At 39.7% G+C, this 115,343-nt stretch carries 96 protein-coding genes and 1 pseudogene (2 of these 97 only partly in view); 21 read left to right on the top strand and 76 right to left on the bottom strand.

Features of this window, described 5'->3' with window-relative positions:
• From A4H00_RS09555 to A4H00_RS09620, 14 genes and pseudogenes are all read left to right on the top strand, one after another.
• Nucleotides 1-97, top strand: partial view of a low temperature requirement protein A gene (locus A4H00_RS09555; protein ID WP_067090230.1) — the 3' portion only. Its footprint begins 1,019 nt before the window's first position; the window shows 97 of its 1,116 coding nt (coding positions 1,020-1,116); the start codon falls outside the window, past its left edge; the stop codon is at nucleotides 95-97.
• A 546-nt stretch (nucleotides 98-643) separates the two neighbouring features.
• Entirely contained in the window at nucleotides 644-1,483 is an 840-nt protein-coding gene (gene licT, locus A4H00_RS09560) for a BglG family transcription antiterminator LicT (RefSeq protein WP_067090234.1), read from the top strand.
• Nucleotides 1,484-1,499: 16 nt separating this feature from the next.
• Nucleotides 1,500-3,344, top strand: coding sequence for a beta-glucoside-specific PTS transporter subunit IIABC (locus A4H00_RS09565; RefSeq protein WP_067090238.1), 1,845 nt, complete (start codon nucleotides 1,500-1,502; stop codon nucleotides 3,342-3,344).
• Nucleotides 3,345-3,354: 10 nt separating this feature from the next.
• Complete coding sequence (locus tag A4H00_RS09570; RefSeq protein ID WP_067090242.1) at nucleotides 3,355-4,764, top strand: glycoside hydrolase family 1 protein; 1,410 nt, start codon at nucleotides 3,355-3,357, stop codon at nucleotides 4,762-4,764.
• A 253-nt stretch (nucleotides 4,765-5,017) separates the two neighbouring features.
• Entirely contained in the window at nucleotides 5,018-5,842 is an 825-nt protein-coding gene (locus A4H00_RS09575) for an alpha/beta hydrolase (protein WP_067090246.1), read from the top strand.
• A 12-nt stretch (nucleotides 5,843-5,854) separates the two neighbouring features.
• Nucleotides 5,855-6,601 (top strand): esterase family protein, encoded by a 747-nt coding sequence (locus tag A4H00_RS09580; RefSeq protein ID WP_067090251.1) that lies wholly within the window; start codon nucleotides 5,855-5,857, stop codon nucleotides 6,599-6,601.
• 14 nt (nucleotides 6,602-6,615) lie between these two features.
• Nucleotides 6,616-7,782: an ATP-grasp domain-containing protein gene (locus A4H00_RS09585; RefSeq protein WP_067090254.1), complete on the top strand. Its 1,167-nt coding sequence runs from the start codon at nucleotides 6,616-6,618 to the stop codon at nucleotides 7,780-7,782.
• Nucleotides 7,783-8,132: 350 nt separating this feature from the next.
• Nucleotides 8,133-8,885: an ABC transporter ATP-binding protein gene (locus A4H00_RS09590; protein WP_067090258.1), complete on the top strand. Its 753-nt coding sequence runs from the start codon at nucleotides 8,133-8,135 to the stop codon at nucleotides 8,883-8,885.
• A 3-nt stretch (nucleotides 8,886-8,888) separates the two neighbouring features.
• A complete protein-coding gene (locus A4H00_RS09595) occupies nucleotides 8,889-10,841 on the top strand; it encodes an ABC transporter permease (protein WP_067090261.1) in 1,953 nt (650 codons plus the stop codon).
• A gap of 97 nt (nucleotides 10,842-10,938) precedes the next feature.
• Entirely contained in the window at nucleotides 10,939-11,604 is a 666-nt protein-coding gene (locus A4H00_RS09600; protein ID WP_067090266.1) for a response regulator transcription factor, read from the top strand.
• Nucleotides 11,601-12,538, top strand: a pseudogene (locus tag A4H00_RS09605) (sensor histidine kinase). Before A4H00_RS09600 ends, A4H00_RS09605 begins: the two are co-directional and overlap by 4 nt.
• Nucleotides 12,539-12,547: 9 nt before the next feature.
• Nucleotides 12,548-13,267 carry a carbon-nitrogen hydrolase family protein gene (locus A4H00_RS09610; protein ID WP_067090269.1) on the top strand — a complete coding sequence of 240 codons (720 nt, stop codon included), beginning with the start codon at nucleotides 12,548-12,550 and terminating at the stop codon, nucleotides 13,265-13,267.
• Nucleotides 13,268-13,451: 184 nt separating this feature from the next.
• Nucleotides 13,452-14,963, top strand: coding sequence for a phosphohexomutase domain-containing protein (locus tag A4H00_RS09615; RefSeq protein ID WP_067090273.1), 1,512 nt, complete (start codon nucleotides 13,452-13,454; stop codon nucleotides 14,961-14,963).
• A gap of 151 nt (nucleotides 14,964-15,114) precedes the next feature.
• Nucleotides 15,115-16,371 carry an ISL3 family transposase gene (locus A4H00_RS09620; RefSeq protein WP_067090277.1) on the top strand — a complete coding sequence of 419 codons (1,257 nt, stop codon included), beginning with the start codon at nucleotides 15,115-15,117 and terminating at the stop codon, nucleotides 16,369-16,371.
• Between the two features lie 53 nt (nucleotides 16,372-16,424).
• Here A4H00_RS09620 and xerS read toward each other — a convergent pair whose 3' ends face one another.
• The 5 genes from xerS to A4H00_RS09645 form a co-directional block, all read right to left on the bottom strand.
• Nucleotides 16,425-17,495 (bottom strand): tyrosine recombinase XerS, encoded by a 1,071-nt coding sequence (gene xerS / locus A4H00_RS09625; protein ID WP_067090281.1) that lies wholly within the window; start codon nucleotides 17,493-17,495, stop codon nucleotides 16,425-16,427.
• 1,048 nt (nucleotides 17,496-18,543) lie between these two features.
• Complete coding sequence (locus A4H00_RS09630; RefSeq protein WP_067090284.1) at nucleotides 18,544-19,257, bottom strand: hypothetical protein; 714 nt, start codon at nucleotides 19,255-19,257, stop codon at nucleotides 18,544-18,546.
• A gap of 435 nt (nucleotides 19,258-19,692) precedes the next feature.
• Nucleotides 19,693-21,258 (bottom strand): signal recognition particle protein, encoded by a 1,566-nt coding sequence (gene ffh / locus A4H00_RS09635; protein ID WP_067090288.1) that lies wholly within the window; start codon nucleotides 21,256-21,258, stop codon nucleotides 19,693-19,695.
• Between the two features lie 11 nt (nucleotides 21,259-21,269).
• Nucleotides 21,270-21,602 (bottom strand): putative DNA-binding protein, encoded by a 333-nt coding sequence (locus tag A4H00_RS09640; protein ID WP_067090292.1) that lies wholly within the window; start codon nucleotides 21,600-21,602, stop codon nucleotides 21,270-21,272.
• Between the two features lie 92 nt (nucleotides 21,603-21,694).
• The gene (locus tag A4H00_RS09645) at nucleotides 21,695-22,393 is read right to left on the bottom strand and encodes a GntR family transcriptional regulator (protein WP_067090295.1); all 699 of its coding nucleotides are present in this window, start codon (nucleotides 22,391-22,393) and stop codon (nucleotides 21,695-21,697) included.
• Between the two features lie 129 nt (nucleotides 22,394-22,522).
• On the opposite strand from A4H00_RS09645, the gene guaA reads away from it, so the two are divergent.
• A complete protein-coding gene (guaA, locus tag A4H00_RS09650) occupies nucleotides 22,523-24,070 on the top strand; it encodes a glutamine-hydrolyzing GMP synthase (protein WP_067090299.1) in 1,548 nt (515 codons plus the stop codon).
• A gap of 246 nt (nucleotides 24,071-24,316) precedes the next feature.
• Here the strand turns inward: guaA and A4H00_RS09655 are convergent, their stop codons facing one another.
• The 9 genes from A4H00_RS09655 to A4H00_RS09695 all read right to left on the bottom strand — a co-directional run bounded on the left by A4H00_RS09655 (nucleotide 24,317) and on the right by A4H00_RS09695 (nucleotide 31,523).
• Entirely contained in the window at nucleotides 24,317-24,730 is a 414-nt protein-coding gene (locus tag A4H00_RS09655) for a lipase chaperone (protein ID WP_067090302.1), read from the bottom strand.
• A 12-nt stretch (nucleotides 24,731-24,742) separates the two neighbouring features.
• A complete protein-coding gene (locus A4H00_RS09660; RefSeq protein WP_067090306.1) occupies nucleotides 24,743-25,501 on the bottom strand; it encodes an SDR family NAD(P)-dependent oxidoreductase in 759 nt (252 codons plus the stop codon).
• A gap of 102 nt (nucleotides 25,502-25,603) precedes the next feature.
• Nucleotides 25,604-26,203: a lysozyme family protein gene (locus A4H00_RS09665; protein WP_067090311.1), complete on the bottom strand. Its 600-nt coding sequence runs from the start codon at nucleotides 26,201-26,203 to the stop codon at nucleotides 25,604-25,606.
• Nucleotide 26,204: 1 nt separating this feature from the next.
• Nucleotides 26,205-27,179: a nucleoid-associated protein gene (locus tag A4H00_RS09670; protein ID WP_067090314.1), complete on the bottom strand. Its 975-nt coding sequence runs from the start codon at nucleotides 27,177-27,179 to the stop codon at nucleotides 26,205-26,207.
• Nucleotides 27,180-27,184: 5 nt separating this feature from the next.
• On the bottom strand, nucleotides 27,185-28,441 hold the full coding sequence (gene glyA, locus A4H00_RS09675; protein WP_067090318.1) for a serine hydroxymethyltransferase: 1,257 nt from the start codon (nucleotides 28,439-28,441) through the stop codon (nucleotides 27,185-27,187).
• Nucleotides 28,438-29,043, bottom strand: coding sequence for an L-threonylcarbamoyladenylate synthase (locus A4H00_RS09680; RefSeq protein WP_067090322.1), 606 nt, complete (start codon nucleotides 29,041-29,043; stop codon nucleotides 28,438-28,440). Before A4H00_RS09680 ends, glyA begins: the two co-directional genes overlap by 4 nt.
• Entirely contained in the window at nucleotides 29,036-29,866 is an 831-nt protein-coding gene (gene prmC / locus A4H00_RS09685) for a peptide chain release factor N(5)-glutamine methyltransferase (protein ID WP_067090326.1), read from the bottom strand. Before prmC ends, A4H00_RS09680 begins: the two co-directional genes overlap by 8 nt.
• Complete coding sequence (gene prfA, locus A4H00_RS09690) at nucleotides 29,866-30,945, bottom strand: peptide chain release factor 1 (RefSeq protein ID WP_067090330.1); 1,080 nt, start codon at nucleotides 30,943-30,945, stop codon at nucleotides 29,866-29,868. Before prfA ends, prmC begins: the two co-directional genes overlap by 1 nt.
• Nucleotides 30,946-30,953: 8 nt before the next feature.
• Nucleotides 30,954-31,523, bottom strand: coding sequence for a thymidine kinase (locus A4H00_RS09695; RefSeq protein ID WP_067090335.1), 570 nt, complete (start codon nucleotides 31,521-31,523; stop codon nucleotides 30,954-30,956).
• Nucleotides 31,524-31,677: 154 nt separating this feature from the next.
• Here A4H00_RS09695 and A4H00_RS09700 point away from each other — a divergent pair, with 154 nt between their 5' ends.
• A complete protein-coding gene (locus A4H00_RS09700; protein ID WP_067090338.1) occupies nucleotides 31,678-31,863 on the top strand; it encodes a 4-oxalocrotonate tautomerase in 186 nt (61 codons plus the stop codon).
• A 475-nt stretch (nucleotides 31,864-32,338) separates the two neighbouring features.
• Here the strand turns inward: A4H00_RS09700 and A4H00_RS09705 are convergent, their stop codons facing one another.
• The 10 genes from A4H00_RS09705 to A4H00_RS09750 form a co-directional block, all read right to left on the bottom strand.
• Nucleotides 32,339-33,685, bottom strand: coding sequence for an MATE family efflux transporter (locus A4H00_RS09705; protein ID WP_067090342.1), 1,347 nt, complete (start codon nucleotides 33,683-33,685; stop codon nucleotides 32,339-32,341).
• 128 nt (nucleotides 33,686-33,813) lie between these two features.
• Nucleotides 33,814-34,845, bottom strand: a complete 1,032-nt coding sequence (locus A4H00_RS09710; protein ID WP_067090346.1) for a sensor histidine kinase — start codon at nucleotides 34,843-34,845, stop codon at nucleotides 33,814-33,816.
• A complete protein-coding gene (locus A4H00_RS09715) occupies nucleotides 34,846-35,532 on the bottom strand; it encodes a response regulator transcription factor (RefSeq protein ID WP_067090350.1) in 687 nt (228 codons plus the stop codon). It abuts the gene before it with no gap.
• A 122-nt stretch (nucleotides 35,533-35,654) separates the two neighbouring features.
• Entirely contained in the window at nucleotides 35,655-40,511 is a 4,857-nt protein-coding gene (locus tag A4H00_RS12320) for an SSURE domain-containing protein (protein WP_082815633.1), read from the bottom strand.
• Between the two features lie 101 nt (nucleotides 40,512-40,612).
• Nucleotides 40,613-41,542 carry an alpha/beta hydrolase gene (locus A4H00_RS09725; protein ID WP_067090353.1) on the bottom strand — a complete coding sequence of 310 codons (930 nt, stop codon included), beginning with the start codon at nucleotides 41,540-41,542 and terminating at the stop codon, nucleotides 40,613-40,615.
• A 67-nt stretch (nucleotides 41,543-41,609) separates the two neighbouring features.
• Nucleotides 41,610-42,593 carry a GMP reductase gene (guaC, locus tag A4H00_RS09730; protein ID WP_067090357.1) on the bottom strand — a complete coding sequence of 328 codons (984 nt, stop codon included), beginning with the start codon at nucleotides 42,591-42,593 and terminating at the stop codon, nucleotides 41,610-41,612.
• Nucleotides 42,594-42,921: 328 nt separating this feature from the next.
• Nucleotides 42,922-43,545 carry an endonuclease III gene (gene nth, locus A4H00_RS09735; RefSeq protein WP_067090360.1) on the bottom strand — a complete coding sequence of 208 codons (624 nt, stop codon included), beginning with the start codon at nucleotides 43,543-43,545 and terminating at the stop codon, nucleotides 42,922-42,924.
• Nucleotides 43,546-44,040: 495 nt separating this feature from the next.
• Entirely contained in the window at nucleotides 44,041-44,646 is a 606-nt protein-coding gene (locus tag A4H00_RS09740; RefSeq protein WP_067090364.1) for an ATP-binding cassette domain-containing protein, read from the bottom strand.
• Entirely contained in the window at nucleotides 44,643-46,646 is a 2,004-nt protein-coding gene (locus A4H00_RS09745) for an ABC transporter permease (protein WP_067090368.1), read from the bottom strand. Before A4H00_RS09745 ends, A4H00_RS09740 begins: the two co-directional genes overlap by 4 nt.
• 133 nt (nucleotides 46,647-46,779) lie before the next feature.
• Nucleotides 46,780-47,112, bottom strand: coding sequence for a bacteriocin, lactococcin 972 family protein (locus A4H00_RS09750; protein ID WP_067090371.1), 333 nt, complete (start codon nucleotides 47,110-47,112; stop codon nucleotides 46,780-46,782).
• Between the two features lie 283 nt (nucleotides 47,113-47,395).
• On the opposite strand from A4H00_RS09750, the gene A4H00_RS09755 reads away from it, so the two are divergent.
• Nucleotides 47,396-48,271 carry a helix-turn-helix domain-containing protein gene (locus tag A4H00_RS09755; RefSeq protein WP_067090374.1) on the top strand — a complete coding sequence of 292 codons (876 nt, stop codon included), beginning with the start codon at nucleotides 47,396-47,398 and terminating at the stop codon, nucleotides 48,269-48,271.
• A 34-nt stretch (nucleotides 48,272-48,305) separates the two neighbouring features.
• On the opposite strand, the gene A4H00_RS09760 is transcribed toward A4H00_RS09755, so the two are convergent.
• From A4H00_RS09760 to A4H00_RS09795, 8 genes are all read right to left on the bottom strand, one after another.
• The gene (locus A4H00_RS09760; RefSeq protein WP_067090378.1) at nucleotides 48,306-49,376 is read right to left on the bottom strand and encodes an ABC transporter substrate-binding protein; all 1,071 of its coding nucleotides are present in this window, start codon (nucleotides 49,374-49,376) and stop codon (nucleotides 48,306-48,308) included.
• The gene (locus A4H00_RS09765) at nucleotides 49,376-50,146 is read right to left on the bottom strand and encodes an ABC transporter permease (protein WP_067090382.1); all 771 of its coding nucleotides are present in this window, start codon (nucleotides 50,144-50,146) and stop codon (nucleotides 49,376-49,378) included. The genes A4H00_RS09760 and A4H00_RS09765 overlap by 1 nt, the downstream gene beginning before the upstream one ends.
• Nucleotides 50,146-50,946 carry an ABC transporter permease gene (locus A4H00_RS09770; protein ID WP_067090385.1) on the bottom strand — a complete coding sequence of 267 codons (801 nt, stop codon included), beginning with the start codon at nucleotides 50,944-50,946 and terminating at the stop codon, nucleotides 50,146-50,148. Before A4H00_RS09770 ends, A4H00_RS09765 begins: the two co-directional genes overlap by 1 nt.
• Nucleotides 50,930-52,084, bottom strand: a complete 1,155-nt coding sequence (locus A4H00_RS09775) for an ABC transporter ATP-binding protein (RefSeq protein ID WP_067090388.1) — start codon at nucleotides 52,082-52,084, stop codon at nucleotides 50,930-50,932. The genes A4H00_RS09770 and A4H00_RS09775 overlap by 17 nt, the downstream gene beginning before the upstream one ends.
• 148 nt (nucleotides 52,085-52,232) lie before the next feature.
• A complete protein-coding gene (murB, locus tag A4H00_RS09780; RefSeq protein WP_067090391.1) occupies nucleotides 52,233-53,135 on the bottom strand; it encodes a UDP-N-acetylmuramate dehydrogenase in 903 nt (300 codons plus the stop codon).
• A gap of 124 nt (nucleotides 53,136-53,259) precedes the next feature.
• Nucleotides 53,260-54,213 (bottom strand): IS30 family transposase, encoded by a 954-nt coding sequence (locus A4H00_RS09785; protein ID WP_067090395.1) that lies wholly within the window; start codon nucleotides 54,211-54,213, stop codon nucleotides 53,260-53,262.
• A 115-nt stretch (nucleotides 54,214-54,328) separates the two neighbouring features.
• A complete protein-coding gene (thrB, locus tag A4H00_RS09790; protein ID WP_067090398.1) occupies nucleotides 54,329-55,195 on the bottom strand; it encodes a homoserine kinase in 867 nt (288 codons plus the stop codon).
• A gap of 1 nt (nucleotide 55,196) precedes the next feature.
• Nucleotides 55,197-56,483, bottom strand: coding sequence for a homoserine dehydrogenase (locus A4H00_RS09795; RefSeq protein WP_067090401.1), 1,287 nt, complete (start codon nucleotides 56,481-56,483; stop codon nucleotides 55,197-55,199).
• A 198-nt stretch (nucleotides 56,484-56,681) separates the two neighbouring features.
• Here A4H00_RS09795 and A4H00_RS09800 point away from each other — a divergent pair, with 198 nt between their 5' ends.
• From A4H00_RS09800 to A4H00_RS09810, 3 genes are all read left to right on the top strand, one after another.
• On the top strand, nucleotides 56,682-57,638 hold the full coding sequence (locus A4H00_RS09800) for a polysaccharide deacetylase family protein (RefSeq protein ID WP_067090405.1): 957 nt from the start codon (nucleotides 56,682-56,684) through the stop codon (nucleotides 57,636-57,638).
• A 502-nt stretch (nucleotides 57,639-58,140) separates the two neighbouring features.
• Nucleotides 58,141-59,376, top strand: a complete 1,236-nt coding sequence (locus A4H00_RS09805; protein ID WP_067090408.1) for an ISL3 family transposase — start codon at nucleotides 58,141-58,143, stop codon at nucleotides 59,374-59,376.
• Between the two features lie 114 nt (nucleotides 59,377-59,490).
• Nucleotides 59,491-60,747 carry an ISL3 family transposase gene (locus tag A4H00_RS09810; protein WP_067085967.1) on the top strand — a complete coding sequence of 419 codons (1,257 nt, stop codon included), beginning with the start codon at nucleotides 59,491-59,493 and terminating at the stop codon, nucleotides 60,745-60,747.
• Nucleotides 60,748-60,930: 183 nt separating this feature from the next.
• Here the strand turns inward: A4H00_RS09810 and A4H00_RS09815 are convergent, their stop codons facing one another.
• The 28 genes from A4H00_RS09815 to rhaB all read right to left on the bottom strand — a co-directional run bounded on the left by A4H00_RS09815 (nucleotide 60,931) and on the right by rhaB (nucleotide 90,231).
• Nucleotides 60,931-63,417: an LPXTG cell wall anchor domain-containing protein gene (locus A4H00_RS09815; RefSeq protein ID WP_067090411.1), complete on the bottom strand. Its 2,487-nt coding sequence runs from the start codon at nucleotides 63,415-63,417 to the stop codon at nucleotides 60,931-60,933.
• A gap of 266 nt (nucleotides 63,418-63,683) precedes the next feature.
• The gene (gene nifJ, locus A4H00_RS09820; RefSeq protein ID WP_067091607.1) at nucleotides 63,684-67,319 is read right to left on the bottom strand and encodes a pyruvate:ferredoxin (flavodoxin) oxidoreductase; all 3,636 of its coding nucleotides are present in this window, start codon (nucleotides 67,317-67,319) and stop codon (nucleotides 63,684-63,686) included.
• Nucleotides 67,320-67,707: 388 nt separating this feature from the next.
• Nucleotides 67,708-67,986 carry an ethanolamine utilization microcompartment protein EutM gene (eutM, locus tag A4H00_RS09825; RefSeq protein WP_067090415.1) on the bottom strand — a complete coding sequence of 93 codons (279 nt, stop codon included), beginning with the start codon at nucleotides 67,984-67,986 and terminating at the stop codon, nucleotides 67,708-67,710.
• A gap of 40 nt (nucleotides 67,987-68,026) precedes the next feature.
• A complete protein-coding gene (gene eutM / locus A4H00_RS09830; RefSeq protein WP_067090419.1) occupies nucleotides 68,027-68,305 on the bottom strand; it encodes an ethanolamine utilization microcompartment protein EutM in 279 nt (92 codons plus the stop codon).
• A 40-nt stretch (nucleotides 68,306-68,345) separates the two neighbouring features.
• The gene (eutM, locus tag A4H00_RS09835; protein WP_067090422.1) at nucleotides 68,346-68,624 is read right to left on the bottom strand and encodes an ethanolamine utilization microcompartment protein EutM; all 279 of its coding nucleotides are present in this window, start codon (nucleotides 68,622-68,624) and stop codon (nucleotides 68,346-68,348) included.
• 12 nt (nucleotides 68,625-68,636) lie between these two features.
• Nucleotides 68,637-69,326 carry a phosphate propanoyltransferase gene (locus A4H00_RS09840; RefSeq protein ID WP_067090426.1) on the bottom strand — a complete coding sequence of 230 codons (690 nt, stop codon included), beginning with the start codon at nucleotides 69,324-69,326 and terminating at the stop codon, nucleotides 68,637-68,639.
• Between the two features lie 12 nt (nucleotides 69,327-69,338).
• A complete protein-coding gene (locus A4H00_RS09845; RefSeq protein ID WP_067091611.1) occupies nucleotides 69,339-71,006 on the bottom strand; it encodes an acetaldehyde dehydrogenase (acetylating) in 1,668 nt (555 codons plus the stop codon).
• 27 nt (nucleotides 71,007-71,033) lie between these two features.
• Complete coding sequence (locus A4H00_RS12325; protein WP_067090429.1) at nucleotides 71,034-71,714, bottom strand: BMC domain-containing protein; 681 nt, start codon at nucleotides 71,712-71,714, stop codon at nucleotides 71,034-71,036.
• A 16-nt stretch (nucleotides 71,715-71,730) separates the two neighbouring features.
• On the bottom strand, nucleotides 71,731-72,363 hold the full coding sequence (locus tag A4H00_RS09855) for a cupin domain-containing protein (protein WP_067090432.1): 633 nt from the start codon (nucleotides 72,361-72,363) through the stop codon (nucleotides 71,731-71,733).
• Nucleotides 72,364-72,378: 15 nt separating this feature from the next.
• Nucleotides 72,379-72,675, bottom strand: coding sequence for a EutN/CcmL family microcompartment protein (locus tag A4H00_RS09860; protein WP_067090437.1), 297 nt, complete (start codon nucleotides 72,673-72,675; stop codon nucleotides 72,379-72,381).
• 9 nt (nucleotides 72,676-72,684) lie between these two features.
• Nucleotides 72,685-73,524 (bottom strand): ethanolamine utilization protein EutJ, encoded by an 840-nt coding sequence (eutJ, locus tag A4H00_RS09865; RefSeq protein ID WP_067090440.1) that lies wholly within the window; start codon nucleotides 73,522-73,524, stop codon nucleotides 72,685-72,687.
• Entirely contained in the window at nucleotides 73,517-74,158 is a 642-nt protein-coding gene (locus A4H00_RS09870) for a hypothetical protein (protein WP_067090443.1), read from the bottom strand. The genes eutJ and A4H00_RS09870 overlap by 8 nt, the downstream gene beginning before the upstream one ends.
• A 100-nt stretch (nucleotides 74,159-74,258) precedes the next feature.
• The gene (locus A4H00_RS09875; RefSeq protein WP_067090446.1) at nucleotides 74,259-75,392 is read right to left on the bottom strand and encodes a 1-propanol dehydrogenase PduQ; all 1,134 of its coding nucleotides are present in this window, start codon (nucleotides 75,390-75,392) and stop codon (nucleotides 74,259-74,261) included.
• On the bottom strand, nucleotides 75,389-75,835 hold the full coding sequence (locus A4H00_RS09880; protein WP_067090449.1) for a EutP/PduV family microcompartment system protein: 447 nt from the start codon (nucleotides 75,833-75,835) through the stop codon (nucleotides 75,389-75,391). Before A4H00_RS09880 ends, A4H00_RS09875 begins: the two co-directional genes overlap by 4 nt.
• The gene (locus tag A4H00_RS09885) at nucleotides 75,832-76,185 is read right to left on the bottom strand and encodes a BMC domain-containing protein (protein ID WP_067090452.1); all 354 of its coding nucleotides are present in this window, start codon (nucleotides 76,183-76,185) and stop codon (nucleotides 75,832-75,834) included. Before A4H00_RS09885 ends, A4H00_RS09880 begins: the two co-directional genes overlap by 4 nt.
• Before the next feature lie 18 nt (nucleotides 76,186-76,203).
• The gene (gene cutD, locus A4H00_RS09890) at nucleotides 76,204-77,193 is read right to left on the bottom strand and encodes a choline TMA-lyase-activating enzyme (protein ID WP_067090456.1); all 990 of its coding nucleotides are present in this window, start codon (nucleotides 77,191-77,193) and stop codon (nucleotides 76,204-76,206) included.
• A 103-nt stretch (nucleotides 77,194-77,296) separates the two neighbouring features.
• Nucleotides 77,297-79,831 (bottom strand): choline trimethylamine-lyase, encoded by a 2,535-nt coding sequence (gene cutC / locus A4H00_RS09895; protein WP_067090460.1) that lies wholly within the window; start codon nucleotides 79,829-79,831, stop codon nucleotides 77,297-77,299.
• 39 nt (nucleotides 79,832-79,870) lie between these two features.
• A complete protein-coding gene (locus tag A4H00_RS09900; RefSeq protein ID WP_067090464.1) occupies nucleotides 79,871-81,226 on the bottom strand; it encodes an aldehyde dehydrogenase family protein in 1,356 nt (451 codons plus the stop codon).
• 21 nt (nucleotides 81,227-81,247) lie between these two features.
• A complete protein-coding gene (locus A4H00_RS09905; protein WP_067090468.1) occupies nucleotides 81,248-81,559 on the bottom strand; it encodes a BMC domain-containing protein in 312 nt (103 codons plus the stop codon).
• Between the two features lie 11 nt (nucleotides 81,560-81,570).
• Entirely contained in the window at nucleotides 81,571-81,870 is a 300-nt protein-coding gene (locus A4H00_RS09910; protein ID WP_067090472.1) for a BMC domain-containing protein, read from the bottom strand.
• A 15-nt stretch (nucleotides 81,871-81,885) separates the two neighbouring features.
• Nucleotides 81,886-82,170 (bottom strand): hypothetical protein, encoded by a 285-nt coding sequence (locus A4H00_RS09915; protein ID WP_067090475.1) that lies wholly within the window; start codon nucleotides 82,168-82,170, stop codon nucleotides 81,886-81,888.
• 3 nt (nucleotides 82,171-82,173) lie between these two features.
• Nucleotides 82,174-83,181 carry a DMT family transporter gene (locus tag A4H00_RS09920; protein ID WP_067090479.1) on the bottom strand — a complete coding sequence of 336 codons (1,008 nt, stop codon included), beginning with the start codon at nucleotides 83,179-83,181 and terminating at the stop codon, nucleotides 82,174-82,176.
• A gap of 42 nt (nucleotides 83,182-83,223) precedes the next feature.
• On the bottom strand, nucleotides 83,224-83,502 hold the full coding sequence (gene eutM / locus A4H00_RS09925) for an ethanolamine utilization microcompartment protein EutM (RefSeq protein WP_067090484.1): 279 nt from the start codon (nucleotides 83,500-83,502) through the stop codon (nucleotides 83,224-83,226).
• An 807-nt stretch (nucleotides 83,503-84,309) separates the two neighbouring features.
• On the bottom strand, nucleotides 84,310-85,176 hold the full coding sequence (locus A4H00_RS09930; protein ID WP_067090489.1) for a MerR family transcriptional regulator: 867 nt from the start codon (nucleotides 85,174-85,176) through the stop codon (nucleotides 84,310-84,312).
• 300 nt (nucleotides 85,177-85,476) lie between these two features.
• Entirely contained in the window at nucleotides 85,477-86,628 is a 1,152-nt protein-coding gene (locus tag A4H00_RS09935; RefSeq protein ID WP_067090492.1) for an iron-containing alcohol dehydrogenase, read from the bottom strand.
• Between the two features lie 103 nt (nucleotides 86,629-86,731).
• The gene (gene rhaD, locus A4H00_RS09940; RefSeq protein WP_067090496.1) at nucleotides 86,732-87,547 is read right to left on the bottom strand and encodes a rhamnulose-1-phosphate aldolase; all 816 of its coding nucleotides are present in this window, start codon (nucleotides 87,545-87,547) and stop codon (nucleotides 86,732-86,734) included.
• Between the two features lie 17 nt (nucleotides 87,548-87,564).
• Nucleotides 87,565-88,818: an L-rhamnose isomerase gene (gene rhaA / locus A4H00_RS09945; RefSeq protein ID WP_067090499.1), complete on the bottom strand. Its 1,254-nt coding sequence runs from the start codon at nucleotides 88,816-88,818 to the stop codon at nucleotides 87,565-87,567.
• Nucleotides 88,819-88,833: 15 nt separating this feature from the next.
• Nucleotides 88,834-90,231, bottom strand: a complete 1,398-nt coding sequence (gene rhaB, locus A4H00_RS09950; protein WP_067090502.1) for a rhamnulokinase — start codon at nucleotides 90,229-90,231, stop codon at nucleotides 88,834-88,836.
• Nucleotides 90,232-90,344: 113 nt separating this feature from the next.
• Here rhaB and A4H00_RS09955 point away from each other — a divergent pair, with 113 nt between their 5' ends.
• Entirely contained in the window at nucleotides 90,345-91,307 is a 963-nt protein-coding gene (locus A4H00_RS09955) for an AraC family transcriptional regulator (protein WP_067090505.1), read from the top strand.
• 171 nt (nucleotides 91,308-91,478) lie between these two features.
• Here A4H00_RS09955 and A4H00_RS09960 read toward each other — a convergent pair whose 3' ends face one another.
• The 16 genes from A4H00_RS09960 to A4H00_RS10035 form a co-directional block, all read right to left on the bottom strand.
• Nucleotides 91,479-92,921, bottom strand: coding sequence for an MFS transporter (locus A4H00_RS09960; protein ID WP_067090508.1), 1,443 nt, complete (start codon nucleotides 92,919-92,921; stop codon nucleotides 91,479-91,481).
• 21 nt (nucleotides 92,922-92,942) lie between these two features.
• Entirely contained in the window at nucleotides 92,943-95,324 is a 2,382-nt protein-coding gene (locus A4H00_RS09965) for a glycoside hydrolase family 2 TIM barrel-domain containing protein (protein ID WP_067090512.1), read from the bottom strand.
• Nucleotides 95,325-95,327: 3 nt separating this feature from the next.
• Complete coding sequence (locus A4H00_RS09970) at nucleotides 95,328-97,877, bottom strand: alpha-L-rhamnosidase (protein ID WP_067090516.1); 2,550 nt, start codon at nucleotides 97,875-97,877, stop codon at nucleotides 95,328-95,330.
• 162 nt (nucleotides 97,878-98,039) lie between these two features.
• Nucleotides 98,040-98,477 carry a hypothetical protein gene (locus A4H00_RS09975; RefSeq protein WP_067090519.1) on the bottom strand — a complete coding sequence of 146 codons (438 nt, stop codon included), beginning with the start codon at nucleotides 98,475-98,477 and terminating at the stop codon, nucleotides 98,040-98,042.
• Nucleotides 98,478-98,479: 2 nt separating this feature from the next.
• Nucleotides 98,480-101,554 (bottom strand): glycoside hydrolase family 3 C-terminal domain-containing protein, encoded by a 3,075-nt coding sequence (locus tag A4H00_RS09980; RefSeq protein WP_067090523.1) that lies wholly within the window; start codon nucleotides 101,552-101,554, stop codon nucleotides 98,480-98,482.
• Nucleotides 101,555-101,726: 172 nt separating this feature from the next.
• Nucleotides 101,727-103,037 carry an ATP-binding protein gene (locus A4H00_RS09985; RefSeq protein WP_067090527.1) on the bottom strand — a complete coding sequence of 437 codons (1,311 nt, stop codon included), beginning with the start codon at nucleotides 103,035-103,037 and terminating at the stop codon, nucleotides 101,727-101,729.
• Entirely contained in the window at nucleotides 103,034-103,744 is a 711-nt protein-coding gene (locus A4H00_RS09990; protein WP_067090531.1) for a LytR/AlgR family response regulator transcription factor, read from the bottom strand. The genes A4H00_RS09985 and A4H00_RS09990 overlap by 4 nt, the downstream gene beginning before the upstream one ends.
• A 415-nt stretch (nucleotides 103,745-104,159) precedes the next feature.
• Nucleotides 104,160-106,562, bottom strand: coding sequence for a glycoside hydrolase family 2 TIM barrel-domain containing protein (locus tag A4H00_RS09995; protein ID WP_067090534.1), 2,403 nt, complete (start codon nucleotides 106,560-106,562; stop codon nucleotides 104,160-104,162).
• Nucleotides 106,563-106,632: 70 nt separating this feature from the next.
• Entirely contained in the window at nucleotides 106,633-108,090 is a 1,458-nt protein-coding gene (locus A4H00_RS10000; protein WP_067090539.1) for a DUF1593 domain-containing protein, read from the bottom strand.
• A gap of 24 nt (nucleotides 108,091-108,114) precedes the next feature.
• Nucleotides 108,115-109,500, bottom strand: coding sequence for an MFS transporter (locus A4H00_RS10005; protein ID WP_067090543.1), 1,386 nt, complete (start codon nucleotides 109,498-109,500; stop codon nucleotides 108,115-108,117).
• Between the two features lie 142 nt (nucleotides 109,501-109,642).
• Entirely contained in the window at nucleotides 109,643-109,969 is a 327-nt protein-coding gene (locus A4H00_RS10010; RefSeq protein WP_067090545.1) for a PTS sugar transporter subunit IIA, read from the bottom strand.
• A gap of 2 nt (nucleotides 109,970-109,971) precedes the next feature.
• The gene (locus A4H00_RS10015) at nucleotides 109,972-110,274 is read right to left on the bottom strand and encodes a PTS sugar transporter subunit IIB (RefSeq protein ID WP_067090548.1); all 303 of its coding nucleotides are present in this window, start codon (nucleotides 110,272-110,274) and stop codon (nucleotides 109,972-109,974) included.
• Nucleotides 110,275-110,293: 19 nt separating this feature from the next.
• Nucleotides 110,294-111,571, bottom strand: coding sequence for a PTS sugar transporter subunit IIC (locus tag A4H00_RS10020; protein ID WP_067090552.1), 1,278 nt, complete (start codon nucleotides 111,569-111,571; stop codon nucleotides 110,294-110,296).
• A 370-nt stretch (nucleotides 111,572-111,941) separates the two neighbouring features.
• A complete protein-coding gene (locus A4H00_RS10025) occupies nucleotides 111,942-113,312 on the bottom strand; it encodes a glycoside hydrolase family 1 protein (protein ID WP_067090556.1) in 1,371 nt (456 codons plus the stop codon).
• A 116-nt stretch (nucleotides 113,313-113,428) separates the two neighbouring features.
• Complete coding sequence (locus tag A4H00_RS10030; RefSeq protein ID WP_067090560.1) at nucleotides 113,429-114,217, bottom strand: MurR/RpiR family transcriptional regulator; 789 nt, start codon at nucleotides 114,215-114,217, stop codon at nucleotides 113,429-113,431.
• Nucleotides 114,218-114,358: 141 nt separating this feature from the next.
• A protein-coding gene (locus A4H00_RS10035) for an alpha/beta hydrolase (RefSeq protein WP_335339462.1) crosses the window boundary here: on the bottom strand, nucleotides 114,359-115,343 show its 3' portion. 188 nt of this gene lie beyond the right edge of the window; 985 of the gene's 1,173 nt are visible here — the last part of the coding sequence; its start codon lies off the right edge, out of view; the stop codon is at nucleotides 114,359-114,361.

Raw genomic sequence — 115,343 nt, forward strand, 5'->3', positions numbered from 1 at the left:
GCTTAGTCTACTGGTTGCTGAAAATTCTCTGATGTTCACTTTGGTTACTTTCTTTGTGACAGTAGGGATGACGAGTTTAATGATGCGGCAAAGATGATCATGTAGATTTGTGAGTGAGAGGAGCGCTTTCTCACTCCTTTTCTGTTATACCAGAGTAGCTGAATCGTAGTATATAAAGGAACTTTGCAACGAAATATGAGAAATGGAAATCAATCATTCTTGCTAAGCAAGGGCTTACGAAATCCAAAACGGTAGACGAAATTTGCCAAATCTTGAATGGAGTGCAAGCGCAATGTCAACTCTATGTGGATGTTGGATTTAAAACACGTCTGTCGGAACAAGAGTTTACAACTGAGGTGTGGAGGGAAAAATTGGTCCGATAGCATTTTCATACAATTCCGTCGAAAAGACTATGAGGAACAGCTTATAGCAAAAAAATGAAAATTTTTCTTGACAAAGTTTTGGCTTTAGGATAAAATTAAAAACGGTTACAATGTTATTACCAACGTAAGCATGATGTAGCTGAATCTTATAATATTATAAAAATGGATGTTATCGCTTTATTGCGAGCAGGAACCTATTTATACGATGCTTTTTTTGCGTACGATAAATAAGTTCCTTTTTGTTTTTAGGGAAACACTTTATGATCATAAAACGAATTTTAAACCATAATGCAGTTATTGCGACGAATAAAAAAGATGTTGACATTCTGTTATTTGGTAAGGGAATTGCCTTTTCAAAAAAAGTTGGCGATACGGTAGAAGTAGATGCGATTGAAAAAAGTTTTCTATTGAAAAATAGGGATAATATGACTCGGTTCACAGAATTGTTTATCAATGTACCGCTAGAGCTAGTCTATGTGTGCGAGAAGATTATCAATCTTGGAAAAATCAAATTAGGAAATAATTTTGACGAGATTATTTATGTCAATTTAACTGACCATATTCAATCGAGCATTGAACGACACAAGGAAGGGATTGTTATTGCAAATCCTCTAAAATGGGAAATTGCCAAATATTATCCTGAAGAGTATAAGGTTGGAAAGCAGGCGTTAGAGATTATCAAAAAAGAAGCCAAGATAGAGTTGGCTGAAGACGAAGCTGCTTTCATTGCTCTTCATTTTGTGAATGCGAATCTGGAGAATAATTTTCAAGAATCGTACAAGATTACCGAAATTATCATGAATATTGAGCAAATTGTGAAAAACTTTTATGTCACAGAATTTGATCAAGAATCGATTGAATACTATCGCTTTATTACCCATATCAAACTTTTTGCCCACCGCTTATTAGCGCATGAATATTATCAAGAAGATGACGATGATGATTTGCTTGCTTTAATGCGGAAAAAATACCCTAAAGAATATGACTGTGGAGAAGAAGTTGCTCGCTATATTCAGAAAGAGTATGATTACCGTCTGAGTTCGAGTGAATTGCTCTACTTAACTGCACATATTCGAAGACTAACTAAGAATCTGTACTAGAATAAAGGAGAACATGATGAAATACAAAGATACTGCTCAAGCTATTTTAAAAGCAGTCGGAGGAGAAGCAAATGTTGTTAGTACAACTCACTGTGTCACTCGACTACGCCTTGTTTTAAAAGATGAACAACTTGTTTCGGATGCGGTTGTTAAAAACATTCCTAATGTCATGGGTGTGATGCGTAAAAACGGCCAGTACCAAGTGATTTTGGGAAATGATGTAGCTAACTATTATCAAGCCTTTGTAAAATTAGGGAACTTTGGTGGCGAACAGCCTGTTTCTACCGAAAAGAAAGGATCTGTTTTCGGTAACATTATTGAGTATATTGCCGGATCCATGACTCCTTTAATTCCAGCAATGCTGGGTGGCGGAATGCTTAAGGTTCTTGTGATTATTCTCCCAATGTTGGGATTGTTGTCTGCTGATTCACAAACGATTTCCTTTTTGAGTATCTTTGGTGATGCGCCCTACTATTTCATGCCAATCTTCCTAGCATTTTCAGCTTCGAAAAAGCTCAATGTTACACCAATTTTAGCGATGTCTGTAGCAGGAATTTTGCTTCATCCAAATTTTGTACAAATGGTAGCAGATGCGAACCCTATGGCTCTCTTTGGTGCCCCAGTTACACCAGCTAACTATGGATCATCTGTTATTCCAATTCTCATTATGGTTTGGTTGATGAAATATATTGAAACAGCGGTTAATAAAGTTGTACCAGCTGTGACCAAAAGTTTCTTACAACCAACGATTGTCTTACTTATTTCAGGTTTTATTGCCTTAGTTGTAGTTGGTCCTATTGGAGTGATTGTAGGAGAAGGACTATCTACCCTCATTCAGCAAATGTATGGAACAGCAGGTTGGTTGACCTTGGCAATTTTAGGGGCTATCATGCCATTTATCGTTATGACAGGAATGCATTGGGCCTTTGCTCCGATTTTCCTAGCAGCTTCTGTAGCAACACCTGATGTACTCATTTTACCAGCTATGCTTGGAGCTAACCTAGCTCAAGGAGCAGCTTCTATGGCAGTAGCTCTAAAAAGTAAAAATCCAAATACCAAACAAGTCGCTTTTGCAGCAGGTTTTTCAGCTCTTTTAGCCGGAATTACAGAACCAGCTCTTTATGGGGTTACCTTGAAATACAAGAAACCAATTTATGCAGCGATGATTGGTGGTGGTGTTGCAGGATTGTTTGCTGGAATTGTCGGAATAAAATCTTTCTTGTTTGCAGTACCATCTTTGATTGCCTTACCACAATTTATCAATGCTGATCAGCCAGCCAACTTTACAAATGCCTTGATTGCAACAGCTTTAAGTGTTGTTATCACCTTCATTATTGCTTACATTTTGGGTATCGATGAGGAAGTACAGCCGTCTGATTTGGAAAATGTTCCAACAGGTGTGTCAAACAAAAAAAAGATTGCTTCGCCTTTAAAAGGAACCCTTCTTCCACTTGAACAAGTTAATGATGAAACCTTTGCAGGTAAATTACTCGGTGAGGGGATTGCTATTGTCCCTTCAAATGGAAAAGTCGTTTCTCCTATTGATGGAGTGATTGCCTCTGTCTTTCCTTCTAAACATGCCATTGGGTTGATTAGTCAGGACGGGGTAGAAGTACTAATCCATGTCGGATTAGAGACTGTTAATCTAAACGGTGAAGGCTTTACAAGTTTTGTAAAAGAAGGGGACAAAGTGCAAAAAGGAGATGTTCTTCTTGAAGTCGATATTGCCTCGCTTATTGACAAAGGATATGATGTCACAACACCAATTATCGTAACCAATACTCAAAACTTTTTAGATGTTTTACCAATGAATGAAAAAGCAACTGTTGAGGCAGGAGAAGATATACTAGCTATTTTATAAGGAGGAAACAATGGGAGTATTTCCAGAAAATTTTCTATGGGGTGGCGCATTAGCTGCTAACCAAGTTGAAGGAGCTTATAACGTTGACGGAAAAGGACTTTCTGTGCAAGATGTACTACCAAATGGCGGTCTTGGAGCTTGGACAGAGTCTCCTACTCCAGATAATTTAAAACTTGACGGCATTGATTTCTATCATCGCTACAAGGAAGACATCGCTCTAATGGCAGAAATGGGATTTAAGGTCTTTCGGACATCCATTTCGTGGAGTCGGATTTTTCCAAATGGAGATGAAGAAACGCCAAATGAAGCTGGTCTTCAGTTTTATGATGATTTATTTGATGAACTTCATAAATATGGAATTGAACCATTGGTGACATTATCACATTATGAAACACCGCTCTATCTTGCACGCCAGTATCACGGATGGATCAATCGAGATATGATTGGCTTGTTTGAAAAATATGCCCGTACAGTGTTTGAACGGTATAAGCATAAGGTTCGTTATTGGCTCACATTTAATGAAGTGAATTCTGTGTTAGAACTCCCATTTACCAGCGGTGGTATTGATATTCCAAAAGAGCAATTGACAAAACAGGATTTATATCAGGCAATCCACCACGAATTAGTTGCTTCTAGCTTAGTGACCAAACTAGCTCATGAAATCAATCCAGATTTTAAAGTCGGTTGTATGGTACTTGCTATGCCAGCTTATCCAATGACTTCTGACCCCAGAGATGTCTTAGCTGCTCATCAGTTTGAGAATTTGAACTATCTCTTTTCTGATATTCATGTTCGTGGAGAATACCCGAAATATGCTAACCGATTCTTCAAGGAGCATGGAATTGAGATTCAATTCGAAGAAGGGGATGCTGAATTGTTGAAAAACTATCCTGTCGATTTCTTATCTTTCAGCTATTACATGAGTATCACCGAGGCCTTTGATAAGAGCAAATACGCTTCAGGACGTGGCAATATCTTAGGTGGCTTAAGCAACCCATATTTGGAAGCCTCTGATTGGGGTTGGCAGATTGATCCAATTGGTCTACGCTTGGTACTCAATCGTTACTATGACCGCTATCAAATTCCCTTATTCATTGTTGAAAATGGTCTGGGAGCCAAAGACGAACTAGTTGTTGGTGCAGACGGGACAATGACGGTTCTTGATGACTACCGTATTGATTATATGCACAAGCATTTAGCACAAGTAAAAGAAGCGATTTTAGATGGGGTAGAGATTATGGGCTACACATCTTGGGGCTGTATTGATTGCGTGTCGATGTCTACTGCAGAAATGTCCAAACGCTATGGCTTGATTTATGTTAATCGACATGATGATGGAAGTGGTGATTTGGAGCGATATCGGAAAAAATCATTCTTCTGGTATCGCGATGTGATTGCAAGCAATGGTGAAAACTTGTAAGACAAGTGAAACGAAGCTGAGCAGTAGATGCTTGGCTTCGTTTTGCTCTTGAGCTAGATAGAGCTGGTCTATGTTCCCTAGCAAATCCTCATCTCTATCAATGAAGATAAACAGTTTTTTTAGGAATGACAAGGGATTTTGAGGGATTTCGTTCGTTTTTTCTGATTCTTTTAAAAAATAATAACTAAATTTTCTGAATATTTTATTAAAAGTATGCTATACTAGTCTTAGCTGAAATGGAAATGAGAATGTGATGAATAAGTCTTACTTTTATCTTGAGATGAAAACCCACGAATTGGAGGTTCCCTATTCAAAGGAGAAGCGCCGTGTCCGTGTTTTGCTCCCCAAAAATTATGAAACCGATACGGAGCAAACCTATCCTGTCGTTTACTTCCATGACGGACAAAATGTCCTTTATAGCAAGGAAGCATTTAGCGGGCATTCTTGGAAGGTGATTCCGACGATTAAACGCAATCCTGACATCGCCAAGATGATTGTTGTCGCTATTGACAACGACGGTTTCCAGCGCATGAATGAATATTCTGCTTGGAAATATAAAGAGCTCAATATTCCCGGTGTTCAATTTGGTGGTAAGGGAACAGAATATGCTGAATTTGTCATGGAAGTAGTCAAACCCTTTATTGATAGTACCTACCGTACGAAGGCTGACAAAGCCCATACTGCCATGATTGGGTCTTCATTAGGTGGCAATATTACCCAATTTATGGGCTTGGCTTATCAAGATCAGATTGGTTGCTTGGGGGTCTTTTCATCTGCTAACTGGCTCCACCAAGAAGCTTTTGATCGCTATATTGAGCGCCAAGAGCTAGACAAGGAGCAACGTGTCTATATTTATGTAGGGACAGAAGAAGCAGATGATACCGATAAAACATTAATGGCAGGCAACATCAAGCAAGCCTATATCCACTCATCACTTTCCTATTATCGCCAGTTGATTGCGGGAGGAGTGGATTTGGACAATCTCACGCTAGAGATTATTTCAGGCGCTATTCACAATGAAGAGGCTTGGGCAAAATATCTAGCTGATTGTCTGCGATTTTTAAGTGAAAAATGGTAAGGAGATAAATAGATGCATGTAGAATTTTTAAGTCATTGGTCAGGAAATTTAGGTCGAGAGATGAATCTCAATCGCTATGGACATGCTGGTATTCCAGTCGTTGTTTTTGCTTCATCAGGCGGAGCCTACACGGAATATGCCGATTTTGGCATGATAGAGGCTTGTAAAGGATCCATTGAAGCTGGAAAAGTACAGTTTTTTACCCTAACTAGCGTTGATAAAGAGAGCTGGTTGGCAGATTGGAAGCCAATACACGATCGTGCAGAAGCGCATCGTGCTTACGAACGGTATGTGATTGAAGAAGCTATTCCTTTTATCAAACATAAGACAAACTGGTTTGAGCCAATGATGACAACCGGTTGTTCAATGGGGGCTTACCATGCCTTGAACTTCTTCTTGCAACATCCTGATGTGTTTAATAAGGTTATTGCGCTTTCTGGTGTATATGATGCCCGTTTCTTTAATGGGAATCAAGATTATGGCCAAGATGATGCCGTTTACCAAAATTCCCCTGCGGATTACATTTGGAACCAAAATGATGGTTGGTTTATTGATCGCTATCGCCAATCTGACATCATTGTCTGCTCTGGTCTCGGGGATTGGGAGCAGGATGGTCTGCCAAGTTTTTACACTCTCAAAGCAGCCTTTGCTGAGAAAAATATCCCTGCCTGGTTTGATGAATGGGGAAGCGATGTGGCTCATGATTGGGTATGGTGGAGAAAGCAGATGCCTTATTTCCTACGTACACTAGATTTATAGAAAGGTAATCTTATATGAATTTCATTGTTATTTCGCCCTATTATCCTGAAAATTTTCAACCCTTTACGCTTGAATTGGCTAAAAAAGGAATCAATGTCTTGGGAATTGGTCAAGAGCCATATGAACAGTTGGGCCCTGATTTACAAGGGGCATTAACAGAGTATTTCCGTGTCGAAAACCTGGAAGATATTGAGGAAGTCAAGCGTGCAGTTGCCTTTTTATTCTATAAGCACGGACCAATTGACCGAATCGAATCCCACAATGAATATTGGCTAGAAAATGATGCGGTTTTGCGGGAGCAATTCCATGTCTTTGGCGCTAAGCCAAAACACCTGCGTAAGACCAAGTTCAAATCAAAAATGAAGAAATATTTCAAGCAAGCAGGTGTTCCAGTCGTTCCTGGTCAGGTCATAAAGACTGAAAAAGACATTGCTAGAGCAGTGAAAACAATTGATCTTCCGATGATTGCTAAACCAGATAACGGGGTCGGTGCAGCAGCAACTTACAAATTGACCAGCCTAGCAGATGTGGATCATTTTGCAGAGCAATGGGATCATGAAACGGTCTATTTCTTTGAAAAATTCGTTCATTCAAGTGAAATTTGTACCTACGATGGCTTAATAGATGCTGAAGGAAATATTGTCTTTGAAACAACCTTTGATTACCACTATACTCCGCTTGAGCTTTTAGAAGGTCAAAAAGACAATGCTTACTACATTTTGAAAACAATCGATCCAAAACTCCAAGCCTATGGTCGTTCGATTGTCAAAACCTTTGGTATGAAAGAGCGCTTCTTCCATATTGAATTTTTCCGTGAAGGCGATGACTATATTGCGATTGAGTACAATAATCGTCCTGCAGGCGGTTTTACAGTAGACGTTTATAACTTTGCTCATTCGATTGATTTGTACCGTGATTACGCTAGTATTGTGGCAGGAGAAGGAGTGGCTGAACGTCGCTTTGCTCCTCAGTACTGTCTTGCTATTACACGTCGTGACCAAACCCAGTATCAACATAGTGAAGAGGAATTGCGTGAGCACTATGCCAATCAACTAAAAATGGAAAAACGCATGCCACGCGCCTTTGCTGCTCTCCAGGGAGATACAATCTACCTTCTCACAACGGACAGTCGAAAAGAACTTGATGATATGATTGCTTATATCAGTCAAACTCGCTCCTAAAAAGCTCGTCCTGCGCTTAGCAGGCGAGTTTTTTTATGGTATACTCTAAGAAAGAAAATGAGCGATTGCAAAATCTTATACTCTATAACAATCAACATCTGATTAGACAACGACATCAGATGTTCATTTTTGACGAATATTACAAAATTGTAAGGTGGAGTGACAAGTCTGTAAGGTAAGGCTCTATGGAACAAGAGTATAATAAAAGCATAAAAGGAAGTAGGAGAAGTACTAGTTGAAGGAGCCCAAGCAAGCACTATGAATAGCAGTCGCACACCTTCAAAGTCCTCATGTCAAGCAAGGTCATCTTTCTCCTACAAATACATACTGCAAAAGGAAAAGGAGTTTTTATGTTTTTAGAAATCAATCATTTAGAAAAAGTCTATCGTACCCGTTTTTCAAAAGAAGAAACACGCGCCCTTCAAGATGTTGATTTTAAGGTAGAAGAAGGAGAATTTATTGCAATCATGGGAGAAAGTGGCTCTGGTAAAACAACCCTACTCAATATCCTAGCTACCCTTGATAAACCGAGCAATGGCAATGTTATTCTCAAAAATCAAGACATTACCAAAATCAAGGAAAGCCAATTAGCAGATTTCCGCCTGCGCAACCTCGGATTTGTCTTCCAAGATTTTAATTTATTGGATACCCTGTCAATACGGGATAATATTTTTCTGCCACTGGTATTGGCAAGAAAATCCTATCACGAAATGGAAGCACGACTAGCGCAACTTGCTCCAACCTTACGGATTGAAGACTTGCTCAACAAGCGTCCCTTTGAACTTTCAGGTGGACAAAAGCAGCGAATAGCCATTGCCCGCAGTTTGATTACCCAACCGCAATTGATTCTTGCTGATGAGCCAACAGCAGCACTTGACTATCGTAATTCAGAAGATTTATTAACTCTCTTTGAAGAAATCAATATAGCCGGTCAAACCATTCTAATGGTAACCCATTCAGCCAATGCAGCTAGTCATGCTAGGCGAGTCCTCTTTATCAAGGACGGTCGGATTTTTCATCAGCTTTATAAGGCTAATAAATCAAGTGGCGATTTCGCCAAGGAAATCTCACTCAGCATGTCTGCACTTCTAGGAGGTGAGTAGGGTATGTTCTATCTCAAATTAGCTTATGGTAACATTCAGAAATCCTTTCAAACTTTTGCGCCCTTTATTCTAGCGACTTTAGTCCTTTTCGTCCTGAATTGTTCGATTATCCTCTTGATGCTAAGTCCTATTGCAAAAACAATGGGAACAGGAGCGCTAGCGCTTGGTTTAGGTAGTGGAGTTCTTACGATTTTTTCTCTTATCATGGAAATCTATAGCTTTAATTTCCTAATGAAGCAGCGTGGTAGGGAATTTGGTTTATACAATATGCTTGGCATGAATAAGAAAAAGCTGGCCTTGATTGCCACGCTTGAATTGCTGATGATTCTTATTCTGGTCATTGTTCTAGGAAGTATCTTGAGTGTAGCATTTGCCAACCTAATGTACTTGATTTTTGTCAATCTGATCCATGGAACAAATCTGCATTTTGCTCTTTTCCTCAATAGTCTCATTTTCTCAGGGATATTTTTCCTTTTGGAACTCTTAACTATTTATAAAGTACAGTTCTCATCTCCTCTCATTTTATTTAAAAGTAAAGAAGAAGGTGAGAAAGAGCCAAGAGGGAATAGTCTTCTTGCCATTTTGGCCCTCATTTGTCTTGGTGTAGGGTATTATCTATCTCTTTCATCTAGTCAAGTTACGCCGATTGTCGTTTTATACAGCTTCTTTATTGCGGTTTTATTTGTCATTGCAGGAACCTATCTCTTTTATATTAGTTTTATTGCTTGGTATTTGAAACGTCGTCGCAAGCAGAAGAAGTATTTCTATACACCGGAACATTTCATCGCAACATCCCAGATGATTTTCCGTATGAAACAGCACGCAACAGGGCTTGCCAATATTACTATTCTTGCTATTATGGCCTTTGTGACGATTGCAACAACTACGTCGCTTTATACTAATATGACAAATACTATGGATGTGCTCTTTCCGAAAGAAAGTAGCATTACCTACCACGTTCAAAGCAGGCAAGAAGGAGAAGCATTCTTTCAGAAAACGGTGCTTGATACCTATCCGGAAAAAGCAAACGATAGTGTGAGTTATCTCAGTTTTGCTGAAACGATTTCCTATGACGGTAGTAAGACCCTTCCTTTAAATAAAGAGACTCTGAATCATCCTTCTATTACTGGATTTACCACTTTGTATATTATGACCCAAGAAGATGTTCGAAAATTGGGCAATACAATTCCTGAGTTAAAAGAGCAGCAAGTTGGATTTTACTGCCCAAATCAGACCAGTCATCTGGAATCAGTTGTTCTTGGAAAAAAGACCTTTGACGTCGTAGAAGGTGTACAAAATATTCAGGTTTCTGACTTGCTAAACACCTATAATCCTGCTCTACTTATCGTAAGCAATGATCAGGTACTCCAAGAATTTGTCCAAGCCTTTAAAGAAAGTAGGGACAAAGGAGAACAGTTGGTGAATTATCAAGTCCAGACCAATCTAAGCCGTGAGGAATTTCAAGCCTTGGTCGGAGCAACTGATGGAAATTTCATGACAGAAGACGGGAGTCAAAGTCTGGGGTTTGTTGTCCAAAAAGAAGACTTCCAAAATGAAATACTCGGTTTTGTAGGTGGTTTCCTCTTTACAGGATTCTTGCTTGGCATCAGCTTCTTATTGGGGGCTGCCTTGATTATCTACTATAAACAGTATTCTGAAGGGCATGAAGATAAGAAATCTTACAAGATTCTTCAAGAGGTGGGAATGAGCCAAACCGCTGTTAAAAAGACCATTAACTCTCAGGTTTTACTTGTCTTCTTTATGCCGCTAGGTATGGCCATTCTCCATTTTATCGCCTCACTTACCATGTTGAAGCAGATGTTGCTCATGTTTGGCGTAACCTCACACAAGATGATTTATACTGTAAGTGGCATAACCATTCTCCTTATCTGCTTGCTGTATTACATTATTTACAAATGGACAAGTAGGGCTTATTACCGCATTATTGAAAGATAGACCTTGTTCATTAACAACTGGATATTAGGCGTATTCTGTATAGAATAGATTACAGAAAAAGTGGCTTTGTCGGTCACTTTTTTGATACAATAAGACTATGAACAAAGACAAAATTTATATCGTAGAAGATGATGAAACGATTGTACAGCTATTGATGAGTCATCTGAGCCAAAACTATCACGTGAAAAGTGTCCATAATTTTCGTGCAGTGAGCCAAGAAATAGCAGAATGGCAACCCGATGTGGTTCTTATGGACATCAGTCTTCCGTACTTTAATGGCTTTTATTGGACGACAGAAATTCGCAAGACCATGACCATGCCGATTATTTTTATTTCCAGTAGCGATGATGAAATGAACGCTGTCATGGCTATGAATATGGGAGGAGATGATTTTATCGCCAAACCCTTCTCCCTTCCTCTTTTGGATGCTAAAATTGCTGCCTTTTTGCGCCGCATCCAACAGTTCACACAGATTAATCACCTTGTCTTAGAGGATTACCAATTGAATATGGACGGGCGTTTCAGCTACCAAGATAAGCACATCCAACTCTCACCGACAGAGACCAAAATTCTCACTACCCTTATGCAACAGCAAGGTCAGGTTGTAACCAAGGAAAAGCTACTGGAGCAACTGTGGGAAAACGAGGAATTTATTGATCAAAACACCTTGAATGTCAATATGGCACGTTTACGTAAAAAAGTCAGCGAACTAGGATTTGATCGTATTCATACCATTCGTGGAGTGGGGTATATTGTTCAATGATCATAAAATTTCTCAAAGAATATGCTGGTTGGTACCTTGTTTATCTTACTATCGGGTTCAGTATATTCGTCTTGTTTCTTCTCTATCAGCTTCCATTTGATTTTCTCTTACAAAGTCTCTTTTTTATCAGTGTTCTCCTTGCTATCTGGACTGTTTGGCTATTTTTTCATTTTAAACGAAAACAAGAAATCATTGAAAACTTTACGGGAGAAATAAAAGGAACAGAGCTCAATTTGCCATCTGATTTGGCTTATTTAGCCTTGTTAGAACGCGAGAAAGAAGCAAGTAACGCCCTCATCCTTGCCTACAAATCTCGTGAAAATGAGTGGCAGTCCGTGATCAAAATGTGGTCTCACCAGATGAAAGTCCCCTTGGCTGCCCTCTCTTTGATGAGCCAAACAAATCAGCTTTCTCAAACTGAGGTCAATCACCAATTACTACGACTTGACAATTATATGACAAATCTTCTCAATTACATGAAGTTGTCCAATCAGACCAGTGATTTTCGCTTTGAGATGATTGAGGTTCGAGAACTGATTGTCGACTTGGTTAAAAAGTACCGCAGTCAGTTTTTGCAAAAGGAGTTGAGTCTTGACATAAAAGGGAATGGCAGGTAAAAAGCGATCGGAAGTGGCTATCCTTTTCCCTGTCCCAAGTGATCGATAACGCTATTAAGTACAGTCAAAATAAAAAATCCATTATCATTCATCTGGAAAATGGCGTCACGATTATCGATCAGGGGATTGGAATTTTACCAGAGGATCTTCCCCGCTTATTTGACGAAGGATTTACCGGTTACAATGGGCGTGAACATCAGAAAGCCAGTGGATTTGGTCTTTATTTGACCAAACGGGTGCTCACCCAGTTAGCCTTATCGATTGATATTAGCAGTCAAATTGATCAAGGAACTCAGGTTCGTATTTGGAAGAAGTAGGAGAAGCAGATGAAGCTAGCCCTTGTTTCTGGTCTCATGACCAGTCATGCAGTTGAACTGCAACTGGAACGAATTGAACAATATTGTAAAGAAGCAGCAGAATGCGATATTATCGTTTTCGGAGAAGCCTATCTCCAAGGATTTGATGGCCTTACATGGTCTTATGATAGGGATAAAAAACGGGCAGTTGAACAAAACTCCCCCGAAATAAACAGGCTAAAAACAATTGCTCAAACCTATCAGATGGCCATTTCGATTGGCTTTTTTGAGAAAAATGAAGAAAAACTCTACAGTAGCCAATTATGTATTGGGGCAACTGGAGATATTCTGTCTACCTATCGACGAATTTCACAAGGCTGGAAAGAGAAAGGTGTAGGCAAACAGTATCAAGAAGGACAGCGTTTTGAGGTCTTCGACTATCAAGGTACACGCTTTGTCACAGCTATCTGTGGTGATTTATGGCACGAAAATTTGTTGAATCGTCTGACTGCCTTAGAATATGATATCTGCCTTTGGCCTGTTTACATCGATTATTCACCTGAAGAATGGCAGACTGCACAGCATGAATATGCGGAGCAGACAAAAAAGCTGTCTAAGCCTATCTACCTTGTTAATTCCTATTCAATAGACAAACAAGAGGCTTATGGTGGAGTCTATCTCTTTGAAAACGGGCAGATTACTCCTATCCTACCAATAGGAAACCACGGAATTGTGAAAATAGAATGCTAGTATTATTTACATAATATATATTATGTAAATAATATACCGAATTATCTTTCTATGCTGCTTCCTGACACAAAAATTTTTCAGATTCACTTGCAATACTACTATAAAAATCTCTGTATGGATTCTAAATAAGGGCTTGAAAACGGTTTAAAAGATGATATACTAGGAATACATAAAGGAGGAAGTTATGTCACATCATGCTTTGCAAAATGGGTCTGATATTCGTGGAATTGCGATTGCAACAGACGAATTGGCCGTTAACCTCACACCTGAGGCCGTAATCAAAATCGTACATGGCTTAGTTCGTTGGCTGTGTCAAGACGAGACCCTTCATAAGGTCTATCAAGAAGGTCAATTAACCATTGGAATTGGTCGTGATAGTCGCCTTAGCGGACCTAGTTTGGTTGAAACCTTTACAAAAGAAGCCGTCCGCCTGGGAATACAAGTGATTGATTTTGGTCTCGCAACGACCCCAGCCCTTTTTATGAGCACGCAGTATGAGGAATTTTCATGTCATGCCGGTATCATGGTAACAGCAAGCCACTTACCGTATTACTTTAATGGGATTAAAATCTTCAGCCAAAAAGGCGGTGCAGAACATGAGGATATTACTTTTATCCTAGAAAATGACGAAGTATTACCAGCTCAGGAAAATGGAGCAATTCGTTCGGCGGACTTATTGACACCGTACGCAGCCGATTTGGTTGGAAAAATCCGCTTAGCAAATCAAGGGAAAGAAGAGCCATTAAAAGGACTACACATCATTGTAGATGCAGGAAATGGAGCTGGAGGTTTCTTTGCGGACAAGGTCTTACAAGCTTTAGGAGCAGATACAAGTGGTTCTCAATTTCTTGATCCAGACGGAACCTTCCCAAATCATATTCCAAATCCAGACAACAAGGAAGCTATGGCGAGTATTCAAGCAGCAGTCCTTAAACATCAAGCTGACTTAGGCATTATCTTTGATACGGATGTAGACCGTGCTGCCTTGGTTACTCAATCAGGAGAGATTTTAAATCGAAATAATCTCATTGCCGTTCTCAGCCAAATCATTTTACAAGAACACCCTGGAACAAGCATTGTAACCAATTCCCCAACTTCTGAGCATTTGAAACGCTTCATTGAAGAATTAGGTGGTAAACAGATTCGCTATATCTCGGGCTACCGTAATGTCATCAATAAAGCGATTCACACCAATCAAGAAGGGATTGATTGTCAACTGGCCATTGAAACATCTGGCCATGCTGCCTTTAAGGAAAATTATTTCCTTGATGATGGAACCTACGCCGCAGCCAAAATTCTTATGCTCTTACCACGTTTACAAGCAGAAGGCCGGAGTTTGGATGATTTAATTGCCCAGTTGAAACAGCCCGTAGAAACACAAGAAGTCCGCTTTAAACTAGAAGTGCCTGATTATCGCGCATTAGGCGAACTAGTGATTGCGGACTTACAAGCACAAACGATTGACGGCTTTCACTTTAATCCAGAAAATGAAGAAGGAGTGCGTTTTGATGTCACCTCGCCATACGGAGATGGCTGGTTCTTACTGAGAATGAGTCTTCATGAACCTTTATTGGTTCTCCAAGTGGAAAATGATCAAGCAGGTTACATTGTTCCAATCCTCAAGTGTCTATCTGCATTTTTAGCATCCTATCCTCAGGTGAATAAAACAAAAATGAAAGAAATAATCGGAGAATAAAGAAAAATAGTTTACATAACTTTTGTTGGCTCTATAATATCTGTAGTGGGTACGCCCGCCACAGAGATTATGGAGCCTTTTTCAGTGTAGAAAAAAAGTTCCATATGACCTATAATGAAAAGCGACAAAACTATCATTTAGAAAGACTCATATGGAACAACTAAATCTTATCACAAATTTTCTCAAAATGAAAGACAAAAATATCACTATCACTAATGAATGCGACATGGGAACACACTTAGAACTCCACGGTCACTTGGATTACACAGCCCCTAAATGCCCTTCCTGCAAGGGACAAATGGCTAAGTACGACTTCCAGAAAGCCTCTAAAATCCCCTACTTAGAAACTGCTGGCTACCCGCTACTTATCCGCCTTCGAAAGCGTCGTTTCAAGTGCAAAGACTGTGGGAAAATAGCGGTCGCTGAAACTCCTATTGTTAAGAAGAACCATCAAATCTCTGTCGCTGTCAACCAGAAAATCGCACAATTACTCATCGAAAAGCAAGCAATGACACATATCGCACACAGACTCTCCATTTCTACATCTACAGTTATTCGAAAACTCAATGAGTTTAAATTTGAAACGGATTGGGATAAGCTTCCAGAAGTCATGTCCTGGGATGAGTATGCCTTCAAGAAAGGGAAAATGAGCTTTATCGCTCAAGATTTTGACACAAATAACATCATCGCTATCCTTGATGGAAGAACGCAAGCAACCATCCGAAATCACTTTCTGAGATACCCTAGACAGGTCAGAAATCGCGTTAAAATCATCACTATGGACATGTTTAGCCCTTACTATCAACTAGCCAAACAACTTTTTCCTCATGCCAAAATCGTGCTGGATCGCTTCCACGTTGTGCAACATTTAGCTCGTGCTATGAACCGTGTCCGCATACAAATCATGAATGCTTTTGACCGCAAATCGCATGAATACAAGACGCTCAAACGCTACTGGAAACTGGTACAACAAGATAGCCGTAAACTCAGTGACAAGCGGTTTTATCGCCCTACTTTTCGCATGCATTTGACCAATAAGGAAATCTTAGACAAGCTCCTATCCTACTCAGATGAGTTACGACAACATTATGAACTCTATCAACTTCTTTTATTCCATTTCCAAGAGAAAAACTCAGATCATTTCTTTGACCTAATTGAGCAAGAAATAGCCACTGTTAACCCTATTTTCCAGACGGTATTTAAGACGTTTCTAAAGGATAAGGACAAGGTTTTAAACGCCTTGGAATTGCCTTATTCCAACGCTAAATTGGAAGCTACCAATAATCTTATCAAAGTCATCAAGCGTAATGCCTTTGGATTTCGGAACTTTGAAAACTTCAAAAAGCGGATTTTGATTGCCATCAATATCAAAAAAGAGAAGACCAACTTGGTCCTCTCTAGATGTTAGCTGACATCTACCCACTACAGTTGACAAAGAGCCCTTTTGTTATGTAAACTATTTTATAATTGATCCAAAGCATTTTTTTGTTCATCATTGACAATGTGGGTATAGAGGTCTGTAACCTGCGTATTCGCATGACCCAATTGATGGCTGACAAGCACTTGAGATTTTGTTGCATCATAGAGACGAGTAGCTAGCGTATGGCGGAGCTTATGGGGTGTGACCCGAATTTTAAAATCTGCAGAATATTTTGCGACCATTTTTTCAATACTGGACGCATCCATACGATTTGGCAAGCCACGGTATTCCGATAAGAAGAAAGCGAAATCTGTCTTTTCAGCCTTATAGCGTTGCTGACGAATGGCCAGATAGGATTCCAAGTAAGGCTTTGCGAACCCCGCTACATGAACCGAGTCTCGTTTCCCACCTTTTCGTGTAACATCAATCATCATCATCTTGACATTGACATCAGCCAGATTAAGATTGACCGCTTCAGAAAGACGTACTCCAGAAGCCAGCAGTAGGGCTAGAATGGCTAAATCTCGTTCTTTGTTTTTTTGGAAGGAAGAGAGAGCACGCTTTGACAGTTTGACGGGATATTGGGTCTCAACATACTCTAAAAACTCCATGGTTTCGTCCCCCAAAAAGAGTTTTTGCTTGATATTTTCAGCTCTAGCAGCAAGCGTTTCCTTTTTCTTCTTCGTTGAAACCTTCTTCATAACATTACGGTAAAAATAAGGCTCTCCCTGATCATTTTCAACTTCCTCAGTCAGGTATTTGTAGAGGCTTGATAGAGCAGACAAGGTACGATTAATTGTCGTTTGTGATACCCCATTTTGTGTCGTATTGGCATTCAGCAAAGGTCTTTCCCGTAGATAGAGAATAAAGGATTCCATGTCTTTCTTAGTGAGCTGTTCCAAGGTATCTAAAGGAATTTCAGCCATGGTCGTTACCGATACTAAATCCGTATCGATTAACCATTCAAAAAAACGTCGGTATTCTTTCAAATATTCATACAAGGTCGTAAAACTGTAGGGGACAGCCAACTTTGATTGGTAGTAGTCCAAGACATACCACGGCATTATTTCCTTTAATTGTTCGATTTTTTCTAGTAGTAATTCGCGTCGCATAAGAATTCTCCAAATTTTCTTCTTATCCAGAGTATAGCACAATAATAGATATATTTCAAGAAAATTATAGTTTTTCGGAAAGATGTATGCGATAGAGATATGTAACATAACCAAAAAATTTTTTCCTAGAAATTTTCTCAAAAATGTACGTTATTCAGAGGTAAACAGGATTTCACAATTACCTCGGCTATTCTTATAAATCTATCAAACCTCAAGTTAGGTAGGTACTTTTCGACTTCATTTCGTACAATTGAAATCTTATACAGATTGCAAACATGACTGTCATTTTGTGCTTTATGATTCTATCTTAAATATATCAAGAGTTTAGAACCGATTAGATCAATTGTTCATATATTTTTAGTTTTTATAAATTTTATGTAGAATCTGGTGACGTGAATGCAATATAGAAATATAGAAAATGGAAAATCGTCTATTATTATATTGCATTCATCTATAATTTAAAAAGGTATTGAATTTAGGACGTCTCTAGAAATAGATCTTTATTGTTTTGAAGTGTTCTCGCTATGGATTTTCTTTATCCTAGGTGTTATTTGCTTGAGACTGATTGAACTATGTTTGTTTTTCTAAATTCAGTTCCATGAATAAGTTGTCTATGCTGAAATCATTTCAAGGATAGTAACATTTTCAACAAATTCTACTTACTTCTCAGTAAATTTTGTATTTTGCAATTTGTGCGATTACAATACGATCTATTGTGTTTTTTCCAGTTATCTTGCTTGGGTCGTAAAAGCACGTGCTGTAAGTATTCTTAATCAGAAATTGAAAAATAATTTTTTTAAAGGTTATTTTGGAGGAAATGAGCAGATTACAAGCAGTCTGGCAATTTCAATATTGACGAATGATTATAAAGTCATTGAAAGCCGATATTTTACATTGGTTTTTGAGGTGTTTACTTATTTCTTAACTTTGGTAACATCCATCGTCTATATGATTTCAATTGATGCCGTGAGAAGTAACCCCTGGAAAACCTGTCTTATCTTCATGAGAATCTCCTTTATATTAAACAAAAGGTTATGTAACGCATTTTTTAACTTTTGGTTTTTTCCATATATAGCTCAAGCTGTAAAATGTGATTCACCACGCTAGCATAATTGTTTTCAACGCTATATTTTTCAGACAAGTTTTTGATTGTTCTTCTGTTTGCATTTGAATAATGCGGTAAACCGATGACCTTGTAAGTGTTCTTCAAACCTTTGATTCGAGTAGAAGGTTCAATCAAATACTTATTAGTCCAAGCTTTTGAAGTAGATCCGATGCAGATAAGAATAATTTCTTCTTGATCTGGTAAGAGTTTATGTAATTCTTCATCAAGTTCTTTGACAAGCCTCTCTACAAGCTTAGCATTTTCCTTTTGAGTGACAAACTTTATCACACCGTCACTACTGCTCCCTGGAATCGGAAAGAAGTCTGTCATATATGATCCTCTAAGAATGGAGTTATTTAAGGCTTCTGCAAATCCATGATCGTTACTTTTGCCGATGTTATGGAAGTTATTCCAAGGTCTCTCAACATTGTTGCTAAGCCGTGTCGCAGTTTTTGCTGCTTCTGGGTCTAAGACACCTCCAGGATTCATTCCTAAGATAACATAATTGTTAGGTTGTAGCTCATCGATAAACTTAGAAAAATCGGTGTCTTCAACCATATCGTTTGGTGCTATAAAATGACCATCTTCGCGATTGCTTTCCCAGATAGCCCACGCTCCACACTTAGAGTATGGTTTCATACGTTCCAATAAATTCATTACATAACCTCCTGATACATTAATTGCAGTTGTTAAAACTAATATAAATATTCTACTCCTTTTTCACAAATTTGTCTATGGTAACACCAGGATACTCAGTAGATTTCGCTGCATTACTAAGATACATGTCACACACTCTCCATTCTCCTGCCTTGCTATTCACGAACCGATATCTTAGAAAGCTGTTGAGCCCAACCCAAGTTAGCAACAATTCTCTTCTGGAAGTGTCCTCTGTCATATCAGCGCCTGCAATTATTTTGCTAAGTGTATTGTATTGTCAGCATAGTATAAGCTAAATTGTTATCAACTAATCATATAGCGAAACAGTCTTATGAAAAAATGGGCTTTTACGAAACCGGATACAGTGATGAAGATGAGATTGTCATGGCTTATCGTTTATAATATACATAATTAAAATGATGTAAAAAGAAGAGATTATTTTCTCTTCTTTTTCGCTTTCTTCATTTTGTTGGCCATGCGTTTCATGGATTGTTCCATGGCAAATTTACCGATTTTACCCTTTAAGCCCCCACCAAACATCTGACTCATATCTGGCATGCCAGCACCACCTAGGGCTGATAAATCAGGCATTCCCCCCTGACCCATCATCCCTTCAAGAGCGGACATATCCATGTTGTTTGGCATATTTTTAGGAAGATTATTGGGATTGATTCCCATTTGTTTCATCATCTTATTCATATCGCCAGACATAACCCCCTGCATCATAGCCTTTGCTTGGTTAAAGTCTTTAATGAACTTGTTGACATCGACAAAGCTATTTCCTGAGCCGTTCGCAATCCGACGACGACGGCTTGGAGTCAGCAAATCAGGATTTTCACGTTCAGCTGGAGTCATGGATGATACAATCGCCCGTTTTCGAGCAATTTCTCGCTCATCGACCTTGAGATTAGCAAGGGCAGGATTTCCAGCCATTCCTGGAATCATCTTGAGCAGGTCTTCCATCGGTCCCATATTTTGTACTTGGTCTAATTGATCGATAAAATCATTGAAATCAAAGGTATTTTCTCGCATTTTTTCAGCGAGTTCAAGTGATTTCTTCTCATCGTATTCTTGTGAAGCCTTCTCAATCAGAGTCAGCAAGTCTCCCATCCCCAAAATACGGCTAGACATACGATCCGGATGGAATGTTTCAATATCGGTAATTTTCTCACCAGTACCTGTAAACTTGATTGGTTTGCCAGTGATATGACGGACAGACAGTGCGGCACCACCACGAGTATCCCCATCGATCTTGGTTAAGATAATCCCAGTCACCTCAAGCTGGTCATTAAACTCACGAGCAACGTTAGCAGCTTCTTGACCAATCATGGCATCGACGACGAGGAGGATTTCATTTGGTTGGGCAAGTGCCTTGACATCTCGTAATTCGTTCATCAGCACTTGGTCAATTTGCAAACGCCCTGCCGTATCAATCAGGACATAGTCGTTATTTTGTTGTTTGGCCACTTCAAGACCTTGCTTGACAATATCAACTGCTGGCACACCTGTTCCCAATTCAAAGACAGGAACGTCGATTTGTTGCCCTAAGGTTTTCAACTGTTCAATAGCTGCTGGACGATAAATATCCGCTGCAATCAGCAAAGGACGGGCATTTTCTTCTTTTTTGAGTTTGTTAGCTAGTTTTCCAGCAAAGGTTGTTTTACCAGCCCCTTGCAGACCAACCATCATGATAATAGTAGGGATTTTTGGTGATTTAGTGATTTCAGCTGTGTCAGATCCTAGAATCGCAGTTAACTCTTCATCAACAATTTTGATGATTTGTTGTGCAGGATTGAGCGTTTCAATCACTTCGTGACCAACTGCACGTTCACGGACTTTCTTGATAAACTCTTTTACAACTGGCAAGGCAACGTCTGCTTCCAGAAGGGCAAGACGAATTTCCTTGGTAGCCTCTTGGACATCACTTTCGCTAATTTTGCCTTTACGGCGCAGATTTTTAAAGACGTTCTGTAAACGTTCGGTTAAACTTTCAAAAGCCATGGTATTCTCCTTTATTCTCTATTATCAATGCTACTTAATATGGTGATTTGTTCTTGCAAAAATGTATCTGCTGGATAACGTTCTAAAATTTGATCAAATATTTGGCTGCGAACGATATAGTCAGAATACATATGCAATTTCTTTTCGTAATCTTCTAAAATCTTTTCTGTCCGCTTGATATTGTCATAGACCGCTTGACGGCTGACCTGAAATTCTTCTGCAATCTCAGCCAAGCTATAATCATCAGCATAGTAGAGCTCGATATAATTCATCTGTTTATCGGTCAATAGTGCCGCATAAAATTCAAAGAGGGCATTCATCCGATTCGTTTTTTCAATTTCCATACTCTCTATTATACCAAATTTTTCCTAGAGGATAAAGCCTACCTATCTCATTTTAAATAGAAAAAAGGTTTACATAATAAAGATTATGTAAACTAATTGTTTTCCAGGTAAAATTCAAAACGTTCACCAACGTACTGGCTATTTACATATTCAAAAGGTTGACCGTCCTCCAAATACGATACTTGGCGCAGCGCTAAAATAGCTTGATTTTTCGTAATTTGCAAGTGTTTTGCAACCTTTTCGTTGGCCAAACGAGCATAGATTGTTTGGTGACTTTTCCCGATTCGGTAGCCATTTTCAGTCAAGGTTTTGAAAAAATGATTGGTGACATCACTCTTTTTGACATTTTGAATTAAGCGTTCTGGGATACTCGCTACTTCATAGACAACAGGAATATTATCCGCAAAACGCACACGTTCCATCCGCACGACATACTCTCCTGCCTGTAAATTCAATTGACTAACTTCCTTATCATTGGGCTTTGTTCGGATATAGGATAATAATTGACTAGACGGAGTTTTGCCTTGTAGTTGAATAATGTCAGTAAAAGACATGGTTCCCCGCATTTTTTCTTGGACACGGGTACTAGCTACATAAGTTCCTGAGCCGACTTTTCTTTGTAAAATTCCCTCTTCGACTAAGAGCGTAATCCCTTGTCGCAAGGTCATTCGTGACACTCCAAACTCATCTGCTAGGTCTCGCTCACTTGGCAAACGTTCTCCAATTTTCCAAATCCCACGGTCAATTTCCTCTTTTAATTTATCATGAATGACAATATAAGCAGCTTTCATAATCACTCCTCTTTGTTTCTAACTCTATTGTACCAAATTTCTATCTTTTTAACCATTCTTACTGCAAATTGTTCGTTTTTATGTTAAAATAAGAAACATCATGTGATAATTGATTTGAAAGGAAATAAGATGACAAGCAAAGATGTAGAGAAAATTATTGTGTTAGACTATGGTAGCCAATATAACCAGTTGATTTCTCGTCGTATTCGTGAAATTGGTGTATTTTCAGAGCTAAAAAGCCACAAGATTTCAGCAGCTGACGTTAAGGAAATCAATCCGATTGGAATTGTTCTTTCAGGAGGACCAAATTCTGTTTATGAAGAGGGATCGTTTGATATTGACCCAGAAATTTTTGAATTAGGGATTCCAATTTTAGGAATTTGCTACGGTATGCAGCTGATTACCCACAAACTCGGTGGCAAGGTCGTACCGGCTGGAGATGCTGGAAATCGTGAATACGGTCAGTCAAAGCTTACCCATACTCCTTCTCCTCTCTTTGAAGGAACTCCAGATGAGCAATTGGTCTTGATGAGCCATGGAGATGCGGTAACAGAGATTCCTGACAACTTTGTTCGTACAGGCACTTCTGCTGATTGTCCTTATGCAGCCATTGAAAATCCTGATAAGCAGATTTATGGGATTCAATTCCACCCAGAGGTTCGTCATTCTGTTTATGGAAATGATATTTTGCGTAACTTTGCGATTAATATCTGCGGAGCAAAAGGCGACTGGTCAATGGATAATTTCATTGATATGCAGATTGCGCAAATCCGTGAAACGGTTGGAGATAAAAAAGTCCTTCTTGGGCTTTCTGGTGGTGTTGACTCATCTGTCGTTGGGGTTCTTCTGCAAAAAGCAATCGGTGACCAGTTGATCTGTATTTTCGTTGATCATGGGCTTCTCCGTAAGGGTGAAGCTGACCAAGTCATGGATATGTTGGGAGGTAAATTCGGTCTCAATATTGTCAAAGCTGATGCTGCAAAACGCTTCCTTGATAAATTAGCAGGTGTATCTGATCCTGAGCAAAAACGCAAAATTATCGGTAATGAATTTGTTTATGTCTTTGATGACGAAGCAAGCAAGCTAACAGATGTCGCATTTCTTGCCCAAGGAACACTTTATACGGATGTCATCGAATCTGGGACAGATACTGCTCAAACCATTAAATCCCACCACAATGTAGGGGGATTACCAGAAGATATGCAGTTCAAATTGATTGAGCCACTCAATACCCTTTACAAAGACGAAGTGCGTGCCTTAGGAACAGAACTTGGTATGCCTGATGAAATCGTGTGGCGTCAGCCATTCCCAGGACCAGGACTGGCTATTCGTGTCATGGGGGAAATCACCGAAGAAAAACTGGAAACGGTACGTGAATCAGATGCCATTCTTCGTGAAGAGATTGCAAAAGCTGGACTTGACCGAGACATCTGGCAATACTTCACAGTGAACACTGGTGTACGTTCTGTTGGGGTTATGGGAGACGGCCGTACCTATGACTATACGATTGCGATTCGTGCTATTACATCTATTGACGGCATGACCGCAGACTTCGCCAAGATTCCATGGGAAGTCCTTCAAAAAATCTCTGTTCGTATCGTCAACGAAGTCGATCACGTTAACCGCATTGTCTATGACATTACCAGCAAACCACCAGCAACTGTTGAGTGGGAATAATTGATACTCGTCAAAAATCAACATCTAACGTCGTTAACTCACCTTGCTTCAACAGTCCAGCGGACTGTTGAAGGTTGGAAATAAGGATTATGAAATAATCTTCAGTTAACCTCCGCTACCCTGCGGTTTTTAGGACACAAGCTACGTTGATAGATGTTGAATTTTATAGAGTATGAGTCACCTTCCCGCTCTTTTTCATATCTGTTTAGTAGATAAAATAGCACCCGTTTTAAGGTGCTATTTTTATTATGGCTGGTGAATAATCGTCTCATCCATGTCTGTAATGACACCATTTTGATAAACACGATAGAGAGAATGATCATTTCCTTGAAGAAGGTTAAACGGCATCGTATCTGTACGATTATAGTTATCTTCAATGATTTGCCATTCTTTTTCACCCAATATCATGGTAGCATATTTGATTGTATCTTGACCACTTTCAAGTGTTACACCTGTATTTTTTCCATGTAGAGCATCTGCAGTACTTAAGCTACTGCTTGTTTCTGTGCTACTCGAAGCTGTGCTTGAACTGGTACTAGAAACCTGACTTGTAGTCCCTGTAGAACTTTCCTTACTAGTTTGGTCCTGACTTTGGGAACAAGCAGTTAATAAAAGTAATGTAGATAATAGAGTTAGACTCATTTTATAGGTTGTTTTCAACTGTAAATCCTCCTAATCTCGGTGAATGGTAAAGCCAGTTGCTTGCTTGGTTGCCATAATCGTCATATCTGAAATCTGAACATGGCGGGGTTGATTAGCAACGAATAGGACACTTTGCGCAATATCTTCTGCTTGTAATGCTTCAATACCTTGGTAAACTGTCGCTGCTCGCTCCCTATCTCCATGGAAGCGAACCTCGCTAAAATCTGTTTCTACAATCCCTGGCTGAATGGTCGTTACCTTGATATTTGTTTCAATCGTATCAATCCGGATACCGTCACTCAAGAACTTGACCGCTGATTTAGTAGCTGCATAAACTGCTGCACCAGCATAAGCATAGATTCCAGCTGTGGAGCCAATATTGATGATATGACCTGTATTTCGTGCGACCATGCTTGGCAAGAGCTGACGAGTAACATAAAGAAGTCCCTTGACATTGGTATCCAGCATGGTCACCATATCAGACACGTTCGATTCATAGAATTTATCAAGTCCTAAAGCTAATCCCGCATTGTTGACTAAAATGTCTATTTGAGGAACCTGAGCAAGAATCTGCTCACAAACAGTCACTACTTCTGCTGCTTGTGTGACATCCATTTGGTAGTAATGGACAGTGACACCATATTTTGCTGTCAAATCTGCCTGAATCTCTTTTAACTTCTCCACTCTTCGTCCTGTAATAATCAGATGATCTCGATTTTCAGCAAATGCATAGGCAATCGCCTTTCCGATACCACTTGTCGCGCCAGTAATCAGTACATATCGTGTCATATCGCACCTCCCTTTTTAGATTCATTATACCACTTTTTTTGAGAAAAATGAATGAAGAGAAGAAAAAAGCAGAAAACCATAAACGGTTTCTACCTTTTTACTCTAAAATAAAGTCATCAAACGAATCAAGTAGACATTGAAGTGTACTTGCCGTGAATAGTAGATATTGCCACCATTCACATAGAGTTTGCCACCGTTTAACAGAGCCATGGGGTGATAATAGGTATAGGTTGCGGCGGTGGTATTCCCAAGACTAGGGGCAACCACTTCTCTTGAATAGGTTGTTGCTAATTCAATCGTATTTTTCCCACCGTTTTTGGCAATGTAATCAATATAAGCTGGTCCATAATTATAGGCTTGAACGGCTGTCCAAACATCGACCTTGGCTTCTTCTGCAAGGGTTAGAGTTTGTGTGAGGTACTCGACACCCTGGCGGATACTTTCCTTGCTATCTGTAATGGTATCTGCATATCCTGAAGCTGATTCGCTTGATTGCATGACATCAGCTTGCTGCCCCTTCGTTTCCGTGTAAATCATTGCTAGCACTAATTCTTCATTAGCCTTGGTATCATTTTCGGCCAAGATTTCCTGCACCATAGGTTGATAGGTCATGACCTGTTTGACAGCTTGGTGTGCTTTGTAGAATTGGTAAGCTAGAAAAACAAGGACGATGAGGGCAATCGTTCTTGTTAGTTTTCTCATGTTATTTGCTCTTAATATCTTCTATATTCTTAATGAGGATAGAATACGTCCCATTATCATTCTGAATAAATTCAACGGACTCAGCATCCTCATAAATAGTGGTTGGAACAATCAGTTCAATCCCATTTGAGAGGGATAATTTCTGATTTTCAAATTTTTTCAATTGTCGACTACTGTCAATTTCCTCAAAGCTCACTCTTTCTGGAATGACATCTTTGAGCTCGTCCACAAATGTCAGGCGGGCAGTTAAGTTATCATCAAAAAGTTGATTGGCCAATTTCTCTGGTGATAGAGCATTGTCTTCTTCCAGATGATTGAAAATAGCTGACTTGATTTTGGATTGGAATTGGAAATCAGCTTGGTTGAAATTCTCTGCAATTTTTTGAGCTGTTTGCTCAACTGCCTTGATTGATTTCTTGGCTGAGATAACTGGATTGTCTTGTAGGACATTATCTGAAAAATAATTTAAGAAGGTCCCATTGTACTTAATCCGTTTTTCAATCAGGTAGTATTTGCGGTTTTGGAGGTTAAGAATCAGAGCCTCATCAGGAGCAGAACCTGCACTGGGCAGATTATTCTGAGTGAGTTTAAGGGGACTATCGCTTTCTACTCCTACATGGACTAAATTTTCCCTAAGTGAGATACGTAAAAAGGCAAAATGTTCCACTCCGTTTTTCTCAAAGCGGACAAAAACCAAGTCGTTGGTTTTGAGATTTTCTGAGACGGAAAATTCTTCTTTCCACAGATTAGCAATCGAGGCAGAACTCGCTAGCAAATCATCTGACAGACAGTCAAGAAAGGGGCTTTCAGCCCCCAATTGACCAGTCTTTGCTTCATCGGAATAGGAACGCTCAATCTTCTTTCGGAGATATTCCTCAATCTTTGGAGTAATCGTTAAGACCTTATCTGCTAGAATTAGTTCAGTATCTTCTGGACTAAACTGGTGAATAACGGCTTCTTTAATATAAATGTCCATGAAGATTAAGCCTCATAAAGCGGAAAGGCATCTGTCAAGGCCCGTACTTCTTGGCGTACTTCTTCAAGAACTGCTTCATTGTCTGCATTTTCCAAGGCTTTAATGGTCAACTCAGCCACCTTGCGCGCTTCGTCAATACCGAATCCACGAGCCGTAATCGCTGCAGAACCAATTCGAATACCACTTGTCTTAAATGGTGACAAGGTTTCAAATGGAATAGAATTTTTATTTAAGGTAATATGGACTTCATCCAAGAGATTTTGGGCTACTTTTCCATTTTCAACGACTTTGGTCACATCAACAAGGAAGAGATGATTATCAGTTCCGCCTGTGATGACTTGGAATTTATCATGTGCTAGGAAAACATCTGCCATAGCCTTGCTATTTGCAATGACATTTTGAGCATACTCCTTAAAGGCTGGATCTAAAACTTCCTTGAAGGCAACTGCTTTGGCAGCAATCACGTGTTCCAGTGGTCCACCTTGAATACCAGGGAAAATCGCTGAATTGATTTTCTTAGCTAATTCTTCATCATTGGTCAAAATCAAGCCACCACGAGGTCCACGGAGGGTTTTGTGAGTCGTTGTTGTCGTGATATGAGCATAAGGGACTGGATTTGGATGTAAACCAGCTGCGACAAGTCCAGCGATATGTGCCATATCAACCATGAGTTTAGCACCAACGCTATCTGCAATTTCACGGAATTTTGCAAAATCAATGATACGAGCATAGGCAGAAGCACCTGCGACAATGAGTTTTGGTTGGACTTCTTTTGCCTGGGCTAAAAGGGCATCATAATCTAACAAGCCTGTTTCCTTATCGACATTGTAGGCGACAAAGTTGTAAGTTTGTCCAGAAAAACTAACGGCTGCTCCATGGGTCAAGTGACCGCCTGCTGCTAAGTCCATTCCCATGACCGTATCGCCTGGCTCAATCAAGGCCATATAGGCTGCACAGTTGGCTTGGCTACCAGAATGAGGCTGGACATTGGCAAATTTTGCCCCAAAGATTTCCTTAGCACGCTCAATCGCAAGACTTTCCACGATATCTACACACTCCGTTCCACCATAATAACGGCGTGCTGGATAGCCTTCTGCGTATTTATTGGTCAAGATGGAGCCTTGTGCTGCCATGACCGCTTTTGAAACAACATTTTCTGAAGCAATCAATTCAATATTTTGCTGCTGACGCTGTTCTTCTGCTGAAATAGCATCCCATAGTTCTTTATCAAATGCCTTGTAATCTTCTTTATCAAAAATCATGTATTTTCTCCTTTAAATGTGAGTTCTGGTAGCTGAGCGAGAAGGTCCTCGCGAGTGATAGCGCCTTGGCGTAAAATCTGGGCTTCCTCCCCTGACAAGTCCAAAATGGTGGAATCTTGTCCTGTTAAGAAACCATCATCTTTTACCCCAATAACCTCTCCATGGAAGTCCTCTATAATCTGATCAAACAAGACACCACTAGTCTTGCCAGAAAGATTCGCGGACGGTCCAATCAGAGGTCCAAATGATGTAATCAAATCAAGTGTCACAGGGTGGCTAGGAATCCGAAAACCAACTGTCTTCATTCCAGAATTAACCCAGTGAGGAACTTGGTCATTTGCCTGTAAAATAATGGTCAAGGGCCCAGGTAAAAAACGATCAACGAGCTTCGGTAAAAATGCTGGTTGGTTTTTAGAAAAGGCTAGAATACCCTCCAAAGAAGCAACATTTAAGTTCATCGCCTTGTCTAACGGACGTTTTTTGAGATCATAGACACGCTGAACAGCTTCTTTATCTAAGGCTCGACCAAACAAGCCATAGACGGTTTCCGTAGGGAGTACGACTGCTCCACCAGCTTCTAAAATTTGTGCAATCTTATCCATGATCCACCACCACCATCCTATCTTGTCCAAATTGGTCTTTGAGAACACGAACGCGTTTTTCTGGAAAAGCCGTTTGGAAAAGGTCTTTTACTTGTTGTCCCTGTTTATACCCAATCTCTAGGTAAATTTTCCCTTTTTCCGTCAGAAATTCTGCTGCTCTTTCTGCAATCTGTCGATAAATAGCAAGCCCGTCTTCTTCTGCAAATAAGGCCATGTGCGGCTCTGAATGAAGCACATTTAAGCCAACTTCTTCCACATCTGCTCGTGCGATATAGGGGGGATTGGAGACGATGATGTCATACTGTCCCTTGACGTCCTGCCAAACATTGGACTGGACAAAGGCAAGTTCAACTTGGTTCTGCTTTGCATTTTCCTGAGCAACAGCAAGAGCATCTAGTGAAATGTCTGAGGCTGTTACCCGCCAGTTCGGCTGCGTCTTAGCAAGACTAATCGCAATAGCACCGCTTCCTGTTCCAATGTCGAGTACCGCAATGTCTGATTCTGCATTTTCAGCCAAAATCAAGTTAACCAATTCCTCCGTCTCAGGACGGGGAATTAACACTCTTGGATCTACTGAAAATTCCAAACCATGAAAATTTGTCTTTCCAATAATGTATTGGGCCGGAACATGCTGGGCTAGCTGCTGAAAAATCAGCTCTAACAGATTCTTATCGTCTTTCGTTACCTCTTTCGTCAGCAATAAAACGAAATCTGTCAGGGTCAGCTGCTTCAATGCACGAAAGGTATAGGCTAGACTTTCTGGCTCTTCTTCCACCTCGTCCAACTTGCTTTCATAATGTGAAAACAATTGCGCGTAATTCATTATTTATTCAACTCTTCTAATTTTTGCGTTTGGTCATAGAGCACCAAGGCATCAATCACCTCGTCCATTTTACCAGATAAAATCGTATCGAGTTTTTGAAGCGTTAAACCAATACGGTGATCCGTCACACGGTTTTGAGGGAAATTGTAGGTACGAATCCGCTCTGAACGATCTCCCGTACCAATGGTTGATTTACGCTCTGCATCTTGCTCATCTTGGGCAATTTGGGCAAAGTGATCGGCCACACGAGCCCGAATGACCTTCATCGCCTTATCACGGTTTTTCTGCTGAGTACGCTCTTCCTGCATTTCGACCTTGATATTGGTTGGCAAATGGACAATCCGCACGGCTGTTGCAACCTTGTTGACGTTCTGTCCACCAGCACCTGAGGCATGGTAAATGTCAATCCGCAAGTCTTTTGGATCGATATCGTACTCGACTTCTTCGATTTCTGGCATAATCAAGACCGTTGCCGTTGAGGTATGGACACGCCCTTGGCTTTCTGTAACCGGTACACGCTGCACACGGTGAGCACCCGATTCGTATTTCAACTTAGAATAAACCGATTGTCCAGATACCATGGCAACAACCTCTTTAATCCCACCAACACCATTATAAGAAGCCTCCATGACTTCAAAGCGCCAGCCTTGGCTTTCTGCAAATTTTTGGTACATGGTCAGCAAATCTCCTGCAAAGAGGGCTGCTTCATCTCCACCAGCTGCTCCACGGATTTCCAAGATGATGTTCTTGTCGTCATTTGGATCTTTTGGCAGGAGCAAAATCTTTAATTTTTCCTCATAGGCTTCCTTATCAGCCTTGGCAGTCTTGAGTTCTTCCTTGGCCATTTCTTCTAGGTCCGCATCTCCTGACGCATCCTTAATCATCTCTTCTGCATCAAGAATATTTTGTAAGACTTTTTTATACTCACGGTAGGCTGTCACCGTATCACGAGTTGCTGCTTCTTCTTTTGATAACTCCATAAAGCGCTTGGTATCGCTGACGACATCTGGGTCACTGAGTAATTCCCCCAATTCTTCATAGCGATCTTCTACCGCCTGTAATTGATCATAAATATTCATCTTTTCTCCTATCTTTCTGGTGCAAAATAGTGTCTGCGACACACAGGGATATAGGTTTCATTGCCCCCAATTTGAATTTGTTCACCCTCATAAACTGGCTCACCATTCACTGTGCGCAAGACCATAGTTGCCTTTTTGGAACAATATTGACAAATGGTCTTAATCTCATCGAGCTTATCAGCTAAAAGGAGCAAGTGTTTAGAACCTTCAAATAAGTCATTGCGAAAATCATTTTTGAGACCAAAGGCCATAACCGGCACATCTAATTCATCAACCACACGTGCAAAATCATACACATGTTGCTTGGTCAAAAACTGAGCCTCATCAATAAGCACACAGTAAGGTTTTAAGGACAAATTTGCAATGTAATCATAGACATTCATCTCCGTTGTAATGGCAACTGCTTCTCGTTGCATTCCGATACGGCTAGCAATCACTCCTACACCCGCCCGTGTGTCCAGCGCTGAAGTCATGATAACAACATCTTTTCCCTGTTCCTCGTAGTTATGCGCCACTTTCAAAATCTCAATGGTCTTTCCGGAGTTCATCGAACCATATTTAAAATAAAATTGAGCCACTTTTTTCTTTCCAATCTATCAAACTCATTCATTCCATTCTACCATAAATTCACCAAATGCGGTACTAGAGAAAATGAAAAAAGCGTTTCCGTTCGGCTATCGCTCTACTAAGAAATATGTTATACTAGTCCTAGTAAAGAAAAAGGAGAATCTTATGCCATTTGTACGAATTGACTTATTTGAAGGACGGACTGAAGAACAAAAAATTGCCCTAGCACGTGAAGTGACAGAAGTCGTCTCTCGTAATACCAATGCTCCAAAAGAAGCCATTCATGTCTTCATCAACGATATGCCAGAAGGCACCTACTACCCTCACGGCGAAATGAAACGAAAAGGGTAACAAGCTAACGAAGTAGCTCCTTGAGAATGTTAATTTCTCAAGGCTTTTTTGTTTGAGGTAGCTTTCTTTCCGCAACTAATACTCTATTCATATCAACAGTAGCATTTTTCAATACGTTATTAGGTATTCAAAGATTAGACAAAAGTGTCCATCCTTGCTTCTTTTCCAGCTGTAACAGTTTGACTTATATCAATGTTCAGGGGAGTGACGATTGATGCCTGAGCTTAGAAATCAAAAAGCGAGGATTGTCTGGTTTCTTATACTCTATAAAACGTTGATAAATCAACATTCTATTAGAAGAGGCTAGCGAACAATTCTTTGCTAGCTCTATTTCCAACCTTTCACAATTAGCTAGTTAACATGCAGAGGGGGATAAGTTGGTTATTTTTGAATTTCAATGAGTATAACTTTACGTTTTACCTATCTATTAATACCCAAAAATACCTTGGAAACTCCAAGGCATTTCTGGGTAGAGCTATTTTATAGCTGCCTGTTTTACAATATAGTTTAAACGACTATTCAAGCAAATACCGCAAACAAAAATTCCAACAACAAGGCCGATCCAATAAGCAAACGGACCTAGTGATGTCCGGCTATCGAGTAAAAAGGCAATCGGAAAGGTCATACTCCAGTAAGAGACAAGCCCGATAATAAAGGGAACCGTCGTATCCTTATAGCCACGTAAAATTCCCTGAATCGGTGCTGTAAAGGCATCTGCCAATTGGAAAAAGAGGGCATAGGTCAGAAATTGAGAAGTCAGCTCAATAAAGGCTACATTATGACCATAAAGAGTTGCCACCATTGGTCTAAAAAAATACAGGAAAGACAAGGTCAGAGAGGCAAAACCGAATGCACTCAAGCGGCCCAACCGACTGTATTTTCTGACATCTTGATAGCGTTTTGCACCAATTTCATAAGAAATCACAATTGGTAGAGCTGAAGAAATACTCAGCGGGAAGGCATAGAGCAAGGTCGCAAAGTTCATAGCAGCTTGGTGTGAGGCAATGACCTGTGAAGAGAATTTAGACATATAGAGTCCAACAACAGCAAAAATCGCTACTTCCGCAAAAATCTGTAGTCCAATTGGCAAGCCGATTCTCAAATCTTCTTTTATAAAGGACCAGTCAAGAGTGCTTATTTTCCAAATTTGATATTCCTTGACCTTGGGATGACGATACATCACCATGAGGACAATCAGTAGAACCGCCCAATAAGAAAGGGCTGTTCCCAATCCTGTACCTGCTCCTCCCAGTTTTGGCAAGCCCCACTTCCCATAAATCAAGAGATAGTTGAAAAAGGAGTTAAAAGGCACAATCAAGAGCATCAAATACATGGATAGCCTTGTTAAGCCAAGAGAATCAAAAAAGGAACGAAAAACGCTAAACAACAAGAGAGGAAAAATCCCAATCAAAATGTAAAAAAGATAGCGCTCTGCAACTTGAAAGACAGCCTTTTCCAGATGAAGCATTCCCAAAATAGGCACAGCTCCTCCAAAGACAAGAAGCAGTAAAATCAGGGCAAGACCAAGGGCTAAATAGATAAATTGGTGTAGCTCTTTACGAATAGATTCCTTAGCACCGCTGCCTAAATGCTGTCCGATAATGGGAACAAGAGCTGAAACAATTCCCGTCGATAAGGCAAAAAAAGGATTCCACAAACTAGTTGCCATCGAAACGCCGGCTAAATCAACCGTACTGTATTGACCAGTCATCATAGTATCGATAAAACTGGCTGAAAAGTTTGCAAATTGATAAATTAAAATAGGCACAAAAATCTGGATAAATAAGCGGATTTTTTCTCGCCAAGTTGCTGTTTGGTACATGAATACTCCTATTTTCTAACATATACTAATACCTCATTTTAAGAAAGAAATGAGTGAATGTCAAACTTAAAGAACACCAAAAGGAAGGTTAAGCTTCTCTGCTAACCTTCCACTTTTTAGCTTACTTTTTAATTTCTTGTCCGTAAAATCAACGAAAAAGCCGAACCCTGTCCCAATTCACTTTGAACTGTAATCTGTCCATTGAGCTGATGGGCTAATTCTTGTGCGATATACAAGCCCAAGCCATAGCCACCTGTACTCATGTTGCGAGAAGATTCTACGCGGTAGAGGAGTTTAAAAATCTGATGCAATTCTTCTTTAGGAATGCCTTGTCCGTGGTCTTTAACGGTGATTTTGAGCTGGTCATCCGTTAAGACAGCATGGATTTGCAAAGGCGATCCGCTTGGAGAATATTTGAGTGCATTGCTGACGAGATTGACCAAAATCCGCAAGAGCTTATCATAATCACTTATGATTTTAGCAGAGGCAGGCTCGACCTGAATATCCACCTCTCGACCTTCTTGGTCTAGCTTTAACTGAAACTCGGATAAGGTATCAATCAGGAGCTTGTCGATGAAAATAGCTTGCAAGGAGCCTTCTTCTCGCTCTAGCGTATTGAGAGTGACATTATTGAGAGATTCGACCAATTTATTGAGGCGGTCGGTCTGCCTACGAATGGTTTTGAGATAATAATCCCGTTCATTTTCTAAAATCAAGCCATCCAGCATTCCCTCAACCGTCGCCTGAATAGAGGTAATCGGTGTTTTAATATCATGAGAGAGCTGGGCAATCATGATATTTTTTTCCTTTTCACTGTTCTCTAACGACTGAAAACTGTCTTCCAGCTTTACAGTCATAGTATTTAAAGTTTGAGCGAATTCTTGAAATTCAAGCGGACTACGAACATCATCAATGGTTTCAAAATGATTTTTAGAAATCCCTTCAATATGATTACTTAATTTTTCCAAGGATGTAAAGACCCGCCTCATCAGCATTAGGCTGACAAAAGCTCCCACAAGACTAGCAACAAGCGTTGTCAAGAGAATAAAAATTTCTCCTTTTTCAGGAATTAGCATCCGATTAACCGCCCAAATGAGGGACAAGAGGATAATCAAGGTAGAGGTCAAGTATCCGATAAGAATAAAATATTTTAACTTCATTTACACCTCCAACTTATAGCCCAGTCCCCAAACCGTCTTAATGGTAGGAGTTTCAGGCGTCGCATATTTTGATAGAGCATTCCGAAGACCATGGATGTGGACATTGAGCGTGTTGGTATCATCGATGTATTCTTCCTGCCAGACCCGGTCATACAGTTCTGTTTTTGAAAAGACACGTTGCGGATTACTCAACAAAATCCAGAGCAAGTCAAATTCCTTATTGGTCAAGTTTAATTCCTTATTTTGAATAAAAGCCTGGCGTGTGATATGGTTAATTTTTAAATCGCCCACTTGGACATGTTCTTCCTGTTGTTGATTTCGATGAATACGACGCAGGATATTATTGACCCGCAAGACCAACTCTCTTGGACTAAAAGGCTTGCTGATAAAATCATCAGCTCCTAGGCTGAGCGAGTAAATCTTATCCATATCGGAGGTTTTGGCAGTGATGAACAAAAATGGCTGATCAGGCGTGATTGCTTGTACTTCGCTGATCAAGTCATAGCCGTCCATGATAGGCATCATGATGTCTGTGATAATCAAGGCAATGACTTCTTTTTTATACAGCTCCAGCGCCTCTGCTCCATTGTGGGCAATATGCACTGTATAACCTTCCTGAGCCAAATAGCGGCGATTGATTTCAGTAATTTCAATCTCGTCATCGACTAATAAGATTGTTTTATTCATCACAATTCCTCCTTCATACAAAATAGTGTTATACTTCTTGCAAGTATAACACTATTGTAGCAATTCTTTCAAGTCATATCCTTAGGAAATTGACTTGATTAGAATTTAGCTGATGCTACGGTTTATTTTTTTGATTTTTTACGTAAGCCATAGCCTGCTGCTGTAGCCAAAGCCATTCCAACAAGAGCGAGTGTTGCAGAACTTTCTGAACCGGTACGTGGCAATTCTTTCTTCATCATCTTGTCATCCATCATCGCCGCTGGTTTTTCTTGTTTCATGTCAGCTGCAGGATGTACTTCTGTTGAAGTATTCTTCATCATATCTTGCATGGATTCTTGAGATGATTGGATTGCAGGAGCGTGAGCAACTGATTGTTGCGTAACCGGTGCCTTAAGAACTGGCTGTTGTACAACTGGAGCTTGAGTAGTTGGATGAGATACTATAGGTTTCGTAACGACTGGCGCTTGACCACTTGGTTTCATTGGATGAGCGCCTGGCATTTGTTGAGATGGTTTTGCAGTACCACTACCTTGCTCTGCAGATGTCATCGTCATTAGGCTAGGTACTTCTACATACACTTGACGTTCTGCAATGACATTCATCAAATCAGCTTTACCATCTTTATTTCCGTAGACTTTAACAGTTGCTTTAAAGACATGTGAGCCACTCTTCAAGACATCAAGCAAGTCTTTACCAGTCTTACCGGCTGCTTCTCCATCAAGGGCTACTTGGTAGAAATATTGACCTTTTGTCAAACTTTCAAGGGCTAGTAAAGCTGGATTCATCGCTGAACCATTGTCAGACCAAGGTGCTTTGTCAGATGCTTTGAGAAGCAAGCGAGTAAGCATGCCATCTCCACCAAAAGCTTCAAATGGGATGACACCATTAACACCTGCAAGGAATGGGCCTGAGCCATCGACATTAGCATTCTTGAGGTAATCCGCTAGCACTTCTGTTTTCGCCTTAAGATTCAAATCAATAGCATCTTTCACATCTGTTGCGGCAGTCAAACCGTTAACATTGAGTTTCACTTGACGTTCTGCTACAACATTGCTTTCATCCGCTTTGCCGTCTTTGTTTCCGAAGACTTTAACGGTTGCGGTGTAAGTTTGAGTACCAGCGTCTTTCAATGCGTTGATCAATTTTTCTCCGGTCTCACCAGAAGCAGGTCCATCAAGATCAACTCGGTAGAAGTATTGTCCTTTTGTAAGTTTATCAAGCGGCAAGATAGGAGCGTTCATCGCTGAACCGTTGTCAGACCAAGGTGCCTTGTCAGAGGCTTTAAGAAGCAAGCGTGTAAGCATGCCGTCTCCACCGAAAGCTTCAAATGGGATTGTGCCATTGACACCTGCAAGGAATGGACCTGAGCCGTCAGCGTTTGCTTTTTCAAGGTAAGCCGCAGGTAGAGTGGTTTCTGCTTTAATGTTTTCATCAACCGCTTTCTTCACATCTGTTGCGGCAGTCAAACCGTTAACATTGAGTTTCACTTGACGTTCTGCTACAACATTGCTTTCATCCGCTTTGCCGTCTTTGTTTCCGAAGACCTTAACAGTTGCGGTGTAAGTTTGAGTACCAGCATCTTTCAATGCACTAATCAATTCTTGGCCTGTCTTACCAGCTGCTGCTCCGTCAAGAGCTACTTGGTAGAAGTATTGTCCTTTTGCAAGTTTATCAAGAGGCAAGATAGGAGCGTTCATCGCTGAACCGTTGTCAGACCAAGGTGCCTTGTCAGAGGCTTTAAGAAGCAAGCGTGTAAGCATACCGTCTCCACCGAAAGCTTCAAATGGGATTGTGCCATTGACACCTGCAAGGAATGGACCTGAGCCGTCAGCGTTTGCTTTTTCAAGGTAAGCCGCAGGTAGAGTGGTTTCTGCTTTAATGTTTTCATCAACCGCTTTCTTCACATCTGTTGCGGCAGTCAAACCGTTAACATTGAGTTTCACTTGACGTTCTGCTACAACATTGCTTTCATCCGCTTTGCCGTCTTTGTTTCCGAAGACCTTAACAGTTGCGGTGTAAGTTTGAGTACCAGCATCTTTCAATGCACTAATCAATTCTTGGCCTGTCTTACCAGCTGCTGCTCCGTCAAGAGCTACTTGGTAGAAGTATTGTCCTTTTGCAAGTTTATCAAGAGGCAAGATAGGAGCGTTCATCGCTGAACCGTTGTCAGACCAAGGTGCCTTGTCAGAGGCTTTAAGAAGCAAGCGTGTAAGCATGCCGTCTCCACCGAAGGCTTCAAATGGGATTGTGCCATTGACACCTGCAAGGAATGGGCCTGAGCCATCAGCGTTTGCTTTTTCAAGGTAAGCCGCAGGTAGAGTGGTTTCTGCTTTAATGTTTTCATCAACCGCTTTCTTCACATCTGTTGCGGCAGTCAAACCGTTAACATTGAGTTTCACTTGACGTTCTGCTACAACATTGCTTTCATCCGCTTTGCCGTCTTTGTTTCCGAAGACTTTAACGGTTGCGGTGTAAGTTTGAGTACCAGCGTCTTTCAATGCGTTGATCAATTTTTCTCCGGTCTCACCAGAAGCAGGTCCATCAAGATCAACTCGGTAGAAGTATTGTCCTTTTGTAAGTTTATCAAGCGGCAAGATAGGAGCGTTCATCGCTGAACCGTTGTCAGACCAAGGTGCCTTGTCAGAGGCTTTAAGAAGCAAGCGTGTAAGCATGCCGTCTCCACCGAAGGCTTCAAATGGGATTGTGCCATTGACACCTGCAAGGAATGGGCCTGAGCCATCAGCGTTTGCTTTTTCAAGGTAAGCTGCAGGTAGAGTGGTTTCTGCTTTAATATTTTCTTCAACAGCTTTCTTCACATCTGTTGCGGCAGTCAAACCATTGATTTTTAAGCTAACTGCACGTTCTGCTACAACATTGCTTTCGTCTGCCTTACCGTCTTTGTTTCCGAAGACTTTAACGGTTGCGGTGTAAGTTTGAGTACCAGCGTCTTTCAATGCGTTGATCAATTTTTCTCCGGTCTCACCAGAAGCAGGTCCATCAAGATCAACTCGGTAGAAGTATTGTCCTTTTGTAAGTTTATCAAGCGGCAAGATAGGAGCGTTCATCGCTGAACCGTTGTCAGACCAAGGTGCCTTGTCAGAGGCTTTAAGAAGCAAGCGTGTAAGCATGCCGTCTCCACCGAAGGCTTCAAATGGGATTGTGCCATTGACACCTGCAAGGAATGGGCCTGAGCCATCAGCGTTTGCTTTTTCAAGGTAAGCCGCAGGTAGAGTGGTTTCTGCTTTGATGTTTTCTTCAACAGCTTTCTTCACATCTGTTGCGGCAGTCAAACCGTTAACATTGAGTTTCACTTGACGTTCTGCTACAACATTGCTTTCATCTGCCTTGCCGTCTTTGTTTCCGAAGACTTTAACGGTTGCGGTGTAAGTTTGAGTACCAGCGTCTTTCAATGCGTTGATCAATTTTTCTCCGGTCTCACCAGAAGCAGGTCCATCAAGATCAACTCGGTAGAAGTATTGTCCTTTTGTAAGTTTATCAAGCGGCAAGATAGGAGCGTTCATCGCTGAACCGTTGTCAGACCAAGGTGCCTTGTCAGAGGCTTTAAGAAGCAAGCGTGTAAGCATGCCGTCTCCACCGAAGGCTTCAAATGGGATTGTGCCATTGACACCTGCAAGGAATGGGCCTGAGCCATCAGCGTTTGCTTTTTCAAGGTAAGCTGCAGGTAGAGTGGTTTCTGCTTTAATATTTTCTTCAACAGCTTTCTTCACATCTGTTGCGGCAGTCAAACCGTTAACATTGAGTTTCACTTGACGTTCTGCTACAACATTGCTTTCATCTGCCTTGCCGTCTTTGTTTCCGAAGACTTTAACGGTTGCGGTGTAAGTTTGAGTACCAGCGTCTTTCAATGCGTTGATCAATTTTTCTCCGGTCTCACCAGAAGCAGGTCCATCAAGATCAACTCGGTAGAAGTATTGTCCTTTTGTAAGTTTATCAAGCGGCAAGATAGGAGCGTTCATCGCTGAACCGTTGTCAGACCAAGGTGCCTTGTCAGAGGCTTTAAGAAGCAAGCGTGTAAGCATGCCGTCTCCACCGAAGGCTTCAAATGGGATTGTGCCATTGACACCTGCAAGGAATGGGCCTGAGCCATCAGCGTTTGCTTTTTCAAGGTAAGCTGCAGGTAGAGTGGTTTCTGCTTTAATATTTTCTTCAACAGCTTTCTTCACATCTGTTGCGGCAGTCAAACCATTGATTTTTAAGCTAACTGCACGTTCTGCTACAACATTGCTTTCGTCTGCCTTACCGTCTTTTTTTCCGAAGACCTTAACGGTTGCAGTGTAAGTTTGAGTACCAGCGTCTTTCAAGGCGGTAATCAATTCTTGACCTGTCTTACCAGCTGCTGCCCCGTCAAGAGCTACTTGGTAGAAGTAAGTTTCTGGTGGCAAACTTTCAACAGGCGAGATAGCTTGATTGTTTGCTGTACCGTTGTCAGACCAAGGAGCATTTTTAGCTTCTTTTAAAAGCGTACGAGTCAACATACCGTCTCCACCAAAAGCTTCAAATGCAATAGTACTATTAACACCTGCAAGGAAAGGCCCTGAACCATCAGCGTTTGCTTTTTCAAGGTAAGCCGCAGGTAATTCTGTTTCAGCGTTAATCGTATCGTTGATTTCTTCCTTAACGATTTCAGGAGTTACATCCGTAGCAGGACGACCTCTAAAAGTTGTTCCTTCAGGGATTTTTTCTCCTTCAGTAGGTTTTGTTCCAACCTCCTCGTCTTTCGGTGGTTGTAGATCATCATTTATTTTTTGAGCTTCTTCACCTGCTTGTGTCATATCTGAGGTTGAAGAGGCCTCTCCAGCTGATGAGGTCATTGTAGTTGAAGGATCTGTATTTTCTTCTGCAAGGACCGTGGTTGGTTGTCCAACTGCTATGAAAAATCCGCTAGCAATTAAGACAGAAGCAACTCCTGCTTTAAACTTACGAATTGAAAATACTGTATATCGTTCTCTATTTGCCATTACTGGCCTCCTTTATCTTTGATATAGGAATTATAGCAGAACTTTATTAAGTATATGTAAGCGAATTCTTAATTATTTCTTAAGTGTTCCTTATTTATCACTTATCTGTTTTTTAAGAGATTGTGCAAATAGTCATCAATTGACGTCAGAACCTCTGGTATTTCCTGTCTATTAAAGATATGACCGGCTCCTTCCACTACTTGTAAGTGGGAATCAGGAATGCTTTCGACTGCTCTCTCAGCATAAGGGAAAGGAACAACATCATCTTGATTTCCTTGGATAATCAACGCTCTTGCTTGAATTTTTGACATTTGTTGGTAAATATCATAATCCAAAAGCTGTTCAAAATAGACTTTACCAAGATTCGTCCCTCTATGATTGTAAATGTCTGGAATGCTAGCTGTATCTTCAAACAATTCCCGTGCATCATCAAACAATACAAAAGCAGCATTTAAGGTCACAAGCCCCTTAATCTGCGGATTTTCACTCGCCACAAGGGTTGACACGACCCCTCCCTGACTATAACCCATAAGAATCAATGCATTAGCATCTACATAGTTCGCACCACTCCAATAGTTCAACACCGTCTGCAAATCAGCTTGCTCGGTAAAGACAGACATATCCAGCATACTGCCTCCACTTCTACTTTGAGTGCTGCCACCGACAAAGTCAAAAGCGTAGACCAAGTAACCCTTATGAGCAAGCTCTTCAGCGTAGGAAGCGACAAATTCCATGGTATTGTTAAAGCCATGTGAAAAAATAATCATAGGCAACCGCTTGTCTTGATACCCTACTGGCGCAAACAGACGACCGTAAATCTGATTCTTATCCCGTGGAATGAGCACTTCTTCTTGTACAATTTCCTGGCTTGGTGTTACCTTATCCTTTTTTGTAACTTCTTCTAGCGAGCTAGTTTGCATAGTTTCCTTTGTAGTCGATGAAGGACTAGAAGAGCTAGTATCAGGTATAGATTGCTTGCTACATGCACTCAGTAGCAAGCCCATAGCAAGTATGACAAATTTTCGTTTCATCTTTCCTCCTTTTCAAAAAAGAATCTGCTGAACACTCTATCCAGTAGATTCTTATCTTATCTAGTAATTAGTGGGCATCGCCATTCCAAATCGAATTTTTCACGATGACATAATCCACATGTTTCAAGCTCGAAATATCTTTGCCACCTGCGTAAGAAATGGAGCTTTGCAAATCTTGTTCCATTTCAATTAAGGTATCTTTCAAATGTCCCTTAGCTGGCAACAAAATTTTCTTACCTTCTACGTTCTTATAAGCTCCTTTTTGGTATTCAGACGCAGAGCCGTAGTATTCCTTGAATTGTTCGCCATCTACTTCAATCGTTTTTCCTGGGCTTTCAATGTGACCAGCAAAAAGTGAGCCAATCATGACCATGCTTGCCCCAAAACGAATGGATTTGGCAATATCACCATGGGTACGAATACCCCCATCTGCAATAATCGGTTTGCGCGCAGCTTTGGCACACCAGCGTAGGGCTGCTAATTGCCATCCACCCGTACCGAAGCCAGTCTTGACCTTAGTGATACATACTTTCCCTGGGCCAATTCCAACCTTGGTCGCATCTGCTCCTGCATTTTCCAATTCACGAACTGCCTCAGGTGTTCCAACATTTCCTGCAATGACAAAAGTATCAGGTAATTCTTTTTTGATATGTTGAATCATTTGAATGACGCTGTCGGCATGACCATGAGCAATATCAATGGTAATATATTCTGGTGCATCGTCTTTCAACTGGGTCACAAACTCATACTCGTATTCTTTCACCCCAACTGAGATAGAAGCAATCAAGCCTTGTTCATGCATACGCTTGATAAATGGAATTCGTCCAGCTTCATCAAAACGGTGCATGATATAAAAATAACCATCTTTTGCGAGTTGCTCTGCTACATTTTCATCAATAATGGTCTGCATGTTTGCAGGTACAACCGGTAGTTTAAAGGTATGGTTGCCCAAAGTCACCTGAGTATCCGCCTCTGCACGGCTCTTAATGATACATTTATTTGGAATCAATTGAATGTCTTCATAGTCAAAAATAGGGAATTCGTTAAGCATCTCAGCTCTCCTTTAAGATAATAACCTACCTATGCCTTTTGGCATCGCTACGCCTTTCCTGACGCTTCCTTAACTTATTATACAGGAATGTTTGGTTTTTGTCAATTTCAAAACCATATCACTTTTTAATATTCGTTTTTTATGAATATTTTAGTTTTTAAATATAAATATAGTTCGTTTTTTATTTAAATAATCTTTGAAATGTTCTCTTTTCGCTGATTTATTAAAGAGTTCGGAGATAGGCAGACTTCCAAGATAATAGGCTCCTCTCCGCAAAAAATCGCAATCTAGCGACTGCGATGAGAGAAAATTATATCTTTGATGTTTCTCAATCAAATTCATATAACTGAGGGTAGTTGGCACATTCTGGATTTTTAGGATGACACACCTCACGACCGAAGTAAATCATCGCCTGATGAGCTTTGAGCCACAATTCTGGCGGCAATACTTCCATGACACGCTTTTCTGTTTCAAGCGGTGTGGCCGATTTCTTAACAATATCATGGTGCTTACAAATCCGACCAACATGGGTATCAACTGCAAAAGCGGGAATGCCAAAGCCGACACTCATCACAACATTAGCAGTTTTCCGTCCCACTCCTGATAAGGCTTCTAATTCTTCTCTAGTCTGCGGTACCACACCATTATGTTGGTCTAGCAATTGCTGAGCGCATTCCTTTAGAAACTTTGCCTTATTGCGATAAAGCCCCAGCCGTGAAATATAGCTAGCAATTTCAGATTCGCTAGCAGCCGCCATTTTTTCAGGGGTGGGGAGTGCCACAAAGAGGGCTGGGGTCACCTTATTAACTGCCGCATCCGTTGTCTGAGCCGATAGCATGACCGCCACCAACAGTTCAAAATGATTACGAAAATCCAGACTAGGCTTGGCATCAGGATATAGGGCAATGATTTCTTCAATCACTTTTCTAGCACGCTTTTTTGATAAAACCATAGAATTCGATTCTCTTTCTATTCTTTTCTCCAGTATATCATAAGACCAAAGAAAAAAACTAGTTTTTAAACTAGTTCTAGTTTGAAGATAGAGTCCTTGTATGCAAGTGATGTCGGACGTCAGCGACTTTCGATGGAATTTCATGACGAATCTTTTAAATTAAGGTTTCAAAGCTCCCCAGTGCCCAAAATGCCTAAAAATTAGCATTCCAGACACTTTCATCACAGCGGAAGTATCATTTACTTATTTGCGAACACTCATAAATAAGAGGAATTTGTTAATTTGCAAAGTTTTCTGATAAATCCACTTGAACAAATAAGTTTGTCTGCGGCCTGCAACTAATTCAGTACGAACAAAGCCATCATGAACAGGTTGAAAAACGAGTGAACTTCTCCTATCTGCTTTTCTACTACACTTTCCCATCTATTTCATCTCTGCTTGAATATGAGATAGAAGCAGCATTCTATCCAAACGCTTTACTTTTAAGGGATTATTCTATTTAAAGGTAGCTATATCAATTATTTCATCAACACGGTCACAGACTGCAGGGTCATGAGTCGCAAAAATGAGCACCGTCTCCTGCGATAATAAACTAAATAATAAGGACAGAATCTCTTCACCTGTTTGACTGTCTAGGGCACCTGTTGGCTCATCGGCTAAAATGATTCGGGCTTTTTTTAATAACAAACGTGCAATCGAAACTCGTTGGGCTTGCCCACCTGAGAGCTCATAAATTTTCCGAAATAAAACATCTTTATGAAGACCCACTCTATCTAAAGCTACCTCTATTTCTTTTTTATTTGCTAGCATTTTTAGGTTTTGATAAACAGTTTCCTCTTCTATCAGTGCATAATTTTGAAAAACATAGCCGATTTGCTTGAAATATTCTTTTTCTTTCATCTTCCAAATATCCTGGCCGTCCAAAAAAATATATCCGTCATCTGGCTTTTCAAGCCGTGCAAGGGCATTTAAAAATGTACTTTTCCCTTCACCAGACGCTCCTACAATCGCATATGCATGATTAGCTTGAAACTCCATCGATAAATGGTTATAAATCAGTTTATCACCGTATTTTTTTACTAGATTTCTAACTTCTATCATATAATTTCAAAATCTCCTTTGATAATTTGAATTCGTTTTTTCATAATGGATCGATAAGATAACAAGATAATCACGAGAGCTACTACGCCATAAATGGCACTCAGCCCTAGCGCAAGAGGAGTCAGATTGGTCACAATACGGACTGCAACCATCGATAATGTGAGGCACAGTAGCAAAGGTACGAAACAGCGAATCATTAGAAAAACAGGATGAACTGCTAGCATGTTATAAATAGCTACCTTTTTAGCTTGTCGCTTCATGATAATCACTACATACTCATAGATAATAAAGCATTGTGCAAGAAATAAAATGACCAGCGCTACTAAACTTCCTGTTAACTGGCTAACAATTTTATTTCGCTCGAGTAGTAGTTTTTCAGATACATTTGTCATACTCGAAAAATCCGTAATTTCTGACTGCTCTACTACATTTTGAATTTTTTCCTGCTTAAAGAGAGCATCACTTGCTATAGCAGAGAATCTGTGCAATAGGCTAGTATCATTAAATCGGTCAAAGTGCAATTCTACCAAAATAGCATCCGACTTTTCTTGTTGAGCAAATAATTCTTTCTCCGTCCCCTTATCGTTAAATAAAAAGTTTGTTTGGCGATCTGGAACTTCTTGAATGGCAAAATCCTTTGCTTTTATATCACTATATTGGAACCATTCAAAATCAATTAATGCCAAGATACTCTCTAGTTGCCCCATAAAGGCATGAGGTACATATATTATCCCTACCGCATTTTTATGATGATCGGCATACTGATTTTGAGGATACAATTTCTTATTTTTTAAAATGACATTCTCATTCACATAGCGAATCGCACTGGCTACTTCTTCGTTGATACCGAGACGAACCAATTCTTCTTTTACCATTTGAGGCACATATTGTAGTCGTTCGCCTGCAAAAAGAGAGGGTTTTGAATAGAGCATATCCTCGGTTTTAAACGATTGAATAAACCGTTTAAATTGTTCGGAATTTTCTTGTAAAAACGTACTATCAATTTGATTATTTTCATCGATATGAGAGCTTGCCGAATCAAACCATGTAATTGACGCAAAATCCTTTGCACTATCCCACTTTCCCAACACCTCAATATCACGAGCAGACTGCGAGAGGGTTCCAAAACTGTGATGCAGTGTCGTCGCAAAGATGAAGCTTGAAGCTCCAATCCCAACTAACCAGACAGTAACGATAAAGGCTGTCGCTGGTTTATTTTTCAAAATAGCATGTGGTCGCATCAGCCGGATATTCCAGCTAAACAGTAAGTGAATTATTGTTGTAATGACAAGGAGGATAGCTGTATTGATCCCCATCAATAAAACAAAACTTTTGACAAAAACATTGCTGATACTACCTTGATAAAGAGAAAAAGCAACTACTGCAACTGCCAAGCTCAGCAATACGAATGAACCATCTAGCAGGAAATCGTTCGTACTTAATTTGTCAAAAAGTCCCAAACTTCGATAGATCATGGCCTTTTTCGCATACATTAACTTTACTGCTAATAAAATCAAGGCAAACACGAAAAAGAGTGTCCAAACAGCCAATGATCGTAGATTGGTAAACAAGAAGTAAACAGGAGTCAAATACCAGGGTAAGTCACCTGCTTGGTATATCAGACCAAACTGTTCCAGCTCTTTTCCAAAACTCTCTGGCACTGCTTTACTAACATAGTACATGCCCGATACATCATTCTTCATTAAAATAGATAAGTCTGTAACATAAATAGGGTCTTCTCCTATTGCTCCGAATAGAAATGTTTTTTCCTGTCCGCTAGTATCTAAAAATGGACGATAAATTTTAATCTTCTCATTCTTAGCTAAATCCTCAATTTTGGCAAAAACCTGCTGTTTGTCCAAGTCATTGGTGCTATTTCTTAGCGAAAAGGCTGCCTGAGCTGGATACTTGATATCATTTCCAAATTCCTTGACAGCCCCGATCGAAAGAAAGGATAGCAAACAAGTAAATAAGAAAATGACAGATACACGCCACTTCATATATACCTCCTAAAAGAAACGAGGCTGGATAACCTTCGCAGCCTCAATTCTCGTCATATATGTGATTTTTAGTTGGGATAGAATCCTGTCCATTTCTATCCTCAAGTTCACGCTACTTTTGTAGTTATCTTCATTAAAAGTTATACCAACCATAAAATGCTTTAGCTTGAACCCAAGTCCACTCCTTTACTGCACCAGCATATGCCCAGCCATAGTTCGCTTCAGCCCTACTCTTGATATTTCCCCAAAAGTCTGTCACAGTCGCTCTACTGCCAAGTCGTGTATGGGCAGGAGCTTCTAGGTAGTAATTAGAATAGGCCCAATTTGTAGAGGTTACACCATACTCCCAAGTATCCTTATAGGTAGGATGAGGATACTCTGTAATGGCAGAAGCTTTTTCAGAACCAACTAAAAGTAAAGTGGAAAATAGTCCTACAGTAACTAAAAATTTGATATATGATTTCATAATTTACATATAATAAATACCTAAATTACCCAACTAGTATAGTAACTTACAGTAACGTTATTCTATCATAAAACTATTGATAGACACCAAAATGTTACGTTTTCCTACCTTAAAAAATTTCCCATAAAAATGGAAAAAATAATACAAATACTGAAAATAATAGCATATATCTTTTCATAAAATCGACCTCCAACTTTTATTTTATTTTTTAATATGATATACTATAAAAACTATATTTTCAAAAAATGTCAAGTTTTTCTACTTTATAGCAGGAGGTGGTCGTATGAGATGGGACATTGGGAAAGTATATAAGGAAATTCGGAAAAGCAAGGGACTTTCCCAAAAAGCTGTTGTTGGCAATGATATCAGCAGACAAAGTCTGATTAGCTTTGAAAAAGGGGAGAGCACACCCCGTTATGAAACTATGGAATATTTACTCAGGCAAATTGATATGAGTTTCGCTGAATTTGAGTACATTTGTAACCAATATCAACCGAGCTTGAGGCAAGAAATTTACATCGATTTTATCAATTTGCTACACTCTTCTAAACAAGACGCATTTCAAGATGTTTTACAAAAATGTGAAATATACTTGAAGGCTAATCATGATATTCCAATCCAGCGTTTAGCCGATATGCTTCAAGTTGTTTATTATGTCAAACAAAATGGAATCAATTCTTTTTCTACTGATATAAGCATAATCTCTGAAAAACTATGGAAAGACTTAGAAAAACAAGATACGTGGTACAGAAATGACTTAAGGATTTTAAATGCTATCCTCTACCATTTCCCGTTGGAAACTGTTCATTTAATGACGGACAAAATTTTAGAGACCTTAGAAAAGTATAAAGATTATGAGAATATTCATAACCTAAAACTAGTCCTACTTGGAAATTTATCTACCATTTACCTCTACCACTCTCAAATGGACGAATGCAGTCGGATTTTGCGCATTATTCTTCCTTTAGCAAAACAGCAAAAGCGATATGATAAGGTTGCCTTTACTCATATTCGACTTGGAATTTGTCTACAAGATGATGAGGGGATCAAAAAAGGCCTCACTTTATTAGAGGCAATTGAAGAAAATGAACTTCTCGCATTAGCCAAAGAAGAAATAGAAAAATTTGCACAGACTAGTCCAGATAAAAAGAACATATGAAATCGCCCATTGGCTAGCTTCATATGTTCTTTTTTTATTTCCGGTACATTTTAAACTGGAGATAGAGATCATTGTAGTCACCTAGGAGTTTGCGACCGAGGTTATCGTAGACTTCTAGGTTTTTCAAGGTTTCTTCTGAAGGGTAAAATGCTTTATCGTTTTTGACTTCGTCTGGCAACATTTCCTTGGCCTTAGTATTTGGTGTTGCGTAACCGATATACAAGGCATTTTGATAGGCATTTTCTGGACGGAGCATAAAGTTGATAAAGGCATAGGCACCTTCAATATTTTTTGCAGTTTTTGGAATGACCATATTATCAAACCAAAGATTTGAACCTTTTGACGGTACGACATAATGCAAGTTTTCGTTACCATCTAGCATTTCCCTAGCTTCCCCTGAGAAACTCACAGCAATAGCAGCTGCATCTTGGATCATGTAACCTTTGATTTCATCAGAAACAATCGCTTTGATATTAGGAGTCAATTCGTACAAGTAATCCGCTGCTTTTTCCAGCTCGTCTTTGTTACGAGAATTGAGACTGTAGCCAAGGGTCTGAAGACCAATGCCCATTCCCTCACGAGCACCATCTACCAACATGATATTGTCACGGTATTCTTCTGACCACAAATCTTCCCATTCCTTGGGAGGATTGTTAACCATGGTTTCATTATAGACGATTCCCAAAGTTCCCCAGAAGTAAGGAATGGAGTAATCATTGTTTTTATCAAAGCTCAAGCCTAGAAACTTCGGATCGATATTTTCAAGCCCCTTGATTTTTTTCTTGTCGAGCTTGACCAGCAGATGTTCATCCATCATCTTAGAAATCATGTACTCAGACGGAATGGTCAAGTCATAGGTTGTTCCACCTTGGTGAATCTTGGTATACATGGCTTCGTTCGAATCAAAGGTCTGGTAATCGACTTTTATGCCTGTTTCTTCTGTAAACTTGTCTAAAAGTTCAGGATCGATATAGTCTCCCCAGTTGTAAATGACTAATTTTTCTGTCGTTCCCTCATTAGATTGACTTTCTAATTGATGACTAATACCAAAGAGAGCAAGAATAATCACGATAATACCGATTAAAAAAGAATACAATCGTTTCATTAGCTAGCCTCCTTTTCACGTGAAATGAAATAATAGCCCACTACCAATAAGATACTAAACAAAAAGACTAGGGTTGATAGGGCATTGATTTCAAGGGAAATGCCCTGACGAGCACGTGAGTAAATCTCAACAGAAAGGTTGGAATAGCCATTTCCTGTTACAAAGAACGTCACGGCAAAATCATCTAATGAATAGGTAAAGGCCATAAAGTAACCGGCGATAATGGCTGGTGTCAAATAGGGCAACATGATTTCCTTGAGCATTTGGAATTGACTAGCCCCCAAATCATAGGCTGCAAGCACCATATCATCATTCATTTCCTTGAGTCGTGGTAAAACCATCAGAACAACGATTGGAATCGAAAAAGCCACATGACTCAAAAGAACAGAGACAAATCCAAGTTGGAAGCCAATCACGGTAAAGAGAATCAGGAAGCTCGCCCCAATCATCACATCTGGTGCTACCATCAGGATATTATTGAGGGACAATAAAGTGTTCTGCCATTTTTGCTTGCTTTGATAGATATAAATGGCTCCAAAGGTTCCGATAACTGTTGCAATCAAGGAACTAAGAAAGGCCAATAGGAAGGTTTGAGCTAAAATCAGCATCAAACGACTATCACCCAACATAGAGGCAAAATATTCCGTAGTGAAACCTGTAAATCCATTCATATCACCGCCTTCATTAAAAGCATAGGCAATCAGATAAAAAATCGGAAGATACAAAACAAGGAAGGTAATGGTGAGGTAAACTTTTCCAAATTTTTTCATCATTTCTTCCTCTCTTTCGTTAGCCACATGGTCAGAAGCATGGCCAAAATTAAGACCACACCTACGGTCGAACCCATTCCCTGATTTTGAGTTGTTAGGAAATGTTGTTCAATCGCTGTTCCAAGTGTAATGACACGATTTCCACCAATCAAACGGGTCAGCATGAACAAACTCAAACTTGGAATAAAGACAGCTTGAACCCCACTTCTGACCCCATTCATAGAGAGAGGAAAAATAACTTTTGTAAAGGTTTGCCAAGAACTAGCACCCAAATCACGACTGGCATAGATGAGATTTTGATCCAAATCATCCAAAGCATTGAAAATCGGTAAAATCATAAAAGGAATTTCAATGTAGCTTGCAACCGTGATAAAAGAAAAGTCCGTAAAGAGAATCTGCTGCGTTCCCAAGCCTAGAAAACTCAAAAATTGATTGATTGACCCGTGTTGGCCAAAAATTCCAATAAAAGCATAAGCTTTCAAGAGCAAATTCACCCAAGTCGGTAAAATAATCAACATCAACCAGAGCTGCTTGTGTTTTAACTGAGTGAGAAAAAAAGCAGTTGGATAGCTAATCACTAAGGTCACGAAGGTAATAATCCCTGCATAGAGAATCGAGTTCATACTCATCCGCAAATAGGTCATGTTGGGCGAGTTGAAATAGGTCTGGTAATTCGCCAAGGTAAAATGCCCATCGATCCCCAAAAATGATTTGTAAATAATCATGGCAACAGGCGCCAAGACAAACAAGGCAATCCAAAGGGCATAAGGAAGAACGAATAAGCTAGAGGTTTTCTTCATTTCGTTCCTCCTCAATCGCATTGATCAAGCCATCTTCGACTTCTTCAACTTCCACGTATTCTTCAATACGGGCATCAAACTCTTCTTCGGTTTCATTGAGGCGCATGATATGAATATCTTCTGGTTCAAAGTCTAGTCCAATCACCTCGCCTTCAATCGCCTTACGGGTCGAATGAATCATCCACTCATTGCCCAAATCATCATAGGCGATAATTTCATAGTGAACCCCACGAAAGAGTTGGGTATCCACCTTAACCTTTAATTTTCCTTCTTCTGGCAAGGTAATTTGCAAGTCTTCTGGACGAATGACCACCTGAACCTGCTCATTTGGCTTCATCCCTCCGTCCACTGCTTCAAACCGCTTACCGTTAAATTCGACCAAGTAGTCTTCAATCATGCGACCTGAAATGATATTGGATTCCCCGATAAAGGTCGCAACAAAATGATTGATTGGCTCATCATAAATATCAACTGGTGTCCCTGATTGGACAATCTCGCCTTCATTCATGACAAAAATCCAATCACTCATGGCTAGTGCTTCTTCCTGATCGTGCGTGACAAAGACAAAGGTAATGCCAAGTCGTTGCTGCAACTCACGCAGTTCATACTGCATATCAGTTCGCAATTTCAAATCAAGGGCTGACAAGGGTTCATCTAGCAAGACCACTCGTGGTTCATTGATAATGGCGCGTGCAATGGCCACCCGCTGGCGTTGCCCACCAGATAACTTTTGAATCGCACGTTTTTCATATCCTGCCAAACGAACCATTTTCAAGACTTCTGTTACCCGTTGTTCAATTTCTTCCTTAGGGATTTTTCGTAATTTAAGGGGAAAAGCCACGTTTTCAAATACAGTCATGTGTGGAAAGAGCGCATAGGACTGAAAGACTGTATGGACATCACGTTTATTGGTTGGTACATCGTTGATTCGCTCACCATCCAGATAAATATCACCAGAAGTCGCATCTAAGAGCCCAGCGATAATATTTAAAATCGTTGATTTACCTGAACCAGAAGCTCCTAAGAGGGTATAAAATTTCCCTTCTTCCAATTCAAAGCTAATATCTTTTAACACAACTGTTCCACTGTCTTCAAATACCTTTGAAACGTTCTTAAATTCGATGATTGGTTTCTTCAATTCTCATAAATTCCTTCTTTATATGGATTACAGATTAGAGGCTCTGTTAGGCCTTTTCTGACTCTAAGGCATGATAACTACCTTCTATACTACCGGCTACGATAGGCTTCACCTCCCTTACTGTTTAAAATGCTTTATTTTTATTTCCTTAGTCTAAAGAATCACCTAAAATCCGTACTTCCCGCTCTAGGGTTACTCCAGAATGCTGGTTGACCTTATCAATCACATAGGCTACTAGGTCTTCGTAATCCTGTGCTGTCCCATTTTTGACATTCACCATGAAGCCTGCATGTTTTTCAGATACTTCAACACCACCGATGCGATGACCTTTCAAGCCAGCCTCCATAATTAATTGACCCGCAAAATGCCCCAAAGGACGTTTAAAAACTGAACCACATGACGGATATTCCAAGGGTTGTTTTAACTCACGTAAATGAGTCAAGCGTTCCATTTCTTGCTGAATAGCCGTATGATTCCCAGGTTTTAAGGCGAATTTTGCAGATAAAACAATCGCTCCATTTTCTTGCAGAATGGACGAACGATAGCCAAATGTCAAAGCCCGAGCATCCAGCGTTTCCACATAGCCTTTCGGTGTTAAAATTTGAGCAGAAACCAAAATATGGGCAATCTCTCCACCATAAGCACCCGCATTCATAAAGACTGCTCCGCCAATACTTCCAGGAATCCCACAAGCAAACTCAAAACCTGATAAGGAATGGTGGGCTGCAACCTGAGTTGTCTGAATCAAATTAGCTCCTGCTTCTGCTTCAATCGTATAGCCTGAAACAGTAATGCTATTTAGCTTGTCCATGCGGATCACAAAGCCACGAATTCCTCCATCACGAACAATGATATTACTTGAGTTTCCTAATACCATCCAAGGAATCTTTTCCTCATTGGCAAAGGTTACAATCCGTACCAGCTCATAGCGATTCCGAGGAAAGGCTAAATAATCAACCTTTCCCCCGACTTTTGTATAGGTATATTCTTTTAAAGGCTCATCAAATCGAATATCGATTTCAGCCAAAGTTGTTCTTATTTTTTCTTTCATCCTAACTCTCATTTCAAACTACATTCAGTCCATTATACCAAAAATCCCAGTAGAAAACGATAAAAAAAGGAACAAAAGGAGAATTTCCCTGTTCCTTTTTGAAAAGCTAAATTTCAAGTTCAAGTTAGCCAGTCTGTAAAAATTCTCTAGGAGATTTGTAACCCAATATCTTCTTTGGATAGTTGTTAATCCAGTTTTCAATAAATGCGACTTGTTGTTGCGTCGCATTTTTGCTTCCCTTAGGCAACCAACGCCTGATGAGTCTATTATGATTCTCATTAGTTCCTCTCTCCCAAGAGGAATAAGGATGGGCATAATAAATGTTCTCAGGATCAAAGACATCTGCCAAACGACTGAATTCAGGCCCGTTATCAGCTGTGATTGAGTTAATTTGATACTCTCTGAGGATCATTTTCAGAGCTTGATTGACTGAAGACGCGGACTTATCGGGAATAAGTCGGATGATTTGATAACGACTCTTTCTATCAGTTAGAGTCAACAGGCACTCGTTTTTTGCCCGTGTTTGAATAACCGTATCAATTTCAACATCACCAACATTCTCACGCTGATTAATGCTTTCAGGCCGTTCCTCAATCGATTTTCCAGCCGGCTTAAAGTTGGGACTCGCTTGCTTTTTCTTCGTTTTCTCTTTTCGAGGATAGAGCATGTCATCCTTGGTCAATCCTAAGTGTCCATGATGAATCCAGTAGTAAATGGTGGAGACGGAGACAGGTATCCCTTTTGCTTTTACCATCATCTCAGGAGAGTATTTCTGTTTGATGTAGTGCAGAATCTTTTCTTTGAGTTCCTTGGTTAGGGAAGCCTGCTTCACAGAATGTTTACGATTGTTTTGATAGGCTTCTTGATCGAAGTCAGCTGAGTAGATTATTTCAAATTTTCCTTTACGCACTTGTTGTCTAACCTGACCACGTTTGACTTCGTTGTGAATAGTTTGAGGAGCTTTAGCCAATCTCCTAGCGATTTCACGATTTGAGAACCCTTCTTGAAGCCAACGTTCAATCATTCTACGCTCAGCTAGTGTCAACTGTTTCCTTTTTGGTGTATAATAGTTTTGCATCTCAGAATCTTTCTAATTGTTGTTGTGGTGATTACAATTATATCTCTCTGAGATGTTTTTTCATACCATTGAGTGGCTAACTTCATTTTAGAACTTTCGTTCCTTTTTGAAAATCTTATCTTGATTCTGTACGGACACCTTGCCGATCAACTGACAGCACGACACACTCTCCATCTAGGGAAAGAGAATCTATAGCTTCTTTGATAGCTTGTTCTTTGTCCCTACTTGCTAAAACCATGACGGTTGGACCTGCTCCAGATAGATAGGTTGCATAAGCTCCTAATTCACGTCCTAACTGACGAATAGGATAGAATTCCTGAACCAATTTTTGACGAAAAGGCTCATGGAACATATCGGCTTCAATGGCTTTTCCTGCTTCTACTAAGTCACCTGTTAACAATGCCGCAATAGCCACATTAGCAATAGAGCTTGCTGCAACAGCTTTTTTCGATGAAAATTGTGTTGGCAAGACGCTGCGACTCTCGCTCGTACGCAAGGAATAGCTCGGAATAAAGGCAACAAAGCTAGCTTCTGGAAAATCCGTCACAATCTTTGCAACTTTTTTATTGACATAACTGGAGATGACCAAATTCCCAAAAATCGCAGGCGCCACATTATCCGGATGTCCTTCGATTTCTGTTGCCAAACGCAGTTTTTCATCATCTGTCAACTCTAAATTAGCCAATTGATTGGCTAGTTCAATTCCTGCTACAATGACAGAACTAGAGGAACCAAGTCCACGTGCTAGTGGAATATCACTCGTCATCCGCACATGATGTGGCTGCAAATCTGGACAAACCTTCAAGGCCGTTTTGATGAGCAGGTTGTATTGATCAGAAGGCACAAATTCCAAATCATGCTCGACAAACCATTCATCCTGCGGTTTAACAATATCGATCGTTAGATACTTTGATAACGCAACGCCAACTGAATCAAAACCTGGTCCAATATTGGCACTGGTTGCTGGTACGATAATCCTCATCTTATTCCCCTAACACTTTGAAGGTATTTTGAAGCGTAAAGTCAGCTACTTCTGCTAGAGTGCTTGTCACACGTTCTAGCTGAGTTTTACTCATACTATGGGTTACAACTACGAGCCGTGCCTGCTCACCGTCAGAAGCCTGTTGGAGAATTTGCTTGAAGGAAATTTCTTCCGCATTGAAAATCTCAGCCAATTGGAGCAAGGTCCCATTTTTGTCTGGTGCCAAGATAGAGAAATAATATTCACTACGCACATCACTTGGGGCTGCAATTTGGAGTGGACGAGAGAATTCATTAAAGGATTTCCCAACTGTCTCATCTTTCAAACGGCGAACAATACGAATAATATCTGCTGTTACGCTAGCTGCTGTTGGTTTTTGACCAGCTCCTGGCCCATAATACATAGATTGACCAATTCCGATTGACTCAACAAAAACCGCATTCATTACGCCATTGACACTTGCTAAGGGGTGTTGCTTTGGCAAGAAGGTTGGTGACACTTCAGCTGACAAACCAGAAGCTGTTTCCCGGATATCCCCAACTAATTTAATGACATAGCCCAATTCCTGCGCTACCGCTACATCATCTGGTGAAATAGTCGAGATTCCCTTATGCTCAACATTATCAAAATCAATCGTCATTCCAAAGCCAAATTGACTGAGAATGACTGCTTTGTAGGCCGCATCAATTCCTTCAACATCATTGGTTGGATCAGATTCCGCATACCCTAATTCTTGAGCTGTTTTCAAGGCTTCTTCATAGGTCCATCCCTCGTCTACCATTTTAGTCATCATGAAATTCGAGGTACCATTTAGGACACCTAGGATACGGGTTACCTTATCAGATACCAATGAATTTGACAGAGTGCGCAAAATAGGAATACCGCCCGCAACAGCTGCTTCATAATACAGTGCGACCTTGTTCTTCTCTGCTAATGTCCGCAGTTCGCTTCCATGAACTGCCAATAAGTCTTTATTAGCTGTAACAACATGTTTCCCAGCCTCCAAAGCACGACGAATAAGCGTCTTAGCTGGCTCAATCCGTCCCATCAATTCAACAACAATCTGAATGTCCTCATCAGCTAAAATCTCATCTACATTTGTCACAAAATAATAGTCGTGTCCTGCTGCTTCTAAGCGTTCTTTTTCTGCATCGTCTCGTACCAATACTTTTGCAATTTCAATCGTATCTTGAGCAGCTTGCTGAATCTTCTCAGCATTTTCCTTCAGCAAGAACGGAATCCCACTTGCTACCGTTCCAAAACCTAATAATCCAATCTTTACTGACATACAAACTCCTTAAAAAGTATTTCTACTATTATAGCAGATAATCAGAGAAATTGGCAAAAAATTTGATATAATGGAACCATAGCAAAAAATAGTAGAATAACACTCTCATCCATCAAACTCTCACTATCTCGTTGGTATATTTTGCCTACAAGATAGGTCTGTAGAAGGATGACTCGTTAGATAAAAAAGGAGGTTGTCATGGCAGCACAAAGAAGCCGAGCCCGTCGTAAAAATGGAAAACGTCAACAGCGTAGGAAGAACCTTTGGGGTATTTTTCTGGCTCTAACCGCTATTTTAGCCATTTCTCTCACCCTCTATCTCAAACGTGATTGGCTCTTTGCGGGTACCACATCAACTCCATCATCAACAACTCAAGCCAGTCAGGTAACAAATGAAGCACTTGACTCCTCATCAACCAATCAGGATACAGTTACCACTGCTGAGAAGGAAAACATGGTATGGGAAAAGCAAGAAGCTCCCGTCAAAATACCGATTCTCATGTACCATGCTGTCCATGTCATGGCTGCTGAAGAAGCTGCAAATGCCAATTTAATTGTTGATCCAGCTACCTTTGAGAGCCATTTGAAAGCCTTACAAGAAGCAGGCTACTATACTCTCACACCAGAAGAGGCTTACAAAATTTTAACCGAAAATGTCCTCCCAAAAGATAAGAAAGTCGTCTGGCTTACCTTTGATGATAGCCTTTGGGATTTCTACAGAGTCGCCTATCCCTTGTTAAAACAATACAATATGACTGCAACTAATAACGTCATTACAGGTGTTACTGATACACAGCCAGACCATTTGACATTGGAACAACTCAAAGAAATGAAAGGCATGGGTATGACCTTCCAAAGTCATACTGTCAATCACCCAGATTTGGAATATAGTACACTAGAAGCCCAGGAAACCGAGTTGAAAGACTCGAAAGAATATCTAGACCACCAACTGAATCAAGACACTATTGCAATAGCCTATCCAGCCGGTCGCTATTCTGATCAGACCATCAAAACGGTTGAGAATAATCACTACAAGCTAGGAGTAACAACCAACGAAGGTCTTGCTTCCGCCACAGACGGACTGCTCACCTTAAATCGCATACGAATTTTGCCAACCACCACTGCCGAACTCTTGTTACAGATTGTTGACCAATAACAGTCTTTCCTCAATGAGGCTAGTCAAAAACTAGCCAATCATAAAAAAGACAGGTATATTCAAGCGAATGTTGATTACGTCTCGCTGAACTATCTGCTTTTTCTTTTGTTTCACTAATTTCATAGCCAATTTCGGTCAATTCACGCTCATTAAGAGGAAATCTATTTCTGTTTCAACCATTTTTGGCTCTCTGACATTACTCAATGGAAACCAAAGTTAGCATTTTTACTACTTTCTTAGACGGTACGGACATGGACTACTTATTTTTTATTACTGTTCGTCTCATTTACTGATAAGTATCTATTTGACTCACTTTATCTGCTCCGTTTTACAGCAAAAATGGATGGTTACAGACAAAATAGCTATTTTTGAAATTTAGGCTCTATAATATCTGTAGTGGGTACGCCCGCCACAGAGATTATGGAGCCTTTTTCAGTGTAGAAAAAAAGTTCCATATGACCTATAATGAAAAGCGACAAAACTATCATTTAGAAAGACTCATATGGAACAACTAAATCTTATCACAAATTTTCTCAAAATAAAAGACAAAAATATCACTATCACTAATGAATGCGACATGGGAACACACTTAGAACTCCACGGTCACTTGGATTACACAGCCCCTAAATGCCCTTCCTGCAAGGGACAAATGGCTAAGTACGACTTCCAGAAAGCCTCTAAAATCCCCTACTTAGAAACTGCTGGCTACCCGCTACTTATCCGCCTTCGAAAGCGTCGTTTCAAGTGCAAAGACTGTGGGAAAATAGCGGTCGCTGAAACTCCTATTGTTAAGAAGAACCATCAAATCTCTGTCGCTGTCAACCAGAAAATCGCACAATTACTCATCGAAAAGCAAGCAATGACACATATCGCACACAGACTCTCCATTTCTACATCTACAGTTATTCGAAAACTCAATGAGTTTAAATTTGAAACGGATTGGGATAAGCTTCCAGAAGTCATGTCCTGGGATGAGTATGCCTTCAAGAAAGGGAAAATGAGCTTTATCGCTCAAGATTTTGACACAAATAACATCATCGCTATCCTTGATGGAAGAACGCAAGCAACCATCCGAAATCACTTTCTGAGATACCCTAGAAAGGTCAGAAACCGCGTTAAAATCATCACTATGGACATGTTTAGCCCTTACTATCAACTAGCCAAACAACTTTTTCCTCATGCTAAAATCGTGCTGGATCGCTTCCACGTTGTGCAACATCTCAGCCGTGCTATGAACCGTGTCCGTACCCAAATCATGAATGCTTTTGACCGCAAATCGCATGAATACAAGACGCTCAAACGCTACTGGAAACTGGTACAACAAGATAGCCGTAAACTCAGTGACAAGCGGTTTTATCGCCCAACCTTTCGCATGCATTTGACCAATAAGGAAATCTTAGACAAGCTCCTATCCTACTCAGATGAGTTACGACAACATTATGAACTCTATCAACTTCTTTTATTCCATTTCCAAGAGAAGAACTCAGATCATTTCTTTGACCTAATTGAACAAGAAATAGCCACTGTTAACCCTATTTTCCAGACGGTATTTAAGACGTTTCTAAAGGATAAGGACAAGGTTTTAAATGCCTTGAAATTACCTTATTCCAACGCTAAATTGGAAGCTACCAATAATCTTATCAAAGTCATCAAGCGTAATGCCTTTGGATTTCGGAACTTTGAAAACTTCAAAAAGCGGATTTTGATTGCCATCAATATCAAAAAAGAGGCTCTATAATATCTGTAGTGGGTACGCCCGCCACAGAGATTATGGAGCCTTTTTCAGTGTAGAAAAAAAGTTCCATATGACCTATAATGAAAAGCGACAAAACTATCATTTAGAAAGACTCATATGGAACAACTAAATCTTATCACAAATTTTCTCAAAATGAAAGACAAAAATATCACTATCACTAATGAATGCGACATGGGAACACACTTAGAACTCCACGGTCACTTGGATTACACAGCCCCTAAATGCCCTTCCTGCAAGGGACAAATGGCTAAGTACGACTTCCAGAAAGCCTCTAAAATCCCCTACTTAGAAACTGCTGGCTACCCGCTACTTATCCGCCTTCGAAAGCGTCGTTTCAAGTGCAAAGACTGTGGGAAAATAGCGGTCGCTGAAACTCCTATTGTTAAGAAGAACCATCAAATCTCTGTCGCTGTCAACCAGAAAATCGCACAATTACTCATCGAAAAGCAAGCAATGACACATATCGCACACAGACTCTCCATTTCTACATCTACAGTTATTCGAAAACTCAATGAGTTTAAATTTGAAACGGATTGGGATAAGCTTCCAGAAGTCATGTCCTGGGATGAGTATGCCTTCAAGAAAGGGAAAATGAGCTTTATCGCTCAAGATTTTGACACAAATAACATCATCGCTATCCTTGATGGAAGAACGCAAGCAACCATCCGAAATCACTTTCTGAGATACCCTAGAAAGGTCAGAAACCGCGTTAAAATCATCACTATGGACATGTTTAGCCCTTACTATCAACTAGCCAAACAACTTTTTCCTCATGCTAAAATCGTGCTGGATCGCTTCCACGTTGTGCAACATCTCAGCCGTGCTATGAACCGTGTCCGTACCCAAATCATGAATGCTTTTGACCGCAAATCGCATGAATACAAGACGCTCAAACGCTACTGGAAACTGGTACAACAAGATAGCCGTAAACTCAGTGACAAGCGGTTTTATCGCCCTACTTTTCGCATGCATTTGACCAATAAGGAAATCTTAGACAAGCTCCTATCCTACTCAGATGAGTTACGACAACATTATGAACTCTATCAACTTCTTTTATTCCATTTCCAAGAGAAAAACTCAGATCATTTCTTTGACCTAATTGAGCAAGAAATAGCCACTGTTAACCCTATTTTCCAGACGGTATTTAAGACGTTTCTAAAGGATAAGGACAAGGTTTTAAACGCCTTGGAATTGCCTTATTCCAACGCTAAATTGGAAGCTACCAATAATCTTATCAAAGTCATCAAGCGTAATGCCTTTGGATTTCGGAACTTTGAAAACTTCAAAAAGCGGATTTTGATTGCCATCAATATCAAAAAAGAGAAGACCAACTTGGTCCTCTCTAGATGTTAGCTGACATCTACCCACTACAGTTGACAAAGAGCCAAAAAAGAGAAGACCAACTTGGTCCTCTCTAGATGTTAGCTGACATCTACCCACTACAGTTGACAAAGAGCCCGAAAAGACTTAGAGGACTATCCATCTAAGCCTTTTCTTTTTATAAATCCCTTATATAATAGTGATTATCTAAGTGAATTATTTTTTACGGCGTTTTGCTACTCCTGCAAGACCCAAACCTGAAAGAACTGTTCCTACAACTGTAAGAAGTGAGCTTGCATCACCTGTCTTAGGCAATACTTTCTTGTCTTCTTCTTTCTTAGCTGCTGCTTTATCTGATGATGCAGCTGCTTTCGCTGTTGAAGTGCTCATGCCTGGTTTAGTAGTGTTACCTGGAGCTGGAGCAGTATTTGTGCTTGTAGTTGTTGCTTTTGGTCCACCTACTGGAGCTGGTGGAGTATTTGTGCTTGTGGTTGTTGAACCAGGTTTATGACGCATACCTGGGCCTTGGATAGGTCCTTGTGGGCCGCTTGGTGCTGCTCCACCTTTTGTAAGAACAAGGGTACGTTTTTCATCACGAACTTTAAGAGCTTTCACTTCACCTTTGTGGCTCACTGGCATTCCACCGTATTCTACAAATCCGTAGCCGTTATTTCCTGGGTCTACAATTTCATATGCAACTGTTTCACCGTCTTTAGCTGGGATTGTGATCGTACCATCTGCACCTGTTGTCAAACGGTACTCTTTTCCACCTACAGTTACTTTGATACCAACGCCTGCAAGTGGTTTGCTTTGGTCTGCGTAGTCTACAACTGCCACGATAACTTTTGCTTCACCTTCTGGAAGTACATCATTTTGTTGTAAATTATCTAGATCTAGTTTTGGAAGATCAACCGTTGGAACTTCATCTGGACCAGTAGAATGGTGCTTACCTCCAACATTTTTCAATACAAGAGTACGTTCTTGCAAGCTAGCTGCATTAGCTGTTAACATACCTTGGTTGCTAACTGGGCTACCATTGTACATTACATACTCATAACCTGCTGGAAGTGTTGCAATACGGTAGCGAACCATTGCACCACCATTCGTTGTCAATTCGAGGACACCTTGATCATTTGTTGTGTAAGTTGCAGCTTTACCATTTACCAAAACATCAACTGATACGTTTGGTACTGGTTTACCAGCTTCATCGACAACTTTAACGCGTACTTGCGCTACTGAAGTGTTAGGTTCTTCCTCATTCTTGTTTTGTTGTTCTACCTTTTTATTGACTGTAATAAAGTCCTCGGTAGTCTCATGCTCAACTGCTTTTACAGATAATTCAAAGTTAGTTAACTCATATCCTTCTGGAACACTTGTAAGTGCTGCTGAATAGTCTCCTGGTAACACTCCTGTGAAGACTGCATTACCAAATTCATCTGCTGTAACTGTCTTATAAGTACCTTCAGCACCTGGTACAAACAATTTAACTGTCGCACCTGGAACTGGAGTGTGGGAGTTGTCTACAACTTTAACAACGACTTGTGATGAACCTTCTAAGTTAGATAATTCTGGTTTCAAAACCTCGTTATTATCAGGTAGAACTGAGTAATTTTTAGGTGCTTCTTTTTTAGCGACTGTAATAAAATCATTGGTAGTCTCATGCTCAACTGCTTTTACAGGTAATTCAAACTTGCTTTCTTCATATCCTTCTGGAACGCTTGCAACTACTGCTGTATAGTCTCCTGGAAGCACTCCTGCAAAGTTTGCATTACCAAACTCATCTGCTGTAGCTGTCTTGTAAGCTTCAGTACCACCTGGTGCAAACAATTTAACTGTCGCACCTGGAACTGGTGTGTGGGAGTTGTCTACAACTTTAACAACGACGTGTGATGAACCTGCTAATTCAGGCTTGTCGTTACGTAGGTTCTCATTTAGAACTTCGTGTTTTTTAGATACTTTTTCAACGCTAAGTGCTAAACTGTTGTTTGTCGCAGCCTTACCAACAGTTAGTTTTTGCTCTGAGTCTGGTAGTTTGTACCCTTCTGGTACTGCAGTGACTTTCACGGCATACTCAACATCAACAGCTAATTTGTCTAAGATTACATTTCCGTCTTTGCCTGTTTTTCCTTCTTTTTTATCACCATTAGGGTCTGTTGCTGCAACGGTCGCACCTTCTACTGGCTTACCTTCCTTATCTTGAACACGGAAAACTGCAGAAGAAGTTGGTACCGAAACCACACCATTACCTGAATCTTCTGTGCTTCCTGTGTTTTCTGTGTTTTCTGTGTCTTTCACTACTTTTTCAACTGTTAGGGAAGCTGTGCTTCCTGTTGCAAGTTTACCATCATGTGTGAATTCGTTGCTACTGCCGTCTCCAGCTGTATAAGCATCGTTCCCCATCACTGTAGCCTTGTATTTAAGACCTGCAGTAAGATTATTAAATATTGCAACTCCTTGGTCATTTGTTACCATACTTCCAACCTTACTGGTACCAGTAGCGGTAATAGATGCTAGTTCAACAGTTACACCTGGGGCTGGCTGACCATTTTTGTCTTTAACTAGGATAGTAGCAGCCTTTTTTGCCGCTTCCTGTGCATCCATTTCTGTCCCTTGTGCGGAGACAGAAATCGTGTATGCTGCCTGCGCTGCTCCTAGCAACGTCACGCTCGCTAACCCTGCTAAAAAGAGTTTCTTTTTATTCATAGTTTTCCTCCGTTTTACCTTTAAAAGTAAAATAAATTATATAAAAACACTAGTCTTACAATCCTAATATCCTTATACCATTATCTTAATATATTGACAACTGTTTTGTCAAGCATTTATAACCATAGAATCCTTTGGTTTTCAAAATTTCTCCAGCTTTTTACAATCACAAATTGCTAGTATTTCTTAATAAATTTACAAGAATTTGTAATAGCGTTTTTGGCTCAGGGGTGGTCATATTATTGACATATGGAACATGATTTCTCTTAAAAATGTAATGTTTTTAGAATCCTATCAAGAGAATCTGGACTAGAGCTTGTTGAGGAAACTCTTGGTTTATCCTGTGTTTTTTGCTCGTTTTTAAGAAAAGTTTCATAGTCTCCTGAGAGGGTAGCATAATTTTTAAACCGTCGTCTAGCATGTCCAATTGTTTGCTGAAAGAGTTTGTCAGCTTCACTTGGATTGACACGCCTCAAAGAAGAAAACCTTTCTTGTTTTAACATAAAATCAAGCATTCTATCAAACTTAGGACGTTTAAAGTCGAGAATCATTGGATTTTTATCCTGTTCTGCCAAGATTGGATTGTATCGATAAAGGGACCAATATCCAGACTCAACTGCTTCCTTTGCTTCTTCCAGAGTTTTTTTCATGCCAAATTCAAGACCATGGGCAATACAAGGTACGTAAGCAATAATAATAGATGGACCTGGGTAGTTTTCAGCTTCCTCAAATGCCTTAATAACCTGAATAGGATTTGCTCCATTAGCGACTTGAGCAACATAAACATTGCCATACGTCATAGCCATCATGCCTAAATCTTTTTTTCTACCACGATTTCCAGAAGATGAAAAGCGTGCGATAGCAGATGTTGGTGTACCTTTTGAAACGTGACCGCCTGTATTTGAGTAGACTTCATTGTCAAGGACAAGAATATTGACGTCTGCACCACTGGCAAGAACATGATCTAGACCTCCATATCCAATGTCATAAGCCCATCCGTCTCCTCCTACTATCCATTGAGAAGGTTTGACAAACAAATCACGTTTTGCATACAGCTCTTGAAGAATCGGATTACTATCGGACAATTCTTCTTCCAAGAGACTGATTAGCTTAGCACTGCGTGCCCTAGTCCCTCTTCCTTCATCAATATGGTCTAGCCAATCTTGAAGTAAATTACATAGTTCTGTACTTGCGACAGTCATTGCCTTCTGTACTAGAGGAATCAAAGCTTTTCGACGTGTTGTGTTAGCAATCATCATCCCGTAACCAAACTCTGCATTATCCTCTAACAATGAATTGCTCCAAGCGGGTCCCTGACCACATTTATTGGTACTATAGGGTGTTGTGGGAGCCATGGCACCCCAAATAGAAGAGCAACCTGTTGCATTTGCGATCATCATGCGATCTCCGAACAACTGAGTCAGCAACTTGACATAAGGTGTTTCTCCACACCCTGGGCAGGCTCCAGAAAACTCTAACAAAGGCTGTTCAAATTGTGTATAAGCTACTGTTCCTGGTTTAGCAGGATTTTCTTTTGCACGTAATGTCATAGAAAATGCCCAGTTGATTGCTTCTTGTTTTAAAGCTTCTTCATTTTCTACCGAAGCAGGTACCATTTTCAAAGCTTTTCCCTTTGCAGGACACGCATTCACACAGAGTTCACAACCAGTACAATTTTCAACAGAAACTTGAATCCGATACATGAGACCATCTTTTCCTTTGAAATCCATGACCCTGTACCCTTCTGGCGCGGTATTTAACTCGTCTTCCTCTACCAAAAATGGACGAATAGCTGCATGAGGGCAAACAAAGGAACAACGACTACACTGCACACAATGATTCGGATCCCATTGGGGCACTTCCAAGGCCAGACTTCGTTTTTCTTGTGGGGCAGTCCCTAGTGGAATATCTCCAGCTACCATTCCGTGCTTAACTAGCTGTCCGACAGAGACTGATTGTCCTTCTAGTCTATTGATAGGAGTTTGAATTTCTTGAACATAGCTCGATGGTACTACAGTTTTTTTAGCAGCCTCTTCGCAAGTTCGCCACTCTTTTGGTACATCTACTTTTTCCAATGCATGGATAGATAGGGCAATAGCACGCAGATTTTGTTCAACTAATTCCTCAGATTTTTTGCCGTAAGACTTGGCGACTTCTTCTTGCATCCATGCAAGTGCTTTTTCTATCGGCAGTAATTGGGTGAGCTGAAAAAAAGCTGCTTGCATGCAAATGCTAAATTTCTGAGTTAAGCCCACTTCGTGAGCAATTTTGTAGGCATTGATGATATAAAATTGAATTTCATTATCTGCTAAATATTTTTTGATATGAGCCGGTAAACGTTTTGAAACCTGTTCCTTGGTCCAAGTTGTATTAAGAAGAAAAATTCCTCCTTTTTTCAGACCTTTTAATACATCAAACTGACGGAGATAAATCTGAGTCGTTAAGCCGACAAAATCCATATGTTGTACAAAATAGTGAGACTGAATCGGCTTATTTCCTGTCCGTAAATGCGAGACTGTCACACCGTTTTGTTTCCTGGAGTCATAATAAAAATAGGCTTGAATCTGTCTTTCTGTCTGCTCACCAATAATTTTAATAATAGATTTATTCACACTAACTGCGCCATCTCCGCCCAATCCCCAGAATTTTGCCTGAAATGTATCTGCTGGTGTTAAATCAAGAACTGGGAGAGCAGGAAGAGAAAGCCCCGTCACATCGTCTTTAATTCCAATCGTAAAATGTTTTTTGGGCTTAGTCTGTTTTAATTCATCATAGACTGCTACAATCTGATCCGGAGTTGTATCTTTTGAACCGATACCATAACGCCCTCCAATAATCACTGGCCGTTGCTCACTTTCATAAAAAGCAGCTTGAACATCCATAAACAAGGGCTCTCCAACTGCACCAGGTTCCTTAGTCCGATCGAGAACTGCTATTGCTTTTATCGTTTTGGGAATTTTTTGCAAAAAAACGTCTATTGGAAATGGCCGGTAAAGATGAATCTGGATAACGCCAACCTTTCGACCGTTTTGATTCAAGTAATCAACAACTTGCTCAATCGTCGTTGAAACTGAACCCATTGCAACAATCAACTCCGTGGCTTCCGAATGCCCATAATAGGTGACTAAATCGTATGTTGTTCCACGCAGACGATTGATCTCTGTCATATATTTTTTGACAACGTAGGGAAGAATGTCGTAATGACGATTGACTGTTTCCCTCTGTTGAAAATGCAAATCTGGACCTTGATTTGTACCAGATACAGTGGGATGATTCGGATTCATTCCCCTAGAACGAAATACCTCCAGTGCTTCTTGATTGATGAGGTTTCTCATATCATCATATTCTAAGACATGGATTTTTTGCATCTCATGACTAGTCGAAAAGCCATCAAAAAAACTTACAAATGGTACACTAGTTTCGAGACTGGCTAAATGAGCTACCGCTGCCAAGTCCATGACTTCTTGAACCGTACTTTCTGCCAACATGGCAAAACCTGACTGACGAACAGACATCACGTCACTATGGTCTCCAAAAATACTTAAAGCATTGGTTGAAACCGAGCGAGCCGCAACGTGAAAAACGGTTGGTAGTAACTCACCAGCGATTTTATACATATTCGGTAGCATTAACAAGAGCCCTTGTGAGGAGGTAAACGTAGTTGTAAGAGCCCCTGATTTTAAAGAGCCATGTATAAAACCTGCTACCCCTGCCTCTGATTGCATCTCGACAATTTTTAAGGAGCGACCAAATAGATTTTGACGACCTTCAGTCTGCCAAATATCGACACTCTCTCCCATTGTAGAACTAGGGGTAATAGGGTAAATCCCTGCAACCTCACTAAACGCATAGGCAACATGGGCTGCAGCCATGTTACCATCCATGATTTCTTGACGTGACATCTGCACTTTCCCCATCTTTCTACTTTTTTCTTAGAACCTGTATGTACAAGTGAAATGCTTGTATAATAAGAAACTTTTTCGCTAATCAAGGCTGTTTTTTGAGGGAATACTGACTGTATTTTGAAAAAAACGAACGATGAGTAGCTTAAAAACTAGCTTAGATAGAAGTCTAAACTGTGAATACAGGTTCTTATAGCCTTCTACTGCTACTTTACCTCAATTTGTTGGATCAGTTACTTGATAAAATATTCCTGTGCAACAAACTGGGGTAAAGTACACTACTATTTTTGTTATAAAAGCCCACCCTGTAACAAAGGATGGGCTTAACTACTTTTATATCAGCGACTTTAATAAACGCCCATTTATTCTACTCAATTTTCTGTGAGTATTAATTACTCTTTGGTAAAATAGTTTCCACTTCCACATGTGGGCGTGGGATAACGTGAACAGAAACAAGTTCGCCAACACGTTGAGCGGCAGCTGCGCCTGCATCTGTCGCTGCTTTTACAGCTCCTACATCACCACGAACCATAACGGTTACGAGGCCACCACCGACATGTTCTTTTCCAATCAATGTTACGTTGGCTGCTTTGACCATGGCATCGGCCGCTTCAATAGAGCCAATCAAGCCTTTTGTTTCAACCATTCCTAATGCTTCTGAGTGCATGTGTATACCTTCTTTCTTTACTTATGATGGGGGAATGAAATTAGTTTTTATGGGGTAAAACTAATTCCACTTCCACATGTGGGCGTGGGATAACGTGAACAGAGACAAGTTCGCCAACACGTTGAGCGGCGGCTGCGCCTGCATCTGTCGCTGCTTTTACAGCTCCTACATCGCCACGAACCATAACAGTTACGAGACCACCACCGACATGTTCTTTTCCAATCAATGTTACGTTGGCTGCTTTGACCATGGCATCGGCCGCTTCAATAGAGCCAATCAAGCCTTTTGTTTCAACCATTCCTAATGCTTCTGAGTGCATGTGTATACCTTCTTTCTTTACTTATGATGGGGGAATGAAATTAGTTTTTATGTGGTAAAACTAATTCTACTTCCACATGTGGGCGTGGGATAACGTGAACAGAGACAAGTTCGCCAACACGTTGAGCGGCGGCTGCGCCTGCATCTGTCGCTGCTTTTACAGCTCCTACATCGCCACGAACCATAACAGTTACGAGACCACCACCGACATGTTCTTTTCCAATCAATGTTACGTTGGCTGCTTTGACCATGGCATCGGCCGCTTCAATAGAGCCAATCAAGCCTTTTGTTTCAACCATTCCTAATGCTTCTGAATTCATCTACTGTCTCCTTTATTTTATTAATCGCAATTTACTCTTGCCAGTTACTCCAAGGGCATTTGCTTCTTCTGTATCCAAATGGCATTCCAGTGCAAAGGTATCCTTTACACGGATAATAACATTATGGATAATACCTCCGCGCTCGCCTGGTAATTCCAAAGATACATTTTGATTATCCTGAACACCGAAACGTTGAGCGTCTGTTGGAGACATATGAATATGCCGCTTAGCAACGATACAACCTTTAGTTAGTTGAACAGATCCTGCAGGACCGATAATGGTACAACCAGGAGTGTTTTCTAATTCTCCTGAAAGTCGTAATGGAGCTTTAACTCCTATTTTAAAGCAATCTGTCGTTGTTAATTCAACCTGTGTCTCTTTTCGAACCGGACCAAGAATGCGAACTTTTTCAATGATTCCTTTTGAGCCTGCGACCATCACACATTCTTCCAAAGCAAATTGTCCTGGTTGGGAAAGATCTTTCATTTTTTTGAAATTGTAATAACGTCCAAAGAGGATATCTGCATCAGCTTGTGATAAATGCACATGATGATTGGAAACTCCTAGAGGAATAGCAAAGTCATTTTCATTTTCTACTTGATAGGTCGTTTCTGAAACCGGCTCTGTTGGAGAAACTCCTTCCTCGATACCGCTCAGATGGTTCACTACCTTATAAAGCAGGCTTTCTAAATCTGCATCCATAGTCTCCTCCTCTTATTTTTGTCTTAAGGCAGATAAAATCTCACGAACAATGGCTTCATTATCTACCTGAGTTTGAGTAGCAACTGGTGTAGCAGACGACTCAGTCACAACGGATTCCTTTTCTTGTCTTCTTTCAAATGCCGCTTGAATTTCTTGAGGGGTCTGGCTTAGAAAAACCTTTCTCTCGCAAGCTGTTTTATCTGCTTTAGCATGCACACTTGGTGACGATGTGCCATCTACCGTTTCATTTACTTGGTGTAGTTGTGCTGATTTTGGTAATGCATGAAATCCAGCATCTTCAGCTACAATTTGTGTTACATCTTTCAATCCGTAGGCAACAGTCTTGATATTGATCAGATGTTCTGGTGTTAAATTATCAGAGACGGAGCTACCGCCATCTGTTCCACAACCAAGTGTAAATGCAATCGGTAAGCCGGTTGAAATACCTGTCCCCCCTTGACTACCACCTGTATTAATCAAAATGCGCGAAGCAGGTTTACTAGAGAATCGGAAAATCATATCTGGATCTTCTGTATGAATGCTCATCGTATGACCAATACCATTTTGCAACAGACGAATACTTAATGCGCAGGCTTCTTCCCAGTTCTTCACTACATAGAACCCTAAAACAGTCGTCAATTTTTCAAATGACAATGGATTGCCTTGACCAACTCCAGCTTGCGGTCCAACTAAAATCTTTGTGTCGGCTGGGACTCTTAGCCCAACTGCTTCTGCAATTGCTGTAGCAGGTTGTCCTACAAATTTTGGATTCATTGATGGATTGTAACCTTTTGAGTCGCCTCTGAAGAGAACGTCACAAACCTTGTCTGTCTCCTCTTTTGTCATAATATAGCAACCGTGATTTTTTAACTCACGTAGCACTTCATCCTTGTTAGACTCTTCACAGATAATAGCTTGCTCTGATGCGCAAATGGTCCCATTGTCAAAAGTCTTAGAAGCAACAATGCTAGCAACTGCTTTTTTGACATCTGCCGTCTTTTCAATGTAGGCTGGTGAATTTCCTGCACCTACCCCAATTGCTGGTTTTCCACTACTGTAAGCAGCTTTTACCATTCCTGGTCCACCTGTTGCGATGATGAGAGAAACATCTTTTGCATGCATCAACTCATTTGTCGCTTGAAGAGTTGGATTATTTACACAACCAATAATATGTTCTGGCGCTCCTGCTTCAACAGCTGCCTTTCGAACCAATTCAGCCGCTGCAATGCTACACCGTTTCGCTGATGGATGCGGTGCAAACACAATTGCATTGCGTGATTTAATCGCAATCATTGACTTGAAAATAATAGTAGATGTTGGATTAGTCGATGGAGTAATTCCTAGTAACAATCCCATAGGCTCTGCAACACGGAATAATTTTTTATTTTCATCAAAATCAAGAATTCCTGATGTTTTGTAATCCTTAATCTCCTCATATAGTAATCTAGAAGCAGCGTAATTCTTATAGGCCTTATCAGCTAGCTTACCAAATCCCGTTTCTTCAACTGCCATATCTGCTAGATAATAAGCATTTGCTTCAACGGTTTTCACGATATGGCGCAAAATCGCATCAATTTGTGCATCTGAGAAAGTTGCTATCTTATCGGAAGCACGTTTCCCTTCTTTTACAAGGTCTCTTGCTTCTTGAATGGAGCAAAGATCTATGTCAACTGTTTTCATTTGATTCATCCTTCCTATCTGATATCCTTATCTTTCTCCTTGTTTTTCAAACTCATCCATCAGAATCGCAATCATTTCTCTTCTGACCATCCCTTGTAACACATCTTCAGCAATTTCAAGCTCTGGATGATTGTGAATGAGTTCTCTTAAATCTGCTGCTTTCGTTTTATCCAAACGTTTTTTATACTCTTTAGCAGTTAAGCGAACTTCTTCTGGTTCATCCTCGACAGGTTGCATTTCTTCTGGAATTACTTCTGTATCCGCTTCTTCTGGAATTTCGAGGATTGTCGGTACGGATTGTAGGGCAGTTTCTTCCGATTCTACTGTAGTGATAACAGGTGGTAGCGATTCAGTTTTTTCTGAATTGGCTTCTTCTGTCTTAACTTCTGGTTCAACAGAAGCTCTGACTTCCCCTATACTTTCTTTTGGCACTTCATATTTTTCATACAAAGCTACTACCTGATCATCTGGCCTAGGAATGACATGCGAACTGTGAAAACAGAGTTCTCCCAAGCGCTTTACTGCACTTGCACCAGCATCCACAGCTGTTTTAACCGCACCAACGTCTCCAGTAATGTAAACAGTTACAAGACCTCCACGAACTTTTTCAGCGTTCATCAAGGAAACATCTGCAACCTTTAGCATGACATCCGCCGCTTCAATTGCACCAATCAAGCCGTACGTTTCAATCATACCTAATGCTTTCATACGATTTCCTCCAAGACTACATTAAATCAGACCAGTTAGAAGGATAGGTTGTATAGAATAATTTCGCATTGTCTGGTGAACTCCAAATTACATCAGATCCTGATGGGATAAAGAGAACATCGCCTTCGCGGCCAACATATTTTTGACCATCGATTTCAACACAAACGGTACCAGAAATAATATAATCAATTTCTTCGTAGGGCAATTTCCAAGCAAAACTTGAACGGTCAATTGCTAAAAAGCCTGCACTCATTTTTGCTTCATCTTTACCAACTAATTCTTGGAAACTAACATTTGCCTCAGGATTACCTGTGTCAAATTCATCCATCCGCACAGTTCCGCCCTTGACAACTTTCAAGCCGTTAGAATGGACAACGCTGCGATAAGGTAAATTTGCTTTTTCAATTTTTTTATCACAGGTTGCCAACATCCGCTTTAACAGTGAAAGTAACTCATCTGCGGAAATACCACATTCTCCTTTGTCAGATGTTTTTTCACACCTCTTCTGACCAACTTCAAAGGAAATACCACATTTTTTAGCCTCATCTCGGGCCGCTGGCGTTATGATAGTGTCTGCGTCAACATAACAAATCGTTTGCCCAGCTTCATGGCAGTCAGAAATATCTTTTGCAACAACTAATTTTGCCATTTTCTCTCCTTTATATTAGGAAAAACGTTCTTTTTTCCCGTTTTGCTTTTTTATTTCATCGTAATTTTCATCAATGATACCAATAACAGCAGCATCAACAGGCATCTGATCGTCTCCCATCATTCGTCTGGCCGCTGTCCCAGTAGTGACAATGACGCGATCGCCAATACCAGCACCAATCATATCTACTACCACCAAAAGTTCGCCTGCCTTACTGCCACCTTTTACTTCAGCGAGTAAAAACTTGACACCACTTAACGCATCGGACTTTCTCGTAGCCCAAATCGTATCTACCAATTCTGCAACTAGCATATTTCCTCCTTAATAGATAATTTCTTGACCACAATTCATTGCGATGCCAATCGGTGTGACGAACATTGGATTTTGGGGTTTAAGTGTTTTAATCCCCGTCTCTTTTTCGATAATGGTTTCAATTCCTGTCAAGCAGCTTGTCCCACCTACCAGGTAGATGACTTCCACATCAAAGCCGTCAATTTGTCTTCGAATAATTGAAGCAATCTTTTCTACGACAGGCTTGAGAACTGGGAGTAATTCTTTATGATTTTTTGGGTTGCGTTTATAGGCATCAGCTTCATCTATGCTGATTTGATAGGCTCCTGAAACGACTAATGAAAAATGTGTTCCACCAGTTGCTTCGTCTGCCGCCTTCACAACTTTACCATCTTTTAAAATAGAGATTCCTGTAGTACCACCACCAATATCAACGATTGCACCGTTTTTCAGACCAACGATTGTATTTGCCGCAGTAGGCTCGTCTAATAAGGCAGTCAACTCAAACCCAGCACTTTGAACGACATTCTTTATCGCTCCACCATCCAACATATCTGTACCAGGTGGGATAGCTGCTGCCGCATATAACAGTTCGGTATCTAGTTGTTTTTCCAATTTTTCTTTTAATTCTCGTACAATACGAATTGCACCGATATAGTCCACTACCATGCCATCACGAATGACACTAGCTGGTTGATGGGCCCCGGCTACAATATTTTTTTGATCGTCTAAGACAACTAGGACTATGTAAGCCGTCCCCAAGTCAACACCGGTAAAGTAGGTGCTGCTTTTGGACTTAATTGGCTTTTTCTCCGCCTTTTCAAAGTCTGATACGTATTGGTCACATGTTTTCGGCAATACTTCAGGCATCCTGTTTGACCTCCTCGCTCTTGTTTAGATAATAAGCAATCAATTGCTCTAAGCGCTGAACAACCTCTGGCAGACTAGCTTGTGCTGCAATATCAAGCTGTTCAACCCAAGCATCCAATCGGAAATAAATCGGATAGAGTCTGGTCAATACGCGTCCCTTGTTGGTCTGTAAAAACATGCCAACTGTCGATAAATTTCCTATAACAGCCGTTTTGTCCATCTGCACTGCTTCAGTATTCACCATCGTAATCGGTGGTAAACTACAGCTTTCATTTGTCAGTGCAAGTGCTAAACAACGTTCGATGATTTTAAGTTCTTCTGCTAACGGCATATCCGTACCGGCTAAGTCATAAGCTGTTTTTAGTAGTTCACAGCGAATCGCAAACCATTCAGCTTGACGAAATGTCGCAGGCTGAGCACAGCATTCTGCTTGTCCCTCTTCTTTTTGTAAAGATAGACCAGTACTATTTCTCCTCTTTTGAACCTGCTCGTTTGCATCGATTATCTTAATCTTACGGTCTGCAAGAAAAGTTCTTGCTCCGGGAGTTAATCTCGTATTTTTCTGGATAGTAAAGGTATCGAAAGGAAAATTATGATACTCAACACGTAAATCATCTTCGGTCAGAAATTTCATAAACTCCCTCTTTCATTTAAACTCAAACTGCTTAGAGCAGTTTCTTCGTCAAATCCCTACTGTCCCATATAAGTTATACAGTTCTTTAAACTGTAGGGGTTTATAATAGACCTCTGTAAATTTCCTCAATATCAGCAACTGTGACGGAACGAGGATTTGTTGGTGTACAAGCATCTACAGCTGCCCGTCGTGCCATTTCAGGAATCATTTTTTCAAACTCAGCAGGATTTATTCCCAATTCCTTAACGGTTGTAGGCATATCCATTTTTTTCATCAACTGAGTAATAGCATAATTCAAGGCACGTACACTTTGTTTTGCTGTTGTACCATATATATTCAATGTATTAGCTACTTGCGCATATCGTCTAGCAACAGCTGTATCACGATCTGCTTCAAGCGATGCATTGAATGAAATAATGTGAGGTAACAATACTGCGTTTATTCGACCATGTGGTACATGGAAAAACGCTCCAATCGCATGAGATAAACTATGACAAATTCCTAAACCTGCATTATTAAATGCAATTCCCGCAATCGAAGATGCATTGTGCATTTTCTCACGCGCTATTTGGTTTTTCCCATTTTTATATGCTTCTACAATGTAGCGGAATGTCAAGGCTAATCCTTTTTCTGCACATGCATCAGAAAAATCTGTTGCACGTTTTGAGACATAGGCTTCTAAACAATGAGTCAGTACATCCATTCCAGTATCAGCTGTAATTGCTGGTGGAACACTCATCGTAAAAGCAGTATCAAGGATAGCAACATCGGGAACAAGTGAATCATCAACCAAAGCATATTTTTCATTGCTTTTTGGATCCGATATAACTGCAAATGAGGTATTCTCGCTTCCGCTTCCACTTGTCGTTGGAATGGCAACCATGATTGGTTTAGCAACTTTCTCTGACTCAGTATAGACCCGAATAACAGCCTTGGCCGCATCCATCGCAGAGCCTCCACCTACTGCGATAACAGCATCTGGTTTAAACTCTCTAATTTCAGCAACACTCTCAGATACTACTTCAATGGTGGGATCTGGCACCACTCGTGAAAAGACTCTATGGACAGCCCCCATTTCATTTAAGCAGTCCAACACACCCTGAATCATATTACTTTTTTCAACAAAAGGATCGCAAATGACATAGGCTTTAGTGATGGACAACTTTCCAATTTCTCTTGTAGATCCCGAACCAAAAATAAATTTCGGACCTACAGTAAATTCTTGTATGTTCATTGATTACCTTCTTTTACCTTTTCCAATTTATGTAACAAATATTGGAGTTCTTCTTGAATATTGAGGTCCAACTCATAAATCACATCTACTTTCGCTTCTGTCAGTTCCCTATGACAGTCTAGTAGCTGCTCCCTATCTTTATCTTTTTGACCAATGACCACACCAACCGTCGGGATTCGAAAACTTTTCGCAAAATTTGGCGGATACATCCTTGACTTTCGCTCAGAATGCAATACCATCAATACCCCATAAGCATTTTGCTGGGTCGATATGATGTGTTTCTTCATCCCAGGACTCCTCAGATAGGACTCCGGAATGAGAATGCATTCGTTATAGTAAATAATCGAACTAATAAACTGTAGTTGCTGGTTCCCTTCCAGCTCTTTTACAAGTTCCTTCTTGCTACTATGGTCTGGTCCAATCACTAATAGTCGTTTTTTCATGAGCGTGTTAGCGGAACTACTGCAAAATCCAGATTTTCTTTAAAATAATCTACAATGCTCTGCAAGGCAGTCTCCACACTCTGAACATCTCCGCTGAACATCACAGACCCTGTAAACCGGTCTACAAAGCAAATATCAACGTCTGCTGCCTTACCTGCTATATCAGTTGCAATAATCGCTGTTTCGTATGGGGTCAACGCTAAAATGCCAATTGCTCCTCCATGAGAAACACCGAGACTGTCATATACCGCACGAATTGGAGCAGCAATAACATGAGCCAAGGTAATCTGTTTTCCTGGAACAGATTCTTGAATGATTCGATTTATTTTTTCTGTCTTATCAGTCAGCATGTTCCCTCCTTCAACAGATTAGTGTTTTACAACCGTTACCGGAAATTGATAGGATAAAATATAACTTTCTATTCTGTCCAAATCGTATTGACTCAAAGAAGGATCACCCTCAATCTTGTACTCCATACCAAGCTGGTAATATTTATTAACCCCTAGTTTATGGTATGGAAGCAAGTCGATTCCCTGAAAATTAGGATAATCTTTATACGGAAGTAAAAATTCAACAATGGCTCGGATTTCCTCTTCACTATCATTGATACCTTTTAGCATCGGCATCCGAATTTTTACATTATGACCCGCTTCTAGGAGTGAAATCAGATTTTTTAAAATGCGTTCATTTCCTACACCAGTCCACTCATTGTGCTTCTTTGAATCCATGTGTTTCAAATCAAACAGAAATAAGTCTGTGTACTCAGCGACTCTCATGACAACTTTATTCGGTACATACCCTGCAGTTTCTACAGCAGTATTTAATCCATCATGCTTACAAGCCTGTAATAGAGCTACAGCTCCTTCCGCTTGAGCAAGACATTCACCACCTGATAAAGTTACCCCTCCTCCTGACATTTCATAAAAAGCATCATCCTCATGGATAATCTCCATTATTTCAGAAATCGTTTTTGATTCCCCTGCAACAGAGATAGCACCTTCTGGACAGCCATCGATATCCTCCTTAGTTGGAAACCTTTTATTATATTTTCGGATGTCAATCGGATGCTCTTTGTCTGCATAATCAAACGGAATTGGATTTGCTTGATTCTTATAAGCAAAGCAAATTTTTCCTAGAGGACAGGTTGATGCACAGGAATTATAAGGTTTACACAAGGTTTCCTTGTACATTACATTAGAACCAAACTCTAAGCCTTCTGGATTTGCGCACCACTTACAACGCATTGGACAACCTTTGAAGAAAACAATCGTCCTAATCCCAGGACCATCATAGAGGTTGTACTTTTGAACATTAAATACATTAATTCGAGTCTCATGTTTTTTTCTTGATACTACCACTATCTGTTTCTCCTATTAAGGTTGTAGTAGTTTTTAATGGGAATAAAAACTACTACAACTTCTCAATGATTCTTGTTAAAGTTTGACACAAAGCCTTTCTTTATTAAATACTACACAATACTGTACGTGAAATAATTTCGTCCTGTACATCTTTACACAATTCAACAAAGAAGGCACTATATCCCGCAACACGAACGATTAAGTCACGGTATTTCTCTGGATGTTGTTGTGCATCAAGCAAAATCTTGTTATCAAGATAGTTAAATTGCATTTCACCATTACCGAGGATACTAGCTGTTCTCAATAATGTAATCAAGCTTTCTTCCCCTTGAGGAGTATCAAGCAAGCCTGCCATAATCTTGAAGTTATGCACCATACCAATATTCATATTTTCATTAGCCATCTTAGAAACGGACTTAATAATCGCTGTAGGACCTTTTGTATCCATACCATGGTCTGGTGAGATACCATCTGATAGTGGTGTCCAAGCACGACGACCTGAAGCAGATGCTCCTGTAATTTGTCCTAAAGGAGTATTGTTTGAAATAGACAATGTACCATGACTCAATACTGAGTAAAGTGTCCGGTATTTACGGTGTTCTTCTTCTGTAAATTCAACAATATCTGAAGTAAAGTAGTCAACGTAGTCATCGTCGTTACCATATTTTGGTGCTTCAAGACAGTCTTTTCTGATTTGATCGTATCCTTCAAAGTCAGCAACTAAAGCTCTGTTCAATTCTTCCAACGTATATTTCTTATCTTCAAAGACTAATTTCTTAATAGCAGCCATTGAGTCTGCATAGTTAGCAAGACCTGACCAAACAACACCAGGACCGAAGTTATACATAGCACCACCAGCTTTAACATCTCGTCCATGCTCCATTGTTCCTTCATACATCATAGACATTAATGGAACAGGCGCTAGTTCACGTTGTACACGTTGTGAAATAACTGTCATAACAGAAGTCCATTTTGTAACATATTTAATTGTTTCTTTGACTGCTGCTTCAAATTCTTCAAAAGTCTTGTATTGACTAAGTGGTCCCATATCAGGTGTAACAGGTTTTCCATACCAAAGTGGCACACCACGGTTCAATGTTGTTTCAATCAATAGTGGCCATTGGGTATAAGCTGTTGATGTCCATTGGTAAAGGCGACCAGATTTTTGTGGTTCTACACATCCCATGAGACAGTAATCACGCGCATCTTCCATTGACACACCTTTTGCCAACATCATCTTAATATGGCTATCATCGAAGTGACAAGCTGGGAATCCGAGACCTGCACGAACAACATCGACAATCTTTTGTAAATATTTACGTGGTGATTTATTGTTGATACGAGCTGCCAACGTAGGTTGGTAAACTTTCACATGGCGAATCGCATCCATCAATAGATAGGTTAAATCATTTGTCGCATCGCGTCCTTCACGAGTTACACCACCCACACACATGTTAACGAATGGTTGGTAACCTGCGAAGAATTTAGAAGAGCCTTCCGATGTCAACCACATCATTTCAGACATCTTAATGAACATAGATCCTGCGATTTCAAATGCTTGGAAATCGTTCATGCGACCTTCTTCAATATCCTTCTTGTAGAATGGATACATGTATTGGTCTACACGACCAATTGAAAGACCTGTTTGGTTTTCTTCACAAAGAAGCAAGTGTTGAATTGTTACTAAGTACTGCATTGCTTCCCAGAATGTTTCTGGTTTGTGTGCGGGTACATTGGCATTTACACGAGAAATCATTTCCAATTCAGCTTTACGTTTTGGATTTGTTTCCTTGCTTGCTAGTTGTGCTGCGTATTCAGACATCCGTTTAGCGTAGATGATAACACCTTCTGCTGTTAAGATTTGTCCTTTATAGAAGTAAATCTTTTCAAGGTCATCTGGATTTCCATAATCTAATTCTTCTAAATGAGCTTTTGCTTCTTCAATGACGTCTAGCATACCTTTTTTCATACCAACAACGTCATAACCAGGGTTAGAGTCACCACCACCAGATTGTGCATGGTATGAACAGTCTGACACAAATGATTCACCTGATAATTCCCATGCTCCTGCTTCGCGATATTGTGATTCACACGCTTCATCAACAGATTTACCAGTCCAATATGGGAAGATTTCTTCTACCAATATTTTCTTGTTTTCTTCTGATAAATCATATGGGTCTTGTGGGCGAGTTGATACAGTATCTAATTCATCTCGAAGCCAACGCCAAGAGATATCTGGTGAGAAAGCTCCCCAGCGAGGTCCACCATTTGGTGCACCAACTAATAATTCATTGTCTTGAATGACAAGTGGAGCATTTTTACAAAATTCTTTGAAAGCTGTACCACGAAGAACTGCTTTAGGCATTCCTTCATTTTCTTTTGATACACGAGTTAAATTAATAGCACGAAGCAAAGAAATAGTTGGACGAGCACTCAAATATTGATCTTTTAAAGCTTGTAAACGAGGGGTGATACCGTTTGGTATTTCTGTTCCCTCACTTGCCAATACTGGAGCTGCATCTGGTTTTGTAATATCACCTGACACACTTTGAAAAATTTTAGCAAGTGATGCGCGTTCCGCATCGCTCAATTGTTTGGTTGCTTCTTGTAATTTAGCTGTAAATTCTTGCATATCCATGTTAGATACTTCCTCTCTTTCCTTAAAACTAGGAAATCTTTATGTTGTTATTTTAAAACCGACTTGACGGGTATAAGTCCAACTCTTAGGTGTCATGTTCTCTGAACTATAACCTCGTCCTGTTGTAATTCCTCCCAAAATCAATGATGGGGAGAAATTAGATGTAATTCCCGTCGCTGCACAAACCGTTGGAGCATTGACAACGATGCGTCCAACCGATTTTACCGTTGCAAATTCCCGAATCACTTTCCAATCTTTCGAATGAATGGTAAGGGTATGCCCCATCTTCAACTCTGCTAATAGACTCATACATTTGATACAAGCCAAGGTCCAATCTGGTTCTAAATAAACCAAGATAATCGGACAGAGCAACTTCTGATTAAAGAAGTCTTCTTCATTCATATAATCTTGTAGAGATACGAGAACAGTTGTTGTTTCCGGAATCGTAAACCCTGCCATTTTAGCTAGCCAAACAGCAGATTTACCAATATAAGAATTTGTAATATTCTTCTGTGAACGTTCCAAAAACTCTCTCAGCTTCTGTGTTTCAGATTCATCTAATATATAGGCCCCGTTCTCTAGCATGTACTGCTTTATTTGATCGGCTATCACATTTTCAGTAACCAGAAACTGTTCTGCTCCTGGTAAAATCCCATTATGAAAACTTCTGGAATGAATTACATCTTTCACGGCCTGCTCAATATCTGCTGTACGCTCGATAAATACTGGACCAGACGATTCCCCTCCATAAATTAAGGGCGTGTTTGTTTGAAATTGATCTGTGATATATTCAGGACAACCGATATTGACAATCAGTGAAACTTTATCACTTTTCAAAACTTCCATGATTCCTGAATCCGTAATAATTTCAGCAATCGCAATGCTTCCTTCGGGAAAACCACATTTTTCTGATAAGGCAATGAGACATTTAAAACCGTCAATTGTTGCGGATTTTGAACGTTTATTAGCAACGACAACCAAAGCATTCCCGGATTTCATTGCTAATAATACTAAATTGACCAACAAAGAAAACGTCGGATGAGATGGCAGAACTGCTACAACGACTCCCAAAGGGACACCAATTTCAATCAGTTTGTCATCCACATCGCCATTTATGATTCCTACATAGGATTCTTTTTGCAGAGTCTCTTGAAAACGTTGAAGAAATTGATGGCACAAAAATTGCTCATCTTCCTCATTCCCATAATCATTTCCTGTAATAAAATCCGAAATATAGTTGTCTGCTTCTTTTTGCAAAGCTGTTATAAAAGAGGCACTATATTCATCCAATTCACTTTGACTGAGCTTTTGTAATTGAACAAAAGACATTTGAGCATTCAGAAGCAGGTTTCTTGTTTCTTGAATCGAATCTAAATCTTTGTCAATATATCTCATGTGCAACTCACTCTCTTGTTCTTATGATTCTTCTGGTAACAGAACAGATAGAGAATACCGATCAATGATTTTTCGCAAATCTTCATGCGGTCCTGGGATAACCACGTGGCTGTATACCTCTGTACCCATTTTTTCCACCGCTTTGACACCAGCATCCACTGCTGTTTTACATGCTTCTGTCTCTCCTTGTACAATGACTGAGATATAGCCAGAAGCGGTATTTTCATAACCAACTACATCGACTTCAGAAGCTTTTACCATTGCATCTGCTGCTTCTAGTGCAAAAACCAATCCAAATGTCTCAATAGCTCCTATTGCTTGATATCTTTCCATGACTTTCTCCTTTAGCAGTTGTCAATATCATGCACTGAAACAATGTCCCCAACAGTAGGGATTGGTCTTGGCATAACGTTATGAGATGTTAGTTTTCCAATCGCTGCTGCCGCGCGTGCCCCTGCTTCAACCGAAGCTTCAACTGCTGCAACATCTCCGACAACCATGATTGTAACTAATGTTGAACCAACATTCTCATAAGAAACTAGTTTGACGTCACTCGCCTTTAACATCTTGTCGCAAGCCTCTAATGCTGGAACCAATCCAACAGTTTCGACCAGCCCCAAGGCTTGTCCACCACGATATCTCATGTTGACTTACTCCTTTTATTTTCTAAACTCTTTTGCAATATATTTTTCTGCTGCTGCTTTTCCATCTTCAGTGATTTTATAGTGAATCCGTAAATCCCCACTTTCATCCAAATCATATCCAGATTGTTCCAGATAGCCATTACATTCTAATGACATCAAATGTTCTAAAAATAGTTCTTCGGTAAATTGTTTTTCACTACCATATTGTGATTTTAAAGCTGACATAACTTGTTTCACATCGGCTTCGCTAACGCTATCCATATAATTCAGTACGGCTGTTCTTGCTGGTAATAAACGCATCTTCTATACCTCATTTTTTCTAAAGAAATCGAGTGGATTTGTTGTTACTAAAATCGCTCCCAAGATAATGGTGATTGAACCAATTACAATCGATGGAGTTATTGGTTGATCTAGGAATAAGATACTCAACAAAACTCCCCAGAAAGCATAGGTAATATTGAGGGACATTCCAACTGCTGTACCGACCATTGCGTTTGAACGATACCATTCTGTGTAGGAAATTCCAACAAGTGTACCAGAAACTAATAATAGAGCAATCAACAATGGTGAACTGAACATACTAGTAAATAGTCCAGTAGCACCGATTAGCGGTACGATAACGACCATCTGTACCAACCCTGAAACAAGTTGACGAAGAGTAACGTTGACTTCTGAGTCAAGAATCGCTCCACCAAAACTAGAGATACATCCTTCCAAGCCCCAGCAAATTGCCGCAAACAAAGCTAAGATGATACCAAGAGTAAAGTTTGGAGCACCGTCAGGTTTCACCATGTTAATGATAATCGCACCGATAATACAGAATACCATTCCCCCAACAACGCGAGCGTTGATTTTTTGTTTTAAGAAGATAGCTGCAAAGATAGCACCAAAGGCTGCCGTTGTAGCTGAAATTGGAATAGCAAAGGCACCAGCAAGGTAAAGACCAACGAGATAGGCACCATTAGCTACTGGACCTCCTAAAATATAGCCCAAAAGCATAATTTTACCAGGTTTTGTTGCAAGACTTCTCGCTAGTTCATGGAACTTACCTGTCCTTATAACATTGAGCAACAAAACACAACCACCTAGAAAATCATTGATTGCCCCCATAACAAATGGTGCTGCTAAGATACCAACAGCGGACTTTAAGGGATCAAATCCTTGGACAATTATGATTAGAAATGAGTATAGTCCATAAAACAAACCAGAAATGGCACCACTTCGTATTCCCGAAGTATGAAATTTCTTTGTTGTTGCAATCATCTTCTGATGTGCATCCAATTGACCTATGTTTTTGGTATGTTGTTCCATAAAATCCTTACCTCTCATCCATTTACTATAAGTGATACCTACCTATTTTTTGTTAGGTAAAATTGTTTCCACTTCACCGTGTGGTCGTGGAATAACGTGAACAGAGATGAGCTCTCCAATACGTTGTGCTGCCGCAGCACCCGCATCAGTAGCTGCCTTTACAGCTCCTACATCTCCACGTACCAGAACAGTGACTAAACCGCCTCCTACATGTTCTTTCCCGATTAAAGTAACATTTGCTGCTTTAACCATTGCATCGGCTGCCTCAATAGAGCCAACCAAACCCCTTGTTTCAATCATCCCTAATGCTTCGGAACTCATGATAACACCTCCGTTTTATATATTTTTATACTGTATAATAATGGCTCTATGAGCCTACAATAGGACGTGAAGCATTTACAATGCTTCTGTAATAAAGTTTTGTTTAAACAATAAGGATATAAGCTTAAGATCACCTATTTAAGATAATTGTAAGCCTTTCCACAAGGGGAAAGTCAACTGTTTTCCGCAATATTTTAAGGTTTTTACCAAAAAAAGATAGCAGAAGTACGTAATTTTTATCACAAACCTTTATACGTCAATGTAATCGCTTTCTCTCTAATGAATTCTGAATTTTTTAATAAAATTAGAAGGAAAAATCTTTACCTAAAATACTCGATAGAAAAAACTTCTTTTCACAAAAAAACCTTCCCCTTAAAGGAAAGTTTTTAGAGCAAATAAAATTAGTTCATATTTTTTTAGGGAGAGTGACTAGTAAATAACATAGGATACAAAAGAAGGGAGTGAGACTCAATCGATATTTCGCAGAAATCGATTTACCTCATTTCTTTATTTCTAGGTTCGGGCTAGACGAATCCACTGGATTCGTTTCCGCTCACCCCCGCAAGGTTGATGCGATTTGTAGAATGTTGATTTATCAACGTTTTACAAATCCGACAATCCTCGCTTTCGAATTTCTAGGCTCAGGTATCAATAGACACTCCCCTGATTATTGATATGCGTCAAACTGTTAAAGCTGTAAAAGAAACGAGGCTGGACACTTTTGTCTCAGCCTCCTCGTCATTTCAGAATTTTAAACATTCATATAGTAGCTAACTGCCTTATCAGGACCTTTCTTCCCCCACTAGACTAATGAAGTATTTCATTATGAGTTACTGTTGGAATAATGATTTCTGTAACAAATTCATTGCTATTTTGAGTCACCCAGTAATCAATCACATAACGTTCATAACATTCCGATTTCAACGTATGATGACAAGCATTTGCGTAGTCCACCATTTTTTGATAGGTTTCTTCGATTTTGTCTAATGGTCCAATGTGGTAACTACTCAGTGCCATAAAGCCACCAAAACTTGAAAAATCAGAAGATTCAGGATAACAATGCTGTAAAATTGTTGCAGTTTTTGATTGTCCAGTCATTTTCTCCTGATAGGAATCATACTTTAAAATCACTGGACCTGATACTTCCAATTGTCTATCTTTCAAAAACTTTGTCCACTCAAGATTGATAATCGATTCCTTATAATTATACTTGTACAATTGTTCTATCTTACAGTAGTTTCTCTCTTCATGATAGTATTTAAGACTGATAACTTGACTTGCCAGACCAGCATTGATTTGAGCTTGATTTTGTAAGCACATTTCTCCTTCAATGATTAACTGAAGCCAATCATCCACTGATGCAAGAGAGACTAGCAACTCTTCTCTTTTTGCTTTGATTTCCTCTCTTCTTTCCTTCAACAAATGGTAATGATTTGAACAACCTGCTAGTGAGATGAGTCTTTTTATCTGCTTTAGGTCCAACCCGACTTGTTGATAATACTTAATCACAGGGATTAACAACAGCGTTTCTTTGTCATAATAGCGATAACCAGTTTCCTGTGAAACTAATTTCGGTTGAATCAGCTCCAAACTTTCATAATAACGCAAAGCCTTTGCTGATACACCACATAAATTTGCTGCTTGACCAATGGAAAATAATCTATCTTCTGTCATCATAAACCTCCTCTGCTCAAAAATTTTCTATAGTTCCCTAAAAATCATTTGTGACAGCGCTATCAAACTAGGGATGGTTATATTGTATTATACTAAAAAAAAAAAGCAATTTAAAACTTAAATAACTCGACAATATACCCCTCCTTAAAAATAATGGTCGGATACTGTTTTGAAAATTACTTCCTTCAAACATAGAAAATAGTTGAAGCATGGAAATGATGATTATAAAAACGAGGCTGGACTGTCTGTCCGGCCTCGTTTATCAAAGTTAAAAAAGCAGATTGGCACACCTGATGTCGTTTAAAACAATTCTTTATAAAACGCGATGGTTTCTTCAAGCGTTGGCATAAAAGGATTGCCTGGTGCGCAAGCATCAATTAAGGCATTTTTAGAAAGGTATTCAAAGTCAAATTCGTCTTCTTTGATATCTAATTCTGTTAGCTTTTTCGGAATGCCGACTGTTTCAGATAGTTTTTCAATTTCTGAAATAGCATAATCAGCACACTCTTGGTCTGTCTTTCCTTCAGTATGAAGTCCAAAGGCTTTTGCGACATCACGAAATGCTGCTGGTACTCGTTTGGCATTCTCTCGCTCAACGACAGGCAAGAGCATGGCACAACAAACTCCATGTGGAAGGTTGTAAACAGCTCCTAATTGGTGCGCCATTGAATGGACATAACCTAGCCCAGCATTGTTAAAGGCCATTCCTCCAAGGAAAATTGCATGTACCATTGACTCACGTGCTTCAATGTCGTGACCATTTTCAACAGCACGAGGAAGATATTCTTTGATTAACTCAATTGCTCCAATAGAGAGTTTCTTGGTTACTCCATAAGCTCCCGGTGTGACCAGCGCTTCAACTGCGTGAGTCAGTGCATCCATTCCTGTTGCTGCTGTTAGTGCTGCTGGTTTTGATAACATCAGCTCTGGATCATTGACTGAAATGAGAGCCAAGCTATTTTTATCCACCATAACCATTTTGACCTTGCGCTCTTCATCGGTAATGACATAGTTAATCGTGATTTCAGCCGAAGTTCCAGCCGTCGTATTAACAGCAACTACAGGTAAACCTTTCTTTTCAGACTTATGAAGCCCTTCGTAATCTTGTGGTTTCCCGCCATTGGTCGCCATAATCGAAATACAGCTTGCAGCATCTTGAGGCGAACCTCCACCGACTGAAATAATGAAATCACAACCATTTTCTTTCAAGGCTTGAAGACCGTCTTCAACATTCTTACAAGTTGGGTTAGGTGCAACATCACTGAAAATCACATATTCGATAGCTGCCTCGTCTAGCGGTTTTGTTACCTTTTCTAAAATATCACTGGAGCGGATAAAATTATCTGTCACCAAGAGTGCTTTTTGGTAGCCAAGTTCTTTGACATAACTACCAACTTCTTGAACACAGCCTCGACCAATTAAATTGACTGCTGGTACGTACAATGTTGCCATAATATTTCTCCTTTTACACCTCTATTTTCAACTACATTTAGTAAAACAATTCACACGATATTCTTTCTATTGTTAGATTTTGTTTAACAACCTGTATCACTGGCTAATCTAAAAATCCTTCATGTGGTGTTACGCCAAATGCTTGAGCCAACTCTTTTAATTGTTGGTCTGTAATTTCTTGTCTTACTACACCACCCTGAGCACCTACCTGGCTGTAAATCATAGCCGCTTTTTCAATCACTTCGACTAAGCCGTACGTTTCATCAAGGGATACACCTGAAGCAAACAGTCCATGATGTGGCCAGATAACTGCTTGAAATTCACTCATCTTCTCAGCTGTTGCCTGACCAATTTCACGGGTTCCTGGTGTCATATAAGGAATAACACCGATACCTTCTGGGAAAACGACTAGAGATTCAGCCTGCATTTTCCAGAGCAAGCGTGATAAATGTCGCTCCTCTAGCACCTGCGTAAAGGTAAGGGCAATGAGATTAGTTGGGTGGCAATGAAAGACAACACGCTGTTCTGGGTTGACTGTTAAGCGTTCCATGTGGCTCATCAAGTGGCTTGGAAATTCAGATGTCGGCTTTCCTCCGTCTGCAAATCCCCACAGCAAATGCGCCTGCTGTCCATCCTCTGAAATTTGTACCAATCCCAAGTCTAATTCCGGTTGATGGATAATATTTCTAAAATAACGACCAGTCCCTGTTACGAGGTAATAAAAGCCAGCTAAGTTAGAAGCATCAAAACCGAGTTCAAAGCTACGGATGACTTCTTTATTATCTTCATAACCTGCCACTTCTTCTGGCAAGACACGAACAGAAACATTCCCACCATTGCGCTCATCCCAGTAGCGTTCGTAGGATTCACGGGTTACTTCACACATTTTTTTGACAATTGCTGAATCGACAAATTTCATCTTTTTCCTCTTTCTAATTATCGTTTATTGAGTATGTCTTCTTCGTATTCCTTTACTTTTTTTAGCCAATCAAGACCAATAGGAACCCCGTTTTTCTCGCAGAAATAATTCCAGACATCTGCATAAGGGAAATCTTTTAATTCTTCTGTATAAGCCAAACGGGAAGTGAAATCAAATTCATTTTCCATATTCTTTAAATCTTGCGTTGGTTCAAGCAGCGCTTTTAAGAGTGCTTTTTGGGTATTTCGAGTTCCCACAACCCAAGCTGCAATCCGATTGATGGTCGCATCAAAGAAATCTAAACCAATGACTGCCTTATCAAGAAGGTCATTACGCACCAATTCTTTTGCGATATCTTGCAATTCATCATCCATAATCACAACATGGTCAGAATCCCAGCGAACTGGACGAGAAACATGGAGCATAATCCCCTTTCCAAATAAAGCTAAAGCAGATAATTTGTTGGAAATCACTTCTGTCGGATGAAAATGTCCTGCATCAAGAAGAATCATTTTACCGCGAGTCAAGCCATAACCCATATAAAATTCGTGAGAACCTACAGTATAAGCCTCTGCACCTAAACCAAACAATTTGCTTTCAACTGCATCTTGTGTATAGCGTTCATCCAACTCTTCGCTAAAAATCTCATCGAGAGAGTCCATCAAACGTTTCCGAGGGGCAAGGCGATCGACAGGATTGTCCTTGAAGCCATCTGGCACCCAAAAGTTATTGTAACAAGTTTGTCCTAGTTCACGTCCCATGTATTCTGCAATTTTTCGACTGCGTTTTCCATGTTCAATCCAGAAATGACGAACGTCCCTATCAGGGTGTGAAAGAGTCAATCCCTCTTTCATCATAGGGTGTGAGAAGAATGTCGGATTAAAGTCAAGACCTAGACCTTGTTCCTTTGCCCAATTAACCCATTTTTCAAAGTGACGTGGTTCTAATTCATTTAAATCAACTTGTTCATCTGTATCTAAATAGATTGCATGTAAATTCAACTTGTGCTTACCTGGGATAAGCGAATAGGCTTTTTCTAAATCCTGACGGAGCTGATCAGGTGTGCGGGCCGCTCCAGGATAATTTCCTGTTGACATAATTCCCCCCGTCAATTCACCATCAGGCGATAAGAAGCCTTTCACATCATCTCCCTGCCAGCAATGCATGGAAATCTTAACTTGTTGTAATCGTTCAAGTGCAGCATCTGTATCTACTCCGATAGCTGCATAGCGTTCTTTTGCTATTTGATAACGTTCTGCGACTGTTGTCATTTCTGTTCTCCTTTTTTATTGTTGTGGTTGAAATAGTTGAAAAGTCATACTCTCCTCTAACCAAGTACGAGCCTCGGCTAAATTTGCAAATTCACCTTGACTAATCATCTGTACCAAGAGATTGCCAATTGCTGTTGCTTCACTCGGACCCGCAATCACAGTTCTCTGAATACAATTCGCAGTTAACTGATTAAGCAACTGCACATTTGATCCTCCTCCGACAATATGGAGACAGTCAAAGTGCTTGCCAGTTAGCTCTTCTAATCTCTTAAATTCCTTAGCATATAAAGTAGCGAGATTGGAGTAGACACACATCACCAATTCTCCCAACGTTTCTGGAACTTGCTCACCGTGTTCATGGCAATAGGCTTGAATTTCTTGAACCATACTGTGTGGATTGGTAAAACGGGGGTCGTTCAAGTCGACAGTTTGCAAAAATGGTTTGACGTGACTTGCAGCTTCTGCCATTTCTTGGAACGAGTAAGCTCCCTCATATTCTCTTGCTATTTCTTGAATGCACCACATGCCAGTGATGTTTTTTAGGAAACGGTAGGTCTGATAAGCTCCCCATTCATTGGTGTAATTAGCCTGATAAGCTTCTTTCGTGACAATTGCTTCCTCATTTTCTGTCCCAATCAAGGACCAGGTTCCACTAGAGATATAGGCCCATTGTTCTGTAATAGCCGGTACACCGACCACCGCAGACGCTGTATCATGGGTTGCTACTGCAATTACATCCACATCTGGCAACTCATATCGAGCATGATGTTCTGGCAAGATAGTTCCAATTACTGTTCCACTTTCTACCAAATCTGGAAATTTTGAGACTGGAAGACCTAGAATTTCTAGTAATTCCTCATCATACTTTCTATTTTCGCTATTCAACAATTGAGTTGTTGAGACATTACTCACTTCACCCAGCATTTTTCCAGTCAAACAATAGGCGATATAGTCAGGGATGAGCAGGATTTTATCCACTTGCTCTAGTAATTCTTGGCTTTCAACCGCCAACTGATATAAGGTATTAAAGGCCAAAAACTGAATACCCGTTTTTTGATAAATGACGTCTCTAGGAATCTTTTGGAAAACTGTTTCCATAGCGCCGTTTGTTCGATGATCACGGTAAGCAATTGGCTGAGCCAGTAAATTACCCTGCTTATCAACTAAACAATAATCAACTGCCCAGGTATCAATACCTAACGTTGCTTTTTCGATTCCTTTTTGTTTGATTTTCTCCAATCCAACAAAAATATGCTCGACCAATTGTGTCACATTCCAACGGTCATACCCATCTTCTTTACGAAAATGATTGGGAAAACGATGAATCTCTTCTAATTCTAATTGATGCGTTTTTCTTGCAAGGATGACACGTCCACTTGAAGCGCCAATGTCAACAGCAATATGATAGGTCATCTTCACACCTGCTTTCTAAAACGTTTACAATACTATTAAACAATAATCTTTTTTATGATACAATATCAATAGATAAGATAAAGTGTATCAAATTTACAGGCAGGAGAAACTAGATGACTTCCCTAGATGAATTGTTATTTCAAGAAACCAAGCACGAAGCAAAGCAAAAAGAAACAGGTTTTATTGCAGATTATTTAGATACCGAACTATTAAAGCCAAACAGTACACCTAGACTATCACAGCATTTTTTCTTCCAAAATAAAGATGTTTTCATGAGTAAACATAGCCGCTATGCTCCTTATCCAGAGCATACACACCAATTTCTCGAGTTAAATTATGTTTACAAAGGGACTTGTCGACAGGTGATTAACGGGACAGAACAGCAATTACGGGAAGGAGACCTACTACTAATGGATGTCAACAGCCGCCATTCAATCGAAAGTTTAGGAGAAAAAGATATCCTTATCAATCTTCTCTTTCGCAATCAAGATATTTCCTTGGAATGGTTAGGACAGTTGCAGGGGGAACAAAGTCTGCTCTATCAATTTCTCTTGTCAGATGCTTCCGCTAATTACCAACGGGATAATTTCCTTATCATCTCGACAAGTAATCAACCACAACTACAAGCCACTCTTCATAATATGATGACAGAGTATTTCCTACCCCAATCTTTTTCCCAACAAATTATCAGTCAGTATCTACCAATTCTATTTTACGAACTGGCGCGCTGTCTCCCTCGTATCACAGAAAAGGAGCTCCAACTAGAAGAAACTCCTTATCTGAAGGTACTAAAAATTATTGACAAGGAATTTGCGACTATCTCGCTACATGAACTTGCTGAGCGTTTAAATTTTAACAAAAACTATCTCAGTAACCTTATCAAAGCTGAAAGTGGTTTCCCACTCACGCAACTCATAAACCAACGAAAACTAATGAAAGCACGTCTCCTTCTCCAATCTACTCATCTCCCCATTCATGAAATTGCTCTTGAAGTTGGTTTTAGTAACAAAACATATTTTTACAAAAAATACAAAGAAACCTTCGGTCATGGACCAAAGGAGGAAAGAGAGAAATAGGGTAATTTTATAATCATGACAACCGTCAAAAGGGGAAACACAGCACATCCAGATGATGTTTCGGACTCCAAAGGCGAATAACCTATCATCAAATACTGGATTATTTGATAAGAAAGGGAGTGGGACAAACCAGGGTGAGCGTAACGTGCTCATCCTGGTTTGTCCCAGCCTTTAGCTATTTTTTAGTTTCTTTTCAACTGTTAAAAAGGACACGAGAACAACAAGGATAGCATAGCAAATTAGTTCAGCTCCTAGGTAACAAAATACCAACATACTGCTCACCATGTCACTTTGAGCGGTGAGACTTGGGTCATAGCCTGCAGAAGATAGTAGACTATTAATAATCCCATTTCCGATACCAGACATCCCAACCATAATTGCGCCGTAAACAGACATAGTCAAGCCGTCACTACGAAAACCATTTTTTAGTTCTAAGTAATCAAGGACATCAGATAAGAGCGCTAAGGTCACATACATGGCTGGAATAGACCCAATTCCTTTTAATACAACACCGACACAGACAATAACGAAGTTATGTACATCAATGAAACTAACTAGTCCACCCAATACAGAAATAATGAGTCCTAAGACGATAGCCTTTTGTTTTCCCAATTTATTGGCAATCGGCCAGGCTACTACCATACCCAATGCTGTCGGTAGTCCCCCAATAAAACCAAGCATCCCCATAGCACTTCCAGCAGCTGCTTCTGTCGTAACTCCTTCAAACATCCAACGACTGTAATAACTCATTGAACCATTTTTAATGAGACCACCTAGCTGGAATAATAAGAAATAAAGAATAATCAGCCACCAATATTTATTCGATAAGCATACTTTCAACTGTTGCATCAATGGAATCGATTTTTCAGATGAAGCTAGTTGGTTTTCTTCTTCCGTAACCCGCTCTCTTGTGAAATAATATTCTAATAAAATACCAACCAATGTTATAAGACAAAGAATACCAATAGCCCAACGCCAATTTTGATAGCTAGCTAAACGATCTAAACTACCGTCATGTTCCACAAAAAGAATATTCTGCAAAAAGATAGGAACCAAGATACTTGCCCCAAGTCCGACAGCAGCTACTCCTGCCGCATTGGACAAAGTAGCCAATAGCCCCCTACTGTTTGAATCTCTGGTTGATAAAGAGACCATGGAACTATGAGAAGTATAAAAGAAGGGGTAAGCTACTGCATAATAAAAGTTGTAAGATAAAGCAATCCAAAGCATTTGAACAATCGGATTTCCTTCTAATGGTAGAGTAAACATCACTAGAAGAGACAGGGCCACTAAAAAGGCTGAAAGAAATAGATACGGCCTTGCTTTTCCTTGTCTTGTTCTTGTGGTGTCGATGAGTCGACCCAAGACAAGATTGCCAATGACTACCAAAATAACTGAAACAATTGGGAGAGTTGCTGAAAATATCCCAAATTTTTCACTGTCAGTCCAACCAATGACATCTGAGTAGTACCGATTTAAGTAAGAAGCCAAGATGGCATTCGAAATCAAGGCTAGAAATGGTCCTACAAAATACCCCAAGCTCTTTTCAACAAGACCTACAGTATCTTTTTTTATGCGACTATCTAATATCGCTTGATTGAAAAATTGTTTCATCTTTTCTCCTCAAAACTTTTTCTATCTATTCTTAATAATTGGTAGCTCTAATTGAGCACTCAGTGCACCGTCAGTCACGGATAGAGTTAGTTGCTCTGATTGATGTGGACGAACAATTGCCATTGCCTCGCCGTAATAGGTATCTGACTCATCTAATAGATACCCCTCACGATTATAAGGGCAAGCATGTCCAAAGCCAACTAAATCTCCTCCGAGGACTGAAATTTTTAACCGACCACGATGCATAGGTTTTAAAATTCCTGCTGGGTCTGTATAACGAATCGGTACAAAAAGTAATTGTCCAGCTTGCGCACCAGTCTCGGGTTCAATCTGGATAAGTGTTTCATCTTCAGCCGTTACCAAATGAGTTTGCCCGATTAGCTGATTTTGTTGATTATAGGTTAATACTTTCAATTCTCCTGGCTCATATCTTGTATGAAAAATGACTTTACAATCATTTTTAAATCTTTTACGCCCGACCAAACGGCTATTAATATAAAGTTCTGCACGCGCAGCACGAGCATATACTTCAACTGTTGCTTTCATTCCTTCATAACCAGGATAGGTCCAAGAATGAAGGGCATCCGTCATTTTCCAAGCAGAAGGACTATGTTTTCCGGTTTGATAAACAGGCCTAACCGCTAAGACAGGTTGCTTGAGCACTTCAAAAGCTACTTTGGTATAGCTTGCTTCAGCTAAGGGACGACCAAGAATATTTAAGCGTCCACTACCCGCTGTTAGCCAGCCTTCTTTAGGAGCAGATTTAGGATAATAATCTTCATATTCCCATGCACCAACGCCTGTTTCTCCCATGTAATCCATACCAGCCCATACAAAATCACCAATAATTCGAGGGTGCTTTTTTGCCATCTCCCAAAATGAATAGGCATCACTACAGAAAGTTTCTGTCCCTAAAATAAAACGATTCGGGTATTTTTTTAAATCTTTCTGATAGCGGAGAATTCCATAGTTGTAACCAGCTATGTCCATGTTGGCAAAAGCATCTCGAGTCTTGACATCACAAGCATGCAAGGTCGCCCCACGTTTCATAAATTCTGCTCCTGTTAAACCAGCCAAGGTATTATAAAATTCGCTGCCGACAGGTGCTTTCTTCTTGTGATTAGCTACCTCTTTTTTCGCTTTTTCATCCGAATAAATGCCTAGACCAATGGAACTGAGAAAATTAAAGAAAATATTTACGCCACAGGTTACAGGACGGGTCGCATCAAGCTGGTGGAGGTAATCCGTCATTTCTTTTGTCAACTGAATACCACGAGGTTGTGCCGTCTCAGAAACTTCATTTCCAGTAGAATACATAATGACACTTGGGTGATTATAGTCTTTCTGAACCATATCTTTCAAGTCCTCTGGCCACCATTCTGCCATATAGTGGGCATAATCATTGTCTGTCTTATGAATATACCATACATCCAAGTACTCGTCCATGACGTACATACCAAGGCGATCACAAGCATCTAGCAAGGCTTTTGAGCATGGATTATGGGCAGAACGAATCGCATTGTAGCCATTCTTTTTTAACAGCTGTATTTTACGCTCTTCTGCTTCTGAAAATGCACAAGCTCCTAGCAAGCCATTATCATGATGGATGCAAGCGCCACGTAGAATTTCTCTCTGACCATTTATCGTTAGGCCATGCTCGGCATCCCAGTTTAATGTCCGAATTCCGAACGGTTCTGTTACGCAGTCTTCTCCAAATCGGATTGTTACAGTATAGAGATTAGGAGCATCTGCTGACCAAAGAAGGGCCTCATTAAGCTGCACAATTGCTTGCCCATATCCGGATTCATCAAGGAAAATCGAGCTTTCACAGATTGACTGTCCCTTATAAGCAATTGTGGCTGTTGCGACACCTGCATGATTTGCAATCAGCTCAATTTGTATTCTAGCCGGTTCAATCGATAAAGTAGTTAAACGAATCCCCTGTTCCAAGATATAGTCTTTTCCACCAATATAGAGTTGCACTGGACGATAGATACCTGCACCAGAATACCAACGACTATTGGGTTGATCACTATTTCGTGCAATCACCTCAAGTCGATTTTTCTGACCAAGTAAGACAGACTCCGTGATATCAACGAAGAAATTTGTATAACCATATGGTCTAAAATAGAGCTTTTTGCCGTTCAAATAGACTTCTGCATTGTGATAAACCCCTTCGAATTCTAAGACAAGTCTCTTGTTCTCCCAGTCTTCTTGGAGTTCAAAATCTTTTTGATAGAGGTAATCGTATCCCTCAAAAAAGGCAACATTTTTACCGCCTAAAGATTCTGCGGTCCTTTGCTCAGAAAACATCGCATCGTGTGGAATCGTGATTTCTTGAAATGCTTCATCTCGATCTAGATGTTTGTATCTCCAGCCAGTTGAAAAATCTACCTTTTTCATACACTATCTCTCCCATCGAATTTCATATCTTCCACTACTGTATACCTGACCTTCGTAGCCAGCCAAAGAAACTTCAGCCTGTGTCCCAACGGGAACCTGAAGAAGAAGATGAATTCCATTGCCTTCAACCATCCAATGAACAGCAATATCTCCATAAGCTGAAGCATAACGTGCCTTAACCTCTGTTAGACCACCACCAATGAGTGGGGCTACCTTGAACCGCTTATAACCTGCTTCTAATGGTTCAATCCCAGCAACACGTCGGTAAAGAAAGTCTCCGACCGCACCACTTGCGTAGTGGTTGTAAGAAATCATCTGATCTGTACCGTCATCTCCAATCGGACACTGACCGTTTTCATCTAAGCCATCCCATCGTTCCCAAATAGTTGTTGCTCCCATTTTCACTTCGTAAAGCCAAGACGGACAGACATCATTTAGCAACATTTTATAGGCAACATCTTCATAGCCATTATCGGCCAAGGCAAACAAGATATAGGGCGTGCCTGGGAAACCTGTTCCTATTTTGTACTTATTTTTCTTAACCATTGAAACAAGTCGCTCTAGCGCTATTTTTTTAGCTGATTCACTAAACATATCATAGTAAATCGGAAGTACATAGCCCGTTTGGAACTCTTCTTTCAACTGACCATTTTTCGTCAATAACTGCTCATAAGCTTGAGCTGTTTTTTGACTCACCTCTTGGTAATATTCTGCATCTTTTTCAAATCCTAATAAACGAGCAATTTCTGCAACTAGCTGGCTTGTATTTTTCAAACTAGCCGTAGCAGTATATTTACTGCGCTTCTGCCACTGTGACATTTGAGGTACATCCGGCGCGACCCAATCGCCAAAATGTAAGGAATGATGAGTATGCCAGATATAGCGATGAAGACCAAAACTACCTAGTCCAGCCCAAAATTTGCAAGCATCCACATATTTCTTCATCATAGGATAGTATTGAGCAAGTATGCGTTTATCACCTCGTGCTTGATATTGAGCCCAAGGTACAAGAATACACGCATCACCCCAAAAATCAATCGCCATTGTAGGCATGGTTACTGGGAATCCAAATCCCTGAACCGGTACAGTATTGGGAATACCCCCAGTCGGTAATTGCTCATTTTGTACATCTGTTAGCCATTTTTCTAGAAAGCGACTCATATCAAATAAGTAGGTCGCAGTTGGTGCAAAAACAGCAATATCCCCTGTCCACCCCATTCGCTCATCACGCTGAGGACAGTCTGTGGGAATATCGACAAAGTTCGACTTAGAACTCCACACAATATTTGACTGCAGTTGGTTTAATTGAGGATTGGAAGACTCAAAACTTCCGGTTTCCTCTATATCAGAGTAAAGAGCAACTGCTGAAATGCTCTCAATATCTGCTACCTCAATCCCTGAAACACTAATATAACGAAAGCCCATATAGGTAAATTCAGGGCGATAGGTTTGACGTCCTTCGCGACAGGTATAGGTTAACGTAGCTTTAGCAGTACGTAAAAAAGTTGTATTAAGGCGACCATCTGGATGTAAAATTTCAGCATGTCGAATCGTAATCTGTTGACCTTTTTTTCCACGAACCGTCAGTTGGACAAGACCAGCAAAATTTTGTCCAAAATCATAAATGATTTCACCAGCTTCCTGTCTGATAGTTTGAGGATAAAAGACTTCATGTGCCTTTACCAATGAGCCATAAGTTGAAGAGATACAGGGGCGAATACTCACCATTTCTTTACTCGCAGCATGGAAAGAGAGAGAATGCAATTCTTTTGTGGCATTATAGCTTTCACCATCATAAAAATCAGCCATTTCCCAAGGTCCCTCAGTCGTTACGCCCCATGATTCATCGCTAACAATGACTTCTTGCTCACCATCTTCATATGTTACATGAAGTTCCATTAAGAGAGCTTGACGATTTGCTGTAATACGATTTTTCCTAGTATAGATAAAGCTACCAACTGCCCAGCCACCGGCAACCGTTACGTAGATATGATTCTGATCTGATAACTGATCCGTCACATCATATACTTGGTATTGAAGATTCGTCTTATAAGAAGTAAATCCAGGAGCAAAATAATCTTGTCCCGTACGTTGCTCATTTATAAAAATTGTGTAGATACCTAGAGCTGTTGAATAAATTTTAGCTGATTGTATGGGCTTTTTGAGTGAAAATGCTTTATGAAAAGTCATGGGATTCGGGGAAATCTTTTTTTCTACAAAACGATATGTTCCGTCTGTTATCCAATTTGCTTGCCACGGAATTGCCAATCGTCCTGTCTCAAAGGTCATGCGGGCAGTAGCAGTCTGACCATGATTATCTACCACCATCAGTTCGGCTTCATATTTCGTAAAAGGCTGTAAAGCAGGTCCTTGGTATTCTAAGGCGATCTGCTCTCCTGTCTCAAGCGTCCAGCCATTCACCGTTAATGTAGCTTGCTCAACAAAAGTAGCTTCTAAATCGCTCTCTAATTGATAAGAAAAGGCAGGATGCTCTTTATCCGTCACACAATTCTTTTCAAGATTCTCACATGTAAATTTTGTAATTTTTAACATCTCGTTTATTTATCTCCTATTCTTACTGTATTTCTTAACTATCTAAAGCAAATCTAGGAACTATCTTTCCTAGATTTAATTGAAATAACTAAGTCATTTAGTAAAAAGCAAAAGTAGGGTGGTACCACAATCCATGGGCACCCTACTACTGCTAACAATACTCTATCCCTCAGTTGATAGAAAGGCTGTCATAACGGATAAGAACCAAGTAATGACAAATAATACCAAGAGCATAACTGCCTGAGTTGCTGCAGTTGTCGCTGCTGCGTTACCTGCTTCAAGATTCGAAGCAAAAATGTATCCAAATGACTCAACTCGCATTGCTAAAAATTTGACCCCTGAAAAGATAATGAAAGATGGAAGTGCAAATTTAAAGACATTTGAGAAAATAAATTTTGCGCGTTGTGAATGAATGTGTTTCAACCCAAAGGGAACAAGACTAAGCATCAAGGTTGCGACTAAGGTCGTTAACACGACACTATTCATGTCTTGATAGTATGGTTGATTGACATTAGCAATGTAAAAACCTGTTACGACAACCAACATGATACTGACAATTACATTAGCATAAAACTCAATAGATTGTTTTAACGTTGACATCCTTATACTCCTTCCTTTCTACTCTTACAATTTTGACGGAAATACAAACCTCCAAAGACAAGTGCTAGAACACCTGAAGCCCCCATCATTCCATAGAAAGCTGTTTCCCACCATGGTGTCACACTAATGGTCTGAACATTTTGCGCCGCACTATTCGCATAGGCAAATAATTGATATTTCATATTCTCACGAGCTTTTGCAACAAATTCTTCATCTTGCTTGATAAGTTCAGTCGTGAAGTATGGCCATGTTTCATTTACTTCTTTCATGGTTTCGTTGGTTGAGAAGTCAGCAATCATTGACACACCGGCATTGATTAACATTTCTGGACGGAAATAACCAGCATTGTTATTCATATCTGTTGAAATCAAGCCTTGATAACCCCATTCTCCGCGCAGAATATTGGTCAATACGGCAGCTGAGCCGTTGACTGGAGTTGCACCAATCCGTGAGAAGGAGGCCATAACTGCCAAACCATTTCCTTCATCAAAAGCTCCTTGGAAAGCCCGAAGATCACCTTCACGCGCTTTTTGTTCATTCATATAGGTTGCAATACCAGAACGTTGTGTCTCTTGATCATTAAAGGCGAAATGTTTTGGTCCCACTAATACACCATATTCCATTGCTCCATCAACCGTCGCACGTGTCATATAGTTCGATAGCATGTCGTCTTCTGAATAGTATTCAAAGTTACGACCATTGTAGGCTGTGCGGTGTACATTAGCGCCAACGCCCCAAACAAACCAGTTGCCACTCATCAATCCATCGTTTCCTAGCAATTGCCCCCACTCTGTTACTAATGCCTTATTGAAGGTATTACCAAGAACAACTTCATTTGCCATTGTTCCCATATTGTAATTTGCATTTTTATCATCAGCATATTCTCCACGAGAGCTTAGGATATTTGAGAAGCCATTTGGCCCATCATTTTGATAAACGAGGGGCGAAGCAATTTCATTGATCACATCGCTGACGCTTCCGCCTTTAGAAATTTTTGCAATTAGTACATCGAGAGGAATTTGATTAACAAGTTCATTCCAACGAGGATCTCCTGCGTCGACGCTTCCGGCCAAATCAGACAGTTTTAAGTTCCCTTTAGAACCCTTTAAGTATTCTGTCTTCACTTCACCGTCCGCATCAAATTGATAGATTTCGTTTGTTAATTTTTGAACCCATTCATCCACTTTATCGCCATCAATTGTCAAATCATCATATTTTTTAGGGAATGTTCTCTCCCAATCACTACGTGATAGGTATGTTACATAATCTTTCTTGTAGTAATTAATATCTGCATCTTCCAATTGATTCACAATCTCGTTTCCAGTTTTCTTGGATTTAGCAAAACTGGTTTCATCAACTTGACCTTCTGAACCAATTACTTGATTAGTAGCCAAGGCTGCATTACCTAGCTCTTTTTGTCCTTGTGCAGCTAGGATATTGTTAACAGCAGCATGGGCGTTCTCACCAATGGCAAAGTAATAATTTCCACCATCTAAAATCAAACCACCTTTACCGCCTTTAGCAGTTGAATCCCAGCTAGTCATATATTTCATATCTGCTGTAATCGTAACTGTTTCAGATTCTCCAGGTTTCAACTCTTTTGTTTTTTCCATGCCAAGAAATTCAAGAGCAGATTTTTCAACCTGATGTTGTTTGTCGTAATCGGTGTATGGTGCTTGATAGTAGAGTTGGGCGACATCTTTACCAGCTACATCTCCTGTATTTTTTACCGTTACACTTGCTGTAACAGTTTGGGCATCCGGATCTACTTTGACACTATTTAGTGTTTGCTCAAAAGTTGTATAAGATAGACCATAACCAAAAGGATAGCTTACTTCATTCTCATATTTCCACGATGACGCTCCCTTAGACGCTCCTTTAGCACTAGAGGCATTTCCTTGTCCCAACACGCTATCGTAGTAACGAGATTCATAATATTTATATCCTGTATAGATTCCTTCCGCTTCAACCAAATAGTAGTTTGCAGCCATAGCTGGTTCTCCTCCGAAACTTCCTAGAGGAGAAGTTGGAGATAAATTCCCCATCAATGAATTTGGGGCAGTAATCTTAGAAAGATCTTTTAACTCAATACGACCAAAGTTTTGAGAGGCAGGAGCAACTGAATTATCAACTGCATAAGTATCTGCCAAATGCCCTGAAGGATTTGCTTTTCCACTCAAAACATCTGCGACACCATTCATCCCATAGGCACCAGGGAAGCCGATATACAGGATTGAATCAACTTTTTCATCTTTTTTGAGTTCTTCAATTTCCATCACAGAACCGCTATTGACAAGCACAATGACTTTGTCAAAGTTATCCTTGGCCAATTGAAGAATTTCTTTTTCGTTCTTACTAAGGGAAAGAACACTATCCGTTTCATATTTCTTTGTGTCAATCCCTTCTGCACCCGGATAATAATCATTTCCTTCAGAGCCAGGACGCGAAATCACAACGATAGCTGCATCATTATATTCCTTAAAGCTATCTTGGTAGTCAGCTTTTGCTTTCCCTTCTGTCGTATAGCTAGAAATAGCTGGCTCAGAAGGTTCATATGGTGTTGAAAATTCGGCCGGTCTATGGCCATAGATAGGAGCAGTTCCTGTCCAAGTCTTCTTTTCACCCGTTTGGACTTCACCAAAGGTTTTATAGATATCCAGCATGGTTGGATTCACATCAAATCCAGTATCAGTCAAAGCTGTTACTAAATCAACCTGATCTTCACTCGTTACTGTACTGCCAATTACACCTCCAAGGAAAGGATATTGGCTTCCCATTCCAAACAAGGTAACCTTCTTATTTTTTAAAGGCAAAGTAGCTTTTGCATTTTTTAATAAGACACTTCCTTCCTCAGAAACGCGTTTTCCTAAATCCTTATGCGCAGCTACTAAAGCATCTGTCGTTTCATAAATCGGCTTAAATTTATCATCACTTGTTGTCATTGTACTTGAAGTACCAAGTGCAAAGTCAATTGAACTCCGCCAAGTATTCACAATTCCAGTTGCACTAGCTAATGCTACCGAAGATGATAGGAACAATGCTGACATCCCACGAAATACTCTACCTGAGTTTTTCATTTTTTAACCTCCGTATATCTTTTGGCTTTCTCAAACAGGCGACTAGCTCTAGAAACTATTCCTATTATGAAAGCGGTTTTCGTTTATGAAATTATTATAGCGAAAAAGAAAACGATTACAACACTTCTGTCGTATATCGTCTTTTTTTCGTCGTAATTGGACAAACACTAGATTACTGTGGTGGAAATAAAATAGAAAGCTCAAACCAACCGTCACGTGTGAGAATCTCTAAGGAACCTCCATACTGGTGTACAATCGACTGGATGCTTTTTAAGCCAAAGCCGTGATATCCTTCTTCTGCCTTCGTCGTTTTCGGAAGATTGCCTACAAATTCCAAATCCCCTTCAAATCGATTTTCCAATCGAATACGGACAAATCCCTTGGTCTTTGTCACCACTAAATGAATCAACCGCTGTTTCTTGTCCTCAATTTTTTCTGTATTTTCAATTGCATTATCCAGCATATTTCCTAGTAAAGTCATCAATTGAACTGCATCTAGAAATTCCAAAGACTTTCCATCTACAACAGTTGTAAATTCAATCTCTTTTAATTGACATTGAATCGATTTTCCAGTCAAAATGGTATCGACAATCGGGTGCCCTGTACGATTCTGTGCCTCGTATAATTTAATATCTTTTTCAACCTGATCTAAATAGGCTTGACCTTCTTCTGTGCTCATTCCTTCCCGAATAGCCTGAATCTGGTATTTTAAATCATGGTATTTCTGATTAACCACATTCATACTTTGCTCTAACATCGCGTAATTCGCATGTTGAGTAGAAAGTATGTCTTGCAGTTTGTCTTTTTCTGTCCGTGCTTTTAGCCCACTAATCTGAAAATGATACGCATTTAGAAGAGCTACTCCTGCAAAATCTACCAAGGTTCGAATGAGAAATAATTCTTTTGACACATTCACACTGAAGACACTCTCGCCTACAACATAGCTTAAATTGCTCATCACAAAAACTGCTATACCAATCATTAGAGTAGAAACCATCTCACGGTTACTTATCGATAAGTGATGATTAAACTGTTTCAACTCTTTTTCTAAAAAGTACAGACTACACACCACAATCGGCAAAGTAACCAACATTCCTAAGGCATAAGTTGTATACTGGACCCGTATCTGGAAAAGAGTCGCCACATAAAATGTAACCTGCCATGCTAGCGAAGCGATAAATTCTCCAGTAATAAACGTCCGAACAGCAAAATAGATACTGGTTTTGACATCATACCGGCAGGCTAGATGAATATCGTATAAAATCAAGGCTAGATATAACAGCATCATCGGAAGAAAAATAATCGTAATCCCATCACTCATGGTCATTAAAACCATTAAAGTAAGCAAGAACCCTATCTGAAGACCAACTAATGAAGGTCCCTGTAAGCGTTTCGGACTCAGCCAGATACTAAAACAGGCACTAACCCAATAAGCCCATGCATAAAATAAGCCAGGTGTGTGTTGTAAGACTGCTTCTGTCATTTTCCAACCTCATTTAGATAATGATTCATTCTATCTAAAAATTCCTTGCGTCTAGCTCTACTGACTGGTATCCTATTTTCTCCGACCAGCACATCATTATCTTCCAGCCCATCCACATAGTCTAAATTAATGATACAACCACTATTACAGCGGAAAAATGGCAAACCTTCTAACTCTTTTTCCAAAGCCTTTAAAGTCCCTCTAACACTAATCACTTCTTCTACCAAGTGATATTCAATCTCATGATTGTGGACTTCGACATATGCCAATTCATCTGTTGAAATGCGTTTGACATTGTTATACCGACTAATCAATAGTTGCTTGCCCTGTTTTTTCGTCATGCGCTCCAACGCTCTCGTTATTCGCTGAGCAAAAGCAAAATAATTGATGGGTTTTAAAACATAGTCCAGGGCTTCAACGGCATAGCCTTTCATAGCATAGTGCATCATATTTGTTATAAAAATAATCACAACATCTCGATCACGCACACGAATTTTTTCGGCCGCAGTCATCCCATCCATTCGATCCATTTCAATGTCCATCAAGATAATATCGACGTTGTCAGGATAGTTCAAGACAATTTCTTCTCCATCTTTGTACCGTGTCCATTTAAACTGAGTATCTTGTTCCCGTTCATAACGCTGCAAAAAATCAATCAAGGTTTGAGCATATCCATCATCATCTTCAACAATTGCTATCCGAATCATTCTCTCCTCCAATCCACTCACCATTATACCATTTTAAAAGAGAGATTCAATGTATTATTTTGCTGCTTCGATGGCTTACTCATCAACTATCTCCTCTAAAAAATCTGGTTGCATGATTAAAAAGAGGAGTGAGACAAACCATGATGAACGTGTCATCCACAAAAGAATGTAATCTAGAAGAATACGTATAAAAAATCGGTATTTCGCAGAAATCGATTTCCCCCACTTCTTTATTTCTGGGTTCCGGCTAAACTACTCCACTGGATTTGTTTACTCTCACCCCTGTAAGTTGACGCTGTTTGTAGAATGTTGATTTATCAACGTTTTACAAACCCGACAACTACTGCGTCGAACTGTTAAAACTACAAAAGTAATGAGGTCAGGGATTTTTGTCTTACACTCCTCAATTGTTATCCTATAAATCAACGATAACCGTATTATTCCTTCCTTCAACGATAACCTTAGTTTGTGGAGCTGACTTCTGTACAATAAGAAGTGCTCGACCATTATAAGTAGTGGTTATGTTTGATTGATAATGGTAATCTGGTTTCGGATTACCACTACCAAAACCTAGAATTTCAGCACCACTCACTTCGACAGATAATAGACAATCCTGATTTGTAATCAACACATCATTTTCATCTTCTAACGCAAGGGAAATATAGGTCAAATCTTCATTTTCTTCAACAGTTGCTGTAAGGTGCATCGTTGCGACATCCGCGCTAGACAAAATTGTTTCTCCAATTATTTGCCCATTTTGGTAGTTAATTGCTTTTAACACTCCTGCTTGGTAAGGAAGCTCAAAATAAGTGACATGTGCTAAATTTGTTCCAACTTCTTTGATTTCTACTAATTCATCATTCAAGTAGAGAGCGACTTGCTCTCCTGGTGCATAAACTTCAACTATGACAGGTTGTCCTTCATGACCATTCCACGTCCAGGAACTGATAGAATCAGACAGAACCCACGGAGTTTTAATCAATTTTTCACCGTAATGCGTAGGATTTTGAACTGCGATATAGGGAGCACGACGAAAACCAAAAACAATCTCTCGATAATAGGATAGAGGCCTCCTTACTCCAGTAATATCGATGTCGCCTGTGTAGGCTAATTGACATGGAAACTGAGCACTAAATCCTCCCTCTCCAAACCGATAGGCCGGAACACCAACACCAGCTTCACCAATATAGTCCCACCCAGTCCATGTGAAATCACCAATCACACTTGGCAATTGTTGAATGATGGTCCAATTCCGCGCAATTTCGGGTGGGTAAGTTTCACTACCAACCATTATTCGATTTGGGTACTGCTTGCTGTCGACTTCATATCGAGCCGTCATATAATTGTAGCCGGCAATATCTGTTGCTGCAGTAGCCAGTTCGAGTTTTTCTCCAACAATGGGATGAGTAACAATTTCATCTAATCGTTGATCAATCAAGGTCATAAAATCATTGACGTTCCCTTCAATATCAGTAGATTGAGCAGCAACATCTGCCATAATCTCTGGAATGCGATCACCAGAAGCAAAAATACCATTAATACCTGCTAGGGTCGGCCGAGAATTGTCTATTGCCTTAATTGCATCATGGATTTTCTTAGCTAGATAACTACCATGCTCTGTCGCAATTTCAGGGATTTCATTGCCAATGGAATAAAGAATCACACTAGGATGATTGTAATCTGAATCAACCATGGCCTTCACATCCTTTTCCCACTGTTCTTCAAATACTAGACTGTAATCAAAATCACTTTTAAAACGAGTCCACATATCGAACGTCTCATCCATGACATACATTCCCAATTCATCACATGCCTTCAACAGAGCTGGAGCAGCTGGATGATGCGCCATCCGAATTGCATTAAATCCTGCATCTTTTAAAATTCTTATTTGGCGCCTGTGGGCTGTTTCGTAGGTTTTTGCTCCTAGCAACCCACTATCATGATGGATACAGGCTCCTCTCAACTTAACAGGTTGGCCGTTTATCCGTAATCCTCGCTTGCTATCAACATGGATTGTGCGAATACCGAACTGTTTACTAACTTCATCAATAACGAAACCTTTCTGAAGAATTTTTTGCTCAATTTTATACAGAATTGGTGTTTCTGCAGTCCAAAATGTCGCATTAGTTAGCAGATACTGGTGGCTATAGTACTCTTTTTGTCCTGTTGGAAGAAAATACGGGCGCTCATCAGTTACAATTAGCTGATTTTCAGCATCAAAAATCCGTGTTTCAATAGATAAACGTTGTGGACGAGCAGTTTCGTTTTCAATTGCCACCCCAACTTCTATCAACGCATCCTGGCCATTCAACTCAACTGTCTTAACCCTGCTTCCCAGAGAAGAGAAATGTAGTTGTTCACTTTCTAGCAGATAAACATCTCGATACAGTCCACTTCCTGAATACCAACGACTATTGCTCATCGCACCATTTCGCACTTGAACACGAATCTCATTGTCTCCAATGTTCAAAAAGTCATGGATTGGAATTTCAAATGTCGTGTAACCAAAATGATGTTTACCTGCCAATTGACCATTGACATAGACGAAAGTATTCATATAGGAACCTTCAAATTTCAAAATGAACCTTTTATGCTGTACTTCCTTCGTTAGGGTAAAATTCTTCAAATAAACATAATTCTCGCCATCACGGAATCCTGTATTTCCACCATTTTGACTTTCCGAATATGGTTCTAGCTCAAGCATCGCATCATGTGGTACAGTTATCTCTCGAGCATGATTAGGAACATCCCAGACTAGGGCAAACGAATCCCCATCTTTCCAAAATTTCCAGCCTTGATTATATAGTGTTTCTTTCATGACATATCCTTTCTAATAGACAAGAACGACCCAGAGAAGATTATTCAACCGAGTCGTTGCCGCTTTATTTTTATTGAACTGTTAAAATAATCCTTTTATAAGATGTTAGAGGAGTATCACATTGATTCGAGATTTCTAACACCATATGGAATGTATCTCCTGTCTTAGCATCATCAGGGATTGTGACAGTCATAGTTGAAGTATGAACCCCTTCCATCTCAAGCAACCAAGTTTTTTCAATTGTACCTGAATGAATAGAGGTCACAAGCTCCATATCAGCAAAGACAGTTTTTTCCTCGATCATATCAATCTGACTGAAATCCCAATAAGTTGATACTTCTTCATAACACCACCATTTATACTCTAGTTGCAAGTCATTTAAATCCCTTGCTTGCGCATCTAATGTTACTTTTTGACCGGCAGTTACTAAGTAATCAGCCATATCAGATATGACTGGATAGTGATTTGCCTGTTCAAACCGATCAGTTATACACCAATTAGCACGCGCAGCAAAATCTGACTGAATAGCTCTAATCCAACGAATAAAAGAATACTCTACTTCAAAACGTGAAGTTAGTGGATTATAGTCATAGGCACGATTTCGGTATATCTGTTTTTTTACCTTCTTAAAACGACCTCCCCAACCACCAAAGCTAGGATCTTCAAATCCACGTAGCGAAGCAGGCAATAGGTAAAAATAAGATAGTGAGTCACCTTCTGAAATAAAATCATATTGTCGGTAGTTCGGATGAGCAGTTAAATATGATTCTTGACCAAATTGTTCAGACTCTAACTCTCCTTCCAAGTAATGACCATCCCCAATCAAGGCATATTCCTCAAGAAGTTTTCCTTTACCAACAACATGATCTAGTTGCCATCTACTTTCAAATAATGATTTGGGCTCTGGATTTAAATTTTTCCAACCGTATGAAAAATAACCAAAGTTCATATCATCATACAAAATTGTTAAATTCCAGTTTGGTACAATATAGTCTCTGTATGTTGAATCTTGTTCTAAAATCATATAGAGCACCACTTTTGATTCGACCTTTTCTTTAATTTCTTCCCACTGAGGTGTATGTTCATATTGTTCTTGAATCGTTTTCAATGCGCGTGCAGTTGTATTTGTACCACCCCAAGATTGAATGTAGAGGGGACGCGAGTCATCATCTAGTATTAGTTCAGATAAAAAGCTCGATCCTTCCGTCTCTATTTCCATCTCCCCTACATCAGTAATGTTTCCGATCCTATATACTGAGTTTAATTCCTCAGGGGTAGGATAATCTTTATCGTGTTGAATGAGATTAGCATAGACTTCACCATACCGAGCAATCATCTTAGGAATCCAAGTTGTTCCCGTCCATCGATAAGATGGTTTTTCTGGAGTGCCACTATAGTGAAACATAGAGGAGGTCAGGATAATCCCCGCCACCTCCATATCATTTGCATAAAGTAATAAGCGAATGAAGGAATTGATATCATCAATTTCACCGTCTGTCGTCACAACTGTTCTTAATCTCGTTTTCATTTCCTCTCACCTTAAAAGCTCCCACTATGCTCCATGATTATCTTCAGAATGGTCACGAATCATGCTCTTCATAAGGGCAATATCATCATAGTGCTTCTCGACAGGATTAAATCGGAGACAAAGTAGCATAATACCACCCGTAATGATCGGTGCTGCAAATCGCATAAAATTCAAAACAAAAAGCGTCGCCTCATTTTGTTGTCCAATAGCACCTGCTACATATCCAACTAACCCAAGAATAAATAATGGTAAGGAATTACTCACTGTATTTCCACATTTTTGAGCGAATCCCTTAATAGACGAGATAACCCCGTTTGCTGAAATACCTTCTGTAAACTGAATATAGTCAATTGCATCATTCACCAATACATTTACAAGAGCATTTTGCATAGAAGCTAATGCTGTTGCTACAAATGTTAGTACGCACAGTACGATAAAATTAGATTTTCCAACAAAGAATAGAATCGCATAAACAAGTGAGGATGATAAAACTGAAAAGATGAGTGCTCTTTGTCCAGTTTTAAAAATTCGTAAAACAATTGGAAGTAAAAAGACCATTGATACTAAGGCTCCCATAGAAACAACCAGCATATACGTTTCAATTAAATCAGGTCTTGCAAGATAATACATCACATAAAATACTGAAGTTGCAAACATCAATCCATAACCAAGTGAAGCCATAATCCACACAACAATAAACGGAGTTAATTCTTTATGACGTAAAATTCGTTTTAAATCTTGTGTTAATGGGCGTTCCGGAAGAGGTTCTACATATTTTTCTTTCGATACTGCAAATAGTCCCCAGAAGGAAATACATGAAAAAAGTCCTAAAATAAGCATTAACGGGATATAACCGTTCGAAATTCCAAAGATATTCTCAAAGAATGATTTCAGACTAAGAGCATATGAAGAGCCAATTGTAAACATTAAAGCCGTAAAGCCAGCACCTAACATAATTACACGATTTCGTAATTGATCATCTTTTATATGAGCTGGTAAAACAGACATTTGTGGCATTGTATACATAGTGACAGTCATACCATACCCAATGTAGATAATCATGTAGTACCAAATGTTATTTTTGCCTAATCCAGGATTAAACCACAGTAAGGTGGCAAAAAAAGTTAATAAAACAGGCGCTGGAATAAAATAAGGTCTATATCTTCCCCAGCGTGTCTTTGTCCTATCTGCCACAACTCCCATGATTGGATCGTTTACTGCATCCCAAAACGTTGCCGCAAGCATTAAACCTGCTACTGCCGTCGGGGCAATCCCGACTGTATCTGTTAAGTAGACACTGAAATAACTACCAATAATCGCCGCTATCATCATAGCTGTACCGCTAACAGATGAAGCATGGAAAAAAGCAAATTTCCGCTCAAAGATTTCTTTTGGCTGTTGATTTTCCATAAGATAAACTCCTTTTTGATTTATTTTTATCTTTTACAATTATCAGTATATCAACAAGAAAGCGCTATCTCTATATCTGAAAATCAGATGTTTTCTGTTCATTTCGTAGGTATAAAAAATACAGTGTCCCTTTCAAAACTTGTCAACAATCATTTTCTATCGTTCTCAAACGTTTATGAACATCAATAAATTCCTCTGCAACAATTTTAAACCCTTCTGCACTAATTAGCTGATCTTCAGCATGAAGTAGGAGCAAATTAATTGCTGGACCATCTCCACTTGCTTCTTTTTGAATCAACTCACTATGCGCATGGTGACCTTGAATAAATACTTGTTCCCCTTCTTTAATTAAGGCTTCCGCTTCCTCAAATTGACCTACTTTTGCCAATTGGATTGCTTCAATATAACAACTACGAGCCGTTCCAACTGCTGAAATAATTTGAAATGCGACAAGTTCATTACCTTCCATCGTTACTTCCCTTCAATCAATTCAATAGCACGATTCACAACTGCTTTTCCATCCATCATACCATAAGCTGTCATATCAATTGCTTCAACAGGACAAGAAACCTGTTCCCTCACTGCATCAATCTGAAAACGAACTTGTGGACCTAAAAATATAACGTCTGCTGTACTACCTTCTTTTTCTGCTTCAGCAATAGGGTAAGCAGCAATACTACATTCAATGTCAAGTTCCTTAGCTGCTACTTTCATCTTTTCAACAAGCATACTTGTAGAAAGTCCAGCGCTACACAACAATACAATTTTTTTCATGATTTTTCCCTCTTTATTTTTATTCTGCTTTCGCTTCTTCTCTCAAAGCTTGATTATCTAAGACTTTGAAGAATGGATAGTAAATTAGTCCAGAAATGACTACTGCAACAAGTTGATAAATACCAAATGATAAACTACCTTGAGATAGTCCACCAATAAGTGGTGGTAAGGAACCTGCTCCTAGAATTCCGATTGGAGGAGTCACAATTCCAATTTTCATCAAGAAATATCCGAGTCCTGATACGATAATTGGAACAATAAGAAATGGAATTAGTAAAATAACATTCAACATTACTGGCATTCCAAATATAACCGGTTCATTCACACCAAAAATCCCTGCTGGAAAGACCGCCTTACTAAAAGATTTATACCGCTCACTTTTTGCAAAGAAGAACATAATAGTAACCAAACCTAAAGTTGCACCACTACCTCCTAAATTTGCTAAATCATATAATGCAAAACTAATTAAATTTGGAGCAACTTGACCTGCTTGAACTGCTGCGGTATTCTCAGCTAAGTACCCCAGCATAATTGGCATGAAAATTGGTAAAACAGTTAGTGAACCATGAATTCCAAAGAACCATAAAAGATTTGCAATCAATACAACAAGTAAGAATGCCGGCAATGTACCTGTTAGGGACTGAAGTGGAGTCTGTAGTATTTTATAAACAAATTCTGTAGCTGAATTGAAAGAAGTCATCGCAAATGACACTTTAACAATAGCAAATAAAACTCCTATCACGGTAACCGGAATTAAAGCAGTAAAAGATTGTAGCACCATAGGCGGTACACCTTCTGGCAACTTAATTGTTATATTTTTTTCAACAAAGAAGGCCATCATCTTTGTACAAACAAGACCTACAATAATTGCTGTAAAAACACCTTTCGCTCCTAAAAAACTAGTATCTAAAAAAGTAACTCGTTCTACTAACTCTGAGTTAAGAGGAATTAGCAGAAGAAAAGAAACCATACTAATTAATCCAGTGCTAAAAGCATGTTTTTCTATCTTGAAATTTTGACTAGCACCATATCCAACACTGAACGCCATATATAATCCAGCCATATCAGTTGTAAATTTTGGAATAACATTAAAAACCTCCTTCAAATGGGTATGAGTTAGAAAATTAACATAAGGTTCCCACTGAATATTATTTAAAACTGTGAAAAAGGCTCCAAACATAATGATACTTAACAGACTCATTGAGCCTCCGCCAATACTTTTTATATATCTATTCCCAGCAAGTTTGTTCGCAAGTGGAATAAAATATTTTTCCATAAATTCTACAAATTTTTTCATCATTTTCTCCTCGTAAAATAAGTTTATGGGGATTTTTAATCCCAAGTGTTAACAATGTTATCACTTGACTATTGCAAGGTTTTCCAGAACAATAAAGTCATGGAATGGACTCATGGTTGTTTCTTTTCCTCCCTGTTGCAAAGTATTCAAAAAGAAGTCTGTTACCCAAGCCTTTGTCCTTACTTCCAACACACTAGCTGTTTCCGCAAACCTCACTTTCTGTATCTAAGAGGGTACAGACGGCAGGTGAGCTAGTAGGTAGAATTCTCTTATGCGAAGCTGTTGGTTCAGGGTGTTTCTAGAGAACCTTACAGTAGTCAAGAAAACTTCCAGTTTCAATTGAAATGTTTTGTCGGTTTAGACGTTAACTCTAAATATTAGAATGTTTTATTTTCTCTTGATACCAATAATAACTTTTCTTCGGAATTCGGGCACATTCTTTCAAGTCTGTATCTGTTCGATCAACATAAACAAGACCATATCGTTTAATAAATCCTTGGTGAGAGCTAACTAAGTCCAAAAATGACCAAGTAGAATAACCTAATAATGGATAACCATCCGCCACAAATCGCTCGCATTGCGCAATGTGTTTTTCGAGGTAATCAATACGGTAATCATCATTGATCCTCCCATCCTCTACTACATCAGAATAAGCCAAGCCATTCTCTGTCACAATCATCGGCAAATGATAACGCTCGTAGACATCTCTCATTCCAGTATACAGTCCTTTTGGATCGATACCAAATTCCATCCATTTTGTCTTTTCTAAGTATTGATTATTACCCAAAGTAAATAATTCATTTCGATAAAACGGTGGCAGTTTTAAAGAATCATCACTAGTTTTTTTCGCTCGAATACATGTACTACAATAATAGTTGATTCCGATAAGGTCTGGACGATTTGTCGTTAACACCTCATCATCGCCTACTTCAACTTTTGGAAACCATCCTTGTTCTTCTAGGTATCGTGTATATGACTTTGGATAGCGACCAAAGACAGACATGTCTAAAAAGCAATTTTGTAGAAAATCTTGCGCATCTTTTGCGGCTTGAACATCCTCTGGCGAAGAAGTTTCTGCATAAACAACCTGCATAGAGCAAACCGGCCCAATCTTTCCATCTGGTACTAGCGTCCTGAATAAACGGATAGCCATCTTTTCAGCAAGAGACATATGATAACTCATTTGATACATATCTTTCATGCCTTGTTCTTCTGAAACATTGTGATTTCCATTTAAATCTTTCGCTGCTACCGCAATCATCTGTTCATTGATGGTTCCCCACATTTTGATACGATCACCAAAAGCCTCAAAACATATCCTTGCATAATTCACAAAATCATTGATACATTCTCTTGATTTCCATCCTCCATAATCATCTATCAAATGCTGTGGCATCTCAAAGTGATATAAAGTAGGAAATGGGGTAATACCATATTTTAAACACTCATCAATAATTTGATTATAGAATGCAATTCCTTCAAGGTTAACCCTTTTTCCATCTCCCATTATTCGAGTCCAATTGAACGAAAACCGATAGAGAGACAATCCCAATTCAGCCATCAATCGAATATCTTCTTTCCAATGATGAAAGTGATCCGAAGCAACTCGGTTATCCGCAATTCCTTCTGGTACATTTCGAACATCCGTGGTAGCTACTCCTTTTCCACCTAAGTCGAATCCACCCTCAACTTGAAATGCAGAAGTGGATGCCCCCCAGTAAAATTTTTCCGTACTCTTCATTTTGTTCCTCCATTCATTTTTCTAACCTTAGTTTAACAATTTTTAGATCCTAAAGCGAGGTCAATTTGGAAGACAAAATTTCAAGAAAAATAAAAAGTTTCATGTTTTGAAACTTTTTATTTATAATTGATAAAATAATACATTATTAACAATTCAATGACATGCAGTAAAGATAATCTTCCCTCTGTTTCCGAATTGTTCTTATTACATAGAATAATTTCATCCGCATCACGTAATAATTTGGAATTATGTTCCATCGTGATTGCAATAACTTTCGAACCTTTATTTTTTAGCATTCGGATAATTTCACTTGACCTGTAAAAATAGCCCCCTTCAAGAGAAGCAATAATGGCAACACTATTCTCACTAAAATCACCTATAATCTCACGCTGCTGTTCAAAATTCCAAGGTAGGTGAATATACTTATTGCATTCTGCCATTTTCTTTTGATAATGTTGTCCCAAAATAGTCGCAAATTCTAATCCTAGGTAGACCACATCATCAGCTTTATATATCCAATCGGAAATTTTTTCAATTTGATCCATATCAATATTTTGTAGATTATAATCTAGATTTTCTTTCGCGCTGACTGTGTATCGCTCAAATAGTGGCAAAATATCTGCACCTTTTGCTTTTAGTACATTAGAAGAATAATCAACATCTATACTAATATAACCTTCACATTCTTTTTTAAATTCGCTAAAAGAAGAAAAACCTAATGACTTTACAAATCTTGAAATAGAAGCTGGAGAAACAAAACATAAATCTGCCAAATCATAAATGGATATTTGTGGAATCTGCCTGAAATTCTTTAATATTCCTCTAGCGATGGAAAACTGAGTTTTATTTGAAATTGAATCATTCATGAGTCGCAATAAAATTGCCATAACCGTAATATTTTCCATATTTTTTTTATCTCCAAATTCTGAACTAACACTAAATCTAAGTATAACATGAAGCTATTTGTTTTACAAATATACTAAAAAATGATCTGCTAAGAATGTAGCAGACCATAAAAATAAGTCCCTCTCCAAGTAATTTCAAAATTATTTTACTCGCTCACTTATCCATTCCCAAATAGTTTGACCATCTTTATTAACAACTTCATTATTAAAGAAGTATACCCAGGATGAATGACCGCCAAAATTATATGGTTTTCCTTCTTCATCCAAAATATTTCCATCCAGATTAACAACACTATCAAAAATAACTGTTTCTAATTTAGTAGCTCCAGCAAGTTTAAGCCTTTGAATCGTAGGCTCCTCATACTGTTGCGGCACAACAAGCGGATCATCTTTGGAATAAACGAAATAGAGTGGCAAATCCTTTAACGTTTGAATATCTTCATCCGTTAAAAACTTGTCTTCCATAGCCTCACAAATTAGTACATATCCATCATATTCTGTAGCATAGGTCTTGGCAAGTAGCATTCCCATAAAACCACCATTTGAACAACCTGCAATGATAATTTTTTTGGAACCAGTCTTTTCCTTATAAAATGCAATCAATTCATGCAACGATTTCGTATAGTAGGAGCTTCCATTTGAAATAATTCTACCTTCAACTAGGGAGTCCTGTCCTGTTTTATCCATCCAAAAACTAGGACTTTGAGGAACTAAAATGTTTGCCCCTCCGATTGAATTTTGAAATTCTTCTTTCCCCAAAATGGCTGCTTCATTTCCTAATAACGGCATTTTGGAATCAGTGTTTTTTACTCCTCCTTCTCCTAGACCATGTAACCAAACAATTAGGGTTTCGCTTTTTTGTGTTGGATTATAAAAAGCATATTGATAAGTTGTCCCGTCGCTAGCAGTATACTGATCAAAAGCGAAATTGTCTACAGAGGTGTACAATTTTTCCATTTCGGGTTTAATAACGAATTTAGAAACCGAGCTTCCCGAAGAAGTTACGGATGCATTATTCACAAGTTTAATATCCAACTTATATATATCAGGATAGCGATTTGTAAATGTCTCTGGAGAAATATAAAAATATCTTCCTTCTGTCGGTCCTACCTTAAGAGTAAGCGTT

Source organism: Streptococcus marmotae (genome assembly GCF_001623565.1).
In the GTDB taxonomy this organism is placed as follows: Bacteria; Bacillota; Bacilli; order Lactobacillales; family Streptococcaceae; genus Streptococcus; species Streptococcus marmotae.

Bases quoted from the DNA above. Each gene is read 5' to 3' on its own strand.
- licT (WP_067090234.1), top strand. From the start codon at position 644: ATGATCATAAAACGAATTTTAAACCATAATGCAGTTATTGCGACGAAT.
- A4H00_RS09565 (WP_067090238.1), top strand. From the start codon at position 1,500: ATGAAATACAAAGATACTGCTCAAGCTATTTTAAAAGCAGTCGGAGGA.
- A4H00_RS09570 (WP_067090242.1), top strand. From the start codon at position 3,355: ATGGGAGTATTTCCAGAAAATTTTCTATGGGGTGGCGCATTAGCTGCT.
- A4H00_RS09575 (WP_067090246.1), top strand. From the start codon at position 5,018: ATGAATAAGTCTTACTTTTATCTTGAGATGAAAACCCACGAATTGGAG.
- A4H00_RS09580 (WP_067090251.1), top strand. From the start codon at position 5,855: ATGCATGTAGAATTTTTAAGTCATTGGTCAGGAAATTTAGGTCGAGAG.
- A4H00_RS09585 (WP_067090254.1), top strand. From the start codon at position 6,616: ATGAATTTCATTGTTATTTCGCCCTATTATCCTGAAAATTTTCAACCC.
- A4H00_RS09590 (WP_067090258.1), top strand. From the start codon at position 8,133: ATGTTTTTAGAAATCAATCATTTAGAAAAAGTCTATCGTACCCGTTTT.
- A4H00_RS09595 (WP_067090261.1), top strand. From the start codon at position 8,889: ATGTTCTATCTCAAATTAGCTTATGGTAACATTCAGAAATCCTTTCAA.
- A4H00_RS09600 (WP_067090266.1), top strand. From the start codon at position 10,939: ATGAACAAAGACAAAATTTATATCGTAGAAGATGATGAAACGATTGTA.
- A4H00_RS09610 (WP_067090269.1), top strand. From the start codon at position 12,548: ATGAAGCTAGCCCTTGTTTCTGGTCTCATGACCAGTCATGCAGTTGAA.
- A4H00_RS09615 (WP_067090273.1), top strand. From the start codon at position 13,452: ATGTCACATCATGCTTTGCAAAATGGGTCTGATATTCGTGGAATTGCG.
- A4H00_RS09620 (WP_067090277.1), top strand. From the start codon at position 15,115: ATGGAACAACTAAATCTTATCACAAATTTTCTCAAAATGAAAGACAAA.
- xerS (WP_067090281.1), bottom strand. From the start codon at position 17,495: ATGCGACGCGAATTACTACTAGAAAAAATCGAACAATTAAAGGAAATA.
- A4H00_RS09630 (WP_067090284.1), bottom strand. From the start codon at position 19,257: ATGAATTTATTGGAACGTATGAAACCATACTCTAAGTGTGGAGCGTGG.
- ffh (WP_067090288.1), bottom strand. From the start codon at position 21,258: ATGGCTTTTGAAAGTTTAACCGAACGTTTACAGAACGTCTTTAAAAAT.
- A4H00_RS09640 (WP_067090292.1), bottom strand. From the start codon at position 21,602: ATGGAAATTGAAAAAACGAATCGGATGAATGCCCTCTTTGAATTTTAT.
- A4H00_RS09645 (WP_067090295.1), bottom strand. From the start codon at position 22,393: ATGAAAGCTGCTTATATTGTCATTCATGATAAATTAAAAGAGGAAATT.
- guaA (WP_067090299.1), top strand. From the start codon at position 22,523: ATGACAAGCAAAGATGTAGAGAAAATTATTGTGTTAGACTATGGTAGC.
- A4H00_RS09660 (WP_067090306.1), bottom strand. From the start codon at position 25,501: ATGACACGATATGTACTGATTACTGGCGCGACAAGTGGTATCGGAAAG.
- A4H00_RS09665 (WP_067090311.1), bottom strand. From the start codon at position 26,203: ATGAGAAAACTAACAAGAACGATTGCCCTCATCGTCCTTGTTTTTCTA.
- A4H00_RS09670 (WP_067090314.1), bottom strand. From the start codon at position 27,179: ATGGACATTTATATTAAAGAAGCCGTTATTCACCAGTTTAGTCCAGAA.
- glyA (WP_067090318.1), bottom strand. From the start codon at position 28,441: ATGATTTTTGATAAAGAAGATTACAAGGCATTTGATAAAGAACTATGG.
- A4H00_RS09680 (WP_067090322.1), bottom strand. From the start codon at position 29,043: ATGGATAAGATTGCACAAATTTTAGAAGCTGGTGGAGCAGTCGTACTC.
- prmC (WP_067090326.1), bottom strand. From the start codon at position 29,866: ATGAATTACGCGCAATTGTTTTCACATTATGAAAGCAAGTTGGACGAG.
- prfA (WP_067090330.1), bottom strand. From the start codon at position 30,945: ATGAATATTTATGATCAATTACAGGCGGTAGAAGATCGCTATGAAGAA.
- A4H00_RS09700 (WP_067090338.1), top strand. From the start codon at position 31,678: ATGCCATTTGTACGAATTGACTTATTTGAAGGACGGACTGAAGAACAA.
- A4H00_RS09705 (WP_067090342.1), bottom strand. From the start codon at position 33,685: ATGTACCAAACAGCAACTTGGCGAGAAAAAATCCGCTTATTTATCCAG.
- A4H00_RS09710 (WP_067090346.1), bottom strand. From the start codon at position 34,845: ATGAAGTTAAAATATTTTATTCTTATCGGATACTTGACCTCTACCTTG.
- A4H00_RS09715 (WP_067090350.1), bottom strand. From the start codon at position 35,532: ATGAATAAAACAATCTTATTAGTCGATGACGAGATTGAAATTACTGAA.
- A4H00_RS12320 (WP_082815633.1), bottom strand. From the start codon at position 40,511: ATGGCAAATAGAGAACGATATACAGTATTTTCAATTCGTAAGTTTAAA.
- A4H00_RS09725 (WP_067090353.1), bottom strand. From the start codon at position 41,542: ATGAAACGAAAATTTGTCATACTTGCTATGGGCTTGCTACTGAGTGCA.
- guaC (WP_067090357.1), bottom strand. From the start codon at position 42,593: ATGCTTAACGAATTCCCTATTTTTGACTATGAAGACATTCAATTGATT.
- nth (WP_067090360.1), bottom strand. From the start codon at position 43,545: ATGGTTTTATCAAAAAAGCGTGCTAGAAAAGTGATTGAAGAAATCATT.
- A4H00_RS09740 (WP_067090364.1), bottom strand. From the start codon at position 44,646: ATGATAGAAGTTAGAAATCTAGTAAAAAAATACGGTGATAAACTGATT.
- A4H00_RS09745 (WP_067090368.1), bottom strand. From the start codon at position 46,646: ATGAAGTGGCGTGTATCTGTCATTTTCTTATTTACTTGTTTGCTATCC.
- A4H00_RS09750 (WP_067090371.1), bottom strand. From the start codon at position 47,112: ATGAAATCATATATCAAATTTTTAGTTACTGTAGGACTATTTTCCACT.
- A4H00_RS09755 (WP_067090374.1), top strand. From the start codon at position 47,396: ATGAGATGGGACATTGGGAAAGTATATAAGGAAATTCGGAAAAGCAAG.
- A4H00_RS09760 (WP_067090378.1), bottom strand. From the start codon at position 49,376: ATGAAACGATTGTATTCTTTTTTAATCGGTATTATCGTGATTATTCTT.
- A4H00_RS09765 (WP_067090382.1), bottom strand. From the start codon at position 50,146: ATGAAAAAATTTGGAAAAGTTTACCTCACCATTACCTTCCTTGTTTTG.
- A4H00_RS09770 (WP_067090385.1), bottom strand. From the start codon at position 50,946: ATGAAGAAAACCTCTAGCTTATTCGTTCTTCCTTATGCCCTTTGGATT.
- murB (WP_067090391.1), bottom strand. From the start codon at position 53,135: ATGAAAGAAAAAATAAGAACAACTTTGGCTGAAATCGATATTCGATTT.
- A4H00_RS09785 (WP_067090395.1), bottom strand. From the start codon at position 54,213: ATGCAAAACTATTATACACCAAAAAGGAAACAGTTGACACTAGCTGAG.
- thrB (WP_067090398.1), bottom strand. From the start codon at position 55,195: ATGAGGATTATCGTACCAGCAACCAGTGCCAATATTGGACCAGGTTTT.
- A4H00_RS09795 (WP_067090401.1), bottom strand. From the start codon at position 56,483: ATGTCAGTAAAGATTGGATTATTAGGTTTTGGAACGGTAGCAAGTGGG.
- A4H00_RS09800 (WP_067090405.1), top strand. From the start codon at position 56,682: ATGGCAGCACAAAGAAGCCGAGCCCGTCGTAAAAATGGAAAACGTCAA.
- A4H00_RS09805 (WP_067090408.1), top strand. From the start codon at position 58,141: ATGGAACAACTAAATCTTATCACAAATTTTCTCAAAATAAAAGACAAA.
- A4H00_RS09810 (WP_067085967.1), top strand. From the start codon at position 59,491: ATGGAACAACTAAATCTTATCACAAATTTTCTCAAAATGAAAGACAAA.
- A4H00_RS09815 (WP_067090411.1), bottom strand. From the start codon at position 63,417: ATGAATAAAAAGAAACTCTTTTTAGCAGGGTTAGCGAGCGTGACGTTG.
- nifJ (WP_067091607.1), bottom strand. From the start codon at position 67,319: ATGTCACGTCAAGAAATCATGGATGGTAACATGGCTGCAGCCCATGTT.
- eutM (WP_067090415.1), bottom strand. From the start codon at position 67,986: ATGCACTCAGAAGCATTAGGAATGGTTGAAACAAAAGGCTTGATTGGC.
- eutM (WP_067090419.1), bottom strand. From the start codon at position 68,305: ATGCACTCAGAAGCATTAGGAATGGTTGAAACAAAAGGCTTGATTGGC.
- eutM (WP_067090422.1), bottom strand. From the start codon at position 68,624: ATGAATTCAGAAGCATTAGGAATGGTTGAAACAAAAGGCTTGATTGGC.
- A4H00_RS09840 (WP_067090426.1), bottom strand. From the start codon at position 69,326: ATGGATGCAGATTTAGAAAGCCTGCTTTATAAGGTAGTGAACCATCTG.
- A4H00_RS09845 (WP_067091611.1), bottom strand. From the start codon at position 71,006: ATGAAAACAGTTGACATAGATCTTTGCTCCATTCAAGAAGCAAGAGAC.
- A4H00_RS12325 (WP_067090429.1), bottom strand. From the start codon at position 71,714: ATGAAAGCATTAGGTATGATTGAAACGTACGGCTTGATTGGTGCAATT.
- A4H00_RS09855 (WP_067090432.1), bottom strand. From the start codon at position 72,363: ATGGCAAAATTAGTTGTTGCAAAAGATATTTCTGACTGCCATGAAGCT.
- A4H00_RS09860 (WP_067090437.1), bottom strand. From the start codon at position 72,675: ATGCTAGTTGCAGAATTGGTAGATACGATTTGGGCTACGAGAAAGTCC.
- eutJ (WP_067090440.1), bottom strand. From the start codon at position 73,524: ATGCCTGAAGTATTGCCGAAAACATGTGACCAATACGTATCAGACTTT.
- A4H00_RS09870 (WP_067090443.1), bottom strand. From the start codon at position 74,158: ATGAAATTTCTGACCGAAGATGATTTACGTGTTGAGTATCATAATTTT.
- A4H00_RS09875 (WP_067090446.1), bottom strand. From the start codon at position 75,392: ATGAACATACAAGAATTTACTGTAGGTCCGAAATTTATTTTTGGTTCG.
- A4H00_RS09880 (WP_067090449.1), bottom strand. From the start codon at position 75,835: ATGAAAAAACGACTATTAGTGATTGGACCAGACCATAGTAGCAAGAAG.
- A4H00_RS09885 (WP_067090452.1), bottom strand. From the start codon at position 76,185: ATGCTGACTGATAAGACAGAAAAAATAAATCGAATCATTCAAGAATCT.
- cutC (WP_067090460.1), bottom strand. From the start codon at position 79,831: ATGGATATGCAAGAATTTACAGCTAAATTACAAGAAGCAACCAAACAA.
- A4H00_RS09900 (WP_067090464.1), bottom strand. From the start codon at position 81,226: ATGAGATATATTGACAAAGATTTAGATTCGATTCAAGAAACAAGAAAC.
- A4H00_RS09905 (WP_067090468.1), bottom strand. From the start codon at position 81,559: ATGGAAAGATATCAAGCAATAGGAGCTATTGAGACATTTGGATTGGTT.
- A4H00_RS09910 (WP_067090472.1), bottom strand. From the start codon at position 81,870: ATGAGATATCGTGGTGGACAAGCCTTGGGGCTGGTCGAAACTGTTGGA.
- A4H00_RS09915 (WP_067090475.1), bottom strand. From the start codon at position 82,170: ATGCGTTTATTACCAGCAAGAACAGCCGTACTGAATTATATGGATAGC.
- A4H00_RS09920 (WP_067090479.1), bottom strand. From the start codon at position 83,181: ATGGAACAACATACCAAAAACATAGGTCAATTGGATGCACATCAGAAG.
- eutM (WP_067090484.1), bottom strand. From the start codon at position 83,502: ATGAGTTCCGAAGCATTAGGGATGATTGAAACAAGGGGTTTGGTTGGC.
- A4H00_RS09930 (WP_067090489.1), bottom strand. From the start codon at position 85,176: ATGACAGAAGATAGATTATTTTCCATTGGTCAAGCAGCAAATTTATGT.
- A4H00_RS09935 (WP_067090492.1), bottom strand. From the start codon at position 86,628: ATGGCAACATTGTACGTACCAGCAGTCAATTTAATTGGTCGAGGCTGT.
- rhaD (WP_067090496.1), bottom strand. From the start codon at position 87,547: ATGAAATTTGTCGATTCAGCAATTGTCAAAAAAATGTGTGAAGTAACC.
- rhaA (WP_067090499.1), bottom strand. From the start codon at position 88,818: ATGACAACAGTCGCAGAACGTTATCAAATAGCAAAAGAACGCTATGCA.
- rhaB (WP_067090502.1), bottom strand. From the start codon at position 90,231: ATGACCTATCATATTGCTGTTGACATTGGCGCTTCAAGTGGACGTGTC.
- A4H00_RS09955 (WP_067090505.1), top strand. From the start codon at position 90,345: ATGACTTCCCTAGATGAATTGTTATTTCAAGAAACCAAGCACGAAGCA.
- A4H00_RS09960 (WP_067090508.1), bottom strand. From the start codon at position 92,921: ATGAAACAATTTTTCAATCAAGCGATATTAGATAGTCGCATAAAAAAA.
- A4H00_RS09965 (WP_067090512.1), bottom strand. From the start codon at position 95,324: ATGAAAAAGGTAGATTTTTCAACTGGCTGGAGATACAAACATCTAGAT.
- A4H00_RS09970 (WP_067090516.1), bottom strand. From the start codon at position 97,877: ATGTTAAAAATTACAAAATTTACATGTGAGAATCTTGAAAAGAATTGT.
- A4H00_RS09975 (WP_067090519.1), bottom strand. From the start codon at position 98,477: ATGTCAACGTTAAAACAATCTATTGAGTTTTATGCTAATGTAATTGTC.
- A4H00_RS09980 (WP_067090523.1), bottom strand. From the start codon at position 101,554: ATGAAAAACTCAGGTAGAGTATTTCGTGGGATGTCAGCATTGTTCCTA.
- A4H00_RS09985 (WP_067090527.1), bottom strand. From the start codon at position 103,037: ATGACAGAAGCAGTCTTACAACACACACCTGGCTTATTTTATGCATGG.
- A4H00_RS09990 (WP_067090531.1), bottom strand. From the start codon at position 103,744: ATGATTCGGATAGCAATTGTTGAAGATGATGATGGATATGCTCAAACC.
- A4H00_RS09995 (WP_067090534.1), bottom strand. From the start codon at position 106,562: ATGAAAGAAACACTATATAATCAAGGCTGGAAATTTTGGAAAGATGGG.
- A4H00_RS10000 (WP_067090539.1), bottom strand. From the start codon at position 108,090: ATGAAAACGAGATTAAGAACAGTTGTGACGACAGACGGTGAAATTGAT.
- A4H00_RS10005 (WP_067090543.1), bottom strand. From the start codon at position 109,500: ATGGAAAATCAACAGCCAAAAGAAATCTTTGAGCGGAAATTTGCTTTT.
- A4H00_RS10010 (WP_067090545.1), bottom strand. From the start codon at position 109,969: ATGGAAGGTAATGAACTTGTCGCATTTCAAATTATTTCAGCAGTTGGA.
- A4H00_RS10015 (WP_067090548.1), bottom strand. From the start codon at position 110,274: ATGAAAAAAATTGTATTGTTGTGTAGCGCTGGACTTTCTACAAGTATG.
- A4H00_RS10020 (WP_067090552.1), bottom strand. From the start codon at position 111,571: ATGAAAAAATTTGTAGAATTTATGGAAAAATATTTTATTCCACTTGCG.
- A4H00_RS10025 (WP_067090556.1), bottom strand. From the start codon at position 113,312: ATGAAGAGTACGGAAAAATTTTACTGGGGGGCATCCACTTCTGCATTT.
- A4H00_RS10030 (WP_067090560.1), bottom strand. From the start codon at position 114,217: ATGGAAAATATTACGGTTATGGCAATTTTATTGCGACTCATGAATGAT.